The organism is Polaromonas sp., from assembly GCF_012927455.1.
GTDB lineage: Bacteria > Pseudomonadota > Gammaproteobacteria > Burkholderiales > Burkholderiaceae_C > Polaromonas.
In genome coordinates, this window is sequence record NZ_JABBPE010000002.1 from 1 (window position 1) to 115,343 (window position 115,343).

Sequence of the window (115,343 nt, forward strand, 5' to 3'; positions counted from 1 at the left end):
CCTACCTTCGATTTGTGTTCGAAGGACCAACGGTAGCCCCGCCTCCCGGACCCGCCCGGTGTAGGCCTCTAACCGGCCAACATAGTTGTCGTCAACCGGCCAGGGTAATTGTCGTCAACCAGCCAGCTCTTCATTTACGTATCGGTTGGCTTGAATGCCAGCCTTGTGTCTATCAAACCGCACGTCCGGGTCTAGACCGGTCATGCCAACGTAAACGCACGGCTTTCCTGGCTGGTAATCTGGGTTCGAGCGCATGAACCGGCCTTGAGCAGCACGTCGTGGGACAATTCAATAACATAGACGTGGTGATGCATGCGCCGAGCTATGTTTGATACGGCCAGTGGTTCAGGCAAGCAGCGAGCGTTGGTCGGGAGACTCTGCGCCAGCAAGTAGCCGCTCTGCCGGGTACTGACGCACAATTTTCATGCTCTGCTGCGGAGTAGCCTTGAGCCAATGGTCATAACTGTCCGGTGGCAAGATCACCACCATCCGCTTTTGGTCCACAGGTTTGTAAAATTAGCACATCAGATCATGGCGATCCGCGTTGATGGTCAGCACTTCCGGCATAGATCCACATAAGGCGTGGCGACTGGAGATAAGGTGCTGGTCACAAATCAGAATCGAATGAAGTGTTTACTAACAAAAATTGTTGGTTATGGCATGCAGACCCCTGGTTAGTGCTCTGCCATGCTGATGGCGCGTGGTCATCCGACCGACGGGCTGGACGCTCATCAACTACCTTTTGCCAGCAGCAGCCGGTTTGACTGATTGCCGGCAGCTATGCTGGCCGCGTGGCTGGTGTTTTCGGTCCTGTTTCCGCAAAAGTCTGCCCAGGTCGCCATCATTTCCCGCCGTTTCTCCAGAGCATCTCCGCGTCGGTAGGCCGCTTCCACTTTGTTATCTAGTGCGTGGGCCAAGGCCTGTTCTGCCAGATCACGCGGATAATTGGTACGCTCTCTCGCCCAGTCACGGAAAGTAGAACGGAATCCATGAGGCACGGCGTCAACCTCCATGCGCCGCATGACGGCGGTCATTGCCATGTCTGAAAGCTGGCCTCCACGTAGTGCAGGAAACACCAGCCCAATCTCATCTTGATGTGGACGCGTGCGGAGGATTTGAATCGCCGATTCAGTCAATGGGACCCGGTGCTCTTTGCCGGACTTCATTCTTTCAGATGGAACAGTCCACACGCCGGCCTTCAGGTCAACCTCTTCCCAAGAGGCACCTCGCACTTCTCCACTGCGGGATGCTGTCAAGATAGTGAACTCCAACGCCCTGGCTGCAGTACCTTCACGTTTACGCAGGTCGACCATAAATGCGTTCATGCTATCGATTGGCAGTGCACGGTGGTGCTCTACTTTTTTTACCTTGCTAGGAGCTGGGAGCAGCATGTCCAGGTGGCCTTTCCAGCGGGCGGAATTTTCTCCGGAGCGATATTTGCGTACTGTTGCCCAGTCTAAAACGCTCTCGATCCGCCCACGAAGCCGGGAGGCGGTCTCGTTCTTGGTTTTCCAGATGGGCTCCAGGGCAGACAGTACGTGCTCCTGTGCGACGTCCTTCACCAATAGGTTGCCCATGACGGGAAATGCGTAGGTCTCCAGAGTCGCGGCCCACTGGGCCCTGTGTTTGGGATTTCTCCACGTGTCACCATGGGCGGCGATGTAGCCTTCTGATGCTTGCCGAAAGGTCTTTTCTGTGGCCTGCTGTGCTTGAAGTTGGCTGGTCGCTGCTTTGCGTTGGACTATGGGGTCGATTCCTTGAGCAATCTCATCCTTGGCCTTTCTCGCTTTTTCCCTGGCTTGTGCCAAGGTGACATCGGGGAATCCGCCTAAGCCCATATGGCGGCGCTTATTGCCCACCATCGTGCGCAGCACCCAAGCCCGGGCACCTGAGTCATTGACGTATAGGTACAGGCCCGATACACCACCAACAGCGTGGTGACCAGGCGCGGTAAGTCTGTTTACTTCAAGTGCTGTGAGGTCTTTTGCTTTACGGGCCACGAGCGTTCATCCATTTTTTGTTCTACCATCCTTTCTACCATAAATTTTAGGATTGGGTGCACTTTGATGGGACGACTTAGGAATGTAATTTGGCACTCTTCATTGCAGAAATTTACGTTTTTGGATTTCTTAGGACGCTTTAGGAACGCCCTGAGGCAGACGCCTCTTCCGCCAAAATTAGTCGGGCAATTCTCCAAAGCTCGACAGGTTTTTTTGACCCTCAAGGTTCTTAAGACCCGTAAAAAAGCCACCTCGCGGTGGCTTTTTTGTTGCTGCTAAACGCTTTAGTTCAGTGCAGATTTCTTGCCATCCTTGTATACGTACAAGGTGATGGCCGGGTTTTTCAACTCGCCATTAGGTTCGAAGGCGATAGTGGTCGTCACGCCTTTGAAGTTGCTCTTGATCAACTCGGGGGTATAAACTTTTGGATCGGTCGAATTGGCACGCTTCATGGCGTCTACCAAAACGAAGGTAGCGTCGTAGGTGTACGGGCTGTAGATCTGGAACTGACTAGGGTACTTGGCGTCGTAACGCTTTTTCCAGGCTTCGCCGCCAGGCATTTTGGCCAGAGACGAACCGCCTTCGGCGCAAACCACATTGCCCAGAGTCTTGGCGCCAGCCGCAAGCTTGGCTATTTCGGCCGTGCAGATGCCGTCACCACCGAAGTATTTGACGTTGCTCATGCCCAACTGTTCCATCTGGCGCAACATCGGGCCACCTTGGGCATCCATGCCGCCGAAGAAAACCGCATCAGGATTTTTGGACTTAACAGCCGTCAAAATGGCCATGAAATCGGTGGCTTTGTCGGTGGTGAATTGCTCGTCAACCACGGTCATGCCCTTTGCCAATGCCGTCTTTTTGAAAACTTCAGCGACACCCTGCCCGTAAGCAGTGCGGTCATCGATGATGGCAACTTTTTTCAGTTTCAACGCGTCGGCCGCATAGAAGGCCAAGCCCGCGCCCAACGCGAGGTCGTTGGCAATAATTCGGTAAGTTGTCTTATAGCCTGGCTTGGTTAGACTAGGGTTTGTAGCGGCGCCAGTGATGTGGGGAATGCCGCAATCGTTATAAACCTTGGAAGCCGGAATTGTTGTGCCGGAATTCAGGTGTCCGACCACACCAGCAACTTTGGAGTCGCACAGTTTTTGTGCAACAGCCGTGCCTTGTTTTGGGTCAGCGGCGTCGTCTTCAGCAACCAATTCAAACTTGATTTTTTTCCCGCCGATGACCACGTTCTGCGCGTTCAAGTCCTCAATCGCCATGCGCACGCCGTTTTCATTGTCTTTGCCATAGTGGGCCTGAGAGCCGGACATCGGTGCCACGTGACCAATTTTTACCACTGTATCTTGTGCGGAAGCCATGCCCGCCACCATAGCGATGGCCGCCACCACTGTCAGTTTTAACTTCATTTGCATAAAACACTCCGATTAAGAAATTACCAATAAGGTTGAGAACAACTTTCTACTCAACGGGGCAGAAGATAACGCAATTTCCAAGCCCGCACCATAGCAACGCCCCTAGATTAATGTCGATAAGGGGGTTTACCCGGTGATTGGCTTATCTTTTTTGAATTTGGAGTTCGACGAATGCAAGTTCCGGATCAAATGGCTTGATCCAAATCAGGTCGCGACGAGTCAAGAGCGGGTCGTTGTTGGCGCTATCTCTTGTTCAAACGCCTGCCTCACGGACTGACGAACAACCTTTTCAATCTCTTCGCGAAGTCGGAGCGCCAAGCTTTGGGTGTGTTCAAGGAGCATCTGCCCGACAGCTTCTCGCAAACGCCGTTCCAGTATCAGGTCTAACCGCTGCAGAACACGCTGAACCATTTCTGCCTCCAGTTCGGCAAGCAGTGCCGAAACCTTCATTGCCTCCTCGTTCAAAGACCGGGCTTCAACGGTCGCCAGCGAGGGATGGACGATTTCGGTCAACGTAGGAACGAAACGTGGTGGGACGGATGAAGGACTCATGCGCCCTCCCCGGCTGACGTCAGGTCATATCGTTTCATGGCGTAACCTCTCTCGGTGTAGTACTTCCAGCGGCTGCGCGCGGCAAGGCGGTCATCACCGGCCAGTGTGACCACTTCGATAACACGTTCAAAACGTTCAAATCCGTCAGGAGTGACTTGCCCTAAATTAACAAGGACAGCGTGGTGCGGAACGGCCACAAGCGACTCTGCAAGCAACACTTGCGTACCGGCCAGACTATTTTCTGAGACACTGATTCGGCAATGCGGCAGAAAATCTGTGGGAGAAAAACTCCACAGCAATTCATCAAGCTCCGCCAGCACCTCGGGCTCCGCCGTTACCACTACGTGAGCGCCACTGAGGTAGACCTTGCGCAACAGGCGACAGCCGTACACCAGCTTGGCGGCCACATTGAAATGAAACGCGATTTCGGTCATGCCCGGGTTTTGGTAGCAGCCTTTGATTTTAGCAGTTTGGCTTTGGCCGGGGCTTTACCGGGTACGGCCGAAGGTATCTGGCTAAGCAAGTAATCCAGCAACAATGCAACCGGCCGGCCAGTTGCACCTTTGGCCGTTCCGCCCTTCCACGCCGTGCCGGCTATATCGAGATGAGCCCATGGAAAGCGGCTGGCAAAGCGCTGCAGAAACTTGGCTGCAGTCACAGCACCCGCAGCCCGGCCTGCAATATTGGCTACATCGGCAAAATTCGTCTTCAGCCCTTCTGCATATTCTTCATCCAGCGGCATCCTCCAGCACAAATCCAGCGACGACTCACCGGCCGCCTGAAGCGCCACTGCCAACTGCTCGTCCGTCGAAAAAAGGGCGCTGCGCACCCCGCCCAGCGCGACCACACAGGCGCCTGTCAAGGTAGCGATATCGACCACCGCCTTCGGCTTGAATCGCTCTGCGTAAGTGAGCGCGTCACACAACACCAGCCGCCCTTCTGCATCGGTGTTCAGAATTTCGATGGTTTGCCCGCTCATGCTGGTGACCACATCGCCTGGTTTCACGGCTCGGCCATCCGGCATATTTTCAGAGGCGGGAATCAATCCCACCACGTTCAGCGCGGGTTGCAACTCAGCCAGCGCCCGAAAGATTCCCAGAACGCTTGCCGCACCACACATGTCAAACTTCATCTCGTCCATTTCGCTGCCCGGCTTAAGGGAAATACCGCCGGTGTCGAACGTAATGCCTTTGCCAATAAGTACCACTGGCGCCATTGCTTTAGCGGCACCGTTATAGCGCAGGATAATAAACCGCAGCGGCTCTGCGGAGCCTTGGGCCACGGCCATGAACGAGCCCATGCCCAGTTTGGCAACTTCTTTCGGTCCCAGAATTTCGACCTCAATATTGCGCGACTCAGCCAGTTCCCTAGCCGCGCCTGCAAGCAAAGTGGGAGTTGCGTAATTGGCCGGCCGATTGGCCCATTCCTTGGCGATTGCAAGACCTTTGACGAGCGCTATTCCCTTGTCAAACCCTGCCCTCGCAGTCGCGGCGTCGCTCACCCCGACCACTACACGCTGCAGTTTGGCCGGAGTGGCTTTGGATTTGGATTTGGTGGTGTTGTAGCTGTAGACGGCTTCGCTGCAGGCCACCACAGCAGCCCGCACGGCATCGGGCTGAAGGTTATTCAGGGTGCTAAGGCAAAGTATTGCGCGCTGGGCGTTACTCGTCTTCAGGGCTCCGAACGCTGCATTGACAGCGGTTCGGATATTTTTGGGGCTCCCGTCTCCCGCCCCCACCAACACGATTCGTATTGCTGCAATTCCTGGCGTGCGGTAAGCGCTGAGCAGCCTGCCTGCCTTTATTTCAAGGTCACCAGATTTGATGGCCAGCGCAGATAGCGCAGACAGGGGGTCGTCATCCGAGTTCAAGTCTTGGGGTATGAGCACAATGAGGGCATCACATTTCTCGTTGCAAATACGGGCACGGGTCAGTGTTTTAAGTTCAAAGTCCATAATTCAAGGTTAAGCAAATAAGCAAAGCAAAGTAAATAGTTCATCAATGTTATTCCAATCCTCGATTCGTAAAGAGTTGGCACGCAGTTTCGGGGCAACCCTGGTGGTGCTGATCACCATCGTCATGACCATTGTGCTGATCCGCACGCTGGGTCAAGCCTCGCGCGGCTTTATCAATCCGCAGGATGTCATGCTGTTCATGGCTTACTCCGCCTTAGGCCGCCTGCCGACCATCCTCACGCTCTCGCTTTTCATCGCCATGGTCAGCACTTTGTCGCGTATGTACCGTGATAGCGAAATGGTGGTCTGGTTCGCTAGCGGCCGGGGCCTCGCAGGTTTCCTGGGCCCGCTGTTTCGCTTTGCCTGGCCGGTTTTGCTGGTGATCACCCTGATGGCTCTTTTTGTCTGGCCCTGGAGCAATCAACAGACCAAGGACATGCAGAGTCGCTATGAGCAACGCGGCGACCTCGACCGCATTGCGCCCGGCCAGTTTCAGGAATCGTCCAGCGGTAATCGAGTTTTTTTTATTGACCGCGATCTGGCCGGCGAGCAAGCCAGCAACAATGTATTCATCGCTGCGACAGAAAAAGGCAAAAGCTCCATCACTACGGCGCGCTCAGGCCGGATAGACACCAGGGACAACGCCCAGTTTTTGATGCTTGAAAACGGTCAACGACTTGAAAACGTCATTGGTCAATCTGCCCTCAAAATCAGCGACTTTGAAGAATACGGATCCAAAACAGGCGACGTGGGAACCGCCAGCGAGAACGCGCCAGAAGCCAAGCTGTTGTCGACGCGCGATCTCATCAAAGCGCCCACGCGAAGCAATATGGGGGAACTGGCATGGCGTTTGGGGCTGGCGTTGGTTGCTTTCAACGTCGTGATACTGGCCGTGGCCCTGGCTAGCGTGAACCCACGTGGAGGGCGCAGCAGCAATCTGATTTTTGTATTGCTGACCTTCGTGGTTTACAACAACCTGGTTAACGTAGGACAAAGCTGGATTTTTTCCGGCGTCATCAGTTTCGGCAACTTACTGCTAGCACTGCATGGCGGCGTATTGTTGTTGGGTCTGGGGTGGCTGGGCAAGCGGCATTTCAATTGGGTGCTCAAACCGATTGCGCGTATACGCCGTCCGCTACCTGCAGCGCGTACGGATGGGGGAAGCCATCCATGAAGACTATACGCCGGCTGATTTACGGTGAGGTGCTTGCCGCCATTGCGCTGGTGACCTTGGGGTTCCTTGCGCTATTCTTATTTTTTGACTTGGTCGATGAGTTGCAGTACCTCGGCAAGAACAACGCCCTCAGCGCGGCTACCGACATTTACCAGATCAAGCATGCACTGCTTTACGTGGCTCTGCTGCTACCCAATCACTTGTACGAATTGATGCCCATCTCGGTCCTGATCGGCACCATTTTTGTCATGGCGCGCCTGGCCCAAAGTTCTGAGTTCACCATTTTACGGACCAGTGGACTGGGCCCCTGGCGTGCGCTAAAGCTGTTACTGGCGTTGGGCGCTGTTTTTGTGGCGTTCAGCTTTGCACTGGGGGACTATGTGGCGCCCGCCAGCGAGCGGGCGGCCCAGTTGCTCAAAGCACGTTATCAAGGAAAAATCACTATAGGACAGACGGGTGCATGGCTGAAAGAAAAACAAGCCTACAACACCTTTGTGGTTAACGTCAAAGCGCTAAACCCCGACAACAAGATGCAAGGCGTGCAGATTTACGAGTTTAACAATCAAGGCCTGATTGTTTCGACCACACAAGCACCGCTGGCCGTCTTTGCCAAGGGCGACGCCTGGCTGCTCCAGCAAGCTACCCGCGTCGAATTTGAAGTCTCCTCAGGCTTGACCCCCGCCGGTAAGGGCAAGGAGAGTGCCAAAGTTAGCCGGTCTACCCTGGAGAGCCTGCGCTGGCCGACGGGGATAGGCGCGGAGATGGTGTCGGTGGCGTTGCTTAAACCAGATCGCATGGCCACCATCGACCTCTTCAACTACGTTCGTCATCTGGATGCCAACGGCCAGACTGCCCAGCGTTATGAAATCGAATTCTGGAAAAAGGTGTTCTATCCGCTCAGCTGCCTTGTCATGGTGATGCTGGCGCTGCCTTTTGCCTACCTCCATTTCCGCTCTGGCGGCATCGCCGGTTATGTCTTTGCCGGCGTCATGATTGGTATCAGTTTCTTCCTGCTCAACAACGTCTTCGGCTACGTCGGCAACTTGCGCAACTGGCAACCCTGGCTGGCGGCCGCCACACCGGGGCTGCTGTACATGGCTGTTTCGCTGGGCGCGTTTGGCTGGCTGGTCCTCAAGCGCTGATCACTGCGCAGACATACTCACTGTTAACACTCGCTTTAAATGAGCCTCATAACATCGCGCTCCCCCAGTATTATTTTGTTCGCCCACGGCTCGCGTGACCCACAGTGGCGTGTGCCGATCGAAGCGGTTGCCGCGAACATCCAGGCCCGCAAACCCGGTACGGCAGTGCGCTGCGCTTACCTGGAGCTTTGCGCTCCTTCGCTGCTAGAGGCCGCTACTGAATTGATAGCTGTTGGCGCCCGTCAGATAAGGATTTTCCCGATTTTCTTTGGTGTTGGCAAGCATGCACGCGAAGACTTGCCCCTGCTTATCGAACAAATACGGACCGCGCACCCCAGCGTCGCAGTTGAACTCTTGCCTGCAGCCGGTGAGTACGCCCAGCTGACTGCGTTGATGGCCGATATCGCCATAGCTTAGTTTTACGTTGGACACGGGCCAGAAAACTGTAGTTCGCACCGCCCACTCTTAGCGCATTATCGGCATAATAAAGAAAACAATTAGCCTGATTTTGATATGAACCTACACCAATTTCGCTTTGTCCAAGAGGCTGTCCGGCGTAACCTGAATCTGACCGAAACAGCCCGGATTTTGCACACCTCGCAGCCTGGCGTTTCCAAAGCCATCATTGAGCTTGAAGAGGAGCTCGGAGTGGAGATTTTTGCCCGCCATGGCAAGCGCCTTAAACGCGTGACCGAGCCCGGCGAGCATGTGCTCAAAAGCATAGAACTCATCATGCGGGAAGTGGGAAATTTGCGGCGCATCGGCGAGCAATTCTCCGCACAGGACAGCGGCACACTTTCCATTGCCACGACCCACACTCAAGCGCGCTACGTCTTGCCACAACCAGTGGCCAAGCTGCGTGAAGCCTTTCCCAAGGTCAATGTCAGCCTGCACCAGGGCTCGCCCGACCAAGTGGCCCGTATGGTGCTGGACGAAGTCGCCGAGATTGGCATTGCCACGGAGTCGCTGACGCAATATGACGATCTAATTACCCTGCCCTGCTACGAATGGCAACACATGCTGGTCATGCCGATAGACCATCCGCTGGCCAAGAATGAACACATCACGCTGGAGGACTTGGCGCAGGAACCGCTGATTACTTACCACCCCTCCTTCACTGGACGCACTAAGGTAGACCAGGCTTTTGCGGCCAAACACCTACAGCCGCGCATTGCCCTGGAAGCAATTGATTCCGACGTCATAAAGACCTACGTACGACTGGGACTGGGTGTGGGAATCGTGGCCGAGATGGCAATCAAGGACGACGGCACCAACAGCGATTTGCTGGCAAGACCTGCAGGGGCGCTTTTTGGCGAGAACATTGCCCGCGTTGCGTTTAAACGCAGCGCTTACCTGCGCAATTTTGTCTATAAATTTGCCGAGTTACTTAGCGACAAGCTAGACCGCACCATGATCACCAAGGCCATGGCCGGCCGACTTCACGACCACGAAACATGAATACGCCAACGGAAAATTCGACCCACGCCAACGCAGCACGCACCCCGCAAGTTAAAAGCAAGCTGCCAGCCGTCGGCACTACCATATTCACCGTCATGTCCACGCTGGCCTCTCAAAAAGGTGCGGTCAATCTGGGCCAGGGCTTTCCGGACTTTGAATGCGACCCGAAACTGGTCAACGCCGTGACAGACGCCATGCGCAAAGGGTTAAATCAGTATCCACCAATGGCAGGCGTGCGCGAGCTGCGCGAGGCTATTGCCGCCAAGCTGGCTAAGCTTCACAACCACGACTTTAACGCCGACAACGAAATCACCGTCACGGCGGGGGCCACGCAGGCCATCATCACAGTCATCCTGGCAGTGGTCCACCCCGGCGATGAAGTGATCGTGCTGGAGCCCTGCTACGACAGCTACGTGCCCAACATCGAGTTGGCCGGTGGCACGGTGGTGCGCGTGCCGCTAACGCCGGGCACTTTCCGGCCCGACTTCGCGAAAATTTCAGCGGCGATTACCCCGAAAACCCGTGCCATCTTGGTCAATTCGCCACACAACCCAAGCGCCACTGTCTGGACCGAGGCCGACATGCGCAGGCTGCAAGACATTCTTGCACCCACCGATGTACTGCTGATCAGCGACGAGGTGTACGAGCACATGGTGTTTGATGCCGCCAAGGGTCAAATCCACCAAAGCGCAGCACGTTTTCCCGGTCTGGCGGCACGCGCCTTCATCGTCAGCAGTTTTGGCAAGACCTACCATGTGACGGGCTGGAAGATAGGCTATGTCGCGGCACCCGCCGCGCTCACCACCGAGTTCCGCAAGGTGCACCAGTTCAATGTCTTCACGGTCAACACGCCGGTGCAGTATGGCTTGGCCGACTACATGAAAGATGACCGGCCTTACCTGGAATTGCCAGCCTTCTACCAGCGCAAGCGCGATTTGTTTCGCAGCGGCCTGGCAGCCACCCGTTTCAAACTGCTCCCCAGCGAAGGCAGCTATTTTCAGTGCGTGGATATTTCGCAAGTTAGCGACCTCAATGAGGCCGACTTTTGCAAATGGTTGACCACCGAAATCGGCGTGGCGGCGATCCCGCTGTCGGCGTTTTATGGCAACGGGTTCGATCAGCGCGTAGTGCGTTTTTGCTTTGCCAAAAAGGACGAAACCCTACACGCTGCGTTGAGACGCCTCGCCAAATTGTAGGCGGCTCCTGACGCGGGAACGCGCCTCCCTCCTGTTGGATTCTTCTACACAAAAGTAAAGAATTATTACTTATAACAAGGAGTTTCTCTATGTCCATCTCGCTCATCCTGCTGATCATTCTGATTCTTATTCTGGTGGGTGCCCTGCCAACTTGGGGTCACAGCCGTAGTTGGGGTTACGGTCCCAGCGGCGGTATTGGCTTGGTGGTACTCATTTTGGTCATATTGCTTTTGATGGGCCGCATCTAGTAAGTGTGTCGTGATTTGTTCGGCATTCGGGCGGCCGTTGGCACAAGCCTTCTGGTACCGGCTGCCGGTGGGCGTGGTGGGTTCTGACAGCGTTTGCGCGTGTTGCTTAAGCCCAGCGCCTGAGCTCGGCATGTTGCAGAAAAAATGAGTGGTTGATTTGTCGTCATGAGGGTTGAGCACAATTGGGGCTTGCTTGCTGCATGTCACCATTCAGGAGAATGATTATCAAATACCCTACTTCACCCTGGGCGATTCGCACTCAGGAGTTGGCATCGGCCTCACATTTTCCAACTTCAACTCCCTTCCCTGCGAGCATCACGCCCGTTGTTGAAGTTAGCTTTGGCCATCGCGACTTCGGTCATAGCGAGCGCTTGACGCGGTGACGACGGTACTTCGCAAACCGGGGCATCAAACATGCCATTGGTCGCTCAACGCGTGGAAATTTTCCGCTTCGATACCTTTGGCGACGAAACCCAGTGGACCGATACCCTTCGCCTGCATGAAGTAATCAGCAAGCCGGTCTCTCCGGTGGCAGCATTAGCGGTCGGCTTGAAGGTTGATTCGGAAGCTTTGCCGGCCGCGGTCGTCCAGGGTATTCAAAACAAAAGCATAGACCTGACAAGTCCCGCCACCACGATCGCCTTGCTCAAGTTGAATGCGGTGCTCGGCCTAAAGGGGACGGTTGAAACCACTAATGGCACCGACACGCTGACCTGGCCTCGCGTCACTTGTGCGCTGTGCCATTCAACCGTTGATGATTCGTTCTCGAAAGAGACTGGCAAGCGGCTCGATGGCTGGCCGAATCGTGATCTCAACCTGTGCGCCATTGTTGCGCTATCGCCTGCCGTGGACGAACCGAAAAGGGTCGTGTATCTGTCTTAGGGGGCCAGGAAAATATGATCCGCGTTTCAATCTGGATGGCAAGAACGGTCCGCAGGTCATCCCGCCGGCTTACGGCCTGAAAGGCATCAACCGAACGAAATGGCGGATTTGACCGAATATTTGAAATCACTGTAGGCCCGGCGGCCACACCCAACGCGCGCTTGACGGAGATTGCGCGGGGCAAGAGATTAAATTGCAGGACTGGCACGATATCTGCATCTGCATCTATAACTCCGGGTGCACCCTTATCGCATCATCCGTGACGAGTCGATTTGTTTATTTTTCAAACTACATGAAAACCACATTACGCTGGCTTATTGCGCTGTTTGCAATCGTTTGCGCTGCTTTGCCCCTCGCCTATGGGCAGTTACGTCCCGCCGAAATCGAGGCACCACCCAAGAATGAATTCGTGTCCGAGCCGCAGGTAGCTGATGCACAGCCGAAACTGGCCCCAAACAAGTTTTACGATCCGGCCAGTCCCGCCTACTCCCAGCTGCAAAAAAGCCCACAGGCGTTAAAAGGTTTCCCGCGCGACAAAAAAGGCGAAGTCGACTGGATGAAGGCACTATTCAGTGGCGCCATCAAGCCGCGCGCCGACCTGACGGGAAGCAAGCAGATGGAGGTGCTTGATCTGGATATCGTCATGAAAAACACCAAGGAAATGCCTTATGTGAATTTTCCGCACAATTCTCATACGCAGTGGCTTGCATGCAGCAACTGCCACGATAAGATTTTCGTGAAAAAGGCCGGCGCCAACCCCATCGACATGACAAAGATTTTCAAGGGCGAATACTGCGGCACCTGCCATGACCGCGTCGCCTTCTTGACGTTTTTCTCATGCGAGCGCTGCCATAGCATTCCGCATGGAGAAACGAAGGCGTGGTGGTAAGCGGCGCAGACTCTGGTGAGCCCTGAAATATTGCCTCGCTCGTTAGCGTGGCTTGCGTTTGCTCCTAATGCGCGGAATCCTGCAGTCTGTAAGTTTCGTGGCAGTGCGTGCACTTTTTCATGACGGTTCCGATTTGCGCCAGCATCAGCTTAGGATCTTTCTTGGCTTCTGCGTCTCTGGCGATGGCATCAAAATCGCTGTGCACCTCAAATGCGAGGTTGTGAAATTCGACCGAGGCCTTGTTTGGAAACATCAGCTTGATGTCGTACAGGTTGACAGCGCCCATCGTGCGCACGGCGGCGATGGCCGCCTGCATGTCGTCGCGGGCCAGCGCTTCAGTCACCCACTGCAGGCCGACCAAATACTTGCGCATGTTGGTCAGGATGCGCACCCGCTCATTAGGACGGGTCGAGATGCCGCGGCGATTGTCATCATCCGGACTGGTTTGAGCCGTTGGCGGCAGGATTTGCGTGACTGGCGGCAGCGTTTGCGCCAGCGTGAAGTGGGCCGGGAGTACCGCGAGTAAGGATGCAGCTAGAACGAGGCCCTGCTTGATGTGCTTGGTCATGATTGCCTTTCCCGCGAAACCCGTTTGCTAAACGTACACGATTACGGTAGCCAGGGTGGCGTCCTCTGTCAAGCGAATCCCTTGCCAGCAGAGCCGCAAATAGCGTCAAGAAGTAAGCCTTTTTAAAAATTTTAATTGCGGGGTAATTAGCCGGACAGGGCATTGGTAGCGGCCATGGCTGTGCAAATCATCGACCATGGCATTCCTGCAAGCGTTGTGCAGGTATTGAGGTGTCGGCCCGGGTCTATGGACTGTCTTCGCCGGAAACCTGAACCCGACCCGATATGATCTTCCCCATGAGGTCGAAGGGGATCCGCATGAAGTTGGCTTTTACATCCGCCCTGCTACTGGTGCTTGGACACCCCACCCCCTGTCTTGCCCAGACTGCCCCCGCGGATGGCCCAGCGCCAAAGCGCCAGCTGATTGAACAAAAAATACGGCTTCTTGACATGCTCGTCAATTCGCCAGCAGCCAGGAACGCTGCTTCTGGTCGTGATCCTGAGTCGGCCGCATTGATTGAAAAGGGACGGAAAGCGTTCGACGCAGCCCGGCAAGCATTCGCCGACAGTCGGATTGACGAAGCTTCCAGACTGTTGGACGAAGCGCTTAAATCGACGTCCGCAGCATCCAGAAAAATTTCTCCGGACGGAAGCTTGCTTTCCGAGAGCGCCCAACGCAAAAGTCTTGCGGATATGGCGGAGCAGGTGGCTAGTTACCGCGCTTCGGTCGTCGAGTTGACGCGCGACGGCAAGGTCGGCGTTGCGGCGCGACAACTCCTTAGTCAGATTGACACGCTGTTGTCCGAATCGAAACAACTTGCCGATGCCGGCCGACTGGGCGATGCCAACAAGAAAATGGCTTCGGCCTACAAGCTGACGGTCGAGGAAATCACGAAGCTTCGCGCTGGCCAGGAAGTTTTTATGTCGCTCAAGTTCGACACGCCAGCCGATGAATATGTCTACGAGCAGAAGCGCTTCGGCAGCAGCCTGACCATGATCGACATGATGATTGGAGAAGGACGAGCCGAAGGTCAAAAACGCAAGCTCGTGGACAGCTTCGTCACCGAGGGCAACCGGCTCAGGAGCCTCGCCGAAGCCGAGGCAGATTCCCAGCACCACAAGGAAGCGGTGGTGCTGATGGAAAAAGCCAGCGGGCAGCTCAACAAAGCGCTGCAATCGATGGGCATCCCCGTTTTTTGACCAGCCAAAAGGCAATCATGCGCAGACTTTTTACTTTCATACTGGCCTTCGTCCTGACGTCTTTTTCGGGTCTGGCCCTGACGCAAACCGAGGGCGCAGCGTCGGTCAATCTGGCGGGCGAGCAGCGCATGCTGTCGCAACGCATCGCCAACTTGTACATTCAAACCGGACTCAATGTCATGCCCGCGCTCGCCAAGCGTCAACTGGGTTTGGCAACTGAGCGTTTCGAGGGCAACCTTGCGGCGCTGAAGCCCGTGGTGGCGGGCTCGGCCGAAGCCAGACGTGCTTACGAACGCCTGAGTGGCGAGTGGCTGGGCATGAAGAAAGCGGCAGCGGTCGCGATTTCGCGGGACGCGGCAGTCGCGCTCTCGTTGCGGGCCGAAACGACGCTTGCAGCGGCAGAAGACTTGACACGCGTGCTGGAAAACGAGAGCAAGTCAGCCACCAGCCGGCTGGTCAACCTTGCGGGTCGCCAGCGCATGCTGTCGCAGCGGATTGCAAAAAGCTACCTGTTGCGCAGTTGGGGCGTCGACTCTTTGGCGGTACGCCAGGAGCTTGAATCGGCGACCAAAGATTTTTCCGCAGGGCTGATCAAACTTCGTGCAAGCCAGGTCAACAACGCGGAGATCCGGGGCGAGCTCGACGAGGTCGCCCAGCAATGGGAGTGGCTGCAGGCATCAATGTCGGTTGACGGTGCCGGCTACTATCGGCTAATCGTTGCCGAGTCGTCCGATGCGATCCTTGAGTCGAGCGACCGTATTTCCCGGCTCTACGAACTGCAGAGCCGCCGCTGAAGCTAGTGCCCAAACTGGAGACAAGCAGATGACGATTTCCCGCCGCGATTTACTCAAGTCCGCTTCGGCCGCAGCCGGCCTTGCCAGCCTTCCAGCGGGTATGGCTGGCGCCGCGACCTCACCCTCTACCTCACCCCCGCCGTTCGAGTTAAGCACCGGCTTGGTCGAGCAGGAGCTCAAAGCCGGAGCGCCCAAGACTCGCTTGTGGGGCTTCAACGGCAGCGTTCCGGGGCCAGTGCTGCGCTACCGCAAGGGCGACAGGGCCCGCATTCTGGTCAGCAACGGGCTCAGCGTCGACACTGCCGTGCATTGGCATGGCGTGCGTGTTCCCAATCCCATGGACGGTGTTCCCTTTGTCACGCAAGACCCGATCAAGCCCGGTGGCAAGTTGCTTTACGAATACCCCTTGCTCGATTCCGGCACTTTTTGGTACCACCCGCACCAGTCGAGTTTTGAGCAGGTTCCGCGCGGCCTTTACGGCGCCTACATCGTCGCCGAGAGCAAGCCGATCGAGGTCGACCAAGACGTGGTGTGGCTCTTGTCCGACGTCAAGCTAGGCGCCGACGGACAGCAGGTGGAGGACTACGGACGCATTCTAGATCTGGCCAACGAAGGGCGCATCGGCAATCAGGTTCTTGTCAATGGCAAGGCTGCCGGCGCGGCTCAAACGCTGGACGTACGCCGCGGCGAGCGCATCCGCTTGCGCCTCATCAATGCGGCATCGGCGCGGATTTTCAGACTGTCGCTGGCGGGCCACGTCATGACAGCGATCGCCTTTGACGGCCAGGCGGTCCAGCCGCATCCCGTCGAGCAGATCACCCTTGGGCCCGGCATGCGAATTGATCTTGTGATCGATTGCCTGCAAGCAGCCGGGGCGGTTTTTTCCATGACCGATGCCGGCCACCGTGGCGCCGGCGAGATCGCCAGGTTGGCTTACAGCCGCGAGAAATCCCTGCGCGAGAAGCCGATGGCCGCTGCTATCCGCCTGGTGCCCAACCAGATGGCAGAGCCCGATCTGAAGCGCGCGCAAGACCACTACATCGTGTTCCAGGGAGGCATGCGGGGCGCACCCGTCATCGGTACGATTGACGGCAAACCGGCAAAAATCAATGAGATCATGGAAAAGGAAGGCATCACCTGGACTATGAACTACAGCGCCCAGCACGAACATGCCTTGATGCACGAGCCGCTGTTTCATTTCAAGAAGGGCGCGCATATCGCACTGCACATGATCAATGAGACCGATTTCGCGCATCCCATGCATATGCACGGCCACTTTTTCCGCGTCGTCGCAATCAACGGCAAGAAAACGCGCTTTCAAGAGCGGCGCGACACGGTGATGATGGGGCCGCGCGAGAACGTCGACATCGCCTTCGTCGCGGACAACCCGGGCGAGTGGATGTTCCACTGCCACATCCTGGACCATTCTGCCGGTGGAATGATGGGAACGATTGCGGTGCAATGAACCCGCTTTCTTGAGCTGGCCGCAGCACCAATCTCACTGGAAAAAGCAGGCCTAGCTGTTCAGCTGAGCCCAAAGTTTCTCCAGCCGCTTGATGCTGACCGGTTGTGGTGTGCGCAACTCCTGCGCAAAAAAGCTCACCCGCAGTTCCTCCAGCAGCCAGCGAAACTCCTGCATGCGTGCATCCACCGCGCCCTTGCGATCAACCACCAGGCGCCAGTAATGCTGCTCTTGAGGCCGCAATTCAGCCAGGCGGGAGGCGTCGCGCGCCGGGTCGGCACGCCACTTCTCCAGCCGCAGCGTGATGGCCTTGAGGTAGCGCGGGAAATGCTGCAGTTGCGCGTACGGTGTAATGGTCAGGAAGCGTTTCGGCACCAGCCGCAGCAGCTGCTGCGCGGCGTCCAGGGCGGCTTCGGCGGCGTTCTTGCTGTCCTTGATTTTTCGCTGGGCCACGGCAAATTCGGTCAAAATTCCAGCGGCCAGACGCGCGACTTCGCTGGCAATCAGCGTCAACCGCCCTCGCCCATCGTCAATACGCCGTTTGAAGTCGGCTTCGTTGGTCGGCAGCGGCTCCAGCAGAAAAGCCCGGTCCAGCGCCACGTCAATGATCTGCTGGCGCAACTCTTCGAGCGTTCCGCCGCCCGAGTTGTCGGCGGCGCGGCCGACCAGCATGTAGGCCGTGGCGGTTTTTTGCAGCTCGGGCAAGTTCTTCTCAAGGTACTTCAGCGCGTCCTTGATCTGCAGCGAAAATAACCGCCGCAAGCCGGCGCGGTGCTTGGCGGCGGCCGCATCGGGTTCGTCGAACACTTCGATCGTCACGGCATCGCCCAAGTCGATCAGCGCCGGAAAACCAATCAGCGTTTGCGCCCCCTTGCGGATTTCCATCAGCTCCGGCAACTCGCCAAAGCTCCAGCTGCTGTAGCGCTCGGGTGTCTTAATTGCTATCTTTTCAGGAGCTACTTGCGCCCGTCCTGATTGGGCTAGAGGCCTATTTGATGCATTATTTGGGGGCGAATCGGTATTTTTGACGAGATCGCGGCCCGGCGCCGTGCCCAGGTTCTTCAAGCCGGCCAGCGCCTGAAAAGCCCCGCGCGCCTGCGATCCCAGCTCGCCCTTGAGCGCACCCAGATTGCGACCCGTTCCCAGCTGCCGGCCATGCTCGTCCAGCACGCGAAAGTTCATGAACAGGTGCGGCGCCAGCATGTCCAGCTTCAAGTCGGCGCGCTTGATGTCGATTGATGTCGCGTCGCGCACCCATTTCAAGACCGCGTCGGTCAGTGAACCTGCGCCAAACAGCTGCGGCTGATTGAGCTGTTCGGCCATGCGGGTTGCCGTATCAGGCAGCGGCACCAGCCGCGAGCGCGGTCGCTGGTGCAAGGTCTTGATCAGCGCCTGGATTTTGTCCTTCAGCATGCCGGGCACCAGCCATTCGCAGCGCTCCTCGTTCACCTGGTTCAACGCAAACAGCGGCACATCGACCGTCACGCCGTCTTTGGTGTCGCCCGGTTCGTGCAGGTAAGTCGTCGTGCAGTCCACGCCACCCAGCCGAAGCGTTTTGGGGAAGGACTGCGTGGTGATGCCAGCGGCTTCATGGCGCATCAATTCATCGCGCGTCAGCAGCAGCAATCCGGCCTGCTTTTTGACATCGTGCTTGTACCAGCTCTCACAGCTGGCGCCGCTGCATATTTCGGCCGGCAACTGCTGGTCGTAAAAGGCGTAGATCAGCTCTTCATCGACCAGCACGTCCTGGCGGCGCGCTTTGTGCTCCAGGTCCTGTACCTGGCTTATCAGCTTCAGGTTGGCAGCCAGAAACGGCAGCTTGGTGTCCCAATTGCCGGCCACCAGCGCTTCGCGAATGAAAATTTCACGCGCTGTCACCGGGTCAACGCGCCCAAAGTTGACGCGCCTGCCGTTGTAAACCACCAGGCCGTAAAGCGTGGCACGCTCCAAAGCCGTCACCTGCGCAGCTTTTTTCTCCCAATGCGGATCGAGCAGTTGCTTATTCAAAAGATGGCCGGCCACCTGCTCTATCCACTGCGGCTCGATGTTGGCAATGCCCCGGCCAAACAGGCGCGTGGTTTCGACCAGCTCGGCCGCCACAATCCAGCGGCCCGGCTTCTTGCTGAGCTTGGCGCCGGGATGGCGGTAAAACTTGATGCCGCGCGCGCCCAAGTACCAGTCTTCCTCGTCGCTCTTGCAGCCGATGTTGCCCAGCAAACCGCACAGCATGGACAGGTGCAGCTGCTCGTAGCTGGCGGGCCTGTCGTTGAGGTGCCAGCCCTGCTCGCCCACCACGGTGTGCAATTGCGAGTGGATGTCGCGCCACTCGCGCACGCGCCGGATGTTGACGAAGTTTTCGCGCAACAGGGTTTCGTACTGGCGATTCGTCAGCTTATGAACCGCGTCATGGCCGCCACGCGCGACTCCCAGCCACTTCCACAGCCGCAGGTAGCCGCTGAATTCACTCTTTTCATCGTCGAACTTGGCATGCGCCTGGTCGGCCTGCGCTTGCCGGTCCATGGGGCGATCGCGCACGTCCTGCACGCTGAGCGCGCTCGCAATCACCAGCACTTCGTCCAGCGCCTGCCGGTCTTTCGCTTCCAGAATCATGCGGCCGACACGCGGGTCCAGCGGCAGCTTGGCCAGCGTACGGCCTACCGGCGTCAGTTCGTTGTCGTCATCGACCGCGCCGAGTTCGGCCAGCAGCTGGTAGCCGTCCGCAATGGCGCGGCGCTGCGGTGGCTCGATGAAGGCAAAGTCCTCTATCGTTCCCAGGTGCAGCGCCTTCATGCGCAGGATTACCGAGGCCAGCGAACTGCGTAAAATTTCTGGGTCGGTAAAGCGCGGCCGGCCCAGAAAATCCTGCTCGTCATACAGGCGTATGCAGATGCCGTCGGCCACCCGGCCGCAGCGCCCGGCACGCTGGTTGGCCGCAGCTTGCGACACCGGCTCGACCATCAACTGCTCGACCTTGCTCCTGAAACTGTAGCGCTTGACGCGCGCTGTGCCTGCGTCAATGACGTATCTGATGCCTGGAACTGTTAATGAAGTCTCGGCCACATTGGTCGCCAGCACAATGCGCCGCCCGCTGTGACTGTCAAAGATCCGGTCCTGTTCGGCCTGGCTCAGGCGGGCAAACAGCGGCAGCACTTCGGCGTTACGGTTCAGTGGCTGGTGCGAAAGATGCTTGCGCAAATGGTCGGCGGCTTCACGAATCTCGCGCTCGCCGGGCAGAAAAATCAGGATGTCGCCGGCACTGTGCGGGCTCAGCCAGAGCTCGTCCACCGCGTCCGCAATGGCGTTGTTCAAGTCGTAATCGCGTGACTCTTCATAAGGCCGCCAGCGCTGCTCGACCGGAAACATCCGGCCCGACACCATGATGACCGGCGCTGGCACCATAGGCCCCCACGCTCCGCGCTGCGCGTCGTCGCGAGGCCCTGCAGGCCGCGGCTCGCGAGACGCTTCGCCTCTGTCGCCTGTCCAAGCCTGCTCAAGCAGGCTTGGAGCCGCAGGCTCCAGCCCCTCGGGGACGTCGCTTGGCTTGGGGCGGCCCAGTGCTGGCGCGGCAAAGTAATCAGCAAAGCGCTGCGCGTCAATCGTCGCCGAGGTGATGACGACCTTCAAGTCGGGCCGGCGCGGCAGCAGCTGGCGCAGGTAGCCCAGCAAAAAATCGATGTTCAGGCTGCGCTCATGCGCCTCGTCAATGATGATGGTGTCGTAGGCGCGCAGCAGCGGGTCGGTCTGCGTTTCGGCCAGCAAGATGCCGTCGGTCATCAGCTTGACGGAGGCATCGCGGCTTAAGCGGTCTTGAAATCGCACTTTGTAGCCGACCACATCGCCCAAAGGCGTTTTCAGCTCTTCGGCGATGCGCTTGGCAACGCTGGATGCAGCAATGCGACGCGGCTGCGTGTGGCCAATCAGCTTGCCTTGGCCAGCCGGATAATTGAGCTTGCCGCGCCCCATGGCCAGCGCAATTTTGGGCAATTGCGTGGTTTTGCCTGAGCCGGTCTCGCCGCAGACGATGATGACCTGGTGCGCCGTGAGCGCGGCGGTGATGTCGTCGCGCTTGCCTGAAACCGGCAAAGATTCAGGAAAGGTGATGGCTAGCTGGGACAAGGAGGAGAGCAAGGACACAACGACAGTTAAAGCCATTGATTATCGGTGTTCCTTCACGCTCAGGCGTCTGCGCGGGTATGTCGCAGCCATGGCACATTCATGCTGGAGCCATGTCAGTTTTTTTGGAGATGCCTGGTGGCGGCACGCTCATGATGGCCTAATGACGGGCATCGCGACAATTTCTCCGCTTTTTTCATCGAACCAGGCGACCCTGCTCGGGTAGCTCCAGGCCGTGCGCGCCATACCCCGGCCCTTCGCAACAGCGCTTGCGGAGCGCGCATCGGCCTTGGACACTCTAAGCACGCCCACCCCGACATCGGCGGCCCAGCGGGTGCGCTGTTTTTGCTGGTGCTCCAACACGTGCGCGTCAAAGCCGGTATTAAGTGCCACGGACTTGGACAAATGCGCCTGCACCCTGCGCGCCAGCTGTATCAGCGCGCCGCTGTCCCTGCAGTTGTACTGCAGCAGCAAAAACCCGTCTTCACCAAGACGGCCCATATCCACATGGCCGGGCATCGTGCGCCGCAGACGACCGGCGCAGACGAACAACGCGTGGTTCACCGCCGCCAGGCCGTACAGCTTTTCGAGCGTGTACAAGTTGGCGATGGTGACCACAATCATGCCCAGCGGAACCGGGTCGTCATGGTAAAGCTTGAACGCGGCAGCCACCATGTTGCCGGTTTCGGCGTGCGTGCGCATGCGCGTCACCGGGTCATAGCCGGGCCCGTGCGCCAACACCTCTTTGAGCTCGAAAAGGTAAAAGTAACGCAGCCACAACACCGATGCCATGGATGCGAGGTAAGCCGTGCCAGCGACGGCGCTAACCGCATGCACCTGCCAGGGGACATGCGCCCGGTCCAGCGCGATCCAGCTAAGCCCAATCAAGGCCACCAGCATGAAGCAAAGGCCGGCTACCGCCACTCTGGCCAGTCGCTCGCCGCGCACTGCGCTGCACAAGGTCAAAAACAGCGCCTCCGCACCAAGCAGGCAGGCCATGGCAGCGCCCAGGGCCAGCGCCTGCAGCGGCGGCAGCAACCAGCCGACTCCCATCACCCCCCCGGCCAACACCGCCAGTGCCAGACTGGTGCGGCGCCGGGTGGCAGCTTGGCGCAAGACGCCGAGTACGGAAAAAAGCATGTAGGCCAGCAGCGCCGAGACCACGCTGGCAATATGCGCCAGCAAACGCGCCAGCGTGTCGGCGTCCTCAATCGGCAGTCCGCCCAGAAAAGCCAACACAAAAAAAGCCGAAGCTAGCGCCGACACAGCAGAGTTTCGCGCAATGCGCCGCACGGAATGTCTGAAGGCAAACGCCGAGGCGGCCAGCATCAAAGCGGTAGCCCCGAAATAGCAGCCCCAAAAACCTATGACAAGTTGTTCCATAGGCTTGAACCATACCTCTTTCGTACTCGTTGATCGGTGGCATATTGCACACTTAGGCCCACGGCGTCGTCCCTTACACTAATAAAAATCCTGGTTTTATCTCAGGAAAACAGCACCAACCCTGCCCCGCCTTCCTCAAGTGGGTCAAGTTCGCCGGATTTGTCGATTTCCGCTCGATTGTCTCCACTTTCCCGATTTCCCCTGACCCCGAAAGCGAGCCCATGCCTGCCGTCTTCAATTTCACCTTCGTTCCCTGGTTTCGCTCGGTGGCGCCTTACATCCACACGCACCGTGGCAAGACTTTTGTGGTCGGTATTGCCGGCGAGGCGATTGCTGCCGGCAAGCTGCAGCACATTGCGCAGGATCTGGCGCTGATTCAAAGCATGGGCGTGAAGATTGTGCTGGTGCACGGTTTTCGCCCGCAAGTCAATGAACAACTGCAGGCCAAGGGTCATGCAGCCAAATACTCGCACGGCATGCGCATCACCGATGAAGTCGCGCTCGACAGCGCTCAGGAAGCGGCCGGCCAGCTGCGCTACGAAATTGAGGCAGCCTTCAGCCAGGGCCTGCCCAACACTCCCATGGCGGGCTCCACCGTGCGGGTGATTTCCGGCAATTTCATCACCGCGCGCCCGGTTGGCATTCTCGATGGCGTGGATTTCCAGCACTCGGGCATGGTGCGCAAAGTCGATACCGCCGCCATCGGCCGCGTGCTGGACTTTGGCGCCATGGTGTTGTTGTCGCCCTTCGGTTTTTCACCAACCGGTGAGGCCTTCAATCTGACCATGGAAGAGGTCGCCACCTCGGTAGCGATTGCCATGCAGGCCGACAAACTGCTTTTTTTGACCGAGATTCCCGGGATTCGCGTGCAGCATGACCAGCCCGCCAGCGACGACAACCCGATAGGCACCGAGCTGCCGCTGGCAGCGGCAGAAAAGCTGCTGGCGACCTTGCCGCCCGGCGAAAACCCGACCGACACCGCGTTTTATCTGCAGCACTGCGTCACGGCCTGCAAGGCCGGCGTCGAGCGCAGCCACATCCTGCCCTTTGCGGTCGATGGCTCGCTGTTGCTGGAAATTTACGTACACGACGGCATTGGCACCATGGTGGTCGATGAAAAGCTCGAATCCCTGCGCGAAGCCACCGGGGATGATGTCGCCGGCATCCTGCAGCTGATAGAGCCCTTTGAAAACGACGGCACGCTGGTCAAGCGCAGCCGCACCGAGATTGAACGCGACGCCGACCACTACACCATCGTCGAACACGACAGCGTGATCTTTGCCTGCGCCGCGCTTTACCCCTACCCCGAAGCGAAAACCGGCGAAATGGCCGCGCTGACCGTATCGCCGCAAAGCCAGGGCCAGGGCGATGGCGAAAAAATCCTCAAGCGCATAGAGCAGCGCGCTCGCGCCGCCGGCCTGCAAAGCATTTTTGTGCTGACCACGCGCACCATGCACTGGTTCATCAAGCGCGGCTTCGTGCAGGTTGACCCGGCCTGGCTGCCCGAAGCACGCAAGCGAAACTACAACCTGAATCGCAAAAGTCTGGTGCTGGTCAAGAAGCTGGGCTGAGGCGCGCCCGGAGCGGCTTTTGCCTGATCTGGCGTCTGCCAGCCTGCCTGGCGATGGCCTGAACGCCTTTTTCATCCTGCTCTTGCGTCTGTTTCTCCTACACGAAGAAGAGAAACCGCTGGCAAAGTAGCACTCTTTTTTCGCCTAGCATCGCGCGATCTTGGAGAGTTTCTTGGACAGCCCGGCGCAAATCCCTCTGACCCGTGAAGTACGCATTCCCTGCTGCGACGCCTGGCTTGGCGGCGATCTAGCCTTGCCCCCCGACTTCTGTGGCCTGGTGCTGTTTGCGCACAGCAGTGGCAATGGCCGCTTCAGCCCGCGCAACCGCCAGATTGCGCAAAAGCTCCAGCGGGCCGGCATCGCCACCTTGCTGTTCGATCTGCTGACGGCGCAGGAAGAAGAGGTCGATTTTTATACCCGTGAACACCGCTTTGACATGGCGTTGCTGACCCAGCGTATGCACGATGCCACCGACTGGGTGTCCGCGCAGGCGGACTTGCAGCACGCGCCCATCGGCTACTTTGGTGCCAGTACCGGCAGCGCCGCAGCGCTGATTGCCGCAGCCCGGCTGGCTGATCGCGTCGCCGCCGTGGTGTCGCGCGGCGGCCGTCCTGACCTGGCCGGGCCCGACACGCTGGCCGCCGTCAAGGCGCCCACCTTGCTGATCGTTGGTCGCGCCGACCATGGGGTGATTGATCTCAATGGCCAGGCCTATGAACATCTGAGCTGCCACCGGCGGCTGGCCATCGTCGCCGGCGCCACCCATCGGTTAGTGCAACGTGACGCGCTGGAACAGGTGTCCGAGCTGGCGGCATCATGGTTCACCAAGTACCTGCCAAAAGGGAAATGCGTGGCGCCTGACGGGCAGACGCAACACCCCGGACACGCCTGATGATGGGGCTGCCCCTGCCCTTTCGCGACCGTCGCCACGCCGGCTGCGTACTGGCCCAAAAGCTGGCGCATTACCGCGGCCGCCCCGACCTGCTGGTCCTTGCCTTGCCGCGCGGCGGGGTCGCCGTGGGCTTTGAGGTGGCGCGCGCGCTGCAAGCCCCGCTGGACATTTTTATGGTGCGCAAGCTCGGCTTTCCCGGCCAGGAGGAATACGCCATGGGCGCAATCGCCAGCGGCGGCGTGCGCGTCATGAATAGCCTGCCCGGCCTCACGGTTTCGCCCAAAGTGGTGGCCGCAGTCGTCGCGCGCGAACAGGCCGAGTTGCTGCGGCGCGAGCGGCTCTACCGCGGCGAGCGTCCGGCGATCAGCGTGGCGGGCCGTTGCGTGATCGTGGTCGATGATGGGCTGGCGACCGGCGCCACCATGCGCGCGGCGTTGCAGGCGATTCGCCAGCAGCAGCCGGCTTGCCTGGTGGCAGCTGTGCCGGTGGGCGACAAGGACAGCTGCCAGGCGCTGCGGGAAGAGGCCGATGAAGTGGTCTGCGCCGCCATGCCGCAGCCGTTTCGTGCCGTTGGTCTGTGGTACGAGGATTTTCCACAGGCCAGTGACGATGAGGTGCGCTCGTTGCTTGAGGAGGCTCGGCGCGCGCAGGCCCGGGCCGGACAGTGAAAGGCCGTTAAGGATCGGGGTAATAGGCGAAAACTCCCTGGCACGGCACGGCACGCAGACGTCGTAGCTGGCCGCGCCGCAGGTATCTTTGCGCCTAATGAAAATCGCGGCTGGCGGTGCCCAGCCGCCCGAGCAGTGGCGTCAGGTCTTCCAGCCGCTGCGCCACCAAGTTGCGCACGGCGCCGTAGCCTTTTTTGTCGGCATCTTCGCTGCGTTGCCAGACGCCATGCACCGCCAGCAAGCGCGCATGCAGCACCTCGGCGCGCTGCGTTTCGCGCAGTGACTTCCAGACAATCACGTTGACCGGGCCGGTTTCGTCTTCCAGCGTGATGAAGATGGTGCCTTTGGCCGTTTGCGGCTGCTGGCGCACCGTGACAATGCCGCAGGCCGCGACCTGCCGGCCATCGGGCAGCGCATTGAGCTGGTCGGCGCTGAGCAGACCTTTCTTCGCCAGCCGTGGCCGCAGCAAGGCCAGCGGATGGCGGCGCAGCGTGAGGCCGGTGGACTGGTAGTCAAACAGGATGTTTTCACCTTCGGGGGTGTCGGGCAGCTGCAGCGGTGATTCATGCGTGGGAACGGCTTTGAGCAGCAGCGGTGCCGGCTTGATGGCAGCGGCTTGCCACACCTGCTGGCGCCTGTGACCGGCCAGTGGCAACAAGGCATCGGCGGCGGCCAGCGCATTGATTTCCAGCGTGCCAAGCTGCGCCCGCAGGGCCAGGTCTTCGGTGGAGGTGAAGCAGGCTTGGGCCCGGGCTGCGACCAGGCGCTGCGCGGCGGCTTCAGACAAACCAGAGACCATGCGCAGGCCCAGGCGCACGGCAGGTTGCGGCTGCCTGATGCCAGGATATTCAGGCGGCGCGGAAGCTTCCTTGGCTTCCCTGGCGTTTTCCAGCGAGCAGTCCCAGCCGCTAAAAGTCACATCGACCGCGCGCAGCTCCACCCCATGGCGGCGCGCGTCCTGCACCAGTTGCGCGGGCGCATAAAAGCCCATGGGCTGGGAATTGAGCAGGGCCGCCAGAAAGCAGGCGGGCTCGTGGCATTTAAGCCAGCAGCTGATGTAGACCAGCTTGGCAAAACTGGCGGCGTGGCTTTCCGGAAAGCCGTAGGCACCAAAGCCCCTGATCTGCTTGAAGATGTTTTCGGAAAATTCGGCTTCGTAACCGCGCGCCGTCATGGTGCCGACCAGCCGGTCATGAAAGCGCTCGACCCCGCCCTTGCGCTTCCACGCCGCCATGGAACGGCGCAGGTCATCGGCCTCGTCGGCAGAAAACTTTGCGGCAATCATGGCAATCTGCATGACCTGCTCCTGAAAAATCGGCACGCCCAGCGTGCGCCCCAAGGCATGGCGCAGCTCTTCATTGGGATAGGTTTCTTCTTCGGGGTGCTCACGGCGACGCAAATACGGGTGCACCATGCCGCCCTGAATCGGTCCCGGCCGCACGATGGCGACCTGCACCACCAGGTCGTAAAAGCAGCGCGGTTTCAGGCGCGGCAGCATCGACATCTGGGCCCGGCTTTCGATCTGGAACACGCCCACGGTGTCGGCCTGACAAATCATGTCGTAGGTCGGCACATCGCCCGATTCAATCTGATGCATTTGCAGCTGGCCGCCCCGGCTCAGGTCGACCAGATCAAGGCAACGCCGAATCGCCGACAGCATGCCCAGCGCCAGCACATCGACCTTGAGCAGGCCCATGGCGTCCAGGTCGTCCTTGTCCCACTGGATGATGCGGCGCGCCTCCATGGCCGCCGGCTGAATCGGCACCAGCCGCGTCAGCTTGCCCTGCGTCAGCACAAAACCGCCGACATGCTGGCCCAGATGGCGTGGAAAGCCGATCAGCTGCGTCGTCAGGTCCAGCCACTGCAGCACCGGCCCGATGTCGGCCTGCAGATTGGCTTCCTCGAGTTTTTTCTGCAACGCGTCACTGCCGTCAAACCAGAAATGCTCTTTGGCCAGTTGCTCGACCAGCGCCGGGTCTATGGCCAGCGCCTTGCCGACATCGCGCAAGGCGCTGCGCGGCCGGTAGCAGGTCACGGTGGCAGCAATGGCGGCGCGGTCGTGGCCGTATTTTTGGTAGATGTACTGGATCACTTCTTCGCGCCGCTGGTGCTCAAAGTCCACATCAATATCGGGCGGCTCGTGGCGTTCGCGGCTCATGAAACGCTCAAACAGCAGCTGGCTTTCGGCCGGATTGACGGCCGTCACGCCCAGGCAATAACACACCGCTGAATTGGCCGCCGAGCCGCGCCCCTGACACAGGATGTGTTGCTCGTTGGCAAAACGCACGATGTCATACACCGTGATGAAGAACATCTCGTAGTGCAGCTCTTCAATCAGCGCCAATTCGTAGCCGAGCTGGGTCTGGATGGCTTCGGGCACGCCGCCCGGGTAACGCCTGCGCGCGCCTTCAGCGGTGAGACGGCGCAGGCATTGGGCCGGGGTTTCAGCGGCGGGCACGATGTCTTGCCTCGGATAGCGGTAAAGGTCACGAATCTCGTCAAGATTGAAACGGCAGCGCGCCGCCACTTCCAACGTGGCCTTGAGCAGGCTGGCGGGGTAAATATCGCTAAGGCGCATGCGCGGCCGCAAATGCGCCTCGGCGTTCATCTGCAGGGCAAAGCCGCAGTCATGCACACTTTTTCCCAGGCCTATGGCGGTCATCACGTCGTGCAGCGGCTTGCGTGAACGCACATGCATCAGCACACAGCCCGCAGCCACCAGCCGGATGCCGGTGCGACTGGCGACGGCCTGCAGCTGCTGCAGGCGCAGCGCGTCATCCAGTCCTTGCAGCAGCTCGACCGCGAGCCAGCAATTGGCGCCATTTGGGCCATTTTTTGAGCAAAAAAGGCCTCTAGCCCAATCGGCATGGGCGCAGAGTGCTTCTGTATTGATAGCACCCGATAACCCGGGTAAAGGACAAAGCAGCACCTCGCAGTTGGCCAGCAGCGAAAAGTCGCTTTCACCCAGCGCCACGCGGTAGCTGCCTTTTTCAATCAGGTCGCCGGCCTGGCGCGCTGCAGTGATGAATTCACACAGGTTGCCCCAGCCCGCCGCGTTGTGTGGCAGCACCACCAGCTTGAAGGGATGGGCCGCAGCGACCCAAAACTCGGCGCCTGGCAGCAATTGCAGCCCGTGCTGTTTAGCCGCCACATGCGCCCGCACCACGCCGGCGACCGAGCATTCATCGGTAATGGCCAGCGCCCGGTAACCCAGCGCATGGGCGCGCGCTACCAGCTCTTCGGCGTGCGAAGCGCCGCGCTGAAAACTGAAATTGCTGAGCGCATGCAGCTCGGCGTAGTCGGGAAGCAGGCTGGCCATGGGTGCTTTTTCAGGATGTTCAGGCAAAAAAACCGTGCAGATACCAGGCGTGCGGCTGCCCGGCAGCGCTTTGCGGCGCTGCCACCGGCAACCGTTCGCTGTAAATCCACAGCAGTCCGCCCTGCCCGCTGCGGTAGATGAAATAGTCGCGGATCGCCGGCGGCCTGCTGCGCCCCCCCGAGGCCGCGCCCTCGCCCGCCTTGTCGCCCGCCTTGTCACCCGCCATCAGCCAGCCGCTGACCTCCAGCCGCTGCGGTCCGGCCAGCCGTTGCAGCCGGCCCTGGTACACCGGGCTGTCGCCGTGCATCGCCAGCCGCAACGGCGGGTACAGCAGCCAGCTCGGGTACAAGGCTTCGGTTTTTTGCTCTTTTTCCCTATCATTTAGGCCTCTAGCCCATACAGTACGGGCGTTAGAAGCTATTGATTTAATAGCACTTCGGACGCTGCTTGCACTCACTGCATTCACGGCACTAATCCAGCGCTGCATCTGCTCGGGCCGGTGGTCGGCGCAGGGCTGCCAGACCTGCACCTGCTCGGCGCCCAGACGGGCGCTCAGGCGTTCGATCAGCTCCAGCGCGCTGTCGCCCTGCTTGCGCTCCTGCATCAGCAAGCTGGCAGTGGCGGCGGCCGAATCGGTGAGCTTTTCGGTCTCCAGCGACTGCAATCTCAGGGTATGAACAGGCGCCGGCAAACGCTGCTGGCCCAGCTGCTCGGCGATCAGGCGCGCCACATGGCGCAAGTCTTGCGCGGGCTGGGCCGTGCGCACCACCAGTTCGCCGGTGGGCGGCACATCGCGGCGCTGGTCCAGCTGCCAGACCAGCTTGAGGGCGCGCAAACCGCTCTGGCGGCCCAGCAGCCAGGCCTGCAGGTGCAGCAGCAGGCGTTCGACACCGGACATCAGCGCCGGCGCATGAATCACCAGCGCGTCGAGCTCCAGCTTTTCGTCGAAAGACTCGGGCAGCACCAGCCAGTCGTAGCCGTCTGGCGCGTGGCCGCGGGCGCGGTCCAGCGCAGCCAGCAGCGGCGCGCCAAAACGCCTGGCCACGCCGTCACGCGGCAGGCGCAGCAGGTCGTCCCAATTGCGGCAACCGATCCGCTCCAGCACGCCCAGATGGGCTCTAGCCGCGCTAAGCGTGTGCATTGGTAGCTCGGCCACGCGCTGGCGCGCTGCTGCATGCTGACGCTCAAGCTGCAAATTACGGGCAACGTGGGCCTGGCGCAAGCGCCCGAGCGCTATCAAAGATGTAGCGCCTTGCGCCCGTTCTATATGGGCTAGAACCTTATTTTCTTGAAAAAACTGGCTTGCCTGCTGCACCAGCAGCTGCGCCAGCCGGGCCAGCCCGCCAAACAAGCGCAGGCTGCCGGAGACTTCCAGCAGCACGGCTTCATCGAGCAGCGCCACGCGCGGCGTAAAGCCGAGCGCGATGCTGGCCAGCGCCCGCTGCGCCGCCGCCTGGTTCAGCACGGCCGGCCCGGGCTCAGTGCGGATGCACGCTTGCAGTGCGATCCAGCGCATGCGCTATCCACGGTGAAGCTGAAGAAGTGGAAGGAAACAGCACCGGAGCGGCCCCCTCGTCTTCGCGCCGCCGCCGTACCCGCTCCCGGCTAGCCGCCAGCAGCGCCAGCAAACGGGCCGGCCGGGTGGTCAGCAGCAACGGCGCAGCCAGCGGCGGGCCACGGCGTTTCAGCAGATGGACCAGCAGGTTGCCGGCCTCGCCGGCCTCGTTCACCGCGCATTCAAGTAGCAGCCGCAGCGGCGCCGGCGAAGACTCCTGCTGCGCGCGCAAGGGGCGAAACACAAACAGCAGCTTGTTGTGCGCATGGGCGGCAATCTGCAGACGCCGCAAATGGGCGCTGCGGGCATCGGGCAGCCAGGCCAGCACGCTGGCGACATCGGCACACTGCAAGGCCTCGCGTGTGGCCCAAAGCAGCGCCAGCCCATCGTTGGCCTGCACGCACAGCAGGCGCTGCATGTCGAGCTGGCGCGCGCCCAAAGCCGGGCCAAAAGGCAGCCAAGGCGCGCCGACCAGCACCACCATCTGGCCCGGCCCGGCCTGCTGAATGGCAGCCAGCGCAGGCGCCAGCAAGCCCCATTCATGCAGCCCCGCCTGCGGCTGCAACAGTTCAATCAGCGCGCCCTGCGGCCAGCCGCCACCTGGCAGCACCTGGTTGAGCGCTGCATAGCCGGTATCCACGGTGTGCAGGCTTGCACTGCCCAGCTCGCCGGCGCGCCACACCTGGGACAAGGCGCCTACGGCGCCGAAGGCAGGCAAGGCACGGTCCATGGAAATCAGGGAAGGCATGATGGACGCTTGAAACGGCTTGAATCAGGTTAATTAACTGTACGGACATACAGTATATGACCTGATTCAAGGCTTGGGGGCAATACCCTTTCAACTGGTTTGGCCCCACGTCTGCTCGACCCTTGAAGGGGCCTGCATCAGCCGGATAAAAAAAAGCGCCAGGGCTTGATCTCCCTGGCGCCTTGGTCTGCGGCCTGACGTCTTAGCGTGTCTTAGCGTGTCTTAGCGTGTCTTAGCGTTTGCGCGCCTGGCGCAGCGCCAGCGTCAGGCCGATCAGGCCGGTTGCGACAAAGCACACAAAGGACCAGTTGGCAATCGAGCCGCCCAGAAAGGTCCAGTCCACCTTGGAGCAGTCGCCGCTGCCTTTGAAAATCATCGGCACCACGCGCTGCAGCGGAAAGGTTTCAATCATCCCGTAAAAGTCGCGCCCACAGGAGGCGACTTCGGGCGGATACCATTGCAGCCAGCTTTGCCGCGCCGCCACAAACGCGCCAAAACCCGAGAGCAGCACCAGTAGCAGAGCACCGCTGATCAGCACGCTTTTTTTGTTGGAAATGGCCGTGAGGCCTGCAACAATGGCGACCAGCAGCAGTGCGTAACGCTGCACGATGCACATGGGGCAAGGCTCCAGCCCCACCACATGCTGCAGATACAAACCAAAAGCCAGCAGGGCCACACAGCCCAAAGACAGCAGTGCCAGCACGCGGCGTGGCATCGCATCGAAATAAGTCAAAAACATGGTCATCCTGTAAGTCCGGGAATTAGTCAAGTAGCCTAGGCAGAGTTTAAGCGGCTGCGCGCCTATGGGGACGCACGGCCTTGGTGGACGCTCCGCAACCACAGGAATGCGCTAACCACGCTAACCACGCTAACCACGCTAACCACGCTAACCAAAGCAACTTGACTCATTCAAAAGATCGTTACTGCGAATCAGCGGCCTGCGGTGGTGAGCCGGTTCAATCGATGTCCTTGAGCCCTGCGCTGGCGCGCGCTACGTTGGAGGGGCTTAGTCCATCCTGTAAGCAGGGGTGATTCCGACCTGATGAATATCGGGTTATGAGGTCTTTCAGGCTTTTTGTCACTAACCAGAGCGTAAACTTCCACCCTTGTATTGCAGCGCAGACAGTGGCGCGCCCGCCCGGGCGAGCGCCACAACAAGGACACCGATGAAACGAGTTGATGATTTCCGCCTGAAATTTGGCAGCAAAGAACTGGTCCCCCTCATTATTGGCGGAATGGGCGTAGACATTTCCACCGCCGAGCTGGCACTTGAGGCGGTACGCCTGGGGGGTATCGGCCATATCTCCGACGCCATGGTTCAGGATGTGTCTGACCGGCGTTTTGACACTGATTTTGTCAAGGAAAAGACCAAGTTCTACAAGCACAACATCAACAACTCGGACAAGAGCGTTGTCCAGTTCGATCTGGCGCGCCTGGCCGAAGCCACCAAACTGCATGTCGGCAGAACCATGGAAGCCAAGCGTGGCGATGGCCTGGTGTTTATCAACTGCATGGAAAAGCTGACCATGAACTCGCCGCGCGACACGCTGGAAGTGCGGCTCAATTCCGCGCTGGATGCCGGCATTGACGGCATCACCCTGAGCGCCGGCCTGCATCTGGGCTCTTTCGGCCTGATGGCGGCGCATCCGCGTTTTCGAGACGCCAAGCTGGGCATCATTGTTTCTTCGGTGCGTGCGCTGCAACTTTTTCTGCGCAAGACGGCGCGGCTCAGCCGGTTGCCTGATTTCGTGATTGTGGAAGGCCCGCTGGCCGGTGGTCACCTGGGTTTTGGCATGGATTGGGCCCAGTACGACCTGGCCACCATCCTGGCCGAAATTGCGGCCTACCTGAAAGCCGAGCAGCTGGATATTCCGCTGATTGCCGCAGGCGGCATTTTTACCGGCAGCGACGCCGTGTCGTTTCTGGAAAATGGCGCCGCCGCGGTGCAACTGGCCACGCGCTTTACTGTCGCCAATGAGTGCGGCCTGCCGGCCAAGGTCAAGCAGGATTACTTCCTGGCCAGCGAAGAAGACATCATCGTGAACACCATTTCACCGACCGGCTACCCGATGCGCATGTTGAAGAGCACGCCAGCCATAGGCTCGGGCATACGCCCAAATTGCGAAGCCTACGGTTATCTGCTGGATGGCAACGGCAATTGCGCCTACATCAACGCCTACAACGCACAAATCGTCATTCACCCCGATGGCAAAAACTTGTCGGTGATGGACAAGACCTGCTTGTGCACGCACATGCGCAACTACAACTGCTGGACTTGCGGCAGCACGACCTACCGGCTCAAGGACACCACCCGGCTGCTGGCCGACGGCAGCTATCAGACATTGAGCGCCGAACACATTTTTCGCGATTACCAGTTCAGCGTCGATCAGCAGGTAGTGCTGCCCGCATAAGCAACTAAACGGACTTGCCGCCGCGCTCCGCTCGGGGTGTTGGCGGCTTTTTTTTGCGCGCTGCTTCAGCGAGAGTCAGACTTTGTATAAACGCGATCGTTGACCTCTGCCACTCGACGAATAACGCCTCTGCGGGATCCATAACCCGGTTGCAGCATGTATCAAATATCCTCAAATCGCAGGATGGCGGTCTTTCGCCTGGGGACTACGCTAGGTGCCGGGTCTGATGGCGCTTGAGCGCTGCTATTTCGACAGCCACGGCCCTGCTGGGTTGGTTCCTAAATTATCTAAATCAAGGGAGAAGTCATGGCTAATGCATCGCATCCTCACTTATTCACACACGAATGGTTTGAACGGCATCCCAGGCTGACCAAAAATTTCGGCAGAGAAACGATCGCACTGATTCTTGGGACACTGCTGGCCGTCGCGACATTGCTTGCAACATCGTTGGACTGGGCACAAAAAATTCCATTGGGCGCTTCACAAATTGTGGACATCGCCACGCGCACTGATCACGATGCTTCCGCGCCGGCGGCAATTTCGAGCGACTTTTTCGACCAGTTTATTGAACAGAAAAAAGCTGCAAAAACGGACGTTCTGCCCGATCAGTTTTAACCGTTGGCGTGAACATCTGCTGTGAGCAACTGCGCCTGATCGGAACCGGGCACCGCAGCGCGGGGCAACAGCACCTACGCGCCGGCCTTCAATGCGGCACCGTTTACGGGTGGCGACGGCACCGATTCATCGCGCGCCACGCTGGTCGCTTTCGTCAACGGCCAAACCTTCCTGTGCGATTTGGAACGCCAGGGCTTGAACTCCGCCTTGCTCGACGGCGCCCAACCCGCTCAATTTATTGTTCGGGGCACCGAATCATTGTCAAGCCCATGGGTGAAAGGAAATCTTGCCGGCGCGGGAGTCTTGGGTGAAGGCGGGAACAGTGACTATGAAAGTAAAAAAACCCCCGCAAAGTGGCACGGGCAGCCTCTTATAGCTATTATTTTTATAGCTGCTTGCGCCCGTATTCATTGGGCTAGAGGCCTATTTAATACCTAAACAGCAACTTTTCAGACCTTCGGGGCGCACCTTCGGTCATGGCGCGTCGCTCGCAGTAGTACAGTCACGCCCCCCAGCACGTTCACCCGAAGAGAGCGCACGCCGTGCGTCTCAGCAAAGGATTCGCAAGCGTCACAACCTGCTTTGCACCAGTTGCTCACCCTGCATGTGCTGCCCCATGAAATCCAGAAAGCTGCGCACCGCCGGCACCTGGCCGCGGCGCGAGGGAAACACGGCATGCACCATGCTTGGCACGGGCGCCCAACCCGGCAATACCGGCACCAGCAACTGCGCCTCGCGCTCGGCCTGGCTGACAATATCCGGCAAAAAACTGATGCCAGTGCCCGCCAGCACCGCCAGCTTGAGCGTCTGCAGGTCGTCGGCCGCATAGCGCGGGCGGTGCTGAAGCACAAACTCCTGCCCCGCGGGGCCCAGCAGCACCCAGGCGCTGCGCCCGTCGGCAGATGACATGGCCACGGTGTCGAGCCGGGCCAGGTCTTCAGGCGTGGCCGGTATGCCCTGGCGGCGCAGCTGTTCGGGGCTGGCCAGCAGATGACCACAGGTGGCGCCCAGTTGCTTGACCACCAGGCTGCCACTGTCGCCCAGCGTGGGGCGCACCCGCAGCGCGATGTCTATGCCCTCCTCCACGAGATCGACCACCCGGTTGGTTACCTGCATGTCGAGCGTGACCTTGGGGTGCAGCACCAGGTAACGCGGAATCAGGTAGCCCAGCGTGCTTTGCGCCAGCGTCACCGGGCAGGCAATGCGCAGCGTGCCGCGCGGCTCGACCTGCATCTGCGCGACCGCATCGGCGGCGGCCAGTGCTTCATCACGCATGGCACTGCAGTGGCGTAAATAGATCTCACCCACCTGCGTCAATGAAAGCTTGCGTGTGGTGCGCTGCAGCAGCCGCACCCCCAACCGGGCCTCAAGTTCGGCCACGCGGCGCGACAGACGTGATTTTGGCAAACCCAGCGCGCGCCCGGCAGCGGCAAAACCGCCGCGCTCCACCACTTCGGCGAAGTAAACCATATCGTTCAGGTCTTGCATGAAATTCACTGGCCTTTAAAAATTCTGGGTTTATTGTCCCACTGGCAGGACAATCTATCGCAATTTTGCCAACTTATCAATCAATCGACTCGTCTGCACAATCTATCCATGGTGGTAATTCAAGGTGAACACAGCCAGCTTCAATCCGAATCAACCTGACCACCCATTCAAGGAACCCCTCATGAGCAAGCTTCTTCACATCGACTCCAGCATTCTTGGCGGCAATTCGGTCTCGCGCCAACTCACGGCACAAATCGTCGCCTCCTGGCGCGCCGCCCACCCGGCTACCGAAGTCAGTTACCTCGACCTGGCCGTGGACACGCCCAGCCACCTATCGGCCGAATCCCTGGGTTTTCGCATGCCTGCCGGCGCTGCAGCGTTAACCGCCGCGCAACAGCGTGAAAACGCCATTTCCGAGACGCTGGTCGCGCAGTTTCTGGCCGCCGACGTCGTCGTCGTTGGTGCGCCGCTGTACAACTTTGCCATTCCGACCCAGCTCAAGTCCTGGATAGACCGTATCGCCCAGGTTGGACGCACCTTCACCTACACGGACAAAGGCCCGGTGGGTTTGGCCGGCGGCAAGACCGTCATCGTGGCCTCGGCCCGTGGCGGCGTCTATTCGACCAGCGACGCAGGCAATGCCATGGAGCACCAAGAAAGTTACCTGAAGACCGTCCTGGGCTTCATGGGCGTGACCGACGTGCGTTTTGTGCGCGCCGAAGGACTGGCGATGGGCGAGGCGGCTAAAACCGCAGCGCTGGCCGCGGCTGAGCTGGACATCATTGCGCAATCGAAAACTGCAGCCAACCAGGCGCAAGCCGCGCTGGCCGCATGATTTTCTGACAGCCGGGAGCACAGACTGCCTCAGTTTGCGCCTGTGAAAAAGCCCGCACGTTGCGGGCTTTTTTGTTTTTATAAGCAGCGTTTCTTCACGCGTGCTTTTTCACCCAAGCCACGTAGCTGTCCACCCAGCCTTGCAAAAACTTCAGGCTGTCTGCGCCGATGTTGCCGGCCGCGTCATACAGCCCATCCTTGTTGTGGATGAAGGCCTCGGGCTGGCCCAGGGTTGGCATGTTGAGGTAAGCCAGAATGTTGCGCAGGTGCTGTTGGGACATGGCCGTGCCGGTTGCGCCGATCGAGGCCCCCAGCACACCCGCTGGTTTTCCATCCCACGCGCTCTGGCCATAGGGGCGCGAAGCGTGGTCAATGGCGTTCTTCAAAACGCCGGGAAGGGAGCGGTTGTATTCCGGGGTGAAAAACAGCACGCCCTGCGCCGCCTTGATCTCGCCCTTGAGGCGCTTGACCTGCGCCGACGGGTTGCCGTCGTCATCCTGGTTGTACAGCGGCAGGTCGTCAATGCGCACTTGGGTAAAGCTGAAATCGGCCGGAAACAGCTTTTCAAGTGCCTTGGCAAGTTTCTTATTGAAGGAATCCTTGCGAAGACTTCCGATGATGACGGCTATGTTGGTGGTGCTCATGAATACTCCTGAAATGGCGGTGTTGAAGATACGCTTAACAAATCATTATGCAAAGCAGTAGCCTGCCCGGCCGAACAGGAAATGCAACACGCTGTTAATAATGAAGTAGGCGAAAACCACTGGTTCGCCATCAATGGCCCACAGCCTACAAGCACGCTGCGCCTACACCGACGGGAGCGCCACCTGAGTTTGGGAAAACTATGTATCGGCACGAAACAAAAGCAGTACCGTGAAACCCATCGATTTCTACCAGCTCGCCAAAAAGTCTGTCACCGCCTGGGTTGACGACTACGCGCCCAGCATGGGTGCGGCAATTTCCTACTACACGGTGTTTTCGATTGCCCCGCTGCTGCTCATCGTCATTGCGGTGGCTGGCCTGGTGTGGGGCCGCGATGCGGTGCAGGGAGAAATCGTGGCGCAGCTGTCGGGTCTGATTGGCAAGGATGGCGCGACCGGCATACAGGCGCTGATCGAGAGCGCTAACAAACCCACCCAGGGGCTGGTGGCCGGCGCCATCAGCCTGGTTGTGTTGGTGATAGGCGCGACCACCGTCTTTGCCGAACTGCAAAGCGCGCTGGACCGCGTGTGGGGCCTGCCACCGGCACGAAAGGTATCGGGCGTTTGGATTGCGCTGCGTGGCCGGCTGCTGTCACTGGGCTTTATTTTGGGGCTGGGATTCTTGCTGTCGGTGTCGCTGGTGATCAGCGCCGGTACCGCAGCCTTTGGAAGCTGGACCAACGGGCTTTTTCCGGGCTGGGAGACACTGCTTCATATCCTCAACAGTGTGATCTCTCTCGGCATTGGCGCCACGTTGTTTGCCATGATCTTCAAGCTCATGCCGCAGGCCACGGTGGGCTGGCGTGACGTGTGGGTGGGCGCGGGCGTCACCGCAGTGCTGTTTGAAATCGGCAAGACGCTGATCGGTCTGTACATCGGCAAGAGCAGCGTCACCTCGTCGTTTGCGGCCGCCGGCTCACTGGTGGTGCTGCTGGTGTGGGTGTATTACTCGGCGCAGATTTTCTTGCTGGGCGCTGAATTTACCTGGGTTTACGCGCATGAGTTCGGTTCGCTGTCGCACGGTGAAATGGCTGTACCGGCAGCTGCTGTGGCATCATCGGCCGCACTGAGGGTCGGGGGTAGCGCAGACGAAACGCCCTCAGCCATACCCCAACGCAGCCGGCCCGCGCCTGCGTATGAGCCTATGTCTGAGCGCCGACCGAAGCAAGTCAGGCTGTCCCGCAGCCAGCGACCATCGCTGCGTCAGCGCGCAATTGTCTATGCCGCCACCACTGCGACTTTCCTGGCCGTTCGGCAACTGCTCAAGCGCGTGGCACCCGGGCGGCCGCCGACGCGCGGCATGAAATGACAGCCGGTTGAATCGAACCATGGGTCCACACGGCGAAACAACCCAGGCGGAATCTCCGGATGACAACGAGCATGGGCGCAGCGGGTTTGTACGCGTACGCGGTGCACGTGTGCACAACCTGAAAAACGTCGACGTCGACATTCCGCGTGATGCGTTTGTCGTGTTCACCGGCGTGTCGGGTTCAGGTAAATCATCGTTGGCCTTCGCAACGCTTTATGCCGAGGCGCAGCGCCGCTATTTCGAGACGGTTGCGCCTTACGCGCGCCGGCTTATCGATCAAGTCGGCGTTCCCGATGTGGACTCAATCGACGGCTTGCCACCCGCCGTGGCGTTGCAGCAGCAGCGCGGCACGGCCAGCAGCCGCTCTTCCGTCGGCAGCGTTACCAGGCTGTCCAGCTTGGTTCGAATGCTGTATTCCCGCGCGGGCAACTACCCGCCCGGCCAGCCCATGCTCTACGCGGAAGATTTTTCTCCTAACACGCCGCAGGGCGCGTGCCCGCACTGTCATGGCCTGGGGCATGTGTTTGAGGTGACTGAAAAGCTGATGGTTCCCGACGACTCATTGACGATCCGCGAACGCGCCATCGCCGCCTGGCCGACGGCCTGGCATGGGCAGAACCTGCGCGACATCCTGGTGACCCTGGGCTACGACGTGGATACGCCCTGGCGCGATTTGCCGAAGAAAGACCGCGACTGGATTTTGTATACCGACGAGCAGCCAAGCGTGCCGGTCTACGCCGGCTTCACGTCTGCGGAAACCAAGGCAGCGCTGCGCCGCAAGACGGAGCCCAGCTACCAGGGCACTTTTACCGGCGCGCGCAAATACGTGCTGCACACTTTCGCCAGCACGCAAAGCGCCTTGATGAAAAAGCGCGTGTCGCGTTTCATGCGCGGCAGTCTTTGCCCGGTTTGCAATGGCAAACGCCTCAAGCTTGAAGCGCTGGTCGTGACTTTTTCGGGGATAGACATCGGATCCCTGTCGCAGCTGTCATTGAACCATCTGGCCGAATTGCTGCAGCCAGTCGCTCACGGCCATTTCTCCGAAACGCCAACCAGCAGCAACGCAAGCTTGAGCCGCAAGACCGCGCGCGCGGACACCGCGCGGCGCGTGGCTGCGGGCGGCTCGGCGCACCAAGCGGCGCCTGACGTGCGGCGCACACCGAACCTGTCCGAAGAAAAGCGTATCGCCGCCCGGCGCATCGCACAGGATCTGCTGGCGCGCATCGCCACCTTGCAGGAACTGGGTCTGGGCTACCTCTCGCTGGACCGCAGCACGCCAACACTGTCGCCCGGTGAATTGCAGCGCCTGCGCCTGGCCACACAGATCCGCTCGAATCTCTTTGGCGTGGTTTACGTGCTCGACGAACCGTCCGCCGGGCTTCACCCGGCCGACAGCGAGGCCTTGCTACTGGCGCTCGACCAGCTCAAGCGCTCGGGCAACTCGCTGTTCGTCGTCGAACATGACCTGGATATGATGCGCCGCGCGGACTGGCTGGTGGACGTGGGACCCGACGCTGGCGAGGGCGGCGGCCATGTGCTTTACAGCGGACCGCCCGACGGCCTCAAAAACGTCGAAGCCTCACAAACGGCGCGTTACCTGTTTGCCCCCGCACTGGCCGCACCAAGGCAGCCGCGCGAACCGTCGGCCTGGCTGGAGCTGCGCGGCATCACCCGCAACAACCTCAAAGGGCTTGACGCGCGGATTCCGCTTGGCGTGTTCACGGCCGTCACGGGGGTGTCAGGTTCCGGCAAATCGAGTCTGGTGAGTCAGGCCTTGGTGGAGCTGGTCTGTGAACATTTCGGACACCTGCCTTCGATCGGTGAGGAGCCCGATGAAGAGCTTGCGCCCACCGTTGCGGCTGCGACCAGCGGGCGCATTCACGCCGGCATTCATCACGTCAAGAGGCTGGTACGCGTTGACCAGAAACCGATTGGGCGCACACCTCGTTCCAATCTGGCAACGTACACCGGCCTGTTCGACCATGTCCGCAAGCTCTTTGCCGCTACCCGCGCATCCCGCGCCCGGCACTATGACGCAGGACGCTTTTCATTCAACGTCGCCAAAGGCCGTTGCGAGACCTGCGAAGGCGAGGGCTTCGTCAGCGTCGAACTGCTCTTCATGCCCAGCGTGTACGCGCCTTGCCCGAGTTGCCACGGTGCGCGCTACAACGAGGCGACGCTCCAGGTAACGTGGCAAGGCAAAAACATAGCCGAGGTGCTGCGTTTGACCGTTGATGAGGCCTGCACATTATTTGAACAGGAGGCGGCCGTGCTGAAGCCTTTGACGCTACTTAAAGACATTGGCTTGGGCTACCTGAGGCTCGGGCAAGCCGCCACCGAACTGTCTGGCGGCGAAGCCCAGCGCATCAAACTGGCAACAGAACTGCAGCGCGCGCAATGGGGCAAAACGCTCTATGTACTCGACGAGCCGACCACCGGGCTGCACCCTGCCGATGTGGACAAGCTGATGGCCCAGCTGCAAAGCCTGGTCACTGCGGGTAATACCGTTGTGGTCGTGGAGCACGAGCTGCACGTTGTTGCCGGCAGCGATTGGGTCATTGATGTCGGGCCGGGCCCGGGTGAGGAAGGCGGCCGCATTGTGGCGAGCGGCCCACCGCGCGAAGTCAGTCAGGCCAGAGACAGCCATACCGCGCCCTATCTGCGGCGATTTTTTTCCTGACCCCCAGAACGAACTGCAAAATAGCGGATTGCGCGACCAGGACTCAACTCTCACCCTCATCGTGTTGACGCCGTTCCTGCTTTAGCGCGATGTGAAGCTTTTCGAGTTCCGCCACGCACTCCAGTACCACGGCTTGGACGCGGCCGGGAGCGTCGCGGCCTTGCGCTGTTGAAGCGGGCCCTGCGCCAACGCTCAACTTGAGCCGTTCTTCTACTGCGCGAAACAACATATCCCAATCGGAGGGAGAAATCTCTAGTGGCTGGCGCCGCACCCTCACGCGCACGGCGCTGGCCGCGCCATCGACTCCGGGGCAGCCATACGAGCTGTCGCGCCCAACGGCGCTCGCCGTCGGTTGGTACGACTTCAGTTCTGCCATCAGATCACTAAATTCAGAATTGGCAGATCCGTATTTGTCGGCTTCTTGACCGTTGGGCCGCGTGGAATCAGGACAAATCATAATTGAACCCTCCTCAAAAGAGAGCTATGCATATAAGTACTACTGTGATCAGGTGCTGCAACCGGAAGTCGGTTTGCAAATCGCCTGAACCTCGGTTATAAAGTTGCGTGCAGCTGTCTGTCGGTGCGCTAGCGCACATTGAAGTTCTAGCACAGTCGGGCCACGCAACGTCTTCATTCTGTCAGCGTCAGAAAAGCATTGCAAGTAGAAATACTCCATTTTTGCGTGAGTTTCAATCAGCCCGCAGTGAGCGACCAGAAGATTTTTTTAACCTGGCAGGCTGGGCTCGCAGCGTACCATTCAACCAAGCAATTCGGTGTAAGTCTGCCGTTCAGCGGCATAGCAACCGCAGGCCGCGGCTTCAAGGCCGCTGCGGTCAAGCACCGTCAGCTCGCCGCGGTGGTATTGAATTAGCCCATGGCGTTGCAAGTCACTGGCGGCAGCTGTGATGCCGACGCGCCGCATGCCCAGCATGTAGGCGAGGAACTCGTGCGTAATATGAAAGCTGTCGGAGTGGGCACGGTCCTGGCTCATCAGCAGCCAGCGCGCCAGGCGCTGACCAATCAGGTGAAAGCGAAGGCAGCCGGCTGACGCGGCCTGCTGGGACATCAATACATAAAGATAGCGGTTCAGACAACGCTGCAGCGCCGCGCTTTGCGCCAGCTCTATCCGGAACGCAGCAGTGTCAATGCGCCAAGCCGCGCCCTTGCCCTGCACCAGCGCATGCAATGGTGTGGTGACCACGCCTAGCGCCAACTGCGCACCCAGCATGCCTTCACGGCCGACCATTCCGACTTCCACGCCCGGGCTTCCATCAACCAGCGCCACCAGTGAAATAAAGCCATCGATGGGAAAGTAGACATAGCGAGTCGGCTTGCCGGGCTCGCACAGCACTTCAGACAACTCCAGCTGAACCGGCTTGCAGAGTGCCAGCAGGGCCAGACGATCCTTGCGGGGAAGACGTTCGATCAGGTGGTTTTCGACAGTGGCCAAAATGGCTTTCCGTTGTATGGCGGGCCCCGTCGGGTGATGGGGAAGAGTTCGAGGCCGCGCTACTGTCGAAAAGCGGTTCAATTCGGTGTTTCCCAGTACGCACGACAGGCCACAGCACAAATGTGCGGCAGTGCAAACAACGGGAAAGGCGTATTCAGATCAGGCAGCAAGCCGCACCAAGCGTCGCCATCGGTTATGCAGCAACCTTGTCGGGGAGCAGCCGGTCGTACTCTTTTTTGACCACCGCATAACACTCGCAGGTGCGTTTCTCCAGCCCCGGGCGGTCTAGCACCGTGATGCGCCCGCGCGAATAGCGGATCAGCCCGAGATTTTGCAACTTGAGCGCGCCCTCGGTCACGCCTTCGCGGCGCACGCCGAGCATGTTGGCGATCAACTCCTGCGTCATCACCAACTCGTTGCCCTGCAAACGGTCCAAGCTCAGCAGCAGCCAACGACACAATTGCTGGTCCAGCGAGTGGTGTCGGTTGCACACCGCTGTTTGCGCCATCTGCGTAATTAGCGCCTGGGTGTAGCGCAACAGCAGGTGCAGTACCGGCGCGCGTTTGAACTCGTCTTTGATTACCTGCGATTTGAGCCGAAAGCCCTGGCCGGCGCTTTGCACCACCGCTCGGCTGGGCGTGGATTCGCCCCCCATGAACAGCGAAACGCCGACAATGCCTTCGTAGCCAACCACAGCGATCTCGGCAGAGGAACCGTTCTCCATCACATACAGCAGCGAGACAATGGCGGTGGTCGGAAAGTAGACGTGGCTCAACGTGCTACCCGACTCGTAAAGAACCTGGCCTAGGGGCAAGTCTACGGGTTCGAGTTGCAGCAACCAGCGCTGGAAATCCGGATCGGGCAACGCGGCGAGCAACTCGTTTAATTTGGGGTCGGGGGACACAGCCATCGTGGATCTCCGGCGCAGATCTAGGTTCAAGTATTTCCTCTGAAAATCATCTTTGCGATAAACATTGACTGTATGAAATTAATGTCAATTTGTATGTACGCTATCGCACACACGCTACGTACGCTATCGCAACCACTGCCTGTAGGCCGTTGTCCTCCTGGTCTGAGCAGACGAAGATCTAATCAACAGGGATTGCACAGAAGGACCCGCGTTGACGCTGCATTCCAGCACCCTCGGCCATGTGGCTTAACGTGTAACTCCGGGAACCCAAGTTGTAAACTTATGCAAATAAACTGCAGGTAATTCCGGACGCTCATGTTGCAGTAACAGAGGTATTTGTAATTTCCTGAACTGCCGATTCCAAGGCGCGATAGACAGCACCGTTGCGGCAGCGACATAATTTTGCAACTATTTTGTCGCTAAGCGGATACGGTATGACCAAAGTTGTTCACTCTCAATTTTTTGAAAGACCGGCATGAACGCAATCAAGAAGGCCCGCAAATTCATTGAGGCCAGTCCTGCCTCTGATTCTGCAAAAATACTGACTCGCCTGGTGCGTGCACTGGAGTCGGATGAAAAGTTTGAGCTGTCCGATCTGTACAAGCTCGACTACGAAAAATTCAATCTCGGCATTGATATGCTTAAAGAGTGGCGACTTGACCGCTACTACATGAGCAAGGCCAAGCTGCTCGATCTCTCAGTGCACTTGGGCGAACTGCAAGGTTGAGGCTGGGCCGACGGCACCACCACGAACAAGAAAAATCATGCCCGGCCACGTGCTTGCTCCGTGCGACGAAGGAATCATTCAGGCTCAAACCGCTTGCAGTGAGTCGCCGCTGCCGCGAAAAGGCTTTGCGCTGGCAGCCACCGTGCTCGGCTCTTCCATGGCGTTTATTGACGGGTCCGTCGTCAACGTCGCACTGCCGGCAATTCAAAGCGATCTGGCCGGCCGCCAAGGCGCCAATCTGGCTGACATGCAGTGGGTGATCAACGCCTACCTGCTGGCACTGAGCTCGCTGGTACTGGTGGGCGGCTCGCTCGGCGACCGGTTTGGGCGCCGTACCATTTTCATCACCGGCATCGCGCTTTTCTCGGTTGCTTCTGCGGCGTGCGGGTTTGCCACCGGCACGCTCGCTCTGATTGCAGCGCGCGCATTGCAGGGTGTGGGTGCGGCGCTGCTGGTGCCCACCAGTCTGGCCATTCTGGGAAATCTGTTTGAGGGGAAGGCGCGCGGCAAGGCGATCAGCACCTGGGCCGCATGGGCTGCCATCACGGCGGCGGCAGCGCCGGTGCTGGGCGGCTGGCTGGTCGATGCGCTGTCGTGGCGCGCGATTTTCTTTCTGAACTTGCCCATTGCTGTAGCCGCAGTTGCCCTGGCGTTGTACGCCGTGCCCGAAAGCCGTGTCGCGCGGGCGCCGGCGCAACTCGACTGGCTGGGCGCGCTGCTGGTGGCCTTAGGCCTGGGCGCCCTCACCTATGGGTTGACGCAGGCGCCGGCGCAGGGCTGGCGTGCATTCAGCGTGCTCGGCTCACTTGCACTGGGCCTGGTGACGCTGCTGGCTTTCGTGCTGGTACAGGCGCGGGTGCGCTCGCCCATGATGCCCCTGGGCCTTTTTCGCTCGCCTGATTTTATGGGGGCCAATCTGCTGACGCTGCTGCTGTACTTTGCGCTGAGTGGCGTGTTGTTTTTTCTGCCTTTTGTGCTGATTGGCGCTTTTGCTTATTCGGCTACTGCGGCCGGCGCGGCGCTGCTGCCGCTGTCACTGGCGCTAGGCTTGCTGTCTTCCGCCACCGGTCGCCTGATGCAGCGTTTTGGCGCGCGCCTGATGCTGACGATCGGGCCCGTCATTGCCGCGGCAGGCCTGGCGCTGCTGGCATTGCCGAGTGAGGGCTGGTCGTATTGGACTGGCTTTTTCCCTGGCATGCTGGTGCTGGGCCTGGGCATGACGCTTGCCGTGGCGCCGCTGACCACAACCGTCATGAACGCGGTAGCGACATCGCATGCAGGCATTGCCTCGGGCGTGAACAACGCGGTGGCGCGGGTCGCGGGTTTGTTGGCCGTGGCGGCGATGGGTGTGGTCTTTAGCTTGGCACTTGGGCAGCAAGTGCAAGGCGCTCCGCCCGAGGATTTGATCCGGGCGTTTCGCTTTGTGGTGCTTGCGGCTGTGCTGTGTGCGCTGGGTGCGGCGGCCTGCGGTGCGCTGTTTATCAAGGCCGGGATAACGCCAGAGCGCCAGTCCTGAGGCCTCATACCCCGCGCTCACGGGGGAACCATGAGGCCGAGAGCTTAAAATTGTCGGTTCGGCTAGCAACGCCTTTCCCGGCACTTGCGCCCTTCCACCCTTCAGAAATTTCGCCCATGCCATTTTCCTCACTGGGCCTTTCGTCCGCCCTGCTGCCCGCCTTTTTGCACGCCATTGCCGACGAAGGCTACTTGGTGCCCACGGCGATTCAGACGGCGGCAATTCCAGCGATTTTGCAGGGCCGCGATGTGCTTTGCTCGGCCCAAACCGGCTCAGGCAAAACGGCCGCGTTTTCGCTGCCCATGCTGCATCAGCTGGCCGAGGCACCAGCCACCGCGCCGCGCCGCGTTCGCGCGTTGGTGTTGGTGCCGACACGCGAGCTGGCGGCGCAGGTCGGCGAAGCCCTAGTCAGCCTGGCCAAATACTTGCCGCAGCGGGTGAAGGTGGCGGTGGTCTTTGGCGGCGTTTCCATCAATCGTCAAATGATGAACCTGCGCAGCGGCGCCGACATCGTGGTGGCCACGCCGGGGCGTTTGCTGGACCTGATCGATCACAACGCCCTGAACCTTGCCGCGGTGAGCACGCTGGTGCTGGATGAGGCCGACCGCCTGCTGGACCTGGGCTTTGGCGAAGAGCTGGGTCGCATTCTGAGCCTGCTGCCAGCGCAGCGCCAGAACCTGTTTTTCTCAGCCACTTTTCCGCCGGTAATACAGGCGCTGGCGCAAAGCATGCTGCACAACCCTTTGCGCGTCGAAGTGCAGGCGAGCGAGCAAAACGCTTTGGAGATCACGCATCGCGCCGTAGAGGTCGATGCCAGCCGTCGCACGCAGTTGCTGCGCCACTTGGTGCAAACCGAAAAATGGGAACGTGTGCTGGTGTTCGTAGCGACCAAGCACGCGGCCGAAATCGTGGCCGACAAGCTGCGCAAGGCGGACATTGAGGCCGAACCATTTCATGGTGAGTTGAGCCAGGGCAAGCGCACCCAGGTGCTGCAGGATTTCAAGATCAAGGCGGTGCAGGTAATGGTTGCAACCGACGTTGCCGCGCGCGGCATCGACATCGCCCAATTGCCCGTGGTAGTGAACTACGACCTGCCTCGCTCAGCTGTTGACTATACGCACCGCATAGGCCGCACCGGGCGCGCCGGTGAAAGCGGGGTAGCAGTCAGTTTTGTCAGCGCAGACACTGAAGCGCATTTTCGGCTTATCGAAAAGCGCCAGCGCATCAGCGTGCCGCGCGAACAGGTTGCCGGTTTTGAACCACTTGAAATCATGGTTCCGAACCCTGCCGACCTATTGTCTAACGGCGGCATCAAAGGCAAACGCCCTAGCAAGAAAGACAAGCTGCGCGAAGCGGCGGCGCAAGAACAATCACTGCCCAAGAAATAAGCCGGCACGCGAGAAAGGCCCGCGCCTCTTTTGCTTATTCGGCGTCCGCTTCGTTATCTTCGGCACCCTCAGCGTCGCGCGGCCTCGCTGTGCGCAGCCCGTGTTTGGTCACAACTTCCACGTAAAACTGGTCTCCGCCTTCTTTGGCAAGGGTGTCGATCAGGCCCATCAGGGTAGCGAAATGAACCACTTCGGCGCTGACTTCACTGTTGCCAAATTTGCAATCGAAGTCCCAATAGTCAACACCCGCGGGCAAGGCGCGGCCGCGTTCACGTTTGACGTACTTGCGGATATCGTGTTTGCTGGCTTCCAGCAAGCGATCACGGTTTTTGCCTTCAACATTTAACGAATAAGTTTTTCTCACGGATGTCCTTGGGGGTGGCGGGTGTGCTGCATCGCGCTTGCGGTAAGCACCTCTTGCGGACATGAATTGAATCTGGCGCGCAACAGCGCAATTATCAGGCCAAGCGCTTGGTCGCCCTCAGCGCAACATGCACGCTGGTGCGGGGTCTGCCTCCGCTCAGCTTGGCAGCAGCAGCTTGTCTATCGCCTCGTGCAGACGCTGCAAACCGAACGACACATCGGTGACCACGCCATTGAGGTAAAAGGTCGGCGTGGCCCGCACGCTCAGATGCCGTCCGCCCAGCATGTGCTCCTGCACCCGCTGCAGGTAGACATGGTCATTCATCTCGTTCTGGTAGCGCGGCAGGTCCAGCCCTACCTGCGCCGCATAGTCGAGCAGGTGTTTTTCCTTCAGGTGCTGCTGGTTCGTGAAGAGCAATTCGTACATCGGCCAGAATTTTCCTTGTGCGCCAGCGGCTTCCGCGGTTTCGGCGGCCAGTTCGGCATGCGGGTGTACCTCGCGCAGCGGGAAGTGGCGGAAAACGAAGCGCAACTGAGGGCCAAAGTGCGGAACCATGGTCTTCAGCGCGTTAAAGGCCTGCAGGCACGACGGGCACTCAAAATCAGCGTATTCGATGAGCGTGACCGGGGCGGAGGCCGGGCCGCGGATATGGTCAATCGCCCCGTCAGGGGAAAGCAGGGGGTCCAGCTTGGCTTTGGTGGGCATGATGGTCACCTTCTGACTTGCTTGCTAAGGCGCGTACCACAGTATGCGCCGGTGCTGCGGCATGATCAATACGCCATGCGGCAGTAAAGATCAGGTCGCAAAGGCTGCTTTTTAGGAGGTTAGCCCGCTGCGTTTTCCAGCGCTTCATCAAGCGCCTTGCAGGAGGGGGAACAGACGGCCTGGGATTTGCCGAGAACCTTGCGTGTGCCCATCAAGGAGCGCGCGCGGTGCTTGCCGCACATGAAGCACGACATGGTGGCCGCGCCAAAAGACGTGGTGGCGGCGAAAGGTGAACCCGATACCTTTGATTTGTAGCGCAAGCCGTCTGCGAGGACGGCGGTTTTGGCGTCAGCTCTTGCCATGGTTTGGATCTTCCTTGGGTTGGTTTGTTGAAGGGTTAGGAGCCCGGCTCATCGCCAGGAGTATGGCCTGCTTAGCCTGGCGTTCCGCATCGAGCGAAGCGTCAAGCGCGGAGCGGCAAAGCCCCGCGTGTTGGTAGTTGACGTTCTCGTACAGTTCGGCCGCAGCCGGGTGCGAGTCCAGCAAGGCGCCCAGCGCCAAGCCTGGCTCGACCTCGCCTAGTTCGTCAACCAGGTGCTGCACCACTGAAAGATACTGTGCGGCACCGACCGGCTCGGCGCTACGCTCCAGCCGCTCAAGCAGCTCGGCCAGCACGTGAGTCACGGTGAGATCGGTTTGAAGATGGGGTTTGGTGGCGTTCATGAACGAAAACTGGGGGTTCTTTTGCCAAATACAAGCGCCTCGCAAGCGTCCCATGCCCTGCGTTGAGGCGCCTGCCGAGCCGCTTTAGCGCAGCCTGGTGGGCGCTGACTGCTATGTTTTTCATAGCTGGAAGCGCTTGTCTATCATGGGTTAGGCTGACATTTTACCGCTAAATAAATGTGACCGCAAATTCCCCCGCATTTGCAGAAGGGTTTTGTTTGCATGCCGCAGGCTTTGCCGGTGGCCCATCTCTGCTATGTTTGCCACCATGAAATCAGGCTTTGATTTCGACTAGCTGGCAGGCAGATACAGCGACAGGCCCACCAGGCCGCGCAGCGTGCCTCAGGCGCACACCTTCCAAAGAAAATGTCATGCAAAACCTTCCAAACCCAGCCCCGCCCCAGCCGCTTGCCGGCCTGCGCGTCGTTGAATTCACTCACATGGTCATGGGCCCGGCTTGCGGCATGGTGCTGGCCGACATGGGGGCCGAAGTCATCAAGGTCGAACCCATTGAAGGCGACCGCACGCGCCGACTGTTGGGCGCCGGTTCGGGCTTTTTCCCGATGTTCAACCGCAACAAGAAAAGCGTGGGCATCGACCTGCATACGCCGGCGGGCGTCGCCGTGGCGCGCAGGCTTTGCGCCAGCGCCGACGTAGTGGCAGAAAATTTCAAGCCGCGCACGATGGCCAAATATGGGCTCGACTATGCCAGCCTGAGCGCCACCAACCCGCGCCTTATTTACGTCAGCCACAAGGGCTTTTTGCCCGGCCCCTACGAGCACCGCACGGCGCTGGACGAGGTGGTGCAGATGATGGGCGGGCTCGCTTATATGACCGGCAGGCCCGGCGACCCGCTGCGCGCCGGCAGCAGCGTGAACGACATCATGGGCGGCATGTTTGGCGCCATCGGTGCGCTGGGTGCGCTGATTCAGCGCGGCATTACCGGCAAGGGCATGGAAGTGCAGTCAGCTTTGTTTGAAAACAATGTTTTTCTGGTCGGCCAGCACATGCTGCAGTACGCCATGACGGGCCAGGCGGCCGCCCCCATGCCCGACCGCATCTCGGCTTGGGCCGTGTACGACGTGTTTACGGTCAAAGACGGCGAGCAGATTTTTCTGGCGGCCGTCAGCGATGTGCAATGGGCCACTTTTTGTGACGTGCTTGGTTTTGCCGACCTGAAGGCCGACCCGCGCTACACCAGCAACAACGCGCGCGTCACCCAGCGCCTGAGCCTGATGCCCGTGCTGCGAGAGCGCCTGGCCGCGCGCAGTGCTGCCGACCTGGCGACGCTGTTCGAAAAAGCCGGCCTACCGTTTGCGCCTATCCGCAAGCCGGAAGAGCTTTACGACGACGAGCACCTTCAAACCACAGGCGGACTGGCCGAGATCAAGCTGCCCGACGGCGAACGCGCCGGCACAACTGTGCAAACCACGCTGTTGCCCTTCACGATGGAGGGCCAGCGCCTGAAGGTGCGGCTCAATCCACCTGTGTTGGGTGAGCACACCCAGGAAGTACTGTCTGGCTTGGGCTATAGCGCCCACGAGATCGCAAGCTTGCATGAGCAGAGCATCGTGAGCTGACTGGGAAAAACTGGCTGCATAAGACAGTGAAATGTCCTCTCGCCCAAAACCGCTTCCAAATGGAAGAAAATAAGGCTCTGAAGCAGTTTCCTGCTTTCAAGCACCCCGAAACCCGAAAGAACACCGTACATGGCACGCCTCGTTAAATGCATCAAGCTCGGCAGAGAAGCCGAAGGTCTGGACTTTCCGCCCTACCCGGGTCCCCTAGGCAAGCGCCTCTGGGAAGAAGTCAGCAAGGAAGCCTGGGCCGATTGGATGAAGCAGCAAACCATGCTAGTCAATGAAAACCGCCTCAACCTGGCCGACGCCAGAGCCCGCCAATACCTGGCGCGCCAGATGGAAAACCATTTTTTCGGCAGTGGTGCCGATGTGGTTCAGGGCTACGTCCCGCCCACCGCCTGAAAAGCGTCGCGATCCCAAAATCCTTTTTCGAACGATCTGCCGATGTCCGAGCGCATTGAATGGCTGGACGACGGCACGCGGGACGGCAGCCCCTACAACCCGCGCTTTAGCGACCGCTACCGTAGCGAGAGCGGCGGGCTGGCACAAGCCACAGAGGTTTTTCTGAATGGTTGCGGTCTGCCCGTCGCCTGGGCCAGCCGGCCGCAATGGACCATTCTTGAAACCGGCTTTGGCCTGGGGCTGAATTTTCTGGTGACCTGGGCAGCCTGGCAGGCTGATCCGCAGCGTCCACGCCTGCTGCATTTCGTCTCAACCGAGGCCTTTCCGACCAGCGCTGACGATGTGTTGCGCGCCGCCCGCAGCCAGCCCGAGCTGCTGCCGTTGGCCGAGCAGCTGCAGCACCAGCTGTGGGGACTGCTGCCGGGCTTTCACCGACTGGTGTTTGCCGGTGGCCAGGTGCTTTTAACGCTGTGCATTGGGGACGCCAAAGCGATGCTGCGCGAGCAATCGTTTGAGGCCGATTCGGTCTACCTCGACGGCTTCAGTCCGCAATGCAACCCCGACATTTGGGATATTCATACGCTGAGGGCAGTGGCGCGCTGCTGCCGGCGCGGCACCGGCGTAGCCAGCTGGACGGTGGCGCGCAGCGTGCGCGATGCGCTGGCGCAATGCGGTTTCATGGTGCACAAAGTTCCCGGTGTGCCGCCCAAGCGCGACAACCTGCAAGGCGTGTTCAATCCGGCCTGGACGCCGAAAAAGACGCGTTCTTCCCTTGCTTCGATTCGCCGCCCCGCCGCCCGCTGCGTCGTGATTGGGGCTGGGCTGGCGGGAGCGGCCGTAGCGGCCAGCTTGGCGCGCCGGGGCTGGCAGGTCACGGTGCTGGATGGCGCAGCCGCGCCCGCTGCGGGCGCCTCCGGCCTGCCCGCCGGCCTGCTGTCGCCCCACGTATCGCCCGACGACAGCCTGCTGTCACGCCTGTCGCGCAGCGGCGTCCGGGCAACGCTGCAGCAAGCTGACAAGCTGCTGCAAGCGGGCAGCGACTGGAGCCGCAGCGGCGTGCTGGAGTTGGGCGTCGAGCACCCGCGCAAGCAACCCGCCGCGTGGCTGCAAGACAAAGATTTAGCCGAGGCAGCGCGCGACTGGACGCGCCCGGCGACGCCTGAACAACTGGCAGCCTGCGGCCAAAGCCCCGACGCAGAGGCGCTTTGGCACGTGCAGGCGGGCTGGATCAAACCAGCGCGGCTGGTGCAGGCCTGGCTGGGTATGCGGGGCATTCAATGGCGCGGCCATGCCACGGTAAGCCAACTGATCCGACAGGACGATGCATGGCAGCTGCTGGATGCGTCCGGGCAGGAGCTGGCTTGCGCCGATCTGGTGGTGCTGGCTGCGGGCTTCGCCAGCCGGGCGCTGGCCAGCAGCGGCGACAGTGCCGACTTGCCGGCCGTCCCGCTGGCGCTGCAGGCTATTCGCGGCCAGCTGTCTTGGGGCATGCACGGACCGGACGCGCTGGAGTCGCTGCCAGCTTTCCCGGTCAATGGCCACGGCAGCCTGCTACCGGCCTTGCCCTTGTCCGGCACGGCAGGCGGGCTGGCGTGGCTTCTGGGCTCCAGCTTTGAGCGGGACAACGCCCTGGCTGAAATCCGGCCTGAGGACAACCAGCACAACCTCCACCGCCTGCAGACGCTGCTGCCCGCAGTTGCCGACACGCTCAGGGATGAATTTGACAGCGGCGATGTCCAGGCCTGGGCTGGCGTGCGCTGCGCCACACCGAGCCGCCTGCCGGCTGTCGGGCCACTTAATAAGCCGCCTATGCCAGGGTTGTGGCTGTGCAGCGGCATGGGCTCGCGCGGCTTGACGTTTACCGCCTTGTGCGCCGAATTGCTGGCAGCCCGGCTGCACGGCGAGCCGCTGCCGGTGGAGCAGCGCCTGGCTGACGCGCTGCTGCCGCAGCGGGGAGTGGTCGCGTCAGCACCGGACAATTGATGACATTTTAAGGCTCTAGCCCAATAAATACGGGCGCAACGTGCTATCTAATAAATAGCAAATGGCGCCTGTGGGTCTACGGACACTTGGCCGTTCGAGCCTCGTGGCGCAGCAGTGCCATGAGTTTTACGGGGTCCAGCGGTTTGCGCAAGCTGCCGCGAGCGCCGGCAAACCAGCCGCGCACCGCGTCCAGCCGCGACATCTGGCTACCGGTCAGAATCAACACCTCAATGGACGGGCATAAGCGCCCAATCTGCTTGACCAATTGCCAACCGGCAGAGTCTGGAAGATCAAGATCGAGCAGCACCATCTTGTAAACACGGGTCTGGAGGCGCAGCAGTGCCTCGGCGCCGCTCGCGGCCTCGTCCACTTGCGAAAGCCCGGCCGCGGCCAGCTTGGCACGCAAATAAAAACGCGCTTCGGGGTCGGCATCGACCATCAGTACCCGCGGGTGATCAGGATTCGCTGCCAGCGACTTTGATGACAGCGGTTGCGTCGCGACATGCGCCTCAGCGTCCTGGTCAGGACCAGGCAGGGCACCGGCCTCAGGCAAACGGTCCAGATCCACGTTATCTTCTGCGCCACCAGCAGGCGCCACACGGAGGCTGGGAAAAGCCAGCAACTGGTCCACGCGCTCAATCACGGCCGACCATTGCAGGGGCCGCGCAATAACCAGGCTGGCCTTGGCCGGCGCGTTGTCACCGACCCAAATTAGCGTGAGCGCGTCGTGCGCGGGGTTGGCCAGTTCCAGTGCGGCTTCCCAGCTCTGGCCATCGATCAGCACCACTTCAGCGGCACAGGGTATGGCTGGAGTCCAGGGCGCGTAGGCCACGGACCGGTCTTCGGAAAGGCGAAAAATCGTGTTCAAGGCGTGCCGCTCCACGTCGGAAAATCCGAACACTTTTACAAACATTCTCTTGACAACCTCGGAATCCATTTTTTTCATTTAAGGCTGATTATGCGGGGATTTGGCCCGATTCAGCCGTCAAGAGGTCGAAAGTTTTACTTCATCGCCTCCGCAGGGCGACGCGCCTTCACGTACGCATCGCTCGGCAGATAAGCCTTGCCGTCGGCATAGCGCCACTGCACCATCGTGCCCTTGTTGCCGCGTAAATCGAGCTTGCCGACATAGGCGCCCATGGTTGACTGATGGTCCAGCGCGCGGAATTCGGCAGGCCCGAACGGCGTTGAAAATTTCAAGCCGCGCAGAGCCAAAACGAGCTTTTCGTTGTCGGTGGAATTGGCCTTTTTGATGGCGGCAAAAATTGCCTGCATGGTGGCATAGCCGACGACCGAGCCGACCTTGGGGTACTCCTTGAAGCGGCGGTAATAATTGGCTGCAAAACTGGCGTGTTCGCGCGAATCTATCTGGTCCCAGGGATAGCCGGTAACGATCCAGCCCTTGGGCGTTTCGTCCTTCAACACGTCCAGGTATTCAGGCTCTCCAGACAGCAGGGACACCACCGGCGTCTTGGGAAATATGCCGCGCTGATTGCCTTCTCGCACCAGTTTGGCCAGATCTGCACCAAATGTTACATTGAAGATCGCGTCGGGCTTGGCCTGCATGGTGGCTTGGAGCGTGGTGCCGGCTTCCAGCTTTCCCAGCGCTGGCCATTGCTCGCCGACAAACTCCACATCGGGTCGTTTGGCCTTGAGCAGTTCCTTGAAGCTGGCGACCGCGCTCTGCCCGTATTCGTAGTTGGGCGCAATCGTGGCCCAGCGTTTGGCCGGCAGTTTGGCGGCTTCTTCGACCAGCATGGCCGCCTGCATATAGGTACTGGGGCGAAGCCGGAAGGTGTAGCGATTGCCTTTGTCCCAGACGAGGGCATCGGTCAAGGGCTCGCTGGCAATGTAAACCTTGCGGTTTTTCTGCGCATGATCGGCCAGGGCCAGACCCACGTTGGATAAAAAGCCGCCGGCCAGCACATCGACGTTTTCCTTGGCGCTCAACTCGATGGCGTGGCGCAGCGCTTCTTCGGGTTTTCCGGCGTCATCGCGCGAGATTACTTCAACCTTGCGGCCCAGCAGGCCACCGGCCACATTGATTTCTTCGACGGCAAGCTGCCAGCCTTGGCGGTAAGGAAGCGTGAACTGCGGAATGGTGGAATAGCTGTTGATCTCGCCGATCTTGATGGGATTTTTTGAGTCACCCTGGGCCGACGCCACAGTTGCCACCGACGCCAGCAGTAAGACACCGAGCAAGGCAGATTTCGTCAATTTCACGGTTTTCTCCAAAGTTAAGGGATCCGGCCGATTCTGCCGGCGCGCGGCCAGCATTGAAAAGCAGCGACTGTACCAGCGCACACAGCGACCCGCCCTTCTGCCGCCCGCGCACTCGACCAGACCCTCGGCAAACCCGCAGAAACACTGGCGAATAAGCTTATTCGCATAAAGGAAGTACAAAACTGTAGTTTGTTTTTATATAGGCCTCCTTTACATTTCTCCGCTTATGACTGAATTTGCCTTTGTCTTTGCCGGTTTTGCCGTCGGCCTCGTGGTGGGCCTGACCGGTGTGGGCGGCGGTTCGCTGATGACGCCGATACTGATCTTTGTTTTTGGCGTCAAACCGCATCTGGCCATAGGCACCGATTTGCTGTTTGCAGCCTTCACCAAGATGGGTGGCACCGTCAGCCTGGCGCGCGCGCGGCTGGTGGACTGGCGAATTGTTGGCCAGGTCGCGGCGGGCAGCCTGCCAGCCTCGCTGGCTACCTTGTATGTGTTGCAGCGCCTGGGCCCAGCCAATCCGGCCACCCAGACCCTCATGACCACCACGCTGGGTCTGGCGCTGCTGCTGACTGCCGTTGCCACCTTCTACAAGGTGCTGCGCGGCAAGGTCATGCCTACGGCCATTGCCCCCGAATTGATAGCCCAGGCGACACGCGCGCGCCACTGGGTGCAGCCGGTGCTGTTCGGCGCGGTCATCGGTACATTGGTGACCATGACCTCGGTTGGCGCCGGGGCCGTGGGCGTGATTGTTCTGATGCTGCTCTACCCCGCGCTCCCTTTGCCGCGCATTGTTGCGGCCGACATTGCCCATGCCGTGCCGCTCACCCTGGTGGCTGGCCTGGGACATGCCTCCATAGGTTCGGTAGACTGGTCGCTGCTGATCAATCTGCTGGCCGGCTCGCTGCCCGGCATCTGGCTGGGCGCGCACCTGATGCATAAAACGCCTGACCGCGTCATCCGCTCGCTGCTGTCGGTGCTGCTGGCTTATGCCGGCGTCAAGCTGATTTCCATCTAAAACAAGCCCTTTCAATCCCCCTTTACTTTGACACCTGACTGCCATGTACCAATACACAGAATTTGACCGCCGGTTTGTGAAGGCGCGTGCCAGCCAGTACCGTGACCAGCTGACGCGCTGGCAGGCCGGCCAGCTGCCCGAAGACGACTTTCGCCCGCTGCGCCTGCAAAACGGCTGGTATGTGCAGCGCTATGCGCCCATGCTGCGCGTGGCCGTGCCCTATGGCGAACTCTCCAGCGCCCAGCTGCGCGTGCTGGGCAAAATTGCGCGCGACTACGACCAGCCCAACGCCACCCTGTTCAAGGACGCGCAGGCCGCCCAGGACAAGCTCGGCGCCGTGCCGCTGAGCAATGGCAGCTCCGTGCATTCCAGGCTGAGCAGCGGCTACGCCCACTTCACTACGCGCCAAAACGTGCAGTACAACTGGATTCCGCTCGACAAGTCGGCCGACGTGATGGACTTGCTGGCCAGCGTGAACATGCACGGCATCCAGACCAGCGGCAACTGCATACGCAACATCACCAGCGACGAGCGCGCCGGCATTGCCGTCGACGAGATCGCCGACCCGCGGCCCTTTGCCGAAATCATGCGCCAGTGGAGCACGCTGCACCCTGAATTCGCCTTTTTGCCACGCAAGTTCAAGATCGCCATCACCGGCGCACGGGAGGACCGGGCCGCCACCGCCTGGCACGACGTCGGCCTGCACCTGATCAAAAACGCAGGCGGCGAGCTCGGCTTCAAGGTACTGGTGGGTGGCGGCATGGGCCGCACCCCGCTGCTTGGCATCACCATCCGGGAGTTTTTGCCATGGAATCAGCTTCTTAATTACCTCGAAGCCATCGTGCGCGCCTACAACCGCTTTGGCCGGCGCGACAACATCTACAAGGCGCGCATCAAGATACTGGTCAAGGCCGAAGGCCAGAACTTTATCGACCAGGTCGAAGCCGAGTACAAAGACATTGTTGAATTCGATGGCGCGCCGCACACCATCACCCAGGCCGAACTCGATCGCGTCTCAAGCTCGTTTGTGGCACCCGATCTGGCCTGCAACCGCAACGACGAAGAGATCAAGAATGCCAATGTGCTGCGCGCCGCGGCGGAAGACGACATGGAGTTCTCGCGCTGGCTGCAGCAAAACGTGGCCCCGCACCAAAACCCCGACCTGCGCATCGTCACGTTGTCCTTTAAGCGCCTGGGCCAGGCGCCCGGCGACGCCACGGCCGCGCAGCTCGACACCGCCGCCGATCTGGCCGACCAGTTCAGCGCGGGCGAAGTGCGCGTCACGCATGACCAGAACCTGGTGCTGCCCTGGGTGCGTTGGGACCAGCTGACCGAACTCTGGAAAGCCGCCCGCAAAGCCGGTCTGGCGCGTCCCAACATTCGCCTGCTGACCGACATGATTGCCTGCCCGGGTGGTGATTTCTGCTCGCTGGCCAATGCGCGCTCACTGCCGCTAGCCGAAGCCATCACGCAGCGTTACCAGGACCTTGACGAACTGCATGACCTGGGCGAGATTGACCTGCACATCAGCGGCTGCATCAACTCATGCGGCCACCACCACAGCGGCCACATCGGCATTCTGGGCGTCGACAAGGACGGCAAGGAGTGGTACCAGATCACGCTGGGCGGCTCGGACGGCTCGACGCTGTCGGGCGCGCCGGCCACCGGCAAGGTGGTTGGCCCTTCGTTTTCTGCCGCGGAAGTGCCCGAGGTGATTGAAGCCGTGCTGGGCATCTACCGCGATCAGCGCCAGACGCTGGAGGGCAAGCAGGAAACGTTTATTGCCACGCTGCGTCGGGTCGGCGCCGAGCCCTTCAAGGCCGCCGCCAATGGCGCTCGTTTTGCTGCATCTGGGCATGCAAAAGCCATCACCAGCTCCGCCGAAACGGTTGCCTGAAAGTATATTTACTATGAAATTGATAGCTGCTTCCGCCCATGCTACTTGGCCTACAGGCCAAAACACCCTTGAATTGGCGAATGACGCCGACCCGCGTGCCGTGTCGCTGAGCGGGGTTGACTGTGTTGCCTTGAACTTTCCCAAGTTCACCGATGGCCGGGCTTTCAGCCAGGCGTTTTTGTTAAGCCGCCGCCTCGGCTTTAAAGGCGAAATCCGCGCCACCGGCGATGTGTTGGCCGACCAGCTGGCCCAAATGGAGCGCAGCGGCTTCACCAGCGCGGTGCTGCGCGCCGACCAGGACCTGGCCGTCGCCGAGCGCGTGCTTGGCAGCTACCCGGGCTACGACGTCGGCCGCTACCAGGGCGATGCGGTTCAGGTCAGTCCGCATTTTTCGTGATTTACCCAAGGATCCGCCATGAGCGCCATTTCCCTGTATGCCAAGCCATCGGCCAACTTTGCGCAAAAGTTAAAGGCCAGCAAGGCCCTGCTGCAGTCCGCCGCGGCGCACTATGCGCCGCTGACACAGGCCTCCAGCCTGGGCGCCGAGGACATGGTGGTCACCCACCTGCTGCAGCAATCCGGCATTGACGCCAGCATCTTTGTGCTCGACACCGGCATGCTGCATGCCGAAACTCTGGCGCTGGTTGGCCGCATCGAAGAGCGCTACCAGCGCAAGGTGGATGTTTACCGTCCCGACACGAGCGCTGCTTCGGCCTTCGTGCAGACTCATGGTTCGGACGCGATGTACAAGAGCCTGGAATTGCGCAAGCAGTGCTGCCACATTCGCAAAATGGAACCTTTGGCGCGCGCCCTCGCCGGTAAAAACGGCTGGTTCACCGGCCTGCGCCGCGAGCAATCGAGTTTCCGCGCCGAAGTCCATGACATCGAGCCACAGGCAGAGCGCGTCAAGATCAACCCGCTGGCCGACTGGAGCTGGGGTGATGTCTGGCACTTCATTGCAACCCACGATGTGCCCTTCAACCCGCTCCACGACCAGTTTTTCCCCAGCATCGGCTGCGCGCCCTGCACCCGCGCCGTCACCCTGGGCGAAGATTTTCGCTCGGGGCGCTGGTGGTGGGAGCAGGAAAGCGCCAAGGAGTGCGGCCTGCACGTCGCCGCTGACGGCACCCATGAAGCACAGGAACCCGCCGCCTTCGAGCCCTTATCCAGTGTCTCCAGCATCATTCCCATCCGAGAAATACCCGCATGAACGCTCGCGCTGAACCCCAACTGCTCAACAAATTGAGCAATGCCCACCTGGATGCGCTAGAGGAAGAAACCATCTTCATCCTGCGCGAAGTGGCCGCCGCCTTCGAACGCCCGACCTTGTTGTTTTCCGGCGGCAAGGACTCGCTGGTGATGCTTAAATGCGCCGAAAAGGCCTTTGTAGGCGCGGATGGCAAAGGTCACATCCCCTACCCGCTGTTGATGATAGACACCGGCCACAATTTTCCTGAAGTCACCGATTTTCGTGATTTTCGTGCCAAGGAACTGGGCGCCGAGCTGATCGTGCGCAACGTCGAAGACTCGATGAAGCGCGGCACGGTGCGCCTGGCGCACCCTGGTGAGTCGCGCAATGTGCATCAGTCGGTCACGCTGCTGGAAGCGATTGACGAGTTCCGCTTCGATGCGCTGATAGGCGGCGCGCGCCGCGACGAAGAAAAAGCGCGCGCCAAGGAACGCATCTTTTCGCACCGCGACAGCTTCGGCCAGTGGCAGCCCAAGGCCCAGCGCCCCGAGCTCTGGACCTTGTTCAACACCCGGCTGCAACCGGGCGAGCACTTTCGCGTGTTCCCGATTTCCAACTGGACCGAACTTGACGTCTGGCAATACATCGAGCGCGAGCAGATCGCGCTGCCTTCGCTGTATTACGCGCACCAGCGCAAGGTGGTCGAACGCAAGGGACTGCTGGTGCCCGTGACCGAGCTCACCCCGGCGCGCGATGGCGAGCAGGTGGTCGAAAAAACCGTGCGTTTTCGCACCGTCGGCGACATCACCTGCACCTGCCCGGTTGACAGCCCGGCCAGCACCGCCGCAGAAATCGTGATTGAAACGCTGGCTGCTGACGTGAGCGAACGCGGCGCCACGCGCATGGACGACAAAACCTCAGACGCTTCGATGGAAAAGCGCAAGAAAGACGGGTACTTCTGATGAGCACTATTGATTTGATAGCTGGTGACGCCCCATTTGTAGGAACTGCAGGCCAAAATGACTTGCGTTCCGCACTGAAGTTCATCACCTGCGGCTCGGTCGATGACGGCAAGAGCACGCTGATAGGCCGCCTGCTGGTGGACAGCAAGGCCGTGCTGCAAGACCACCTGGCCGGCGTCCAGCGCGCGGGCGTTACCGACCTGGCTCTGCTGACCGACGGCCTGTCGGCCGAGCGCGAGCAAGGAATCACCATCGACGTCGCCTACCGCTACTTCGCCACTGAAAACCGCAAGTTCATCATCGGCGATGCGCCCGGTCATGTGCAGTACACGCGCAACATGGTGACGGCCGCGTCGAGTGCCGACGCCGCCGTGGTGCTGGTCGACGCCACCAAGCTCGCTTGGCAAAACCCGTCGCTAGAACTGCTGCAGCAAACCCGCCGCCATTCGTTGCTGGTCAACCTGCTGCGCGTCCCGTCTATCGTTTTCACGGTGAACAAGCTCGACGCGGTGTCAGACGCCACCCTCGCCTTTGAAAATATCAGTGCGGCACTGATTGCCTTTGCCCAGGCCGCCAGAATTCCGGTCAAGGCCATCGTGCCGATTTCTGCGCTGATTGGCTACAACGTGGTTGAAGCCAAGCCAGGCTGGTGCGGCTACACCGGTCCGTCGCTGCTGCAATTGCTGGAGCATCTGCCCGCCACAGCGGCTGAAACCACGGAAGCGTTCGCTTTTCCGGTGCAGTGGGTTGAAAAACCTGCCCCCACGCTTCGCACTGGCGTGTCGTCGCTGCCCCCCGAAGGGCTTGTTTCTCCTGGGGGCGACCCGGCGGAGAAATCATCCTCCTCCTCATCCGACACCTCGCAAGGCCGTCGCATTTTTTGGGGCCGCGTCGCCACCGGCGCGGTGCAGCCGGGCCAGAGCGTGACCGTGCTGCCCAGCGGCCAAAGCGCTGTGGTGGCGCAGGTGCTGGACCATACCCGTCAGCCCAAACCCATTCTGGCCGGTCACAGTGCGGGCATCGTGCTGGACCGAGAAGTGGACGTGTCGCGCGGCGACTGGCTGCTGGCCCCCGACGCCTTTACGCCCTCGCGCGAGCTGGCCGTCACCGTTGCCTGGATGGACGATGAGCCGCTGGTTGCCGGTCGGGTTTACTGGGCGCTGCACGGCCATCGCTGGGTCAAGGCCAAGGTCAAGCGCATCGTGCACAAGCTCGATGTCAACACCCTGGCCGAGGAAGACGCCAGCGAACTGCCGCCCAACGCCATTGGCCATATCGAGCTGAGTCTGCAGGAAGCGCTGGCCACCCTGCCCTACCTGCGTTCGCGCGTGCTGGGCTCGCTGGTGTTGGTCGACACCGCATCGCACAAGACCTCCGGCGCCGCGCTGATTCTTTGAGCGATTTGCCTGCCGTTGGCACCCGCAAAAACCCCTTTAATGCATCGCGCTTAGCCCCCTTCATGGAAAGCTCTTAAAATTGAGGGTTTCCACCGATCACCGACAACAACATGACACACATCGTCTCCGACTCGTGCATCCGCTGCAAATACACCGACTGCGTGGACGTTTGCCCTGTGGACTGCTTCCGCGAAGGCCCCAACATGCTGGTGATCGACCCGGACGAATGCATTGATTGCGCAGTCTGCATTCCCGAATGCCCGGTCAATGCCATCTACGCCGAAGAAGACGTGCCGGCCGACCAGATGCAGTTCATCAAGATCAATGCTGACCTGAGCCGCGCCCCGGGCTGGAAAAGCATCACCAAGCGCAAAGACCCTTTGCCGGATGCCGATGAATGGAAAGACAAGGACGGCAAGCTGTCCGAGCTGGTGCGCTGAAAACTCCCACACCGCCGGGCCTGTCGTGCCCCCCACTATCCGTTTAAAAAAAGCAATGCCCAAGAAAAACATGGAACCTCAACTGAATCAAGAAGTCATCAATACCGCTGCCGCGCACGATGGCCCCATCGAAACCGATGCCGTCATTGTGGGCGCCGGCCCTGTCGGTCTTTTTCAGGTGTTTGAGCTGGGTTTGCTCGAAATCAAGGCCCATGTGATCGACTCGCTGGCCTATCCCGGCGGGCAGTGCATCGAGCTCTATCCCGATAAGCCGATTTATGACATTCCTGCGGTGCCGGTGTGTACCGGCAAGGAACTGACCGACAACCTACTTAAACAAATCGAGCCATTTGGCGCGACTTTTCACTTCGGTCAGGAAGTCAGCGTGGTTGACCAGCAGCAGGACGGCCGCTTTTTTGTGGAGACCTCCAAAGGCACACAGTTTCTGACCAAGACCATCTTCATTGCAGCCGGCGTCGGCGCTTTCCAGCCCAAGCTGCTGCGGGTCGATGGCCTGGAGAAGTTTGACGACAGCCAGCTGTTTTACCGCGTCAGAAACCCGGCTGACTTTGCCGGCAAAAACCTGGTGATCGTCGGCGGCGGAGATTCCGCGCTGGACTGGGCCCTGAACTTTGTCAAGGACGGCCCGCACAAGGCTGAAAGCGTAATTTTGATTCACCGACGCGACGGCTTCAAGGCCGCGCCTGCCAGCGTCGCCAAAATGAAAGAGCTGTGCGACGCCTTCGAGATGCAATTCATCGTCGGTCAGGTCACTGGCTACGATGAAAAGGACGGGCAGCTGACTGCCGCCAAGGTGACGGGTGCCGATGGCATCACGCGCGTTGTGCCGCTGGACGTTTTGCTGGTGTTCTTCGGGCTGTCGCCCAAGCTCGGGCCGATTGCCCACTGGGGCCTGGACATCGAGCGCAAGCAGCTCAAGGTGGACACCGAGAAGTTTTCCACCAATGTTCCGGGCATCTTCGCAGTAGGCGACATCAACATTTACCCCGGTAAGAAGAAGCTGATTTTGAGCGGCTTTCATGAATGTGCACTGGCCGCTTTTGGCGCTGCGCCGCTGATCTTCCCGGACAAGAAGATCCATCTGCAATACACCACGACCAGCCCCAAACTGCACAAGGTGCTGGGTGTTGAGTCTCCGGTGTTCGACTGACGCGCGGCGTCAAGGTCTGTGCCGGCAAGCCCGCTTCCATGCGGGCTTTTTTACGCGCTTTTTTTAGTCGGGGTCAAAGCAGCGCCACAACCAGCGCTTCATTGATCGGCTCTACAATTTGCACTGTGTTCGTTAGAACACTTTCGCTGGGGGTGTTGCTGCATTTCATTTTTTGATGGGCAGTGACTGAGAAAGTCCCTTTGAACCTGACTGAGGTAATCCTCGCGCAGGGAAGCATGTTCCAGACGCTCCCGAATAATTTCGGAGCTTCAGGCAAGCCGACCTGCCATGAACGAATGGAACGGGCCATGGCTACCACTTCACACTCCACCGGGGGCGGCAACACCGCGCTGACACCGCTGCCGCAAGGCGAGCGCCTGTTCGGCTGGCGCGACCATGCGGCGCTCTGGCTCAGCCTGGGCGTAGGCCTGCTGGTCATGCAGATAGGCGCTTACCTGGTGCCCGCGCTGGGCGCTCAGGCGGCCTTGACAGTGATCGTCTGCGGCTCGGTACTGGGCGCAGGCCTGCTGGCCTGGACCGCCAAGATTGGCTGCGACAGCGGTTTGTCGAGTGCCGGCCTGATGCACGCCACTTACGGCAGCAGCTTCGCGCGGCTGCCGGTGCTGCTCAACATCGTGCAGCTGATTGGCTGGACCACCTTTGAGCTGGTCGTCATGCGCGACGGCACAGTGGCCATCGCACGTCAGTCCGGCAGTTTCAGCGCGGCCTGGTGGCCGCTGCTGGCCACGTTGCTATGGGGCGCCGTGCTGCTGGCCTTGCTGTCAGGCTCCATGGTGAAACTGGTACGCAAATTCATTGGCCGCTACGGCCTGCCGCTGGTGATGGCCTCGCTGCTGTGGCTGAGCTGGCAGTTTCTGACCAAAGCCGGCGCCCAGGGCTTCGCCGCCTTGTGGAATCGCCCCGGTGAAGGCGGCATGAGTACCTTGTCGGCGCTTGATCTGGTCATCGCCATGCCGGTATCGTGGTTGCCGCTGGTCGCCGACTTTGCGCGCCATGGCCGTGACGGCAACAGCGCACTGCGCGGCACCTGGCTGGGCTACGCCGTTGCCAACATCTGGTGCTACGCGCTGGGTGTGCTGGTGGCCCTGACAACGCCGAGCACCGATCTGGTGGCCGCGCTGCTGCTGGCGCAAGGCGGTCTGCTGGCGCTCGGCCTGATCTTGATCGACGAAGTCGACAACGCCTATGGCGACCTCTATTCGGGCTCGGTCGCCGGCCACAGCCTGAAGCCCGGCTGGAGCGTGCGGCGCTGGGGCATGGCGCTGGCCGTGCTGTGCATCGCTCTGGCGCTGGTGCTGCCGATGCACAGCCTGGAGCCGTTTTTGCTGATGCTCAGCTCGGTGTTCGTGCCACTTTACGGCGTCATCTTGGCGCGCCTGGCCGGGCACCGCAACGTCGTGGCGCTGGTGACAGAGCGCAAGTTCAACACCAGCGCGGTGCTGATCTGGCTGCTGGGCGTGGCCTGTTACCACCTGTGCGCACAATTGGCGCCCAGCTGGGGGGCCGCCTTGCCCACGCTGGCACTGACGTTTGTGCTGGCGCGTTTTAGCCGAGCGTCGCCGGGAAATTCACCCGTCAGCGCGGCGGCAGCGCGCTAGATTGCTATCTTATTAGTAGCTGCTTGCGCCCGCATTGATTGGGCTACAGCCGTATTTACCTCGTAGGCCAGGTTAACAAAGCGTAATCCGAAAAGCTTGCCAGGCCTTGCCAAGCGCTACAGCGTTTTAAGCCGCATGGCTTCGGGCGCCTGACTGTGGTTCAGCGGTCCGCTGCCGGCTCCGGTGCGCACCTTGGCGCCGGCTTGCAGCGCTGCGCGCACATAGGCGCGCGCTGCATGCACCGCCTGCAACAGCGATGCACCTAGCGCCAGCTGCGCGGCAATGGCCGACGACAACGTGCAGCCGGTGCCATGGGTGTTGGCCGTGTGAATGCGCGGCGCGCGCATCCAGTGCACTTCGCCACTTTTTGTTAGCAACAAATCGCTCACCACATCGCCCGCCAGATGCCCGCCTTTGAGCAATACCGCAGTCGCGCCCATGGCCAGCAACTCGCGCGCAGCCGCCTCCATCGCCGCTTCGTTGTCCAGGGTTCGCCCGACCAGCAAGGCGGCCTCGTCCAAATTCGGCGTGACCACGCTGGCGCGCCCAAACAACTCGCGCACCAGCATGGCAATGGCCGGGTGGTCTATCAGCACGGCGCCGCTGGTGGCCACCATCACCGGGTCGAGCACGACCTTTTCAAGCGCATGGCGATCAATTGCTTCGGCCACCGTCAACACAATATCGGGCGAATGCAGCATGCCTATCTTCACGGCATGCGCACCGATGTCTTCGAGCACCGCGTCAATCTGCGCGCGCAGCATGGCGGGCGGAACGCCGTGAATGGCGCGCACGCCCAACGTGTTTTGCGCTGTCAGGGCGGTGATAGCCGTCATGCCATAGCAGCCTAGCGCCGCGAAGGTTTTAAGGTCCGCCTGAATGCCAGCGCCGCCGCCGCTGTCGGAGCCTGCAATGGACAGCACGCGCGGGTACTCGAATTCAAAAGCTTGCTCAGTCATTTGCTGTTCTCCGTGCCGTCAACTCTTGATCACACATCGCTCTGATGCCGGCGGCGGCGGCCTGCGGATCGTCCGCCGCGCACAGCGCACTTACTACAGCCAGGCCGTCGGCCCCGGCTTGCAGCACCTGGCGCGCATTGCCCGCATGAATGCCGCCTATCGCGACCAGTGGCAAGCGGGTGGCGGCGCGCACCCGGGCCAGCCCGCCCAGGCCCCAGGCGTTCCCGATATCGGTCTTGGTCGGCGTGGCAAAGATCGGGCTCACGCCCAAATAATCCAGCGAATCCAACGGCAAAGCAACGCTCTGCAGTACCTCGTCCATGGACTCCACCGACCAGCCGATAAACACCTCGGGCGGCAACAGCCTGCGGGCCTCAGTCACCGGCAGGTCGCTCTGGCCCAAATGCACGCCTTCGGCGCCGCAAGCCAGCGCAATGTCGATACGGTCGTTGATTACCAGCGGCACGCGGTGCGGCGCCAGTAATTTTTTCAGCATTAGCGCCTGCGCCAGAAAATCACGGGTCCCCAGGTTTTTTTCGCGCAGCTGCACGCAGCTGACGCCGCCCTGCACGGCCGCAGCAACGACATCGGCCAGCGGCCGGCCTCGCACCAGCGACTGGTCCGTCACCAGGTAAAGGCGCAGGGCGTCGGGGTTCAGCCTGGTCATGTGGTCACGCGCCGCTCGCCAGTGTCACCAAGTCGCCGTTTCCAGCTTGAGCCGCTGCTCAAACGTGGCGTGATCGAGCAATTGCAATTCGTCGAGCAGGCTGACCGCCATGCTGCCCACGCCCAAGCCGCGCGCCTGCGTCTTTTCAGCTGCGACTTCACCGACCACACCCAGCAAAGCCATGGCGGCCGTGGTGGCACGCCAGGCATCGGGCTGCACCGCGCAAAATGCGCCCACCAGCGCGCTGGCCGAGCAGCCGACCCCGGTGATGCGTGTCATCCAGGCATGGCCGTTGGACAGGCGCGCCCAGCGCTTGCTGGCGTCAAGAATGTGGTCGACCGCACCGCTGACACAGACCGTGCCGCCGGTGCGCGCCAGCAGCGCCTGCGCAGCGCCCAGCGCATCGCCGGCTGCCGCACTGCTGTCAACACCGCGCGTTTGAACGGCTGCGCCCGCCATGCTCATGATCTCGGACGCATTGCCGCGAATCACCGTGGGCGGGGCGATGGCCAGCAGGTCTTCCAGCGTCTGATTGCGGTAAGGCGTGGCGCCAGCACCCACCGGGTCCAGCACCGAGGGAATGCCGCGCTGCGCGGCCGCCGCCAGCGCCAGCTTCATGCTGCCAATCCAGTAAGGATCGAGCGTGCCAATGTTAAGCACCAGCGCTTGGGCGATAGCCACCATGTCGCGCACTTCCTCATGTGCATGGGCCATCACAGGCGAGGCGCCAGCGGCCAGCAGCACGTTGGCATTGAAGTTGATGACGACCAGGTTGGTGATGCTGTGCACCAACGGCGAACGCTGACGCACGGCCAGCACATCAGACCAGAGGTCTGCGGCAGAAAGAGTGGGAACCATTTTTTCCTTGGGGCGGGAGGATTAGTCCGCGGACGTGTGTCGCGGGAAGCTATGGGGAGATGTTGCTGAAGTCGCCTTCAGCGTGATTTTATCGGTGCCTTCGAAAGTGCCCGGGCAAGCTCGGTTGAGAGTGCGCTTGAGGAAGCGACCTGTAGCCGGAAACTGCACATCCCGACTTGCAATGCAGTGGTTTCAAAGACTGCCCAAACTGCCCAACTCCGGCCGCGCCAGCCACGCCCGCCACTCCTCGGCCAACTGCTCACCGGCTGACGCAGCCGCGCGCCAGGCTTTCGCCCGGCCCTGCAAATCCGTTCCATAGCGCGGAAAGTCGCTGCGGTCGGGCAGCTTGCCGTTGGGCAGGGTCTTGACCCATTGCGGGTCGGGCGCCAGCAACACCATGCGGTCGAGGAAATGCGTCGCGCCGTGGCGCCACTTGAGGCCTTTGTCCAGCCAGCCGGGCACCACGGCCTTCTGGAAATGGGGGTACAGCACCAGTCCCGCCCTGCCCGATTTGTCCGCTTTACCCGCCTTTTCGGTATCAAATGTGCCTGTAGACCCCGCCACACCTGCGCAAGCAGCTATCAAATCAGGAGCATAGTTGAGGTGCAGGTGGTAGTCGGTGATGCCGCCGTCCCAGTAAGCGCCGGGCGGTGCGCCGGGGATGTTGTGCACGGCCTTCAGCGCAAAGGGAATCGAGCAGCTGGCCTGCAGTGCGGGCTGAAAATTGGCGTCGGTCAACGTGACCTGGCGCGTGCGGTAGTCGCTGGTAGCAAATGGCAGTGGCGCCCCCTGGCTGGAGAACACCACGCGCTCCAGCCATGCGCCCATGGCTTTGCGGTGCACGCTGTTGGTCAAAAAAGCGCCCAGGTAACCCAGCGGCGTGCGCAATTTGTGTTCGCGCCCCAGCAGGTGGCGCCCGCGTGAGGTGATTATGTGCAGCCGGTAGCGCGGGTGCTGCAGCACCTCCTGCACCCGTCCGCCGTAAAAGCTTTTCAGGCTTTCGCCAAACTGCTCGCTCACCAGCTGCGCGCTCGGCCGCTTCTGGCCCGGTACCACTTCGAAATGCTGGTGGATGTAGTCGCTTTCCAGGCGCTGAAAAGCCGCCACCGGGTCCGTCAGGCAGGCGGTCGCCATGCGCCAGGCGCCAATCGAGGCCCCCACCAAGTGCACGGTGTGTGTGCTTTGAGCCAGCCAGTCGCCAAAAATAAAGCGGTCGAGCGGGCCCAGAATCAGCCCCTTGGGTCCGCCCGCTGCGCCGGGCACCACGGCGATGTCTTGAGGCTGCAAGCCGTTTTGCGCGATGTGCTGGCGCGCTTGCGGGCCGGCGTAAATGCGAAGCGCTTTCAAGCCAAATCCCACGGGTTAAATAGCTGCGGGTACGGGGCGAAATCCGCTACATCGCGCGTCACCAGCGTCAGGCTGTAGCATTGCGCCGTGGCCAACAGCAAGCCCTGCAGTGGGGCGATGCTGTGCCCCAGCCGTCCGGCCTGCGCGGCTTGCTGCGCCCAGACACGCCAGACCGCCGCATCGACCGGCAAGGTGCGGTCGGCAAAACGCTGCGCCAGTTTGGCCAGCCACAGGGTCAGTCGCTCGGCACGCACCGGCTCAGCTGCGGCCATTTGCGCGATGCCCTTTTCAAGTTCCGCCAGACTTAGCGCGCTGATGAACAGGCAGGGCTCGGGCTGCGAATCGAGCCATTCGATAACGCCCAGATGGGGCGAGCGCTTGAGGTATTCCGCCAGCACGCAGGTGTCAAGCAAGGCGTTCATGGCGCGGGCTCCGGCGGCGCTTCAGAGGGTTCAGTGGCCCGGCTGCGTGCAAACAGCGCCTCGTCAGCCAGGTCAAGTTCGGGGCAGCTAAGCGCCTGAGACAGGCTTTGTTTCTTCACTGCGGATGCCGTAGCCGCCGCCAAAAGACGCTCATAAGCCTGCGCTGAAAGCACCACGGCTGCCGGCACGCCATGCACGGTCACCACCTGCGCAGTCCCGCCCGCCGCGGCCTTGACGAGCGCGCTGAAGCGGTTCTTGGCGTCCTGCAGTTGCCATCGGGGCAAGGCGGAATACTCCAGATTCAAAGTTGTCGATAAAGGCATAAAAAATCCTTTCTCGTATCCGTCTAGACGCGCTAGATTTTAACAACGACCTGTATTCCGCGTCCACTCAAAACGATAAGCGCTATTTATTTGATAGCTGCTTGCGCTCATGGGTAATGGGCTACAGCCCTATTTTTACCTGAAAGCGCTATTTTTTCAATCCAGCTAGCTTGCTGAAGGCTGATTCCATCGCGGTTGAAGTTGCGGGTTGAGGCGCGCCCTGCCGCCCGCCGCCATCAGCGCCATACCCAGCGCCGCTGCGGTTCTGCCCGCCTGCCCGGGCGCTTTCAAAACGGTTGTCGCGCGGGCCTGCGGCTCCGCCCTGGCGTGGCGGCGCGTCGCCCAGCTTCATGGTCAGGCCGATGCGCTTGCGCGCGACGTCGATCTCGGTCACGCGCACCTTGACGATGTCGCCGGTTTTGACCACCTCGCGCGCATCAGTGACGAACTTGTTGGCGAGCTGGCTTACATGCACCAGGCCGTCCTGGTGCACGCCGATGTCGACAAACGCGCCAAAGGCGGCCACGTTGCTGACCGTGCCTTCCAGCGTCATGCCTTCTTTCAGGTCCTTGATGTCTTCAATCCCGTCATTAAAGCGCGCCACCTTGAAGTCGGGGCGCGGGTCGCGGCCGGGTTTTTCCAGTTCGGCCAGGATGTCTTTGACCGTGATGACACCAAACTGCGCGTTGGCGAACAGCTCGGGCTTCAAGGTTTTGAGCATCTCAGCGCGGCCCATCAGCTCGGCCACCGGCTTGCCGGTGTGCGCCATGATTTTTTCAACCACGGAATAGGTTTCGGGGTGTACGCCGGTCATGTCCAGTGGGTTGCTGCTGGCGCGCAGACGCAAAAAGCCGGCGCTTTGCTCAAAGGTTTTGGCGCCCAGGCCGGTTACCTTGAGCAGGTCGGCGCGGCTGGTAAACGCCCCATTGGCATCGCGCCAGCGCACCACCGCCTTGGCCACGGTCTGGCTCAAACCCGACACGCGCGCCAGCAGCGGCACGCTGGCAGTGTTCAGGTCCACGCCGACGCTGTTAACGCAGTCTTCGACCACGGTGTCCAGGCTGCGCGCCAGGTCACTCTGATTCACGTCGTGCTGGTACTGGCCGACGCCGATCGATTTCGGGTCAATCTTGACCAGTTCGGCCAGCGGGTCTTGCAGGCGCCGCGCAATACTGGCCGCGCCGCGCAGGCTCACGTCGACATCGGGCATTTCCTGGCTGGCAAATTCGCTGGCCGAATAGACCGAGGCGCCGGCTTCGCTGACCACGACTTTTTCCAGCGGCTGAACCGAGCCCAGCGCACCTGCTGCGCCGGCCGCGCCAGCAGAATCCGTGTGTTTGGCCAGCAGCTTGATCAGGTCGCCGGCCAGCTTGTCGGTCTCGCGGCTGGCCGTGCCATTGCCAATGGCGATCAGGTTCACGCCGTGCTTTTCGCACAGCCTGCTCAGCGCGTGCAGCGAGCCGTCCCAGTCCTTGCGCGGTTCGTGCGGGAAAATGGTGGCGGTTTCAACCAGCTTGCCGGTGGCGTCGACCACCGCCACTTTCACGCCGGTGCGAATGCCCGGGTCCAGCCCCATCACCACGCGCGGGCCGGCGGGCGCGGCCAGCAGCAGGTCGCGCATGTTATCGGCAAACACCTTGATGGCAACTTTTTCGGCTTCTTCGCGCAGCCGCGTAAACAGGTCGCGCTCCAGCGAAAGGCTGAGCTTGACGCGCCAGGTCCAGCTCACGCACTTGCGCAGCAGGTCGTCGGCGGGGCGCGCGCGGTGGCTCCAGCCCAGGTGCAAGGCAATTTTTCCTTCGGCCAGAGACACCACGGGGACTGCCTTGGCGCCCGCGGTCAGAGCCACCTCGGGCGGCAGCGGCAGCACCAGTTTGGCCTCCAGAATTTCCAGGCTGCGGCCGCGAAACACCGCCAGCGCACGGTGCGAGGGCACGCGGCCAATCGGCTCGTCGTAGTCAAAGTAATCGCGAAATTTGGCGTTGTCGTTGTTGTTTTCGTCTTTGCCGGTGACGAGCTTGGACGAAAACAGGCCTTCGCTCCAGAGCCAGCCGCGCAGCGACTGCACCAGCGTCGCGTCTTCGGCCCAGCGCTCGCTCAAAATATCGCGCACGCCGTCGAGCACGGCTTGCACATTGGTGAAATCGTCGCCGCTTTCGTTCTTTTCGGCTTTGACATAGCCGGCGGCTTCGTCTGCAGGCACCAGCGCGGGGTTGGCAAACAGCGCGTCAGCCAAGGGCTCGATGCCGGCTTCGCGCGCAATCTGGCCCTTGGTGCGGCGCCGCGGTTTGTAGGGCAGGTAGAGGTCTTCCAGATCCTGCTTGGTACTGGCAAATTCAATCGCGGCGCGCAGCTCGGGCGTCAGCTTGCCTTGCTCTTCAATGCTTTTGATCACCGCTTCACGGCGCTCTTCCAGCTCGCGCAGATAGCCCAGCCGGTAGTCAAGTTCGCGCAGCTGGATGTCATCGAGCCCGCCGGTGGCTTCTTTGCGGTAACGCGCAATAAACGGCACGGTCGCGCCGCCGTCCAGCAAGTCGACAGCCGCCTTGACCTGATGCGCTTGCGCCTTGATTTCTGCGGCGATCTGGAGGATTATTTTCTGCATGTTGTGAGGGAGGGTATTGGGGGGAAGTGGGCTGGGAGGGTAAAAGAGCATGCCCGCCGGCCGGATGCAGCCCGAGGCCTGCAGATTGGGACCAGTCAGGCGCCAGGCAACCCCTGAATACTTTGGTTGCAGCCCCACAAACTGACGTCAAGGGTCGGAATTGTCCCACAGCCGCAGGCGGCCTCGGCGCTCATAATCTTCATCGAGTTAAATGCGATTCACGACCGATGTTTCAAAAATTGAGAGGGTTTCCCCATGCGCATCCGCACCATCGTTTTAGTCCTTGCCATCGTGCTGGTCGCGGCCTTTGTCGCGCTCAATGTGGACGAGTTCACGCGCGTCAGCGTGCTAAGTCTGGGCTTCACCACCATCCAGGTGTCGCTGGGCCTGGTCATGCTGGTTTTGCTGGTCGTTGTCACACTTATTTTTCTGGGCAACACGCTGTATATGCAAAGCACCAACCTGCTGGAAACCCGCCGCTACGCCCGCGAGTTGAACACCCAACGCGAGCTGGCCGACAAGGCCGAGGCGTCGCGCTTTACCGAGTTGCGCAGCTTCCTGGAAGTGCAGGTCCTGGCCGCGCAGCAGCGCGAAACTGTCATGAGCACGGCGCTTGGCGAACGCTTTGCCGTGCAGCAAAAGGCGCTGCTGGCCCGCATGGAGCAATCAGACAACTCGCTGGCCGCCTATATGGGCCACATGGAAGACCGGCTGGAGCGGCGCGCCAGCAATGCCAGCAACGGAGGCGGCAGTCCGAAGCTGGGCCGCGAACGGGACAACCTCAACGCACCGGTGGTTTGAAGGCCGCACAGGCGCACTTTTAAGAAGATTTCCGCTGAGGCGTTTAACGTTTGTCCCGGCGGCTTGCTGCAGGCCTTTTTGGCACTGCTCGGCTGGTGGCGCAACCATACAGCGTCCTCATGCTGCCATCCGCTACAAACTTGATAGCTGCCAGCGTGCTGCTGGCGGCGGTTTCAAGCAGTTTTTAACGAAAAATTAATGCAGCGCGAGTTCTGGCGCCAGCATTAAGCCGGTGGTGAAGCTCTACACCTCAAAGGGCTGCAGTTCCTGCCCGCTCGCTATCACAACTCGAAGGTGCAGGCGGGCGAAAATGCCGGTGAATTCCTCACGCACGACTTTGTAGTCGTGCTAACACACGCCAGCCGGCGACTACAAAACCAGCGGTACCAGCCCGCAGAAACTGACCCTGAGCAGCATTGCGCACAAGCCCCGCCACGGACGCTAGGTCAAACTGGTGGTGTTTGACAGCAAAACCGGCAGCACGCTGCAGGCACTGAGCCTGCAATACACGACGTCATGGCCAGAAGCCTCTTGAACGCGCGATCTTTAGTCCGTGCCCGCACAATGCACTCATGAACTTGCGTACAGGCATCACTTGAGGCTGCTTAAAAGAGCTTTCCGGGCCCTGTTGCTGGCGCCGCTTGCGCTGTTTTTACTGTTTGAGGAATGGGGCTGGGAGCCGCTGGCCGCCGGCTTTGCAGCACTGGGCAGGTTGCCGTGGTGGGGCCAGCTGGAGCGCCTGATTGCGCGCTTGCCACCTTGGGCCGCCCTGCTGGTTTTTGGTTTGCCGGTGCTGGCGCTGCTGCCCGTCAAGCTGCTGGCGCTTTACCTGTTTGGCGGGGGCCACGCGGCGCTGGGTCTGGGCTTGCTGATTGCCGCCAAAGTTTCGGGCACAGCGGTTGCCGCGCGGCTGTTTCAGCTGACGCATCCGGCGTTGATGCAACTAAAGTGGTTTGCGCGCCTATACACCCCCTGGAAAATCTGGAAGGACCGCATGCTGGCGCAGGTGCGCAGCTCCTGGCTTTGGCGCAGGGTTGGTCAGCTCAAACTGCAGGTCAAAGAGCGCGTGAAAATCTGGCGCCTGCGCCTCGCGGCGGCTTTTAAATCTGCCGGCTCTTGAAGATCTGCACGATGCTTTATATGCTATGTAATTGATAGCTGCTTGCGCCCGTATTCATTGGGCTAGGCATCGATTTATTCATTAAAACAGCCTGAAGCGCCCGACCTCTTCACTGTGGCCAAGCGGAAAAGCTGCGCGCCACCCCCGAGGCTTGCTGCTGCGCGGGAAGCCAGTCAATCAGCACTGAACTGTCGCTTTGAAACCAGGCGGTGGTCTGCGCGCGGGCTGAGGGGGCGCTGGCAACGCCTTCGGGTGGCGCAAGTTGGCGAAACCAGACCTCGTCTATCGTGCCTTGCGGCGTGGGCCGCGAAAAGATCAGCGCCAACATGCGCTGCGCCGCCAGGTGCCCTTGCTGGGCCGCTTTTTGGTAAAAAGCCACGGCCTGGGTGATGTTGACCGGTACGCCTTTGCCGCGATGGTAGGTCATGGCAAGGTCATAGTCGGCCTGACCTGCGGCGTTGCCAACACTACCAAGGCTACCAACGTTAGCGGCGCCGCCTACGTTGCCCTCCAGCGGCAACTGGATTTGATTGAGCTTGCCCAGGTTGTAGGCCGCAGCCGCGCTGCCGCGCAGGCGGGCCCGCTCCAGCAGCGCAGCGGCTTGCTGGGTCTTGCCTTCGCTGATGGCTTGCAGGGCGCGCTCATTCAAGGCGACCGGGTCGCCCAGGGCCGCCGCCTCCTGCAGCAGGCGTTGCGCCTTGGCGCGGCTGCTGGCTTGTGGATTGCTTTGAGCGGCCAGATTGGCCCAATGCCATTCCAGCAGTTTCGCTTTGGCCGGCGCGGCGCGTCTGGCGCGCTCAATCCACAACTGCACCGAGCGGGCATCGGGTACGCCGTAGCAGCCCGAGGCATGGCACAGCGCCACGCCGGCGGCCGAATACTTATCGCCTTGCGTCCAGGCTTTCATCATCATTCTTCCGGCCAGCGCCAAATCGGGCTGCCGGTCCAGCCCATGCAAATAGGCCAGGCCCTGTTGCAGCGCAGTCGATACCGGCGGCGCATTCGGACTGAGCGAGCGCAAAGGCGCTGTGGGGCCGGGCTGACCGAGCGGGCCGACAGTTTGCGGTGCGAAGCTGGGTGCTGTCTGCTCATCGGGCAGCGCTGGCGTTTTGACCACGCGCGCCTGGCAGGTACTGGCCGCCAGCCACAACAGCGCGAACGAGGCGGCAATGTGAATTCGCATGCGAGATCCCGATTTCAGCCTGCGGGCCTAATTGCTCTTGGGCTGGGCTGCTGCCGGCGCAGGCGTGGGGGCAGTCGCAGCTGGCGTTTTGAGCCGCACGGCCCAGCCTACGCTGCCGCTGCCCAGCATCCCGTCATTGGACAGGCCTTCAAAGCGCGCTTTGATGCTCTCCAGGGTCTCGCCATTCATCTGGTTCAGCGGTGGCGTGGCTAGTACCCCAGTGGTGACGTCGGCCAGCAGGTCTTTCTCATGCGACAGGCACATCACACGCTCCTGACCCGCATCGCTTGCTTCAATAAAGAAGCCCGGGTTCGGATTCATCCAGTCGGGCAGGCGAATGCTGCGGTTGGCCTGCGTCAGGCTGTTGCGATGGACGGAGTTGGGGTACAGGCGAATGACCGAGTTGGTGGCGTCCTGGTAGTAGCACCACACATGGGCGGTCTGCGGGAGTACCGCTGACATGAACAACTGCTCACCGACTTCAAAGGAAGTGCCCATACGGTTGGCAGGGCTTGGAACGTTCTCGATCTTCAGGTCAATCTGGTTGCCAGCGGACGCAGCTTTACTATCTGCCGCGCCAGCCGAGTCGGTGTCAGCAAGGGTTTTGGGACTGAGAAAGTCGTCAGTTTTTCGGCTGACCACCTGGGCCTTGTCCCAGCCTACGCGACTGAAATGACCTTGGGCATCGACCCGTACATAGTCACGCAGGGCTCGCTCATAAACTTCAAACGTGATTTGTCCGTGCGTGACCAGATCTTCATCTGCCTGAAAACGAACCAGTGATCTCTTCAGTTCTGCGTCTCCGGCCACCCCTGTAGCTTTCAGGTAACCGCGTGCCGACAAGGCATTGATCACATTGGTGCGCTTTTGCGCTTCGCTGTCGGCGTTGTACCAGTCCAGCAAACTGCGTTGAAAGTCGGGGTGCGTCTGGTCCAGCGACAGGCACTGCCAGTAAGGCACCCGTGCCCATTTGCCGATCACCTCAATCACGCCCAGTTCAACCAGCGTTCGCAGCGCCGCGCCCGTGCCTTGCGTGAAATCTCGCCCGACATTGAACTGCACACCGTAGCTGCCAATGCGACCGGCCACATCCAGACCCTGGCCGCCATTGGAAATGACTACCTCGTTGGCCGACTCGATGCCGGGAATAAGGGTGCGAGTGCGAAATTCACCCAAATGCAGCTCCAGCCCCACCAGCGTACTTGCGCGGTTCTTGCTATAGGCTAATTCCAGCCTGCTGGCAGAGGTACCCACGTCAGAGCGGTTGTTGATGATGTTCTGGTCTACAAACGAAATGGCACCCGATACGTACAGCGCAGGCCGCTGGATCTGCATCTGGTTGGCGCCCAGCAGCAGCGTGGTCAGGTTTTGTACTGTGTCCTGACGAACAATGTCAACTTCGTAGTCAACAAAGCGAAAGGCGCTGCTGGTGCGCGACATTTGTGAAAGCGCCGTGATCACCATTTCCTTGGCCGCCACCGTGACCTTGCCCGACGCATCGGGGATGTACTTGCTGGTGATCAAGGTCGTGGGCAAACGCATGTCGCGCAACAGATGGTCCATGCACGCCAGACTGGTTGAATAGCTCGAAAACGAGCGTGCCGGCTGGATCAGCGGACGATTGGTGGCAGACGCCTGCGCGGCAAAATTCGCATCCTGATCACTCGGCCGATAGGGCGTGGCGCAGCCCGCCAGGGTAAGCGCCACGGCAGCAGCGACTAAAGTGATGATGCGCATGGTGTTCTCCCTGAATACCGCTAAAAACCAAAAACTTATTTGCAGATGTTGACCAGGTCACCACGCAGAACCACGATCTGTTGCTGGCCTTTTGGACCCGCTTTAGGCGAGCCTGACGCTGCGGTATTGCTACCCACCTCTTGGACGCAGGTTTTTGACATGCCATTGCTTTGTGCGCTTTGCACCACCTGGTTGTCGGTGTTGATGCCTTGGGTATTTTCAGCGTAGGCTCGGGCGGTGAAGCGCGTGACTTTGGCGCGCAACCAGGCCGGAACCGCCTCGTTGGCGTCCAGGCCGCCCCTGACAGTGGACTGGCCTGAACCATTGCCGGGCGCTGTGGGCTTGAAACCCGAAATAGAAATCGTGTCTTCGCCGGGTGCAGCCGCAAAAGCGGGTACCACCAGCCAAAAATAAAATACAACCAGCAGAGCGGCCGACTGAAGAACCAGCCGAACGGGGTGAGAGGGATAAATCATGGTGACTGCTCCTGAATCCTGAGACTACAGACTTTGTCAAATGAAAAAATTTTTTTGGGCAAAGCGCACCCGCGATGGCGGCGCGCTTCGCTCAAAGGACCTGAGAAATTAATAACGCGATTTCGAACTTGGCTTGCAGGTATCGCAGCCATTGTTGCTGGCAATGTTTTGCACGGCTTTGGCGTTGTGGTTAACCGCCTCGTTGGTGATGTAGCTGGAGCGCGCCGCAGTGATTTGCACCGAATTGCCATTGATATCAACCAGGCCCAGGTTGCTAGAGACGTTTTGCGTGGCCACGGCGTCGCCGTTAGTGGCTTTGTTCGTCACCATGCTGTATTCCAAGGCGGTCAGTTGCAGCTGGTTGCCATTAACCGTTACATTGCCCGAGTTGGACGAAACGTTTTGTGTGGCCTTGGTATCGCTGTTCGTGGCCTTGTTGCTCACGGTGGAGCGGTCCATCAATGCGACTTGCAAAGAATTGCCGTTGATTACGACATGGGCAGGGCCGCCTTGTGGAGCCGAATGGCTGCCGCCGGCAAAAGCTGCACCAGACATAACCAGGAGGGAAGCAATAGCGAGTGATTTCATGACGATCTCCAAAAGTAATAAAAACTTACCAGATTTAAACGGACTCCACTGAAACAATAATTGTTTCTGCTTCAGAAGAGTGTGTCATCAGCACCACAAATATCTTGTTAAGGGATGCATGTCGGCTTCAGTCACAGCTGCAGTTTCCGTCCGCACGGCTACCTAAACAATCGTCAGCAATGCGTACACACAGATTGAAGATCGTCGAAAGTTCCCTTCAAAAGCAGCGCCAAGTCCTTGTTTTCATGGGCTTTAAGCAAAACTTTCAGAAACGCAAAGTATGTATCTTTATGTTTCATTTGTAATAAAAATAAAAGGCTGTCTGCGGTAACGTTTCTCACGCAACAACAAGCAACAAAACACTGAGCGCCTGTTGCACAACGTAGTACGACGTGGCTTCTCTTTGATCGCATACGTTCAAACGTGTAACAGCTTTCCGGCCACTTTATTTGGTGCTTATTTCCTGTTACTGATTTATACAAATACCTTGCTTTGCTGATCGACAAATCGCATCATGAGCCACGTTTTGTAACGCAAAAAAAGTAGTTTTAACGAGTGGGCAAGCGATCGGGCTTTCAGTATCTTGGGCTTCCGTCAATGCAGTAGGTGGGCATTCATGGCAGCTATAGCTGGGCGACAACATCGGGAGGAAAGAGTCATGAACGTACCGAAAAATAACGAAGATCCTGTGACGTTTCCATTCCAGCAATACCCGGACATTGTTAGGGACAGCTCACAGATGGGCTCTTCTTGCTGGGCCGAATTGAGCGAAGGCTCCACACAGGTCTTGGTGGTTGCCGACGGCGAAGAGAAATTGCACTTGCGAGAGTATTTGCTTAGCGACTCCCGCATCCACCTCACCGGCACGGTGCTGCGCCTGAGCGACGCCTGCCGGGCCTTGCGCAGCGCCAACTACGACGTGGTGCTGATTGCGTTGAACGCGCACCGCGGTGATCTGTGCGCGCTCTTGCACTTGATGAATCTGCACCAGCCCAAAGCGCGCGCCGTGGTGGTATTGAGCCCGGAGGGCATTGCCGAACTCAGGCAGTTGTACGACTCGAAAGTGATGGGCTACCTCTGCTATGAAGACCTGGCCAGACATCTGGTTACTTCTGTTCTCGAGGTGGCCGATGGCGGGTTCACCGCCTCACCCGGATTCTCGCGAACCATATTGAATCTGCTGGAGCCACAGAGCAGCGCCCTGCCCTCCCAACGCCCGGCTTTTCAAAATAGCTTGCCCGCTAGTGATGCAAGGAGCAAAACTTTGTCTGGTAGAGAGCTGGAAGTTTTGAAAATGGTGGCACGTGGCCATGTAAGCGTGGGCATCGCCGATGCACTGGGCATAGCAGCGGCGACTGTCAACGCACACATGTGCAGCATTTTTAAAAAATTGAACGCCAAGACCCGCGCGCAAGCCATTCACACGGGCAGCCAGCTGGGCTTGCTGGACATGGACTGAGCACCTGTCTGCGTACAGGTGTATCGCCTTTTAAAATGCGGCTGGTCTTCCGATATAGACTACCCATTTCTTTACCAGATAATTAAAAACTTTGCAGACCGGCCGTTAAACTCACCCCATGCCCCGGAATCATCTCAATTGCCGCTACCGAATCGTGACAGTGCTGCTCGCGCTGGCAAGCCTGCTGTTCATGCAACTGGCCATTGCGGGCTATTCGTGCGAAGTCAGCCTGGACCAGGTAAGCAAGGCACCTGTTGTTGCGCCCATGGCGCAGACCGATATGCCGTGCGACGGGGCCATGAATAACGATCAGTCAAGCCTGTGCCACGCCCACTGCAAGGCTGACCCACAGACCGCCGATAAATACCAGTTTCCTGCCATGCCCAGCCTGGCAAATCTGACCAGCGACTTCCCTCTCCCCATCGTCACACCCGCACCTGTAGGTGCATTGCTGCAAGCGCCGCTTCTCAGGCGCACCACGGCCCCGCCGCTAGCCGTGCGCAACTGCTGCTTTCGCATTTAAACCCTTCAGCCGCCTGATAGCTGCCTGAGCACGCGATGCGCTCTGGCAGCCTGTCGTGCCGGTCTGAAGATTTGAGGTTTTCTGCCTGTCTGCTTTTTTTGCCAGGCCAGACCGCACCCCCTTCCCTTTTTTCGTCTTTCGTCTCTCAGGAGAATTTATGCAGCATGCCTCACGCACCTGCGTCTTCGCGCTCGCCTTCGCCCTGGCCACGGGCGCGCCCAGCTTTGCGCTGGCAAACGAAGCAGAACCCGGCAGCAGCGTGGAAAGCCTTTTGGCGCTGGCCAAAGAGCGCAACCCGGAATACGCCGGCATGCGCCATGAGGCGCAGGCCGCCGGCGAGCGCGTCGCGCCGGCTGGCGCATTGCCCGATCCCAAGCTGCGCGTCGAACTCGAAGACATCACCAAAATGGGCGAGCAGAACCCGACGCTATTGCCAGGCCGGGTCGGAGGCACCCGCTACACCTTCATGCAAGACCTGCCGTGGTTCGGCAAACGCGAGCTTAAGCGCGACATTGCCTCGTTCGAAGCTGCAGGCGCCCAGGGGCGTGCGCTGGGCAGTTGGGCCGAACTGTCGGCACGCATCAAGACCGGCTACGCGCAGTTTTTTTACATCCAGCAAAACGAACGTCTGACCCGCGAAATCCTCGACTTGATGGTGCGCCTGGAAAAGATCGCGCAAGTGCGTTATGCCGGTGGCCTGGCTGCGCAGCAGGACGTGATTCGCACACAGCTGGAACAAACCAATCTAAAAAACGAGCTGATCGCTCTCGAACACGAACGGCATATAACCCAGGCTCGGCTGAATGCACTGGTGGCGCGTCCGGCCAGTGCGCCGCTGGCCCAGCCAGAGCGCCTGCGACCGCTGCCAGCGCCGGAAAGCCTGGACTACGCCGCGCTCGAAGACCGCGTGCGCAGTCGAAGTCCGCAACTGGTGGCCGAAGATGCGCGGACCAGGGCGGCGGAGAAAACCCGCGAGCTGACCTACAAGAACCGCTATCCGGATGTCACCGTGGGCATTGCGCCGCTGCAGAGCCGGAGCTCCATCAAGGAATGGATGCTGATGGTGGAACTGAACATTCCTCTGCAACAGTCATCCAAACGATCGCAAGAGCGTGAGGCCGAGGCCATGCTCGCGGCCGCCCGTTCACGCAGGGATGCCACGACCAACCAGGTGCTGGCCGACCTTTCAGAAGCTGTTTTCGGCCTCGATACCGCGCGCCGTACAGAAACGGCAATTGCCAATAGCCTGCTGCCGCAAGCCGAACTGAGCTACCAGTCGGCGCTGGCAAGCTATCAAAACGGCAAGCTGGATTTCGCGACTTTGCTGGATTCCCAGCGACAGATCCGCCAGGCCAAACAAAGCCAGATCAAGTTGCAGGCTCAAGGCCAGGCGCGGCTTGCAGACATCGAACGACTTTTGGGAGAAGAGCTATGAAACAAGGCGCAAATATCGCCATCGGAACGCTGGTGGTGGCCGCACTGGCTGCCGCTGGGGGTTATTGGGTGGGCAACCGCCGCAGCGACGGCCCAGCCGCAGCGACCAGCGCAGCGGCGGCGGGCAGCGCGGCCATGGAAAAGAAAGAGCGCAAGCTGCTCTTCTACCGCAACCCCATGGGGCTGCCAGACACCTCTCCTGTGCCCAAGAAAGACCCGATGGGCATGGACTACGTCGCGGTTTATGAAGGCGAGGCAGAAACTGAAACCAACGCGGCAGCCGGAGCAAACCAGATCAGGATCAGCACAGAGAAAATCCAGAAACTGGGCGTCAAGACCGAAGCGGCCAGTTTGAAGTCGCTTGACAAGGTGGTTCGCGCTTCCGGGCGCATCGAGGCGGACGAGCGGCGCGTCTATGCCATTTCGCCCAAATTCGAAGGTTACGTGGAACGCCTGCATGTCAGCGCGACCGGTCAGGCTGTCGGCAAGGGGCAGGCGCTGTTTGAGGTCTACAGCCCCGAATTGGTGTCGGCGCAGCGCGAATACGCGCTCGCGGCGCAAGGCGTGCAAGCCCTGAAGGACGCCGGCAGCGATGTGCAGACCAGCATGAAGCAGCTGGCCGACGCCAGCTTGCTGCGCCTTAAAAATTGGGACATTTCAGACGAACAGATCAGGGCCTTGTCCCGGGCGGGCGAAACGAAACGCACCCTGACCTTCCGCTCTCCGGTGAGCGGCATCGTGACAGAGAAGAAAGCGCTGCAGGGGATGCGCTTCATGCCCGGCGAAGCGCTGTACCAGATCACCGACTTGTCATCGGTCTGGGTGTTGGCCGATGTATTTGAGCAGGATATCGGCCTTGCCAAATCGGGGGCCAAAGCCAAGGTGATGATCGCCGCCTATCCGGACAAGCCGTTCGACGGCAAGATCAGCTACGTGTACCCAACGCTGAAGGCGGAAACGCGCAGCGTGCAGGTGCGCATTGAACTGGCCAATCCGGGCCAGCTGCTCAAGCCGGGCATGTTCGCGCAAGTCGAGCTGGCCGTGGCCGCCAGGAACAAGGTCGTGACGGTTCCGGTTTCCGCCGTCATCGACAGCGGCACCCGCCGCATCGTGCTGGTGCAAGCCAGCGAGGGCCGCTTTGAGCCGCGCGAAGTCAAACTGGGCGCGCGCAGCGACAATTATGCGGAAGTGCTGGAAGGGGTACAGGACGGCGAGCAAGTGGTGGTGTCCGCCAACTTCCTGATTGACGCCGAAAGCAATCTGAAAGCAGCCATCGGCGGCTTTGGCGGCAGCGCCGACAGGCCAGCACAGCCTGCAACAGCAGGCTCTGCACCCCAAAGCGGCGCTGCAGCCGCAGGCCACCAGGCCGTTGGCACGGTGACCAGCGTGGATGCGAAGACCGGCCAGGTCAGTATCAGCCATGGTGCGGTGGCGACCCTTAAGTGGCCGGCCATGACGATGGCGTTCAAGGCCGCGAACGACGCTTTGCTCAAAGACCTCAAACCCGGTTCCGTGGTGGCCTTTGAGTTTGTCGAGCGCCAGCCCGGCGAATGGGTCATCACCGGCGTCAAACCGGCTGCGGGTGGCAAGGGCAACGCGCCTACGCCCGCTGCAGCGGCTGGTCCGGCTGCAATTGCTGCCCCTGTTACCCCTGCTGCGCCTGCGGCTAGCCCTCCTGCTGCGGCCAATCCGCACGTCGGCTACTGACGGCACCGACAGCACTGAAAGAAATAGCCCATGCTCAACAAGATTATTGATTGGTCGGCCAGAAACATTTTCATGGTTCTGCTGGCAACGCTGTTCATTGTGGTGGGCGGCGTTTACGCGGTCATGAAAACGCCAATTGACGCGCTGCCCGACCTGTCGGACGTACAGGTCATCGTCTATACCGAGTACCCGGGCCAGGCGCCGCAGGTGGTCGAAGACCAGGTCACCTATCCGCTGACCACCGCCATGCTGTCGGTGCCCAAGTCGCGCGTGGTGCGCGGCTTTTCGTACTTCGGCGCCTCCTTCGTTTACATCATTTTTGAAGACGGCACTGACATTTACTGGGCACGCTCGCGCGTGCTGGAGTACCTCAATTTCGCCTCCAGCCGCATGCCCAAAGGCGTGACGCCTTCGCTTGGGCCGGATGCCACCGGCGTCGGCTGGGTTTACCAATACGTTGTGCTGGCAAAAAACAAATCGCTGGCTGAACTGCGCACGCTGCAAGACTGGTTTGTGCGCTACCAGCTGACCAAGGCCCAGGGCGTGTCCGAGGTGGCGTCGATTGGCGGCTTCGTGCAGACCTACCAGGTCACGGTCGATCCGGTGAAACTGCGCGCCTATGGCATTCCGCTCAGCAAAGTGACGCAAGTCATCCGTGATTCCAACCGCGACGTCGGCGGCCGGGTGGTTGAAATGGCCGAAACCGAATACATGGTGCGCGGCAAGGGTTACCTGCGCGGCAAGGGCGATCTGGAAACGCTGGTCGTGAAAAGTGACAAGGGCACGCCGGTGCTGGTGCGCGATATAGCCAGGGTCGAACTGGCGCCCGACGAGCGGCGCGGGCTGACCGAACTCAATGGCGAAGGCGAAGTGGTGTCGGGCATCGCAATGGCGCGCTTTGGCCAGAACGCGCTGGAAGTGATTTCCAACCTGAAGGCGAAGATTGCCGAAATCGGCCCGGGCTTGCCTGAAGGCGTGTCGATTGAAGCGGTGTACGACCGCTCCGACCTGATCGAGCGGGCAATCGACACGCTCAAGCGCACGCTGCTAGAAGAAAGCATCATCGTGGCGCTGGTCTGCTTTGTGTTTTTGCTGCACGTACGCAGCGCGCTGGTCGCCATTGTCATGTTGCCGGTCGGCGTGCTGATTGCCTTCATCGCCATGCGACTGCTGGGCATGAACTCAAACCTGATGAGCCTGGGCGGCATCGCGATTGCCATAGGCGCAATGGTCGATGCGGCCATCGTGATGATCGAGAACGCGCACAAGCACATTGAACGCCTGAAGGAAGGCCATTCGAAACAGCAGCGCGCCGAGGCGATGATTGCCGCCTGCAAAGAGGTGGGGCCTGCGCTGTTCTTCTCGCTGCTTATCATTACCGTTTCATTCCTTCCGGTGTTCACGCTGGAATCGCAGGAAGGCCGGATGTTCTCGCCGCTCGCCTTCACCAAGACCTTCTCCATGGCCGGCGCGGCGCTGCTCTCGGTCACGCTGGTGCCGGTGCTAATGATGCTGTTCATACGCGGAAAAATCATGCCGGAAGCTAAAAATCCGGTGAACCGCTTTCTGATCTGGGTCTATCGGCCCGTCATCAAGGGCGTGATGCACTGGAAAAAGCTGACCATCGCGCTAGCGCTGCTGGTGATGGTGGTTTCGCTCTATCCGGCCTCCAAACTTGGCAGCGAATTCATGCCGACCCTCAATGAAGGCACGCTGTTGTTTATGCCGTCAAGCCTGCCCGGCATGTCCATCACCAAGGCGGCCGAACTGATGCAGACGCAGAACAAGATCATCAAGAGCTTCCCGGAAGTGGTATCGGTCTGGGGCAAGGCGGGCCGCGCCAACACCGCAACCGACCCGGCGCCCACGGAAATGTTCGAGACCGTCATCAACCTCAAGCCCGAGTCCGAGTGGCGCGCGGGCATGACCACCGACAAGCTCGTCGCCGAGATGGACAAGGCGCTGCAGTTCCCAGGCGTCTCCAATGCCTGGACCATGCCAATCAAGGCGCGCCTGGACATGCTGGCCACTGGCATCCGCACGCCTATTGGCATCAAGGTTTTCGGCAAGGACCTGGGCGAGATGGAAAAACTCGCCAAGCAGATCGAGGCCGTCGTCAAGCAGGTGCCAGGCACCACCTCGGCCTTTGCCGAACGCATTACCGGCGGCTTTTACATCAACATCGAGCCCGATCGCGAGCAGCTGGCGCGCTACGGAATGGCCGTCGGCGACCTGCAGGACGTCATCGGCACCGCACTGGGCGGCGAGATGGTGACCACCACCGTCGAGGGGCGCGAGCGCTTCGGTGTCAATGTACGCTACCCGCGCGAGTTGCGCGGGGACCCGCAGCAGATCGCCCGCGAGGTGCTGGTGACGACGATGGACGGTGCCATGATCCCGCTCGGCCAGGTTGCCCGGGTGGAAGTGGCCAAAGGCACGCCGGGCATACGCACCGAAAACGCCCTGCTCTCGGCCTACATCTACGTCGACATCCGCGACCGTGACATCGGCGGCTACGTGGCCGACGCGCGCAAGGCGGTCAATGAGCAAGTGAAATTTCCGCCGGGTTACTACGCCACCTGGAGCGGCCAGTTCGAGTACATGGAGCGCGCCGCCGAAAGAATGAAGGTCGTCATCCCCGTGACGCTGCTCATCATCTTTCTGCTGCTCTACCTGAACTTCAGGCGAATGACCGAGACGCTGATCGTCATGCTGTCAGTGCCTTTCGCGCTGGTCGGCGGCGTCTGGCTGATGTGGCTGCTCGGCTACAACCAGTCGGTGGCGGTCGCTGTCGGCTTCATTGCGCTGGCCGGCGTGGCGGCGGAAACCGGCGTCGTGATGCTAATTTATCTTGACCATGCCTGGGAGGCGCAGAAAGCCGCATGCAGGGTGTCGGGCAAAACGCCGAATGCGGGCGATTTGTATGAAGCGGTGATGGAAGGCGCCGTCGAGCGCGTGCGGCCCAAGATGATGACGGTGGTGGCCATCATGGCCGGCCTGCTGCCCATCTTGTGGGGCACCGGCACCGGCTCTGAAGTGATGAGCCGCATTGCCGCGCCCATGGTGGGCGGGATGATTTCCTCGACCGTTCTGACGCTGGCGGTGATTCCTGCGTTGTATGCGCTGGTCAAGCAATGGCAGCTGAAAAAGGAGTTGAAAAGTCAAGGCGAACTCTTGACGTCCCCGGTTGGTTCCACCTCCTGAATGGCCGCAATGATTGACCCGAGAAAACCCACTTTGCTGCGCGCGGCACCGCGTCTGCTACAAATCCTGCGCGTGCTGGCACGCCATAAATTTTTGGGAGCGCTGTTGGGCCGAACCCATTGGCCGGCGCCGCAAGAGGTACGTGAAACGCTGGAGGAACTCGGGCTGATCTTTCTCAAATTCGGCCAGGTGCTTGCGATGCGCGGCGACCTGCTGCCGCAAGCCTACGTCGATGAGCTGGCACTGCTGCATGACCAGTTGCCGGCGATGGACTTTGAGGTAGTGCGCGCAACCGTCGAAGCCGAACTCGGCAGGCCGCTGTCGCAAGTGTTCGCATCGTTCAACGAAGTGCCGCTGGGTGCCGCCACCATCGCCCAGGTGCATGAGGCCAGCCTGCACGACGGGCGTCATGTGGCGGTGAAGGTGCAGCGCCCCGGCCTGCAAGCGCTGATTGCCACCGATATGGCGGCGCTGAATTACCTGGTGGCGCTGGGCGAAAGTGTCTTTCCGAGCCTGCGCGCACTCGACCTTCCAGTGGTGGTGCGTGAATTTGCCACCAGCTTGAGGCGGGAAACCGATTTCAATCGCGAAGCGCGTTCCGTGGTGCTTTTTCGCACCGCGATGGCCGATTTTCCCGACCTCTGGATTCCGGATGTCGTGGCCGAGTGTTCAAGCGCGGCCGTGCTCACGCTGGAGTTTTCTGCCGGCGAGCGGGTGGATTTCTACGCCAGGCAGCATCCGCAAGCGATGCCGCAGGCAATGAACACCCTGGTCAGGCTGATGCTGCAAACAATTTTCGAAGAAGGCCTGTTTCACGCGGATCCGCATCCCGGCAATGTTTTCGTTCTGCCCGACGGGCGGCTGTCCCTGCTCGATTTTGGCAACACTGGCGAGCTCGACGAGGCGATGCGCGAATCACTGACACTGCTGCTCGAATCGGTTGTCAACGGCGATGCGCGGGCCGCCACCGAGGCCTATCTTGAAATGGCGCCGGCGGGCGAAGACATCAACCGTGGTGCGCTACTGGTGGACATCAAGACCGTGCTCTATGAAATTCGCCGGACCAATCTGGACAATGTTTCTGTCGGCAATGCCCTGGAAGCACTGCTGCGAGCAGGCAGCCGCAACGGGGTCCACAACCCCGGCGAGTTCGTGCTGCTAACCCGTGCGTTCGTCATCCTTGAGTCGATGATTCGCCAGCTTGCACCCGACCACAACTACATGGACTCGTTTCGCGAACAGATTGCACGCCTGCGGGCGCTGCACTTTGCGCCGGAGCGCGTCAAAGAGAAAACCGGCAAGCTGGTGCGAGACATAGAGCGCCTGGTCATGGATGCGCCCGGCGACACACGACGCGTCCTGCGACGCATTGCCGAAGGCGATCTGGGCAGCCTGCCTGGCCTGGAAGCGCTGGGCGGGCGCTTCAGCCGAAATCTTGAGCGGCTGGCGCGCGCCATCGCTTTCGCGGCGCTTGTAATCAGCGGTTCCCTGCTGCTGCTGACGCCGATGAGCGGCTGGCATCACACGCTGGGCGAAGTCATGATAGTCGGCGGTATTGTCGGCATGGTTCTTTCCGGTATTGGCGCCATGCGCCGCGAAAAACGCCAACGCTGACGCTCGCTATAAAAGGCGTCGATCCACTTTTCAATCATTGAAGGAAACCAGCATGCACAACACTGACAAAACCGGCGACGGCGGCCACAGCCATGATCCCCTTGCCACCACGCCAGAGGCGAAGCCGGTCGACTCCGGCATCGATGCCGCATTGGGTGGCGCGGCTGTTGGCGCTGCCACCGGCACCATTGCCGCGGGGCCCGTCGGCACCGTGATTGGGGCGACGGTCGGCGCGATCATCGGCGGACTGGCAGGCAAGAGCGACGCCAAGTCCATAGATCCGTCGCGTGAAGAAGCCTATTGGCGCGAAAACTTTATCGGCCGGCCCTACGTGGATGCAGGCGCCAGCTACGACGACTATGGACCTGCCTATGGCTATGGCGTTGAGGCCTGTGTGCGCAACCCCGGCCGCAGCTTTGGCGAGCTTGAGGTTGAGCTCTCGTCCGGCTGGGCCGCCGCGCGCGGCAAATCGACTCTGGCTTGGTACCGCGCGCAGCCCGCTGCGCGCGACGCCTGGCAGCGCGTCAGCGATTCGGTCTAACGGCAAGCCCCCGCGCGATTCGTAGCGCAACGTTAGCCAGCCCCCGAAACGGCATGCGGTGCCAGAGCAGACAGGCAGGCGGCAAGGGCAAGCGGCCAGCCACAACGCCGGCGTTTCGCTTTCCTTCATACTTGACCTTTGACTACTCACCGATTGCCACCGCTCATGACCAAAACCTCGACCGACAAGAAAAAAATCAAGTTCCTGCTGCTGGAGGGGATTCACCCATCGGCCCTGCAGGTGCTAAAGGCTGCAGGCTATACGCAGATCGAAAGTCTGCCGGGTGCCCTGCCCGACGATGAGCTCAAGGCCAAAATCGCAGACGCGCATTTTGTCGGCATCCGCTCGCGCACCCAGCTCACGGCCGACGTGTTTGCCCATGCGGCCAAGCTGGCGGCGGTCGGCTGCTTTTGCATAGGCACCAATCAGGTGGATTTAAATGCGGCGCGCGAACGCGGCATTGCGGTGTTCAACGCGCCGTTTTCCAACACCCGTTCGGTGGCCGAGCTGGTGCTGGCCGAGGCGATTTTGCTGCTACGCGGCGTGCCCGAGAAAAGCGCCGTGGCGCACCGCGGCGGCTGGCTTAAGTCGGCCGACAACGCTTTCGAGATTCGCGGCAAGACCCTGGGCATCGTCGGCTATGGCTCCATCGGCACGCAGTTATCGGTACTGGCCGAAGCGCTGGGCATGCAGGTGGTGTTTTTCGACGTGGTCACCAAGCTGCCGCTGGGCAATGCCAGACAGGTCGCCAAACTGAACGATTTGCTGGCGCAGTCCGATGTGGTTACCTTGCATGTGCCGGAGACCCAGGCCACGCAATGGATGATAGGCACCGCCGAGATTGCCGCGATGAAGCCGGGCAGCGTGCTGATCAACGCGTCGCGCGGCACCGTCGTCAAGATTGAGCCGCTGGCCGAAGCGCTGCGCCAGAAGAAGTTGCTGGGCGCGGCGATTGATGTTTTCCCGGTGGAACCGCGCAGCAACAAGGATGTCTTCGAGTCGCCGTTGCGCGGCCTGGACAACGTGATCTTGACGCCGCACGTCGGTGGCTCAACGATGGAAGCACAGGAAAACATCGGTGTTGAAGTGGCTGAAAAGCTGGTGAAGTACAGCGACAACGGCACCTCTACCTCGTCGGTCAACTTCCCCGAGGTGGCGTTGCCGGCGCACCCCGGCAAACACCGGCTGCTGCACATTCACCGCAACGTGCCGGGCGTGCTGTCGGAAATCAACCAGGTGTTTGCGAGCAACCACATCAACATCGCCTCGCAGTACCTACAGACCAACGAAGCCATAGGGTACGTGGTGATAGACATTGATGCGGCGCACTCCGACATGGCGCTGGCCAAGCTCGCGCAAGTGCCGGGAACCATCCGCAGCCGCGTGCTTTTTTAAACGTAGTCGGCGCTGGCGGGAGCTGTTGCCGAAACCGCATCCGCTATTAAAATAATAGCTGCTTGCGCCCGTTTCTATTGGGCTACAGGCACTTTTACCTCTAAAAACTTACTGCGCCGGGGGTTGCAGGCCGAGGAATGCCGCAAGCTCGGCGGTGGGCAAGCCGCCTTCGCGCGACACCAGCGCGCCGCTCTGGGCGTGCGTGGCCACGATGCTGGGGATGGAGGTGAAGCCAAAACGGGTCATCAGTTCGGTGTTCTTGGCAACGACGGCCTTTTGCGCGTCGATGTCGCTGCCGGCGCTAATGCCGCCACGCTTGCCCAGCATGGAGGCTTCGTGCTCGTCCATCAACGCGACCGGGTCCTTGGCGGCCAGCAAGGTGGCGCCCTGGGCCGTGCTGGACGGGTTGATGATGCCCACGGGAATCCAGACAAATTTCGCCTGCGACTTCAATGGCTTGGCGGCCTGCCACAGCACCGCGCAATGCGGACACTGGGGGTCAAAGAACACATAAACGGTGCGCGCGCTCATGGGTGTGCCAACTGTGAAGCCTTTGGCCTCTGCAGCGATCGCGGCGATGGAAACCGGTGTGGGCGCGGCTTTTACCGATGCCGTGCCCGGCGCATCGTTGCAGCCAGCCAGTGCCAGACTGGCCGCGATAAGGGCGGCCGGAAATAAGTTGCGCAGAAGTCTGAATGTCATGGCTAGCCAGCAAAAAAAAATGGAAAAAGTTGAAAGGAAAAAAACAAACGGAGAAAAGCGAACGAAAAGCAGCGCTCCCCGTCCGCAGCATCAAACCGCCGATTCGTCTTCTTCGCCGGTGCGTATGCGCACCACGCGCTCGACGCTGGTGATGAAAATCTTGCCGTCACCAATCTTGCCAGTGCGCGCGGCGCGCACGATGGCGTCGACGCAGCGCTCGACGTCGTCGGTCTTCACCACCACCTCGACCTTGACCTTGGGTAAAAAATCAACCACATATTCGGCACCCCGGTAGAGCTCGGTGTGGCCCTTCTGTCGGCCAAAACCCTTGACTTCGGTCACGGTCAGGCCGGTGACGCCGCATTCGGCCAGCGCCTCGCGGACTTCTTCCAATTTGAAGGGCTTGAGGACAGCAGTAATTTGTTTCATTGAAAATCTCCGATGGTTTTAGATACTGAATTTGCGGCCACTAAAAGCTAAATTGCCAAACGCTGCTTCCAACATCACGTTCAGTTCAGGCGTGAAATTTGCTGGTAATAGGATAGCGCCAATCCTTGCCAAAGCTGCGGTGTGTGACCCGGATCCCGACCGGCGACTGGCGCCGCTTGTACTCGTTGATCCTGATCAGGCGCGCCACGCGCTCGACCAGCGCGCGCTCAAAGCCGGCCGCCACGATGGCTTCCACGCCTTGGTCGTTTTCCATGTAGCGCTCCAAAATGGCATCCAGCACATCATAGGGCGGCAGGCTGTCCTGGTCCGACTGGTCGGGGCGCAGTTCTGCGCTTGGCGGCCGGGTGATGATGCGCTCGGGGATGGGGTTGCTGCCGGTGCCGTACGGATCGTGGGCATTGCGCCAGCGCGCCAACCGGAACACGGTGGTCTTCAGCAGATCCTTGATGACGGCAAAGCCGCCCGCCATGTCGCCGTACAGCGTGCAGTAGCCGGTCGCCAGCTCGCTCTTGTTGCCGGTCGTCAGCACGATGGAGCCGAACTTGTTGGACAGCGCCATCAAGAACATCCCGCGAATGCGCGCCTGCAGGTTTTCCTCGGTGGTGTCTTCTTTGAGCCCCTTGAACTCGCCGGCCAACGAGGCCTTGAAGGCCTCAAATTCGGGAACGATGGAAATCTCGTCATAACGCACCTTGACGCGCCCGGCCATCTCGCGCGCATCCATCCACGAAATGTCGGCCGTATAGGGCGAGGGCATCATCACCGTGCGTACCTTGTCGGCGCCTAGCGCATCCACCGCGATGGCCAGTACCAGCGCAGAGTCGATGCCGCCGGACAGCCCCAGAATGGCGCCAGGAAAGCCATTCTTGCCGAGATAGTCGCGCACTCCCAGCACCAGCGCGTCCCACAGGTCAGCTTCCGGGCTGCGATCAGGGTCCGTGCTTGCTACTAATTTAATAGCTGCCTGCGCCCGTTCTGCCTGCACCAGGAACAAATTCTCCTGGAAACTGGGGGCTCGGCCAGCGAGCGCGCCATCGGCCTGCAGCGCAAACGAGTGGCCTTCGAAGACGATCTCGTCCTGCCCGCCCACCAAGTGGGCATAAACCAGCGGCAGCCCGGTCGCCAGTACGCGTTCGCGCATCATCAGTTCACGCTCGCCGCCCTTGCCGACATGAAATGGCGAGGCGTTGATCACCACCAGCAGCTCGGCCCCAGCGTTTTTGGCCAACCGCGCCGGCTCTTCAAACCAGGCGTCTTCGCAGATCAGCAGCCCGATGCTGAGGGCGTCGTCGCCCGCTTGGTCACCCCCCGCCTGGAACACGCAAATGCCCTGCCCCTGCGCGAAATAGCGGCGCTCGTCAAACACCTGGTAATTGGCCAGCTCGCGCTTGGCGTAGCTTGCAATGATGCGGCCTTCGCACAACACGCGGGCGGCGTTGTGGCGCTGTTGCACCGCCACGCTCTTGGTGCGCAGGCCCTTGCCGGCTAGTCCGTTCTGGCCTTCATCGCCGTTGGTTGGCGTGCCCACCACCACGCTCAGGCCTTTTAACCCGGCCAGCTCACGGGCCACCAGATTCACGGCATCATCACAGGCTTGGATGAAAGAAGGTCGCAGGAACAGATCTTCGGCCGCGTAGCCGCAAATCGCCAGCTCGGGGGTCAGCATCAGCCGCACGCCGTCCTGATAGGCGGTGCGGGCCGCGTCAATTATTTTTTGCGCATTGCCCGGCATGTCGCCGACGCAGAAGTTTAATTGGGCAACGCAAATTTTGAGTGACATGAAGAAACTGAGCCCCAAAAAACACCAGGAAAACACCAGGAAAACACCCTGGACACAAGTGAAAAACAACTCAAACGATTATGTCATCCGCGTACTGACTTCACCGCTGCAGGTCAATGGCGCGCAGTGGAACGCCCTGTTGGCCGCCCAGAACCCGGACGGCTCGCTGAACCCCTTCATGCGTCACGAGTATTTGGCCGCCCTGCATAGCAGCGGCAGCGCCACGCCAGCGACCGGCTGGACACCGCGCTTTGTAACGCTGTGGCAGGGCTCGGTGCTGGTCGGCGCCTGCGCGCTTTACATCAAGAAGCACTCCTACGGCGAGTACGTCTTTGACCATGCCTGGGCCCATGCCTACCAGCAGCACGGCCTGCCTTACTACCCCAAAGCCGTGGTCGCCGTGCCCTTCACCCCCGTGCCCGGCGCCCGCCTGCTGGCGCGCAACGCGGCCGAGCGCACGCTGCTGGTGAAAGCGCTGGTGGCCTGGTGCGAGGAGGAAAAGCTGTCGTCGCTGCACCTGCTGTTTACGGCGGATAAAGATGTGGCCGCCTGCGCAGAAGCGGGCTTGATGCTTCGCCATAACGTCCAGTTTCACTGGACAAATATTGCCCCCACGCTTGTTGCTTCGCGTACTGCGCTGCCCCCAGAGGGGGCTGAACCTGCTCGGGGCGGCCCAGCGCTGCGTTCGCCTGCCCCCACGCTTGTCGCTTCGCGTGCGTTAGGTGGTACGCTGCCCCTTTCTTCAGAAGATAGGGCGAATTTTTCTGGGGGCGGCCTGTCGGAAAATTCCTCCACAACCTCTTCTGCAGCGCCCGTAGCTTCCGGCTACCGCGACTTCGACGAATTCCTGATGTCGCTCAGCCAAGAAAAGCGCAAAAAAATCCGCCAGGAGCGCCGCAAGGTGTCTGATGCGGGCATCAGCTTTCGCTGGTCGCTGGGGCGCGACATCAGCAGCGCCGACTGGGACTTTTTTTACCGCTGTTACGAGCGCACCTATTACGAACACGGCAACGCGCCCTATCTGAGCCGCGACTTCTTCCAGCGCATGCAGGACAGCATGCCGGAGAACTGGCTGCTATTTGTGGCCGAACATCAGGGCACGCCGATTGCTACTAGTTTGATAGCTGTTAGCGCCCGTGCTGATTGGGCGACAGGCGAAATCGATGCTGAAAATCGGGATTTTGCAGCGATTACCCGGCCGATTCAACAGCTGACCGCCTACGGCCGCTACTGGGGCGCCCTCGCCCGTGTCGACTGCCTGCACTTTGAAGCCTGCTACTACCAACCCTTGGCTTGGTGCATTGAGCACGGCTACCAAAGCTTTGAAGGCGGCGCGCAAGGAGAGCACAAAATGGCGCGCGCCCTGCTGCCGGTCAAAACCACCAGCGCCCACTGGCTGGCGCATCCGGCGTTTGCCGACGCGGTAGAGCGCTTTCTGGAACGCGAAGGCGACGGCATCGCGAGCTACATGGAAGAGCTGGAACGGCGCAACCCGTTCAGGCAGGCGAGCAAACCCGATCAGGGCAACGCAGCCTGAACAGTTTGCTATTATATTGATAGCTTCTGGCGCCCGCTGCTATTGGGCTAGAGGCATATTTTATGGCCAAATGCGGTCGTTTTGGGTGCTTTTGGCCTTCGCGCAAGGCAAAATACGCCTGAGTCAGCGTCAGCCAGACTTCACCCCCTATTCACCCCGTATTCACACGCTTCTCCGCCTTCTTATGCGCGACATCACCGCCAACCCTTCCAGCGCCGCACCACCCAGCAACCCGCCTGTTTCAGCGCCTCTCACAGCAACTGCCGTAGCCCTCAGCCGCGCGCACGCCAAGCGCCTGCGCGAGATCTACCGCTCGGCTGGCTGGCCTTGCCAGGATCTGCTGGAAATCGACCTGCTCGCTGCCGGCTTGCTGCAGCGCATCGGCCAATCGGGCCACGAAACCCTGCGCGTCACCGATGCCGGTGTGGACTGGCTGGCCGCCACACTGCTGCGCAACCGCGCGGCGCTGTCGGCGCACGAAGCGCTGGTGGAGCGCGTCGCCTGCGAGATGGTGCGCGCCGGTCGCATCACCTGGCGCACGCTGGGCCTGCGCGCCCAGCTGCCGCCCGCCAGCGAAGGCGCCCCTGTGCGCTGGTGCATGGTGCGGCCCGATGTGTTTTCGATCCGCAACACCTCGGTAGCAAGCTATGTCGACCCAATCATTCACGAAATTAAAGTGCAGCGCTCTGACCTGCTGGGCGACTTGCGCCGCCCCGAAAAGCGCGCAGCCTACCTCGACCTGGGCGGTGAGTGCTGGTATGTGCTGGGCTGCGACGCCAAAGGCCGCAGCATAGGGGCGCCCGACGAGATTCCCGCAGAGTGCGGTGTGATGGTGATTCAGGCCGATCGCCTGATCGTTGCCCGTGCCGCGCCCAGAAGCTTGCGCCAGCAGCTGCCCTTTGCAGTCTGGATTGCGCTGGCCAAGGCCACGCCGGTGGCGGGGTTTGATGACGATGCGCAGGGCTTGCTGGGGGGATGTGCGCCATTGGGGAACGCGGCGGGTGAAGCAGGCGGGTGAAACCGGTTAGGGAAAGTGCGGATCACGCGGCGCGATGGGCCGTCAATCGCCATCCTTCGCCTGCTTCAGGTTCAATCAGGCGAGGTCAGGCGCAGGTTCGGCCCTGGGGTGGTTGACTTGTCCGAGGGTTCCACCAAGCAGACGCTCAAGCTTTTCGGCTGCGCCATGAATCGCCTGATCCAGCGTGGGTGCCAGGTGCGACACGGCCACAGCGGGCTTGCCGACGGGCCGTGCTTCGAGCATGCACTTCTTGTCGTCGCCATGAGATTTGTGGCTGCTTTCGTCGCTAAGGTGCGCTTCCACACGCGTAATCTGTGCGCCGAAACGGCGCAGCCTTGTATCAAGGGCCGTCTTGACAAAAAGAGCCAGGCGCTCTCCGCCCTCGATGTTTTTGTCGGTGTTGACTTGAACTTGCATGTTGCGTTTTCCTTGTATTAAAAGATGGTGCGTTGTCACAGCGCAAGGAGTGTCGGGTAGCTTGAGTTTTCATCCTAACCCAAACGCAAAGCGGCTTTCCCGCTTAACCCTGACAGCAGCAGATTGCATTACCCCGGCCGAATATCTTGCGACCCCATTCACTCATCCACCTGTCCACAGCGCCGGTTTCGTGACCCGAGGCAGTGGCGATTTTTCATTTCGCCTCGTCAACCATCTGGATGGTTTTTTCCTCCACTTCCCTGGCGACCTGGACCAAGGCAGGATCCTGCGACAGCGCCGAAAGCATTTTGACTGGCGTGATCAGACCGATCTTGGTTTTGCCCTTCTCGGTGAACACCGAGATACGACACGGCAGCGCCATGTTCAGCCGCATGTCGGCGGCCAGAACTTTTGCCGCCTGCTTGGGGTTGCAGACTTCAAAAACCTTGCATTGCTCGTCAAAGGCAATGCCCTTGCTGCGCAGCGTGTTGCCCAGGTCGTGCACATGCAGCACGCCGAAGTCATGGCGTTTGACCGCCGCATCCAGGTCGGCTGAGGCCTGCTCAAATGATTTGCCGGTTTCAACGATGTAGTACATGAATTTCCTTTGTGTTTGTGCTGACACGGACCCGATACCGATACCGATACCAGTATTGATATCCGGGGACGACCAATGGTCACCAACAATTGGCGCCTGTCACACAAGCAAGGCTGCCAAGCTGTAACTTTAACTGCAACTCTGGCTGTAACACCGCATTCCTATAATGCAACAGGCACAACAATTGCATTGTTGTTAACCCTAGGGAAGTGCGGAATAAGTCCGCACTTTCTTGTATTTCAACTCAAACCAAAGGTCTTCATCGTATGAACCCGCGTCTTCTGGCCATAGCGGCCCTTGCAGCCAGCTCATTTGTCCTCGCCGCTTGCGGCAAATCCGATCAACCAGGGACAAGCAGCCAGGCGCAGCCAGCCGCACCACAGGCCGCCGCATCGCAGGCTGCCGAAGCAGCTGCAACGCAAATGCCTAGCGCCGTGGGCGGCGCGGAAGTTAAATCCGATAAGCTGGTGGTACAGGGACTGGCCTCGCAAATTCCCGCCGCCTGGACACCAACCCCACTGAGTAGCACCATGCGCGTGGCCCAGTTCGGCTTGCCCGCCGTAGCGGGCGCAGAGCCCGGCGAAGTCGCGGTCTACTTTTTCCCTGTGGGGCAAGGCGGCAGCCAAGAGGCCAACATTGAGCGCTGGTCCTCACAATTTACCGGCGCCGACGGCAAGCCTGTAGCGCCAGCAACCAGCAAAAGCAAGAGCGGCGATATTGAAGTCACGGTGGTGGAACTGCAGGGCTCTTATGCCCGCGGCGTCGGCATGGGTCCAAGCGGCGATGCCAAGCCGGATCAGACGCTGATGGTTGCCATGACCGAAGCGCCTGCCGGCCGCATCACGATGCAGATGTATGGCCCGAACAAGACCGTGGCGGCCCAGCGCGACAACTTCATCAAGCTGGCCAAGGGCTTCCGCCCGGCTTGATAGCGGCACAACGCCGCGCAAGTTGTGCGTCGCTGCCAACACGTCAGTCGGCGCCTACCTTCGCTAAGCTTGCGGTCTGATACCCCGTGCGCCACCGCTAACTCAGAGTGAGGTTTTATTTCACTAATACCGAAGGACAACCTCATGAACCACGCAATTGCAAGCATGCAGCCCTGCATTGAGGCCTGCACCGAATGCCATCAAATCTGCCTGCAAACCGCCATGACGCACTGCTTGCAGCTTGGCGGAAAGCACGTGGAGCCCAAGCATTTCGCGCTGATGCTCAACTGTGCGGAAATCTGCCAGACCTCGGCCAACTTCCAGCTCAGTGGTTCGCAATTTGTACCCAAGCTGTGCGCACTGTGCGCAGAGATTTGCGAAGCCTGCGCCGTCAGCTGTGAAGCCGTCGGCGACATGGACGAGTGTGCTGCCGCCTGCCGAAAGTGCGCTCAAAGCTGCACCAGCATGGCCGCGGTTTAGGACTTCGTAAACCGATAAGCAACCCATGAAAAAAGCGCCTTCAGACTGATCTGGAGGCGCTTTGAGGTAATAATCAGTTTTTATTGTGCTATCTAATCTGTAGCGATCTGCGCCGGAACCTATTGGGCTACAGCACTAAAACACCCGAAATAAGGCGAAATCGGGTGAAATCAATAATAAATTAGCTCTTATTGGCTTTCATGTAATTGGCCATGCCGTCGGTGATTTCCTTCTTGGCTGCGTCGGGGCCTTCCCACCCTGCAATCTTGACCCATTTGCCTTCTTCCAGATCCTTGTAGTGTTCAAAGAAATGGGCAATGGTTTTCAGGCGCAAGGGGTTCATGTCTTCCGGTTTTTGCCAGTGGGTGTAAAGCGAGCACTTCTTGTCAATCGGCACGGCCAGCACCTTGCCGTCTTCGCCGGCTTCGTCGGTCATCTTCAAAATGCCAATCACGCGGCAAGTTACCACCACGCCAGGAATCAGCGGCACCGGGGTAATCACCAGCACATCCACCGGGTCGCCGTCACCACTGAGCGTCTTCGGCACATAACCGTAGTTGGTCGGGTAGTGCATGGACGTGCTCATAAAGCGGTCCACAAAAATCGCGCCGGACTCTTTGTCGACTTCATATTTCACCGGGTCGGCGTTCATCGGGATTTCGATAATCACGTTGAAAGACTCAGGCGCGTTTTTTCCGGGGGTAACGTTATCTAATGACATGGTCGTTTTGGGTTGAGGAAATGAAGTTAGAAAAGGAAAAGAAAAAGGGATGAGTAAAGCAAAAACCGTGGCTTTTTTGCCTGAACCTTGGTAATTACCCTCATTTTACCGTTTCAGACCTCGCCGGGCGCTAAGTTGTCACGTTTTCGCGGTAAATTTAGAGGGTTGGCCAATCGTCTCTACGCGAGCAACGAGGAAGCAACGCAGCGGGGGTGCCGCTAGCGTGGCGCCCCCTCCAAGCGAAAAAACAAACGTAGGAGCTTTCTATGATTGGCAACTCAGCGCTCATTTTGGCGCTAGCGTGCGGACTAATTGCGGTGATTTACGGCATTTGGGCACGCAGCTGGATTCTTTCCCAAGACGCAGGCAATGCGCGCATGCAGGAAATTGCTGCAGCAATTCAGACCGGCGCTGCCGCTTACTTAGCGCGGCAGTACAAAACCATCGCCATCGTCGGCGTCATTCTGGCCGTATTGATCGGCGTCTTTCTTGACGGCAAAACTGCCATCGGCTTCGTGGTCGGCGCAGTGCTGTCAGGCGCCTGCGGCTTCATCGGCATGAATGTCTCGGTGCGCGCCAATGTGCGCACCGCGCAGGCGGCCACGCGCGGCATCGGCCCCGCACTTGACGTCGCTTTTCGCGGCGGCGCCATCACCGGCATGCTGGTGGTGGGGTTGGGGCTTTTGGGCGTCACCGCGTTCTTCTGGTTTCTGGTTGGCAACGGCAACTACACGCCCGACCGCAAGCTGGCCGATCTGCTCAATCCGCTGATCGGTTTTGCTTTTGGCGCTTCGCTGATCTCGATCTTTGCGCGACTGGGCGGCGGCATTTTCACCAAGGGCGCTGACGTCGGCGCCGACCTGGTTGGCAAGGTTGAAGCCGGTATTCCCGAAGATGACCCGCGCAATCCGGCCGTGATTGCCGATAACGTCGGCGACAACGTCGGCGACTGCGCCGGCATGGCCGCCGACCTGTTTGAAACCTATGCCGTGACGCTGATTGCCACCATGGTGCTGGGCGCCCTGCTGGTCGCCTCCGCGCCAGTCAACGCCGTGCTGTATCCGCTGGCTTTGGCGGCCGTGTCCATCGTCGCATCCATCATTGGCTGCTCCTTTGTGAAGGCCTCGCCCGGCATGCGCAACGTGATGCCGGCCTTGTACAAGGGCCTGGCGATTGCCGGCGTGCTGTCGCTGATCGCGTTTTACTTTGTCACAACCTGGCTGATCCCCGACAACGCCATCACCGCCAGCGGCAGCCAGATGCGGCTGTATGGCGCCTGCGCCGTCGGCCTGGTGCTGACGGCCGCGCTGGTCTGGGTGACCGAGTACTACACCGGCACGCAGTACGCGCCGGTCAAGCACATTGCGCAAGCCTCCACCACCGGCCACGGCACCAACATCATTGCCGGTCTGGGCGTCTCCATGCGTTCCACCGCCTGGCCTGTGGTGTTTGTATGTGCCGCCATTTTGGTGTCGTACAACCTGGCTGGCCTGTATGGCATTGCGATTGCCGCGACCTCCATGCTCAGCATGGCCGGTATCGTGGTGGCACTGGACGCCTACGGCCCCATCACCGACAACGCCGGCGGCATTGCCGAGATGGCCGACATGCCGCCCAGCGTGCGTGACATCACTGACCCGCTCGATGCCGTGGGCAACACCACCAAGGCCGTCACCAAAGGCTACGCGATCGGCTCAGCCGGTCTGGCCGCGCTGGTGCTATTTGCCGACTACACCCACAAGTTAGAGAGCTACGGCCGCGCCATCAGCTTTGACCTGAGCGACCCGATGGTCATCGTCGGCCTCTTTATCGGTGGCCTGATTCCCTACCTGTTTGGTGCCATGGCGATGGAAGCCGTGGGCCGCGCCGCCGGTGCCGTGGTGGTTGAAGTGCGCCGCCAGTTCAAGGAGATCCCCGGCATCATGGAAGGCACGGCCAAGCCGGAGTATGGCCGCGCAGTCGACATGCTGACCACCGCAGCCATCAAGGAAATGATCATTCCTTCGCTGCTGCCGGTGGTGGTGCCAATTCTGGTCGGTCTGCTGCTAGGCCCCAAGGCGCTGGGCGGTTTGCTGATGGGCACCATCGTCACCGGCCTGTTCGTGGCGATCTCGATGTGCACCGGCGGGGGTGCCTGGGACAACGCCAAAAAGTATATTGAAGACGGTAATCACGGCGGCAAGGGCTCCGAGGCGCACAAGGCCGCCGTCACCGGCGACACCGTAGGCGACCCCTACAAAGACACCGCTGGCCCGGCCATCAATCCGCTGATCAAGATCATCAACATCGTCGCGCTGCTGATCGTGCCGCTGGTGATGAAGTTCCACGGTGGCGTGGAGGCGGCACCGCTGACGCCGGTGGCCGCACCGGCGTCAATCAGCGCGCCGGCCAGCACCGTCATGGCGCCCGCCATGCCCGCGCCAGCGCCCAAGCAGGCGCCTGACGCAGCCGCAACCCCCACCCCGGCGCCTGCTGCTTCCAGATAAAGGCAAGCGCTTTCAGTCAAAAAGCCCGCTTCAGCGGGCTTTTTTTGTTGCTGCGGGACGCCTCAAAGCAGGTCTGCGCGCAGCGGCCAGCGAATGCGTTCCAGCCTTCATTTCAATGACAAATTGTGCTGTAGCCCAATCAGTACGGGCGCTAGTAGCTATCAAATAAATAGCTGCCAACGCCCGTATCTATTGGGCTAGAGGCCAATTTGATGCTTAAAATCCAAACCAGAGCACTCGCTTCAGCGCCTGGCCAGCAGCGGCCGCAGCAACTGCCGCCACCACGACAAACGGCCTTGCGTGCGGCCACGCCAAGCCAGCAGCTCTTGCAGCGCCTGCTCGGGCGTGCAGCGCCGGCGACTCTCGCAACTGACGTAGACCGGGTAGAGCAGCAAGGCGCCAGCCACCAGTTCGTCGAGCGTCAGGCGCCGGGTGCGCCGGGGATGGACGTGGCTGTCGTGCGTCAAGCCCCATCCGGCATAAAACGGCTGACCGTAGCAAAACACCGGCTTGTGGCGCAGCAAGGCCTCGAAGCCGGTGAGCGAGCTCATGACATGCACCTCATCCACCACAGGAAACAGCTGGCCCGGCGAGCCCTGCGTCAGCACCTCGTCGGCCCACTGGCGGGCCTGCTCTTCCTGGCTGCCGCTGCGGCGAAGCCCGGCTACCACGTCCGGGTGCGGCTTGTAGACCAGCCAGGCGTCGGGCCGGGCGCGCCGCACCGCCTGCAGCAGCGCCATGTTGCTGCGAATATCCAGGGTGCCGGTGGCAATCGATGCATCGGTTTCGACCTGGCCAATCACCAGCGCCACGGTCCGCGCGCAATCAGGACGGCGCCATGGCGCCTGGTCTGCCTGGTCCAGGTTGTATTTGCTCAGGCCCGACTGCACCACCTGCTGGCGCAAGACGCCGGCGCGCTGCGTTGAAGCTTCGCTAAAAATTGTGGTTTGCAGCAGCGTTTCCATGTCGCTGGGGCTGCGCGCATCGTAGTAAATGCCCCGCGTGTCCAGCACCCATGAGATCGGGCGGATCAGATCAGCACCCAGGCCGACCGAGCGCAGAAACCCGTCTTCCAGCCGCACCACCCGCACCTGCCCGGCCACATCAGCGGGCACGGCGGCACTGCCCCACAGCAGCAGATCTGCGCCGGCGGGCACGTCCGCGCCGCGCGAGATAAAACGGACATCAGCGCGGCCGGTAAAGTCGCGCACAAGCGCGCGCTTACGCCACGAGAAGCCGTGGGCCACCACGACGGCGCGCCATTGAACCGCGCTGCCAAACTGCGTCATGCCAGCTGTTCCAGCAAACGTTCTACTTGACCGAAGTGCTGGTCCCAGGTCGGCACGCTAAAGCCCTGCAGTCGCTGCAGCTGCGCAGCACGCCGGGCGCCGGCGGTCTCGGTGTAGTCCAGCACCGCCTGCCCCCAGCCAATACCATCAACAGGATTCAAAAAATCCGGTATGTCGCCGGCGATTTCCCGAAACACGGAAAGATTGCTTGCCACAACGGGTGTGCCCAGCATCAAGGCCTCCACCAGCGGCATGCCGTAACCTTCAACAAAAGACGGAAACAGCAAGGCCTGCGCGTGATGCAGGTAGCGCGCCAAGTCGGCATCCGTGCAAGCGGCCACCTCATGCAGAACCGGCCGAATCACCTCGCAGCGCTCCAGCATGTCCAGCACGTTTTCGCATTCCCAGCCGCGCTGACCAATCACCACGAGGTGTGGGCAGGCATCGCCCAGGCGTTGCACCAGCTCGCGCCAGACGTTGAGCAGCAGCAAGTGGTTTTTGCGCGGCTCTAGGGTGCCCAGCACCACAAAATAGGGCCGGCTCAGCGGCGACGCAGTCTGCGTGGTCGCGCCTGCTGGCAAAGGCGCAGACGCCAGTTTGGCGACCACGGCGGGCGGCATGGGCAAGCCCTGGCAGCGCGCAAAGTCGGCCATCGCGTCGAGCGTGAATTGGGAATTTCCGATCACCGCGGCGCCGGTTTGCAGCATGGTCTGCATGCGCCTGACGTGCAGCGCCTGCTCGCCGGCACGGCAATATTCCGGATGGCTGATGGGAATCAAGTCATGCACGAAATAAATCGGCTTTTGGCCGGAAACGCCAAGCCACCGGGCAAAGCCGCGCCCTTCCACGCCGGAATGACCGAGGTAAAACCCCAGTTTGCCGGCTGTCTTTTGCGCCGGCCAAGGCGGCAGAAACGCTCTAGCCAAAACGCGCGCCATTCGAAACGCCAGGTCGGGTGGAGGCGCCAGTAACAGCGCAAACAGCGCTTGCGACTCCCGGTACGCCAGCACGCGACGCCAGTTGCCCATCAGCAGCACCGCTTGGGCGCGCTCACCCCAGCGCGCAACGTAGGCCAGACAGACGCGGTCAACCCCCGTCGGCAAGCGCCCCCGCAAGGCACGCCTGAGCAGGCGACTGATGTCAATAAAAACCTCAGCCTTCACAAACTGGTCCGGCTTAATTCGGATTCAAGGCGCGCACGCCGGCAACAGGCGCCACCACCGAACCGATGATGTTGAGGAACTTCTGCAGTTCTGCCGCAGGCGCGTTCGTGACAAACATCACGTCCTTGTTCCGAATCGGAAAGCCTTGCGCCACAAAGAAGGTGGCGGGGTCTTTCAGGTCGACGCGGTAGACCACGGGGATTTTCCCCTCTGGCGTGGTCTGCACGCCGGAATCAGCTTTCAAACCCAAGGCGGCCGGATCCTCGAACCTGAAAACGAACACACCTCTAGCGTCGGCCCGCGCATCCTGCAGACCACCGGCGCGGGCCAGCGCCTGCGCCAGCGTGATCCCCTGCGCTTCGAAATTCATCTCTTCGTTCTTGCCGGTCGCACCCAGCACCGTGAAGCTCAACGGCTGATGCAGGGCCGTCACCACGTCGCCCGATTGCAAGACGATGTTTTGCAGCGGGTCCTTGATGATCGTCTCCAGCGGCAGCGCCTGCACCGAAGTGCCGCGCGTGATCTGCACCGTCATCTTGCCAACCGGCTGACGCACACCGCCGGCCGCCGCCACGGCATCGAGCAGGCGCTCACCCTTGGCCGTCAACGGCATGCGCGCGTTGGTGTTGAACTCCCCCACGACCGTCACATTGGAGGTGGCATTGCGGATCACACGCACCAGCACCTGCGGCATATTGGCCTTGCCCTTGAGGAGGCGCACCACATCGGCTTCTATTTGCTGCGGTGAGCGCCCGGCGGCCTGCACCGCGCCGGCAAACGGCACATTGATTTTCCCTGCACTGTTGACCATCTGCTCGGGCAAGGCCGTGACGCGCGACGCTGCCGCGCCCGCACGCGGATCAAGCACACCAGAACCGAAAAGGCTGGCTGGCGGCGCCTCCCAGATCGAGATTTCCAGCACGTCACCGGCACCCACGACAAATCCGGCCGCTGGCGTGGCACCCAGTGTTTCCGAAAACAGCCGGCGCTGCTGGCTTGCCGCCACCCGGCGCGCCACTACGTCGGTTACCTCGACCACCTGAACGCCCGACAGATTCTGCGCATTTTGCGCATTCGCGACGTTGGCTGAATTGTTCACCTGCTCTGCGCTGGGCCCTGCAGAGGGCAACCAGCCGGGATAGGTACTGCAACCTGCCAACAACAGGCTAGAAATCAGTGCCGATGCCAGGCCCAGCAGGCTGCAAGGTACCTCACGCGCAGAGGCAAAACGCCCTGCTTCATTGTCTTTTTTCATCTCAATCAGTCCTTTTTGATTCAATTTGGCTACCCGCTAGCCGCAGGAGGCCGCGCGCCGGTAGACCTTCACGGTCTCGCTAACGCAGCGTTGCCAGGTATAAGAAGCGGCCACGGCCAGCCCTGCGGCGGTCGCGTGCAGTCGCCATGCTTCATCAGTGAGGCTTATTTCCAGGGCCGCGGCAAAGTCAGCGATGTCGTCTGGCTCGGCCGTCAACGCAGCCCCCTGGGTGATCTCCGGCAGGCACGATTGCCCCGATACCACCACAGGAACGCCACAGGCCATCGCCTCAATCGGAGGTAAGCCAAAGCCCTCGTAGGTGGAGGGGAAGACAAAAACCACAGCACCGGCATACAGCGCGGGCAAATCACACTCGGGCACGTAGCCCAAATACCGCACCCAACCCTGCGCCGTGCCGCGCCGTATCTTCTCTTGCAGCGCCTCACTGAGCCAGCCGCGGCTGCCCACCAGCATGAGCGGGAACGCGCACCGCAATGCTGCTGGAAGATATTCCCATGCACTCAGCAGTTGTTCGATCTTCTTGCGCGGCTCCAGCGTGGATACACACAAGGCATAGGCGCCAAATACCAAACCATAGGTAAGCAGCTGACTGGTGATCTCATGGCCAAGGCGGGGCGCGTAAGCGGCCGACACTCCCAAAGGCACTGCCGTGACCCGGCTGGCAGCCAGACCGGTAAAGGCCATCACCTCGGCGCGGGTGGTTTGTGAATCGGTAATGACATGAACCGACTGCGCCAGGGAACGCGAGAAGTCACGCTCGAAATGTCGTACCCGCTCCGCTGGATGCGTCTCGGGGAACTTGAACACCGACAAGTCATGCACCGTGATGACACCCTTGTCGGCACAGGCCGGAATAAAAAAGTTGGGACCATGAAAGACATGACCGCGACACGCGCGCGACACGCCCCACTCACGCGCCCAGCGTGGCGGCTTGAACATGCTGCGCGCGGCTGGTTTGGCGCAGCCTTCTGGCGCGCGCACCAGCTTGCCCAGGTCATTAACCCAGCGCCCGGCGCGGTAAAACCTCACATCGCGCATCCCGTCGTGCCCGGGCAAACCCTGCGCGAGTTCCCAGGTGTAGCGGCCAATGCCCGTGAGCCCGGGGGCCAGCGCATCAACGGACAGGACCAGCTTCAAACGCTGGCCTCTAGCATCCAGCGCAGGGTGTCAGCCAACGCAATGGGCGGCAACGCGCCAATGGCCGACTCAAGTTCGGCGTTGCTGCCCAGCAGCAGCTTGACCTCGTTTTGACGCACGAATGCGGGGTTGACCCGCACTTCAAACGGGTGGCCGGAAATCTTCCGCACCATTGATAGAACCTCATTGAGCGTCCAGGCCCGCCCTGAGGACACATTGAAGGTCTGCCCCAGCACCATTGCGGCATCGGCCTGCAGCAAACGGCAGTAGCACTGCACCACCGTGCGCACATCCGAAAAATCTCGCGCCACTTCCAGGTTGCCCAGCTCAATCAGCGGCGCGCGGCGGCGCACGTGGTTCACGATCTTAGGGATCAAAAAACTCTCGGACTGACCAACGCCGGTGTAGTTGAAGGGCCGGACCAGTACCATCGGCAGGCGCTCGGCATAGAGCCGCGCCACATACTCCATCGCCAGCTTGCTTACGGCGTAGTCATTGGCCGGCGCTGCGGGTGTCGACTCATCAAGCACACCGCCCACCGAGTTGCCATAGACGTTGGCACTGCTGGCCAGCAGGACTTTTTCAATCGGCGCCTTGCCTTGCACCAGCGCCTCAAGCAAGTTGCGCGTGCCCACCACGTTGGTTCGGTACAGGGCGTCCACATCGCCATGCGCCACAAAGGCGATGGCGGCCAGGTGGACCACCTGCTGCGGCTGCACCTCTTGCACCACCGCCGTCAGCCGGGCCGCATCCGACAGATCGGCCACGTGCAGCTTCGCCACGCTGGCCACGCCATCGGCTAGCGGCTTGTGCACTGTGCCGTGCACTTCGTAGCCAGCGCGCTGCAGTTCATTGGCCAGATAACGGCCGGTAAACCCATCGGCACCGGTTATCAGGATTTTTTTCATCTCACACTCCAAAATTAGTGAGGCGCCAAGCACCCCTGGTAGGTTAGGCCGGTCGGGCACGCACCGGTAGCGCCCGCGCACGGACTGCATTTGATTCTGCGTTGCCAGCGGACTGCAACAAGGCCGTTCGCCAGCATCAAGCTTCACGCCAGCTTGCAAGCACAGCTAAAGCCAGCTTGTTGATTTCACCGGCCCGCAGCAGTGTTGCCGCCTCGGTATAGCAGCGAAGCTCGGGCGCATTGCCAGACGGGCGCAAATGAATGATTTCCTGGTTGACGAATGTGACGCGCAAACCGTCCGTCGTATCCACACCGCTCACAGCACCCGATACCGCAGCAAACAAAGCCTCCAGTGCCGCGTTTTGCTGCTGCCGCGTTCCCTTTTGCAGGCCTGCCAGATGCTGCTGGCTCAGCGCGGTGGGAAAGTTCTGAATCCGGTCACTGCAGGTGTAGCAGGTCGGCAAGGTAGCCTGCAAGGCCGATACCGTGCAGCACTGCGACCGCGCACTGGCCAGCGTTGCCAGCATCGGTAGCGCCGCATCGCGGGTAGGCAACGCGGCCAACACACGTCCGGCCACGACCACTGGCGTCGCTAAAAGGAAACCGCCATTCGCCTCGTAGCCGCAAACGCCGGAACCGCTATTGGATGGGCTCTGCACCAAAGCTGCCTGCATGCCCTCAATCACATACGGCGAGCCAATACGGGTGCGGCTGGTGCGCGCAAACCAGCCCGACTTTTCAAGCGCTGTGTTGCTGCTCACAGGCGTTACCACGCACTGCGCGCCCAAATACCGCGCACAAAGAATGCCCAGCACATCGCCGCGCAGCCACTCACCATGTTCATCGGCCATCAGCGGACGATCAGAGTCGCCATCGGTGGACACAATGGCGTCGAGCTGATGCTGCGCCGCCCATTGGCGCGCCAGCAATACGTCCTCGGCGCGCACCGCCTCTGTATCAACCGGCACAAAGCTGGCCGAGCGCCCCAACGGCAAGACTTCAGCACCCAGGGCCTGCAGCAACGTGACCAGCACATCACGCCCGACCGCCGAATGCTGGTACACCCCTACGCGCAGTCCCTGCAAAGCTGCCGGACGAAGAAATTCTGTGTAGCGCCGCACGTAGGCTGCAGTGACATCCAGCGGCTCAGGCAAGGACGGCGGCGAAAGCAGCGCACCTTTTGCATCGAACAGACCGTCTGGCAACAAAACGCGCTGGGCACGAATGCCCGCCTCGTCAGGCTTGAGCACCTCGCCCGCGACGCGATTGAACTTGATGCCGTTGCGGTCGTCCGGAATATGACTGCCTGTGACCATCAGCGACGGAATGCCTTGCGTGAATGCATGCAGTGCCACTGCTGGCGCAGGCACAAAACCGCAAAAAATCGGCTGGCCGCCCTGCGCCGTGATGGCGGCCATGCAGGCCGCCAAAATACGCGGCGTACTGGCCCGCAAATCGCCGGCCAGCGCCACCGGTGTGCCTGGCGCAAACTCGCCGACGGCCGCCATGTGCTGCAAAAAAGCCGCTGTGTAGGCAAAACACACGGCGTCCGTCATGGCCAAGACCAAGCCACGCGCACCGCTGGTGCCAAAAGCCACGCCGCTTTGCGCCATCAGGTCGCTGATAGCGACTAGCGACGCGCCTTGAACCAGTTCTTTTGATCGCCCTTTCAATGCACTTTGCATACCTTGCATAGCGTCAGCCATCTTAGAAAGAGAAACCGGCCTGGTTACGGCGCAGGTCGGCCTCAACCATCATCTGGCACAACTGCTCCAGCGTGGTCTTGGGTGCCCAGCCCAGCTTCGCCTTCACTTTGGTCGGGTTGCCAATCAGCAACTCCACCTCAGCCGGCCGATAAAACTTGGGGTTGATGCGCATCACGGTTTTGCCCGTCGCGCAGTCAATGGCCGTTTCTTTTTCTGCCGCACCTTTATAGTCAATCACAATACCCGCGCCCTTGAAAGCCATGGTGACAAAGTCGCGAACGGTTTCGGTGCGGTTGGTGGCCAGCACAAAAGTATCCGGCTCGTCGGCCTGCAGCATGCGCCACATACCCTCGACATATTCTTTGGCGAAGCCCCAGTCACGCTTGGCGTCAATGTTGCCCAGTTCCAGGCAATCGAGCTTGCCCAGTTTGATCTTGGCCACGCTGTCGGTGATCTTGCGCGTCACGAACTCACGGCCACGCAATGGGCTTTCGTGGTTAAACAAGATGCCGCTGCAGCCAAAAAGTCCATAGCTCTCCCGGTAATTAATAGTCATCCAGTGCGCGTAAAGCTTGGCGACACCGTAAGGGCTGCGCGGGTAAAAAGGCGTGTCTTCCATCTGTGGCACGGCCTGCACCTTGCCGAACATTTCAGACGTGCTGGCCTGGTAAAAGCGAATTTTCGGGTTAACGATGCGAATGGCTTCGAGCAGATTGACCGGCCCCAGACCGGTAATTTCAGCCGTAGTGACGGGCTGATCGAACGACACGCCGACAAAACTTTGTGCGGCGAGGTTATACACCTCGGTCGCACCGGTGGTTTGCAGTAGGCGGATGCTGGACGACAGATCGGTCAGGTCATATTCAACCAGATGCAAATGAGGGTGCTTGGCTACCCCCAGCTCCTCCGTCCGCCAAAAGTTGACGGAGCTGGTGCGGCGGTAGGTGCCATACACTGCATAGCCTTTGCCGAGTAGCAGTTCCGCAAGGTAGGCGCCGTCTTGGCCAGTAATACCAGTAATTATTGCAGTTTTCATAGATATTCCATTTCCTTTAAATAAATTAACGTTTTTTCTGGCGTCTGACTCTTGCCTGTGTTGGAGCCGGGGAGGACGTTTGCGACGACTTCTTGGCCTTGACTCGTGGCAGACTGATCACTTTGGCGGAATGAGCGTCGGTTAACTCTGCGTCGCCCGACAGCATCTCTGCCACTGTCGATCGTGGCCTGGGGTTTTCCAACTCGACAGGTGCCGCCGGGGAAGGGGGAAAAGATACCTCTGCATTTTCGACAGTATTAGCAGCGTCAATATTCAAAGAAGGGATATGTGGTTCATCTATCCTTCCCGAAAATCCAAATTCGCGTCCCAGCGCTAGGCCCTGCTTCGACATCCATGCATTGTCGGGCGCATGGTAGCGCGATAAGATATTAAAAAGCCGCACTGACTTGTTTGCTCTCCGAAAGGAGCCGTGTTGCAAAATATTATTTGCGTATTCTTTGCTCCCTTCCCTTATCGCTTTTCTGGTCCGGTGAAGGTCCACACCCCGGTCATCCAACAGGCATTCAATCGAATGTCTTAACATTTCACATTCAGCCAACGCGCTAATACTGGGGTGACCCGAAAACGGTAGTTTAATATCCTGACCAGTCGGAAACTCAGCTCTAATTAAATTGACATGCTGTTTGTCGAGCTCGTTGAACGGGTCGTACAGCATAATAACTTCAATGCCATCGTCGCCAGTCATGGGGGTATGACAAAACGAAAGTGAAGCTGCTTCTTCGATCCAGCGAAGCTCGAAAGGCACAGAACCTGAATCAATTGAAAACTGGGGGCTACACGCAATGACTTTGTGCAGCTCAAGAGCTTTGGCAAAATATAGCGCGGCATACGCCCCCATACTGGAACCATATCCGACGCGTAAACTATAGTGGTGTAAATATTCCTGCGTGAGATGCGTCATTTCATCTGTAGAGACGTTTTGATACCACTCATTTTCAGTGATTTTAAAACAGAGAACGTCGTACCCTAAAGAAACGAAAAAATTCTCACCAAATCCTTTAGCCTCAAACCCCAAAAAATCATAAGGTTGAAAAGTAATAGCAAGCTTATCGCTTCCAATCGAAATTAAATCGGCAGCAATACTCTCATTCTCAAATACCCGCTTTATCTCGGCGTGCCGGGCTATGACTTTCTGGAACTCCCCGATTCTGCCAATTTTGTAAATTGGATTTGCCGCAGCCTGTTCACTCGTCCACGGCGTAATCTCGATCATGGAGATCTGGACGTCTGTTTTTTCATTGACCCAGATTCTGAGCTCAAGGTCTGTACAGTTGGAATCCAGCGTTATGGGGACCCTGGTCAGGCAACCGTCTTCGCCAGGTTCATGCAAAGAAGACTCGGCGACGATGAATCGCCCTTTATTAATCGCAATATCCATACGAGCTCTGGCGAGACCGCTTTCTCCAGCGATACCGCGAAGGGTCACGAGATACTGCCCCGCCGCCAGGGAAATGTAAGAACCAAACAGCAGATAGCCCGCCTTACTTGTGCTCGTGGTGTTAGGGCCAGATCGGGTTCCTACCTGCGTTTGAAAACGAGTATCAGAACCCTTAAAAAAGTATTCCTCTGGAAACTGGCCGGGCGCAATCTCGAGCGTGGCAATTTCCATCTCAGTACTCTCACTGACCCAGACCCGAACCTCCAGGTCAGAGCACGGGGAAGTCAGCTCTATGGCCAACGTGCCAAAGCAACCGGTGTCGTCTGGTTCGCTCAGGACGAGTTCACCCAGCTTGCGTGTATCTTGATCGCAGACGACATCCATGCGTGCTGCGGCAAGGCCTTTAATTCCAATTGAACCTCGAAACGCGACCCGATACCAGCCAGCAGCCAATGGGATATAGGGCCCATAGACAAGATGCCCCTCCCTGCCCGTCGTTTTCATTGCTAGTCCCGCACGTTCCCCTACCTGGGTATTCAGGCGATGATCGCTAGCCATGAATCGGTATATATCATCGGGCATCCATTGGCTATGCCATTGCCCGTTCAACATTACATCCAGTAAATTCTTCGTACTTTGTTTCCAGGTCAGCCAGGGCATTTTGTCTGACTGAGGGGTACGGCCAAGCTTTTCCAATGCCTGCCATTCGCGAACGGCACTAGCGAGCGCTTCGGGTTTCAAACCCGAAAAATAGAATGCGTGTTCTCCCGCGACCTCCCGAAACACAGGCAGATCGCGGGCAATAATCGGTTTCTTGTGATGAGCGGCTTCAATCAGCGGCAGGCCAAAACCTTCGCCTTCCGACGCCGAGATCAGACAGCCAGACGCAGCATAAACTTTCTCAAGGTACTCGTCGCTAATGCCCTCGAGCCAGAACAAACGTTTATTGCGTTCGGAATGACTACGAAGCATGTCAACTAACAGATCTACATTCCAGCCATGCTTGCCCACTATCACCAGATTGACATCGAGACCTTGATCCCAGAGCTGCTCAAACGCCATCAACGTTTGCATTTGGCCTTTACGCGGCTCAACCGTTCCCACCATCAAAAAAGTGGGTCTGACTGACAGAACGTCGAGTACAGAAGCCGCATCGGCAGGAAGCCCCGTTGTTGGCACTGACCCAGCCAAGTCGGCTGCGTTATGCGACCATCCAATATTCAATGGCCGCAAGCGCTTCCCGCCAAACATGCCAAGCCAATCGCGCAGCTCATCGGCAACAGTGCGGCTGACGCATATAACACCGTCCGACTCCGCTATCGTGAGAAGCCACCGCGCATGCAGGAGAGGTATGGTTTCTGGAAAAAGTTTTGGCTTTAATACCGGCAGCAGATCGTGGACCAAGAAATATACGCGCACGCCGTTCTGCCGCAATATTTTAAAATAATCAGAATTACTTGTCGTAATCGAGTGCGTCAGATCAAGGCCAAAGAAAATATCGCCACTGAAGGCGTCAATAGGCGAGTCTTCCAAATCTACACTATTTACTTTATCCGAAAACTGCAAAGTAAAATTCCGCGCATACCGGTAACCAGTTCCATTTTGCGCGGCATATACGGGCTCTATCCTGAAGCCCTTCGGAGGATTGTCGAGCAATTCCGTCAGAATGCTACGCACCACCCGCTGCACGCCAGTTTTTGAGTCTCGCTGCACCAATTCTGAAATATCAATCAGTAATTGTGACTCACCTTTTACGGGGTGGTTCTGCGCAATAGCTTGGGCCGTTTTCAGCCAGTCATTTTCGTCTAACGGGGGAGCCTGGCTGGCAATTTTGTCGACCAGCCATGAGGTAAACGCCGAATTAGATTTTCGGTTGCTGACAGAAACACTCTTTTTATACTGCTTGCCATGCCACAGCTCAAAGGCCGAGATAGTTATTTTGGCAGTCGCATCCCATGAATATGCCTTGGATCGTTCGAGTCCGTGTCTGGCTAAGTCAAGTCGCATATCCTCGTCGTTCAATACCTCGGCTATTTTTTCGGCTATGTCCTTTTCACTGAAGGGATTGAACAATGCATCTACTCTTCCAATTACTTCGGGCAGGCTGGTCGTATTGGCTACTATGACAGGAGCGCCGCAGGACATCGCTTCCAGGGCAGGCAAGCCAAAGCCCTCGTGCCAGGAAGGAAATACAAATAGGTCGCACAGGTTATAAAGCTGCACCATTTCTTCATCGCTAACCCGCCCTGTAATCACGACATCGGAGGAAGTAAGCCCGGAATAATTCGTATAGTCCTCAAATTTCTGCCGATGGGGACCCGGCAAGCCGCCAACTATTGCTAGTTGATAAGTCTCCCTAATATTGGCAGGCAGTAAAGAAAAAGCCTTGATGAGGCGAAGATGATTTTTTCTCTCATCCGTTGCACCCGAGTACATCAGGAAGCGGCGGTTTAATCCGAAGCGCTTGCGCAATGCACTCTCTTGCTCTGCAGAAATCTTGACAGGTTTGAAGTGATCGTCCACTGCAGCGCCAATATTGACGGCCTGCTCAGGTGATGCATCCAGAAAATCGATGCTCTCCTGTCGCGCTGATTCCGAAATGGCAAGATATATATCTGCCTGCTTTAGGAATGCAAGTTTTTCTTGATAGAACTTCGCGAAGGTTGGATGGGGCGTGAGATAAACCTCGCTTTGAAGAAGTGGGATCAAATCGTAAAAGGTCACAGCCGTAGGCAGCGCATCCGTCGATAAACCAATACTGTTGACGGAATTGTCATCAAAACCCTCAAACAAGCTTGTTATGTGGATGATGTCCGGCTGCAAGCTGGCCAAAAATGTTTCACGGATCAGTTCAGCTGCATGCCTGCGCCATATATTTGCCGGATCGGCGCTGTGAACAGGCCCGGGCGCATTCCACACCACGATGTTCTGCTGAGGCAATTTCCCATCAAAGTCTGCGCGTATGGCTTCAATGGAGTCGGGAAACAGACCATTCAGGGCGATAATTACTTCATGGTTTCCCCGGTTCCGGACCATGGCATGCGCCAAAGCGAGGCTATACCGTCCGATGCCGCGATGACGACTTCCACTCTGCGCCCCTTGTAAATCAATAACGATACGCATCAATGGGCCTTCTCGGCATGTTGTACAGCCGCTGTTTTAAGTTGAAGATAAACATCTCTTGCGTGAGGCGAGAGTTGCTTGAGTCCATCAAGCGCTGTCGGCTGGACGGAAGCATGGGCCGCGCTGTCCGGCGTCGCCGGGGATGTACCGCCCAATATCGATATCACGGTCTGACTTTGATTTCGGATCAGGTGGTGTAAGCCTGCAAATGCCGTTTCCATCTGGTTGAATCGACAGTTACTTGCCTCGTTGAGAACAAGAATTTGGTTTTCAATGGCGCGCAGCTTTCGTTGGATGGATTCACCTCCGCCGGTGTTATCGAACTGTCTGAAGAGCCATCCAATCAGTGGGTATTGCCCTCTCTGGTGTTGTCGAATCGCTCCATCCAGTTTGGGAAGCGTGGTCACGCGCGACTTGCCTTCTGTTGATAAACGCAGTTGCGCCAACATCTGAATTTTGGAGAAACCTGAGCGCAACCGGTCCAGGTAATAAGTCAAGCCCTCAGGATCAGGCGCCCGTCCAAATAGTGTTTGATAAGCGCAAATAACAAACTGTTGGTCGTGGCAGGCCAATAATTCATCCAGCGTGTTTGCCGGGGTTGAGGTGAACGCGGTAGGTGTGTGGGCAGAGGAAGGCATGAGGGGCTCATTGAATGCATATAAGGCGTTGATCGGTGAGGCTGAGTCGGGTGGCAAGGCACCCTCTTCGCTTGCATGGGCCTGGGCAGACGAATCGACCGTAGCCGTGGTGGTTAAAAGATTTGGCTTAACAGGCGCTTGTCGGGCGTTGGCCAGCGGCAAAGGTAGAGCAGCAGCCGGCGCGATCACGGCATCTGCGCCAGGATTTTTGAGACCCGTGAAGGGGAGCAGCGCGCGCAGTGGTTTGGTCATGCGCCAGATAAGCGAGGCATGCGTCGCTGCAAGGGTTTGCTGTAGCTCGGCCAGCGACTGGTGCAGCAGCAAAGCTTGTTGCTGCCCGGAAAGGATCTCGGCTTTGAGCTGGCTCTCCACGGCTGCGCAAGTTTCAATCAGGCGACTGTGCTCCGCCAGCCTCGCGCCCAGTTGTAAGTCATGGTGTTGCGCTTGTAGTTGATGGGCGTGGTGAAGCGCCTGCACTTCGCTTTGCAGAGCTGCGATCTCCTGGCCTAACGCTTTGTCACGCCGTGCCCAACTTTGATCCTGTTGAAGGCGTTCTTCGTGTGCCGACCTCTGTTGCTCAAGCAGGCACTGCTCCCGTTCGGCCTGCTTCAAGCTGAGCGCGCGCACGCGTTCGCTGTGCAGCTTGGCCTGTTCGGCTTTCTGATGCTCCGCCTGTTGCTGAACGGCCAACAGTTGCGCGATAA

General features: G+C 60.0%; 98 protein-coding genes, 1 pseudogene and 1 riboswitch (1 of these 100 running past the window's edge). Of the genes and pseudogenes, 49 read left to right on the plus strand and 50 right to left on the minus strand.

Translation table 11 applies throughout. The annotated features are described in order from the left end of the window. Positions 1-129 precede the first annotated feature (129 nt). The 6 genes and pseudogenes from HHJ18_RS00610 to HHJ18_RS00635 all read right to left on the minus strand — a co-directional run. Positions 130-326, minus strand: a pseudogene (locus HHJ18_RS00610) (hypothetical protein); the annotation flags it as partial. Positions 327-731: 405 nt separating this feature from the next. Beyond that, positions 732-2,000 carry a site-specific integrase gene (locus HHJ18_RS00615; RefSeq protein ID WP_296910482.1) on the minus strand — a complete coding sequence of 423 codons (1,269 nt, stop codon included), beginning with the start codon at positions 1,998-2,000 and terminating at the stop codon, positions 732-734. Positions 2,001-2,284: 284 nt separating this feature from the next. After that, entirely contained in the window at positions 2,285-3,415 is a 1,131-nt protein-coding gene (locus HHJ18_RS00620; RefSeq protein WP_296910485.1) for a branched-chain amino acid ABC transporter substrate-binding protein, read from the minus strand. A 219-nt stretch (positions 3,416-3,634) separates the two neighbouring features. Next, entirely contained in the window at positions 3,635-3,967 is a 333-nt protein-coding gene (locus HHJ18_RS00625; RefSeq protein WP_296910487.1) for a hypothetical protein, read from the minus strand. Beyond that, on the minus strand, positions 3,964-4,401 hold the full coding sequence (locus HHJ18_RS00630) for a DNA polymerase III subunit chi (RefSeq protein ID WP_296910489.1): 438 nt from the start codon (positions 4,399-4,401) through the stop codon (positions 3,964-3,966). Before HHJ18_RS00630 ends, HHJ18_RS00625 begins: the two co-directional genes overlap by 4 nt. Then, positions 4,398-5,921, minus strand: coding sequence for a leucyl aminopeptidase (locus HHJ18_RS00635; RefSeq protein ID WP_296910491.1), 1,524 nt, complete (start codon positions 5,919-5,921; stop codon positions 4,398-4,400). The genes HHJ18_RS00630 and HHJ18_RS00635 overlap by 4 nt, the downstream gene beginning before the upstream one ends. A gap of 46 nt (positions 5,922-5,967) precedes the next feature. Between HHJ18_RS00635 and lptF the strand changes: the two genes are divergently transcribed. From lptF to HHJ18_RS00675, 8 genes are all read left to right on the plus strand, one after another. After that, positions 5,968-7,095: an LPS export ABC transporter permease LptF gene (gene lptF, locus HHJ18_RS00640; RefSeq protein ID WP_296910494.1), complete on the plus strand. Its 1,128-nt coding sequence runs from the start codon at positions 5,968-5,970 to the stop codon at positions 7,093-7,095. Further along, entirely contained in the window at positions 7,092-8,237 is a 1,146-nt protein-coding gene (gene lptG / locus HHJ18_RS00645) for an LPS export ABC transporter permease LptG (protein ID WP_296910496.1), read from the plus strand. Before lptF ends, lptG begins: the two co-directional genes overlap by 4 nt. A gap of 39 nt (positions 8,238-8,276) precedes the next feature. Next, positions 8,277-8,654: a CbiX/SirB N-terminal domain-containing protein gene (locus tag HHJ18_RS00650; RefSeq protein ID WP_296910498.1), complete on the plus strand. Its 378-nt coding sequence runs from the start codon at positions 8,277-8,279 to the stop codon at positions 8,652-8,654. A 96-nt stretch (positions 8,655-8,750) separates the two neighbouring features. Beyond that, positions 8,751-9,695: a CysB family HTH-type transcriptional regulator gene (locus HHJ18_RS00655; protein ID WP_296910500.1), complete on the plus strand. Its 945-nt coding sequence runs from the start codon at positions 8,751-8,753 to the stop codon at positions 9,693-9,695. Continuing rightward, positions 9,692-10,891, plus strand: a complete 1,200-nt coding sequence (locus HHJ18_RS00660) for a pyridoxal phosphate-dependent aminotransferase (RefSeq protein WP_296910503.1) — start codon at positions 9,692-9,694, stop codon at positions 10,889-10,891. Before HHJ18_RS00655 ends, HHJ18_RS00660 begins: the two co-directional genes overlap by 4 nt. Positions 10,892-10,980: 89 nt before the next feature. Further along, positions 10,981-11,139 (plus strand): DUF3309 family protein, encoded by a 159-nt coding sequence (locus HHJ18_RS00665; protein ID WP_296910505.1) that lies wholly within the window; start codon positions 10,981-10,983, stop codon positions 11,137-11,139. Between the two features lie 414 nt (positions 11,140-11,553). Further along, on the plus strand, positions 11,554-12,021 hold the full coding sequence (locus tag HHJ18_RS00670) for a hypothetical protein (protein WP_296910507.1): 468 nt from the start codon (positions 11,554-11,556) through the stop codon (positions 12,019-12,021). 259 nt (positions 12,022-12,280) lie between these two features. Next, positions 12,281-12,910 carry a c(7)-type cytochrome triheme domain-containing protein gene (locus HHJ18_RS00675; protein WP_296910509.1) on the plus strand — a complete coding sequence of 210 codons (630 nt, stop codon included), beginning with the start codon at positions 12,281-12,283 and terminating at the stop codon, positions 12,908-12,910. A gap of 64 nt (positions 12,911-12,974) precedes the next feature. Here the strand turns inward: HHJ18_RS00675 and HHJ18_RS00680 are convergent, their stop codons facing one another. Then, entirely contained in the window at positions 12,975-13,478 is a 504-nt protein-coding gene (locus tag HHJ18_RS00680) for a hypothetical protein (protein WP_296910511.1), read from the minus strand. Positions 13,479-13,795: 317 nt separating this feature from the next. On the opposite strand from HHJ18_RS00680, the gene HHJ18_RS00685 reads away from it, so the two are divergent. The 3 genes from HHJ18_RS00685 to HHJ18_RS00695 are packed head-to-tail and all read left to right on the plus strand — an operon-like array spanning position 13,796 to position 16,936. Beyond that, on the plus strand, positions 13,796-14,677 hold the full coding sequence (locus HHJ18_RS00685; protein ID WP_296910512.1) for a hypothetical protein: 882 nt from the start codon (positions 13,796-13,798) through the stop codon (positions 14,675-14,677). A gap of 17 nt (positions 14,678-14,694) precedes the next feature. Then, positions 14,695-15,471, plus strand: coding sequence for a type IV pili methyl-accepting chemotaxis transducer N-terminal domain-containing protein (locus HHJ18_RS00690; protein ID WP_296910514.1), 777 nt, complete (start codon positions 14,695-14,697; stop codon positions 15,469-15,471). A 28-nt stretch (positions 15,472-15,499) separates the two neighbouring features. Next, positions 15,500-16,936, plus strand: coding sequence for a multicopper oxidase family protein (locus HHJ18_RS00695; RefSeq protein ID WP_296910516.1), 1,437 nt, complete (start codon positions 15,500-15,502; stop codon positions 16,934-16,936). Positions 16,937-16,987: 51 nt separating this feature from the next. Here the strand turns inward: HHJ18_RS00695 and hrpA are convergent, their stop codons facing one another. Together hrpA and HHJ18_RS00705 are read right to left on the minus strand one after the other, a co-directional pair. Next, positions 16,988-21,085, minus strand: coding sequence for an ATP-dependent RNA helicase HrpA (hrpA, locus tag HHJ18_RS00700; RefSeq protein WP_296910518.1), 4,098 nt, complete (start codon positions 21,083-21,085; stop codon positions 16,988-16,990). Between the two features lie 111 nt (positions 21,086-21,196). Further along, complete coding sequence (locus HHJ18_RS00705) at positions 21,197-22,429, minus strand: GGDEF domain-containing protein (RefSeq protein WP_296910520.1); 1,233 nt, start codon at positions 22,427-22,429, stop codon at positions 21,197-21,199. A gap of 221 nt (positions 22,430-22,650) precedes the next feature. On the opposite strand from HHJ18_RS00705, the gene argA reads away from it, so the two are divergent. From argA to HHJ18_RS00720, 3 genes are all read left to right on the plus strand, one after another. Continuing rightward, a complete protein-coding gene (gene argA, locus HHJ18_RS00710) occupies positions 22,651-24,000 on the plus strand; it encodes an amino-acid N-acetyltransferase (protein ID WP_296910523.1) in 1,350 nt (449 codons plus the stop codon). 160 nt (positions 24,001-24,160) lie between these two features. Further along, positions 24,161-24,892, plus strand: a complete 732-nt coding sequence (locus HHJ18_RS00715; protein WP_296910525.1) for an alpha/beta family hydrolase — start codon at positions 24,161-24,163, stop codon at positions 24,890-24,892. After that, the gene (locus HHJ18_RS00720; RefSeq protein WP_296910527.1) at positions 24,892-25,560 is read left to right on the plus strand and encodes a phosphoribosyltransferase; all 669 of its coding nucleotides are present in this window, start codon (positions 24,892-24,894) and stop codon (positions 25,558-25,560) included. The genes HHJ18_RS00715 and HHJ18_RS00720 overlap by 1 nt, the downstream gene beginning before the upstream one ends. 94 nt (positions 25,561-25,654) lie before the next feature. On the opposite strand, the gene HHJ18_RS00725 is transcribed toward HHJ18_RS00720, so the two are convergent. The 4 genes from HHJ18_RS00725 to HHJ18_RS00740 all read right to left on the minus strand — a co-directional run bounded on the left by HHJ18_RS00725 (position 25,655) and on the right by HHJ18_RS00740 (position 31,921). After that, a complete protein-coding gene (locus tag HHJ18_RS00725) occupies positions 25,655-28,879 on the minus strand; it encodes an error-prone DNA polymerase (protein WP_296910529.1) in 3,225 nt (1,074 codons plus the stop codon). 19 nt (positions 28,880-28,898) lie between these two features. After that, complete coding sequence (locus HHJ18_RS00730; protein ID WP_296910531.1) at positions 28,899-30,395, minus strand: DNA polymerase Y family protein; 1,497 nt, start codon at positions 30,393-30,395, stop codon at positions 28,899-28,901. After that, entirely contained in the window at positions 30,358-31,182 is an 825-nt protein-coding gene (imuA, locus tag HHJ18_RS00735; protein WP_296910533.1) for a translesion DNA synthesis-associated protein ImuA, read from the minus strand. Before imuA ends, HHJ18_RS00730 begins: the two co-directional genes overlap by 38 nt. A gap of 232 nt (positions 31,183-31,414) precedes the next feature. Further along, the gene (locus tag HHJ18_RS00740; protein WP_296911874.1) at positions 31,415-31,921 is read right to left on the minus strand and encodes a disulfide bond formation protein B; all 507 of its coding nucleotides are present in this window, start codon (positions 31,919-31,921) and stop codon (positions 31,415-31,417) included. A gap of 427 nt (positions 31,922-32,348) precedes the next feature. On the opposite strand from HHJ18_RS00740, the gene HHJ18_RS00745 reads away from it, so the two are divergent. Together HHJ18_RS00745 and HHJ18_RS00750 are read left to right on the plus strand one after the other, a co-directional pair. Further along, on the plus strand, positions 32,349-33,593 hold the full coding sequence (locus HHJ18_RS00745; RefSeq protein WP_296910535.1) for a nitronate monooxygenase: 1,245 nt from the start codon (positions 32,349-32,351) through the stop codon (positions 33,591-33,593). Between the two features lie 306 nt (positions 33,594-33,899). Further along, the gene (locus HHJ18_RS00750) at positions 33,900-34,208 is read left to right on the plus strand and encodes a hypothetical protein (protein ID WP_296910538.1); all 309 of its coding nucleotides are present in this window, start codon (positions 33,900-33,902) and stop codon (positions 34,206-34,208) included. Positions 34,209-34,778: 570 nt separating this feature from the next. Here HHJ18_RS00750 and HHJ18_RS00755 read toward each other — a convergent pair. Then, positions 34,779-35,696, minus strand: coding sequence for a LysR substrate-binding domain-containing protein (locus HHJ18_RS00755; protein ID WP_296910540.1), 918 nt, complete (start codon positions 35,694-35,696; stop codon positions 34,779-34,781). 181 nt (positions 35,697-35,877) lie between these two features. Here HHJ18_RS00755 and HHJ18_RS00760 point away from each other — a divergent pair, with 181 nt between their 5' ends. Continuing rightward, complete coding sequence (locus tag HHJ18_RS00760; protein WP_296910542.1) at positions 35,878-36,531, plus strand: NAD(P)H-dependent oxidoreductase; 654 nt, start codon at positions 35,878-35,880, stop codon at positions 36,529-36,531. A gap of 94 nt (positions 36,532-36,625) precedes the next feature. Here HHJ18_RS00760 and HHJ18_RS00765 read toward each other — a convergent pair whose 3' ends face one another. Continuing rightward, positions 36,626-37,174 (minus strand): NAD(P)H-dependent oxidoreductase, encoded by a 549-nt coding sequence (locus tag HHJ18_RS00765; protein ID WP_296910544.1) that lies wholly within the window; start codon positions 37,172-37,174, stop codon positions 36,626-36,628. A 229-nt stretch (positions 37,175-37,403) separates the two neighbouring features. Here HHJ18_RS00765 and HHJ18_RS00770 point away from each other — a divergent pair, with 229 nt between their 5' ends. Continuing rightward, positions 37,404-38,540, plus strand: a complete 1,137-nt coding sequence (locus tag HHJ18_RS00770) for a YihY/virulence factor BrkB family protein (protein ID WP_296910546.1) — start codon at positions 37,404-37,406, stop codon at positions 38,538-38,540. 19 nt (positions 38,541-38,559) lie between these two features. Continuing rightward, a complete protein-coding gene (locus HHJ18_RS00775) occupies positions 38,560-41,220 on the plus strand; it encodes an excinuclease ABC subunit UvrA (RefSeq protein ID WP_296910547.1) in 2,661 nt (886 codons plus the stop codon). 43 nt (positions 41,221-41,263) lie between these two features. Here the strand turns inward: HHJ18_RS00775 and HHJ18_RS00780 are convergent, their stop codons facing one another. From HHJ18_RS00780 to HHJ18_RS00790, 3 genes are all read right to left on the minus strand, one after another. Further along, positions 41,264-41,677, minus strand: a complete 414-nt coding sequence (locus HHJ18_RS00780) for a hypothetical protein (protein WP_296910549.1) — start codon at positions 41,675-41,677, stop codon at positions 41,264-41,266. A 300-nt stretch (positions 41,678-41,977) separates the two neighbouring features. Beyond that, positions 41,978-42,670 carry a Crp/Fnr family transcriptional regulator gene (locus HHJ18_RS00785; RefSeq protein ID WP_296910551.1) on the minus strand — a complete coding sequence of 231 codons (693 nt, stop codon included), beginning with the start codon at positions 42,668-42,670 and terminating at the stop codon, positions 41,978-41,980. A gap of 193 nt (positions 42,671-42,863) precedes the next feature. Further along, positions 42,864-43,580, minus strand: coding sequence for a Crp/Fnr family transcriptional regulator (locus HHJ18_RS00790; RefSeq protein ID WP_296910554.1), 717 nt, complete (start codon positions 43,578-43,580; stop codon positions 42,864-42,866). Between the two features lie 475 nt (positions 43,581-44,055). Here HHJ18_RS00790 and HHJ18_RS00795 point away from each other — a divergent pair, with 475 nt between their 5' ends. The 3 genes from HHJ18_RS00795 (at position 44,056) to HHJ18_RS00805 (ending at position 47,211) form a co-directional block, all read left to right on the plus strand. After that, positions 44,056-44,307 (plus strand): hypothetical protein, encoded by a 252-nt coding sequence (locus HHJ18_RS00795; RefSeq protein ID WP_296910556.1) that lies wholly within the window; start codon positions 44,056-44,058, stop codon positions 44,305-44,307. A 37-nt stretch (positions 44,308-44,344) separates the two neighbouring features. Then, complete coding sequence (locus HHJ18_RS00800; protein WP_296910557.1) at positions 44,345-45,823, plus strand: MFS transporter; 1,479 nt, start codon at positions 44,345-44,347, stop codon at positions 45,821-45,823. A 116-nt stretch (positions 45,824-45,939) separates the two neighbouring features. Further along, positions 45,940-47,211: a DEAD/DEAH box helicase gene (locus HHJ18_RS00805; protein ID WP_296910559.1), complete on the plus strand. Its 1,272-nt coding sequence runs from the start codon at positions 45,940-45,942 to the stop codon at positions 47,209-47,211. 34 nt (positions 47,212-47,245) lie between these two features. Here HHJ18_RS00805 and HHJ18_RS00810 read toward each other — a convergent pair whose 3' ends face one another. The 4 genes from HHJ18_RS00810 to HHJ18_RS00825 all read right to left on the minus strand — a co-directional run bounded on the left by HHJ18_RS00810 (position 47,246) and on the right by HHJ18_RS00825 (position 49,003). Continuing rightward, on the minus strand, positions 47,246-47,575 hold the full coding sequence (locus tag HHJ18_RS00810; protein WP_296910561.1) for a DUF6172 family protein: 330 nt from the start codon (positions 47,573-47,575) through the stop codon (positions 47,246-47,248). Between the two features lie 156 nt (positions 47,576-47,731). Further along, positions 47,732-48,280 (minus strand): DsbA family protein, encoded by a 549-nt coding sequence (locus HHJ18_RS00815; RefSeq protein ID WP_296910563.1) that lies wholly within the window; start codon positions 48,278-48,280, stop codon positions 47,732-47,734. Positions 48,281-48,399: 119 nt separating this feature from the next. Beyond that, on the minus strand, positions 48,400-48,642 hold the full coding sequence (locus tag HHJ18_RS00820; protein ID WP_011483276.1) for a hypothetical protein: 243 nt from the start codon (positions 48,640-48,642) through the stop codon (positions 48,400-48,402). Continuing rightward, positions 48,629-49,003 carry a hypothetical protein gene (locus HHJ18_RS00825; protein WP_296910569.1) on the minus strand — a complete coding sequence of 125 codons (375 nt, stop codon included), beginning with the start codon at positions 49,001-49,003 and terminating at the stop codon, positions 48,629-48,631. The genes HHJ18_RS00820 and HHJ18_RS00825 overlap by 14 nt, the downstream gene beginning before the upstream one ends. 371 nt (positions 49,004-49,374) lie before the next feature. Here HHJ18_RS00825 and HHJ18_RS00830 point away from each other — a divergent pair, with 371 nt between their 5' ends. The 3 genes from HHJ18_RS00830 to mnmC all read left to right on the plus strand — a co-directional run bounded on the left by HHJ18_RS00830 (position 49,375) and on the right by mnmC (position 52,968). Next, the gene (locus tag HHJ18_RS00830) at positions 49,375-50,583 is read left to right on the plus strand and encodes a CaiB/BaiF CoA-transferase family protein (RefSeq protein ID WP_296910571.1); all 1,209 of its coding nucleotides are present in this window, start codon (positions 49,375-49,377) and stop codon (positions 50,581-50,583) included. Between the two features lie 129 nt (positions 50,584-50,712). Continuing rightward, on the plus strand, positions 50,713-50,985 hold the full coding sequence (locus tag HHJ18_RS00835; RefSeq protein ID WP_296910573.1) for an oxidative damage protection protein: 273 nt from the start codon (positions 50,713-50,715) through the stop codon (positions 50,983-50,985). Between the two features lie 42 nt (positions 50,986-51,027). Next, entirely contained in the window at positions 51,028-52,968 is a 1,941-nt protein-coding gene (mnmC, locus tag HHJ18_RS00840; protein ID WP_296910575.1) for an FAD-dependent 5-carboxymethylaminomethyl-2-thiouridine(34) oxidoreductase MnmC, read from the plus strand. Positions 52,969-53,044: 76 nt separating this feature from the next. Here the strand turns inward: mnmC and HHJ18_RS00845 are convergent, their stop codons facing one another. Further along, the gene (locus HHJ18_RS00845; RefSeq protein ID WP_296910578.1) at positions 53,045-53,905 is read right to left on the minus strand and encodes a response regulator; all 861 of its coding nucleotides are present in this window, start codon (positions 53,903-53,905) and stop codon (positions 53,045-53,047) included. 65 nt (positions 53,906-53,970) lie between these two features. After that, a complete protein-coding gene (locus HHJ18_RS00850) occupies positions 53,971-55,191 on the minus strand; it encodes an ABC transporter substrate-binding protein (protein ID WP_296910580.1) in 1,221 nt (406 codons plus the stop codon). A gap of 226 nt (positions 55,192-55,417) precedes the next feature. Here HHJ18_RS00850 and HHJ18_RS00855 point away from each other — a divergent pair, with 226 nt between their 5' ends. From HHJ18_RS00855 to HHJ18_RS00895, 9 genes are all read left to right on the plus strand, one after another. Beyond that, entirely contained in the window at positions 55,418-56,209 is a 792-nt protein-coding gene (locus HHJ18_RS00855; RefSeq protein WP_296910582.1) for a sulfite exporter TauE/SafE family protein, read from the plus strand. Between the two features lie 43 nt (positions 56,210-56,252). Continuing rightward, complete coding sequence (locus HHJ18_RS00860; protein WP_296910585.1) at positions 56,253-58,106, plus strand: nitrite/sulfite reductase; 1,854 nt, start codon at positions 56,253-56,255, stop codon at positions 58,104-58,106. Positions 58,107-58,119: 13 nt separating this feature from the next. Next, a complete protein-coding gene (locus tag HHJ18_RS00865; protein WP_296910587.1) occupies positions 58,120-58,503 on the plus strand; it encodes a DUF934 domain-containing protein in 384 nt (127 codons plus the stop codon). An 18-nt stretch (positions 58,504-58,521) separates the two neighbouring features. Further along, complete coding sequence (locus HHJ18_RS00870) at positions 58,522-59,316, plus strand: phosphoadenylyl-sulfate reductase (protein WP_296910589.1); 795 nt, start codon at positions 58,522-58,524, stop codon at positions 59,314-59,316. Next, positions 59,313-60,257, plus strand: a complete 945-nt coding sequence (gene cysD / locus HHJ18_RS00875; RefSeq protein ID WP_296910591.1) for a sulfate adenylyltransferase subunit CysD — start codon at positions 59,313-59,315, stop codon at positions 60,255-60,257. The genes HHJ18_RS00870 and cysD overlap by 4 nt, the downstream gene beginning before the upstream one ends. Continuing rightward, on the plus strand, positions 60,257-61,654 hold the full coding sequence (locus tag HHJ18_RS00880) for a GTP-binding protein (RefSeq protein WP_296910593.1): 1,398 nt from the start codon (positions 60,257-60,259) through the stop codon (positions 61,652-61,654). The genes cysD and HHJ18_RS00880 overlap by 1 nt, the downstream gene beginning before the upstream one ends. 110 nt (positions 61,655-61,764) lie before the next feature. Continuing rightward, positions 61,765-62,094 carry a ferredoxin FdxA gene (gene fdxA / locus HHJ18_RS00885; RefSeq protein WP_296910595.1) on the plus strand — a complete coding sequence of 110 codons (330 nt, stop codon included), beginning with the start codon at positions 61,765-61,767 and terminating at the stop codon, positions 62,092-62,094. Between the two features lie 70 nt (positions 62,095-62,164). Beyond that, positions 62,165-63,265 (plus strand): NAD(P)/FAD-dependent oxidoreductase, encoded by a 1,101-nt coding sequence (locus HHJ18_RS00890; protein WP_296910597.1) that lies wholly within the window; start codon positions 62,165-62,167, stop codon positions 63,263-63,265. Positions 63,266-63,403: 138 nt separating this feature from the next. Beyond that, positions 63,404-63,515: riboswitch (TPP riboswitch) on the plus strand. Between the two features lie 58 nt (positions 63,516-63,573). Further along, positions 63,574-64,884 carry a cytosine permease gene (locus tag HHJ18_RS00895; protein ID WP_296910600.1) on the plus strand — a complete coding sequence of 437 codons (1,311 nt, stop codon included), beginning with the start codon at positions 63,574-63,576 and terminating at the stop codon, positions 64,882-64,884. A gap of 116 nt (positions 64,885-65,000) precedes the next feature. On the opposite strand, the gene thiD is transcribed toward HHJ18_RS00895, so the two are convergent. From thiD to HHJ18_RS00930, 7 genes are all read right to left on the minus strand, one after another. Next, entirely contained in the window at positions 65,001-65,843 is an 843-nt protein-coding gene (gene thiD, locus HHJ18_RS00900) for a bifunctional hydroxymethylpyrimidine kinase/phosphomethylpyrimidine kinase (RefSeq protein WP_296910602.1), read from the minus strand. Then, complete coding sequence (gene thiE, locus HHJ18_RS00905; RefSeq protein WP_296910604.1) at positions 65,836-66,510, minus strand: thiamine phosphate synthase; 675 nt, start codon at positions 66,508-66,510, stop codon at positions 65,836-65,838. The genes thiD and thiE overlap by 8 nt, the downstream gene beginning before the upstream one ends. Positions 66,511-66,534: 24 nt before the next feature. Next, positions 66,535-67,368, minus strand: coding sequence for a hydroxyethylthiazole kinase (gene thiM, locus HHJ18_RS00910; RefSeq protein WP_296910606.1), 834 nt, complete (start codon positions 67,366-67,368; stop codon positions 66,535-66,537). A gap of 192 nt (positions 67,369-67,560) precedes the next feature. Continuing rightward, positions 67,561-68,715: a patatin-like phospholipase family protein gene (locus HHJ18_RS00915; protein ID WP_296910608.1), complete on the minus strand. Its 1,155-nt coding sequence runs from the start codon at positions 68,713-68,715 to the stop codon at positions 67,561-67,563. Next, the gene (locus tag HHJ18_RS00920; protein WP_296910610.1) at positions 68,712-69,137 is read right to left on the minus strand and encodes a type II toxin-antitoxin system VapC family toxin; all 426 of its coding nucleotides are present in this window, start codon (positions 69,135-69,137) and stop codon (positions 68,712-68,714) included. The genes HHJ18_RS00915 and HHJ18_RS00920 overlap by 4 nt, the downstream gene beginning before the upstream one ends. Continuing rightward, the gene (locus HHJ18_RS00925) at positions 69,134-69,460 is read right to left on the minus strand and encodes a type II toxin-antitoxin system Phd/YefM family antitoxin (RefSeq protein ID WP_296910612.1); all 327 of its coding nucleotides are present in this window, start codon (positions 69,458-69,460) and stop codon (positions 69,134-69,136) included. Before HHJ18_RS00925 ends, HHJ18_RS00920 begins: the two co-directional genes overlap by 4 nt. A 148-nt stretch (positions 69,461-69,608) precedes the next feature. Then, positions 69,609-72,065, minus strand: a complete 2,457-nt coding sequence (locus HHJ18_RS00930; RefSeq protein ID WP_296910614.1) for a Tex family protein — start codon at positions 72,063-72,065, stop codon at positions 69,609-69,611. 255 nt (positions 72,066-72,320) lie between these two features. Between HHJ18_RS00930 and HHJ18_RS00935 the strand changes: the two genes are divergently transcribed. Continuing rightward, entirely contained in the window at positions 72,321-72,866 is a 546-nt protein-coding gene (locus HHJ18_RS00935) for a hypothetical protein (protein WP_296910616.1), read from the plus strand. Positions 72,867-73,461: 595 nt separating this feature from the next. Further along, the gene (locus HHJ18_RS00940) at positions 73,462-73,986 is read left to right on the plus strand and encodes a hypothetical protein (RefSeq protein WP_296910618.1); all 525 of its coding nucleotides are present in this window, start codon (positions 73,462-73,464) and stop codon (positions 73,984-73,986) included. A 109-nt stretch (positions 73,987-74,095) separates the two neighbouring features. Here HHJ18_RS00940 and HHJ18_RS00945 read toward each other — a convergent pair whose 3' ends face one another. From HHJ18_RS00945 to HHJ18_RS00960, 4 genes are all read right to left on the minus strand, one after another. Continuing rightward, a complete protein-coding gene (locus HHJ18_RS00945) occupies positions 74,096-75,169 on the minus strand; it encodes a hypothetical protein (protein ID WP_296910620.1) in 1,074 nt (357 codons plus the stop codon). A 27-nt stretch (positions 75,170-75,196) separates the two neighbouring features. Beyond that, positions 75,197-76,906 carry a DUF4384 domain-containing protein gene (locus tag HHJ18_RS00950; protein WP_296910622.1) on the minus strand — a complete coding sequence of 570 codons (1,710 nt, stop codon included), beginning with the start codon at positions 76,904-76,906 and terminating at the stop codon, positions 75,197-75,199. 35 nt (positions 76,907-76,941) lie between these two features. Then, on the minus strand, positions 76,942-77,382 hold the full coding sequence (locus HHJ18_RS00955) for a hypothetical protein (RefSeq protein ID WP_296910623.1): 441 nt from the start codon (positions 77,380-77,382) through the stop codon (positions 76,942-76,944). A 108-nt stretch (positions 77,383-77,490) separates the two neighbouring features. Beyond that, complete coding sequence (locus HHJ18_RS00960) at positions 77,491-77,970, minus strand: hypothetical protein (protein ID WP_296910625.1); 480 nt, start codon at positions 77,968-77,970, stop codon at positions 77,491-77,493. 658 nt (positions 77,971-78,628) lie between these two features. Here HHJ18_RS00960 and HHJ18_RS00965 point away from each other — a divergent pair. The 8 genes from HHJ18_RS00965 to serA all read left to right on the plus strand — a co-directional run bounded on the left by HHJ18_RS00965 (position 78,629) and on the right by serA (position 89,847). Next, positions 78,629-79,429, plus strand: a complete 801-nt coding sequence (locus HHJ18_RS00965; RefSeq protein WP_296910627.1) for a response regulator transcription factor — start codon at positions 78,629-78,631, stop codon at positions 79,427-79,429. A gap of 118 nt (positions 79,430-79,547) precedes the next feature. Beyond that, complete coding sequence (locus HHJ18_RS00970; protein ID WP_296910629.1) at positions 79,548-79,952, plus strand: hypothetical protein; 405 nt, start codon at positions 79,548-79,550, stop codon at positions 79,950-79,952. Between the two features lie 157 nt (positions 79,953-80,109). Further along, complete coding sequence (locus HHJ18_RS00975; RefSeq protein WP_296910631.1) at positions 80,110-81,387, plus strand: TolC family protein; 1,278 nt, start codon at positions 80,110-80,112, stop codon at positions 81,385-81,387. Then, on the plus strand, positions 81,384-83,093 hold the full coding sequence (locus HHJ18_RS00980) for an efflux RND transporter periplasmic adaptor subunit (protein WP_296910633.1): 1,710 nt from the start codon (positions 81,384-81,386) through the stop codon (positions 83,091-83,093). The genes HHJ18_RS00975 and HHJ18_RS00980 overlap by 4 nt, the downstream gene beginning before the upstream one ends. A gap of 30 nt (positions 83,094-83,123) precedes the next feature. Further along, the gene (locus tag HHJ18_RS00985) at positions 83,124-86,297 is read left to right on the plus strand and encodes an efflux RND transporter permease subunit (RefSeq protein WP_296910634.1); all 3,174 of its coding nucleotides are present in this window, start codon (positions 83,124-83,126) and stop codon (positions 86,295-86,297) included. A 9-nt stretch (positions 86,298-86,306) separates the two neighbouring features. Further along, a complete protein-coding gene (locus HHJ18_RS00990) occupies positions 86,307-87,911 on the plus strand; it encodes an AarF/UbiB family protein (protein WP_296910636.1) in 1,605 nt (534 codons plus the stop codon). Positions 87,912-87,963: 52 nt separating this feature from the next. Then, positions 87,964-88,452, plus strand: coding sequence for a glycine zipper domain-containing protein (locus tag HHJ18_RS00995; RefSeq protein ID WP_296910638.1), 489 nt, complete (start codon positions 87,964-87,966; stop codon positions 88,450-88,452). A gap of 165 nt (positions 88,453-88,617) precedes the next feature. Beyond that, on the plus strand, positions 88,618-89,847 hold the full coding sequence (gene serA / locus HHJ18_RS01000; protein WP_296910640.1) for a phosphoglycerate dehydrogenase: 1,230 nt from the start codon (positions 88,618-88,620) through the stop codon (positions 89,845-89,847). A 108-nt stretch (positions 89,848-89,955) separates the two neighbouring features. Here the strand turns inward: serA and HHJ18_RS01005 are convergent, their stop codons facing one another. The 3 genes from HHJ18_RS01005 to HHJ18_RS01015 form a co-directional block, all read right to left on the minus strand. Continuing rightward, complete coding sequence (locus HHJ18_RS01005) at positions 89,956-90,549, minus strand: DsbC family protein (RefSeq protein ID WP_296910642.1); 594 nt, start codon at positions 90,547-90,549, stop codon at positions 89,956-89,958. 90 nt (positions 90,550-90,639) lie between these two features. Then, positions 90,640-90,978, minus strand: a complete 339-nt coding sequence (locus tag HHJ18_RS01010; protein WP_296910644.1) for a P-II family nitrogen regulator — start codon at positions 90,976-90,978, stop codon at positions 90,640-90,642. Positions 90,979-91,063: 85 nt separating this feature from the next. Further along, on the minus strand, positions 91,064-92,779 hold the full coding sequence (locus tag HHJ18_RS01015; RefSeq protein WP_296910646.1) for an NAD+ synthase: 1,716 nt from the start codon (positions 92,777-92,779) through the stop codon (positions 91,064-91,066). A gap of 58 nt (positions 92,780-92,837) precedes the next feature. On the opposite strand from HHJ18_RS01015, the gene HHJ18_RS01020 reads away from it, so the two are divergent. Further along, the gene (locus HHJ18_RS01020; RefSeq protein WP_296910649.1) at positions 92,838-94,316 is read left to right on the plus strand and encodes a GNAT family N-acetyltransferase; all 1,479 of its coding nucleotides are present in this window, start codon (positions 92,838-92,840) and stop codon (positions 94,314-94,316) included. Between the two features lie 184 nt (positions 94,317-94,500). Further along, a complete protein-coding gene (locus HHJ18_RS01025) occupies positions 94,501-95,334 on the plus strand; it encodes a hypothetical protein (RefSeq protein ID WP_296910651.1) in 834 nt (277 codons plus the stop codon). Between the two features lie 75 nt (positions 95,335-95,409). Here the strand turns inward: HHJ18_RS01025 and HHJ18_RS01030 are convergent, their stop codons facing one another. After that, positions 95,410-95,751: an HPF/RaiA family ribosome-associated protein gene (locus HHJ18_RS01030; protein WP_296910653.1), complete on the minus strand. Its 342-nt coding sequence runs from the start codon at positions 95,749-95,751 to the stop codon at positions 95,410-95,412. A gap of 214 nt (positions 95,752-95,965) precedes the next feature. Next, positions 95,966-96,349 carry a DUF302 domain-containing protein gene (locus tag HHJ18_RS01035; protein WP_296910655.1) on the minus strand — a complete coding sequence of 128 codons (384 nt, stop codon included), beginning with the start codon at positions 96,347-96,349 and terminating at the stop codon, positions 95,966-95,968. Positions 96,350-96,615: 266 nt separating this feature from the next. On the opposite strand from HHJ18_RS01035, the gene HHJ18_RS01040 reads away from it, so the two are divergent. Together HHJ18_RS01040 and HHJ18_RS01045 are read left to right on the plus strand one after the other, a co-directional pair. Beyond that, positions 96,616-97,278, plus strand: a complete 663-nt coding sequence (locus HHJ18_RS01040; protein WP_296910657.1) for a hypothetical protein — start codon at positions 96,616-96,618, stop codon at positions 97,276-97,278. A gap of 144 nt (positions 97,279-97,422) precedes the next feature. Beyond that, entirely contained in the window at positions 97,423-97,758 is a 336-nt protein-coding gene (locus HHJ18_RS01045; protein WP_296910659.1) for a four-helix bundle copper-binding protein, read from the plus strand. Between the two features lie 181 nt (positions 97,759-97,939). Here the strand turns inward: HHJ18_RS01045 and ppa are convergent, their stop codons facing one another. Continuing rightward, on the minus strand, positions 97,940-98,479 hold the full coding sequence (ppa, locus tag HHJ18_RS01050; protein ID WP_296910661.1) for an inorganic diphosphatase: 540 nt from the start codon (positions 98,477-98,479) through the stop codon (positions 97,940-97,942). Between the two features lie 266 nt (positions 98,480-98,745). Here ppa and HHJ18_RS01055 point away from each other — a divergent pair, with 266 nt between their 5' ends. After that, positions 98,746-100,965 carry a sodium-translocating pyrophosphatase gene (locus HHJ18_RS01055; RefSeq protein WP_296910663.1) on the plus strand — a complete coding sequence of 740 codons (2,220 nt, stop codon included), beginning with the start codon at positions 98,746-98,748 and terminating at the stop codon, positions 100,963-100,965. Positions 100,966-101,207: 242 nt separating this feature from the next. Here the strand turns inward: HHJ18_RS01055 and HHJ18_RS01060 are convergent, their stop codons facing one another. From HHJ18_RS01060 to HHJ18_RS01100, 9 genes are all read right to left on the minus strand, one after another. Further along, the gene (locus HHJ18_RS01060) at positions 101,208-102,254 is read right to left on the minus strand and encodes a beta-3-deoxy-D-manno-oct-2-ulosonic acid transferase (RefSeq protein ID WP_296910666.1); all 1,047 of its coding nucleotides are present in this window, start codon (positions 102,252-102,254) and stop codon (positions 101,208-101,210) included. Next, positions 102,251-103,417: a glycosyltransferase family 1 protein gene (locus tag HHJ18_RS01065; RefSeq protein WP_296910668.1), complete on the minus strand. Its 1,167-nt coding sequence runs from the start codon at positions 103,415-103,417 to the stop codon at positions 102,251-102,253. The genes HHJ18_RS01060 and HHJ18_RS01065 overlap by 4 nt, the downstream gene beginning before the upstream one ends. A 13-nt stretch (positions 103,418-103,430) precedes the next feature. Continuing rightward, complete coding sequence (locus HHJ18_RS01070) at positions 103,431-104,672, minus strand: polysaccharide biosynthesis/export family protein (protein WP_296910670.1); 1,242 nt, start codon at positions 104,670-104,672, stop codon at positions 103,431-103,433. A gap of 36 nt (positions 104,673-104,708) precedes the next feature. Then, on the minus strand, positions 104,709-105,830 hold the full coding sequence (locus tag HHJ18_RS01075; protein WP_296910671.1) for a glycosyltransferase family 1 protein: 1,122 nt from the start codon (positions 105,828-105,830) through the stop codon (positions 104,709-104,711). After that, a complete protein-coding gene (locus HHJ18_RS01080; protein ID WP_296910673.1) occupies positions 105,827-106,738 on the minus strand; it encodes a GDP-mannose 4,6-dehydratase in 912 nt (303 codons plus the stop codon). The genes HHJ18_RS01075 and HHJ18_RS01080 overlap by 4 nt, the downstream gene beginning before the upstream one ends. Before the next feature lie 136 nt (positions 106,739-106,874). Next, positions 106,875-108,422 carry a phosphomannomutase gene (locus tag HHJ18_RS01085; protein ID WP_296910675.1) on the minus strand — a complete coding sequence of 516 codons (1,548 nt, stop codon included), beginning with the start codon at positions 108,420-108,422 and terminating at the stop codon, positions 106,875-106,877. A gap of 22 nt (positions 108,423-108,444) precedes the next feature. Next, positions 108,445-109,479 carry a GDP-mannose 4,6-dehydratase gene (gene gmd / locus HHJ18_RS01090; RefSeq protein ID WP_296910676.1) on the minus strand — a complete coding sequence of 345 codons (1,035 nt, stop codon included), beginning with the start codon at positions 109,477-109,479 and terminating at the stop codon, positions 108,445-108,447. A 25-nt stretch (positions 109,480-109,504) separates the two neighbouring features. Next, a complete protein-coding gene (locus tag HHJ18_RS01095; RefSeq protein WP_296910678.1) occupies positions 109,505-114,001 on the minus strand; it encodes a glycosyltransferase family 1 protein in 4,497 nt (1,498 codons plus the stop codon). Beyond that, positions 114,001-115,343 carry the 3' portion of an FkbM family methyltransferase gene (locus tag HHJ18_RS01100; protein ID WP_296910681.1) on the minus strand. 1,315 nt of this gene lie beyond the right edge of the window, so only the last 1,343 of its 2,658 coding nucleotides appear in the window; its start codon lies beyond the right edge, outside the window; its stop codon occupies positions 114,001-114,003. Before HHJ18_RS01100 ends, HHJ18_RS01095 begins: the two co-directional genes overlap by 1 nt.

Bases quoted from the DNA above. Each gene is read 5' to 3' on its own strand.
- HHJ18_RS00620 (WP_296910485.1), bottom strand. From the start codon at position 3,415: ATGCAAATGAAGTTAAAACTGACAGTGGTGGCGGCCATCGCTATGGTG.
- HHJ18_RS00625 (WP_296910487.1), bottom strand. From the start codon at position 3,967: ATGAGTCCTTCATCCGTCCCACCACGTTTCGTTCCTACGTTGACCGAA.
- HHJ18_RS00630 (WP_296910489.1), bottom strand. From the start codon at position 4,401: ATGACCGAAATCGCGTTTCATTTCAATGTGGCCGCCAAGCTGGTGTAC.
- HHJ18_RS00635 (WP_296910491.1), bottom strand. From the start codon at position 5,921: ATGGACTTTGAACTTAAAACACTGACCCGTGCCCGTATTTGCAACGAG.
- lptF (WP_296910494.1), top strand. From the start codon at position 5,968: ATGTTATTCCAATCCTCGATTCGTAAAGAGTTGGCACGCAGTTTCGGG.
- lptG (WP_296910496.1), top strand. From the start codon at position 7,092: ATGAAGACTATACGCCGGCTGATTTACGGTGAGGTGCTTGCCGCCATT.
- HHJ18_RS00650 (WP_296910498.1), top strand. From the start codon at position 8,277: ATGAGCCTCATAACATCGCGCTCCCCCAGTATTATTTTGTTCGCCCAC.
- HHJ18_RS00655 (WP_296910500.1), top strand. From the start codon at position 8,751: ATGAACCTACACCAATTTCGCTTTGTCCAAGAGGCTGTCCGGCGTAAC.
- HHJ18_RS00660 (WP_296910503.1), top strand. From the start codon at position 9,692: ATGAATACGCCAACGGAAAATTCGACCCACGCCAACGCAGCACGCACC.
- HHJ18_RS00665 (WP_296910505.1), top strand. From the start codon at position 10,981: ATGTCCATCTCGCTCATCCTGCTGATCATTCTGATTCTTATTCTGGTG.
- HHJ18_RS00670 (WP_296910507.1), top strand. From the start codon at position 11,554: ATGCCATTGGTCGCTCAACGCGTGGAAATTTTCCGCTTCGATACCTTT.
- HHJ18_RS00680 (WP_296910511.1), bottom strand. From the start codon at position 13,478: ATGACCAAGCACATCAAGCAGGGCCTCGTTCTAGCTGCATCCTTACTC.
- HHJ18_RS00685 (WP_296910512.1), top strand. From the start codon at position 13,796: ATGAAGTTGGCTTTTACATCCGCCCTGCTACTGGTGCTTGGACACCCC.
- HHJ18_RS00690 (WP_296910514.1), top strand. From the start codon at position 14,695: ATGCGCAGACTTTTTACTTTCATACTGGCCTTCGTCCTGACGTCTTTT.
- HHJ18_RS00695 (WP_296910516.1), top strand. From the start codon at position 15,500: ATGACGATTTCCCGCCGCGATTTACTCAAGTCCGCTTCGGCCGCAGCC.
- hrpA (WP_296910518.1), bottom strand. From the start codon at position 21,085: ATGGCTTTAACTGTCGTTGTGTCCTTGCTCTCCTCCTTGTCCCAGCTA.
- HHJ18_RS00705 (WP_296910520.1), bottom strand. From the start codon at position 22,429: ATGGAACAACTTGTCATAGGTTTTTGGGGCTGCTATTTCGGGGCTACC.
- argA (WP_296910523.1), top strand. From the start codon at position 22,651: ATGCCTGCCGTCTTCAATTTCACCTTCGTTCCCTGGTTTCGCTCGGTG.
- HHJ18_RS00720 (WP_296910527.1), top strand. From the start codon at position 24,892: ATGATGGGGCTGCCCCTGCCCTTTCGCGACCGTCGCCACGCCGGCTGC.
- HHJ18_RS00725 (WP_296910529.1), bottom strand. From the start codon at position 28,879: ATGGCCAGCCTGCTTCCCGACTACGCCGAGCTGCATGCGCTCAGCAAT.
- HHJ18_RS00730 (WP_296910531.1), bottom strand. From the start codon at position 30,395: ATGCGCTGGATCGCACTGCAAGCGTGCATCCGCACTGAGCCCGGGCCG.
- imuA (WP_296910533.1), bottom strand. From the start codon at position 31,182: ATGCCTTCCCTGATTTCCATGGACCGTGCCTTGCCTGCCTTCGGCGCC.
- HHJ18_RS00740 (WP_296911874.1), bottom strand. From the start codon at position 31,921: ATGTTTTTGACTTATTTCGATGCGATGCCACGCCGCGTGCTGGCACTG.
- HHJ18_RS00745 (WP_296910535.1), top strand. From the start codon at position 32,349: ATGAAACGAGTTGATGATTTCCGCCTGAAATTTGGCAGCAAAGAACTG.
- HHJ18_RS00750 (WP_296910538.1), top strand. From the start codon at position 33,900: ATGGCTAATGCATCGCATCCTCACTTATTCACACACGAATGGTTTGAA.
- HHJ18_RS00755 (WP_296910540.1), bottom strand. From the start codon at position 35,696: ATGCAAGACCTGAACGATATGGTTTACTTCGCCGAAGTGGTGGAGCGC.
- HHJ18_RS00760 (WP_296910542.1), top strand. From the start codon at position 35,878: ATGAGCAAGCTTCTTCACATCGACTCCAGCATTCTTGGCGGCAATTCG.
- HHJ18_RS00765 (WP_296910544.1), bottom strand. From the start codon at position 37,174: ATGAGCACCACCAACATAGCCGTCATCATCGGAAGTCTTCGCAAGGAT.
- HHJ18_RS00775 (WP_296910547.1), top strand. From the start codon at position 38,560: ATGGGTCCACACGGCGAAACAACCCAGGCGGAATCTCCGGATGACAAC.
- HHJ18_RS00780 (WP_296910549.1), bottom strand. From the start codon at position 41,677: ATGATTTGTCCTGATTCCACGCGGCCCAACGGTCAAGAAGCCGACAAA.
- HHJ18_RS00790 (WP_296910554.1), bottom strand. From the start codon at position 43,580: ATGGCTGTGTCCCCCGACCCCAAATTAAACGAGTTGCTCGCCGCGTTG.
- HHJ18_RS00795 (WP_296910556.1), top strand. From the start codon at position 44,056: ATGAACGCAATCAAGAAGGCCCGCAAATTCATTGAGGCCAGTCCTGCC.
- HHJ18_RS00800 (WP_296910557.1), top strand. From the start codon at position 44,345: ATGCCCGGCCACGTGCTTGCTCCGTGCGACGAAGGAATCATTCAGGCT.
- HHJ18_RS00805 (WP_296910559.1), top strand. From the start codon at position 45,940: ATGCCATTTTCCTCACTGGGCCTTTCGTCCGCCCTGCTGCCCGCCTTT.
- HHJ18_RS00815 (WP_296910563.1), bottom strand. From the start codon at position 48,280: ATGCCCACCAAAGCCAAGCTGGACCCCCTGCTTTCCCCTGACGGGGCG.
- HHJ18_RS00820 (WP_011483276.1), bottom strand. From the start codon at position 48,642: ATGGCAAGAGCTGACGCCAAAACCGCCGTCCTCGCAGACGGCTTGCGC.
- HHJ18_RS00825 (WP_296910569.1), bottom strand. From the start codon at position 49,003: ATGAACGCCACCAAACCCCATCTTCAAACCGATCTCACCGTGACTCAC.
- HHJ18_RS00830 (WP_296910571.1), top strand. From the start codon at position 49,375: ATGCAAAACCTTCCAAACCCAGCCCCGCCCCAGCCGCTTGCCGGCCTG.
- HHJ18_RS00835 (WP_296910573.1), top strand. From the start codon at position 50,713: ATGGCACGCCTCGTTAAATGCATCAAGCTCGGCAGAGAAGCCGAAGGT.
- mnmC (WP_296910575.1), top strand. From the start codon at position 51,028: ATGTCCGAGCGCATTGAATGGCTGGACGACGGCACGCGGGACGGCAGC.
- HHJ18_RS00845 (WP_296910578.1), bottom strand. From the start codon at position 53,905: ATGGATTCCGAGGTTGTCAAGAGAATGTTTGTAAAAGTGTTCGGATTT.
- HHJ18_RS00855 (WP_296910582.1), top strand. From the start codon at position 55,418: ATGACTGAATTTGCCTTTGTCTTTGCCGGTTTTGCCGTCGGCCTCGTG.
- HHJ18_RS00860 (WP_296910585.1), top strand. From the start codon at position 56,253: ATGTACCAATACACAGAATTTGACCGCCGGTTTGTGAAGGCGCGTGCC.
- HHJ18_RS00865 (WP_296910587.1), top strand. From the start codon at position 58,120: ATGAAATTGATAGCTGCTTCCGCCCATGCTACTTGGCCTACAGGCCAA.
- HHJ18_RS00870 (WP_296910589.1), top strand. From the start codon at position 58,522: ATGAGCGCCATTTCCCTGTATGCCAAGCCATCGGCCAACTTTGCGCAA.
- cysD (WP_296910591.1), top strand. From the start codon at position 59,313: ATGAACGCTCGCGCTGAACCCCAACTGCTCAACAAATTGAGCAATGCC.
- HHJ18_RS00880 (WP_296910593.1), top strand. From the start codon at position 60,257: ATGAGCACTATTGATTTGATAGCTGGTGACGCCCCATTTGTAGGAACT.
- fdxA (WP_296910595.1), top strand. From the start codon at position 61,765: ATGACACACATCGTCTCCGACTCGTGCATCCGCTGCAAATACACCGAC.
- HHJ18_RS00890 (WP_296910597.1), top strand. From the start codon at position 62,165: ATGGAACCTCAACTGAATCAAGAAGTCATCAATACCGCTGCCGCGCAC.
- HHJ18_RS00895 (WP_296910600.1), top strand. From the start codon at position 63,574: ATGGCTACCACTTCACACTCCACCGGGGGCGGCAACACCGCGCTGACA.
- thiD (WP_296910602.1), bottom strand. From the start codon at position 65,843: ATGACTGAGCAAGCTTTTGAATTCGAGTACCCGCGCGTGCTGTCCATT.
- thiE (WP_296910604.1), bottom strand. From the start codon at position 66,510: ATGACCAGGCTGAACCCCGACGCCCTGCGCCTTTACCTGGTGACGGAC.
- thiM (WP_296910606.1), bottom strand. From the start codon at position 67,368: ATGGTTCCCACTCTTTCTGCCGCAGACCTCTGGTCTGATGTGCTGGCC.
- HHJ18_RS00920 (WP_296910610.1), bottom strand. From the start codon at position 69,137: ATGAACGCCTTGCTTGACACCTGCGTGCTGGCGGAATACCTCAAGCGC.
- HHJ18_RS00925 (WP_296910612.1), bottom strand. From the start codon at position 69,460: ATGCCTTTATCGACAACTTTGAATCTGGAGTATTCCGCCTTGCCCCGA.
- HHJ18_RS00930 (WP_296910614.1), bottom strand. From the start codon at position 72,065: ATGCAGAAAATAATCCTCCAGATCGCCGCAGAAATCAAGGCGCAAGCG.
- HHJ18_RS00935 (WP_296910616.1), top strand. From the start codon at position 72,321: ATGCGCATCCGCACCATCGTTTTAGTCCTTGCCATCGTGCTGGTCGCG.
- HHJ18_RS00945 (WP_296910620.1), bottom strand. From the start codon at position 75,169: ATGCGAATTCACATTGCCGCCTCGTTCGCGCTGTTGTGGCTGGCGGCC.
- HHJ18_RS00950 (WP_296910622.1), bottom strand. From the start codon at position 76,906: ATGCGCATCATCACTTTAGTCGCTGCTGCCGTGGCGCTTACCCTGGCG.
- HHJ18_RS00955 (WP_296910623.1), bottom strand. From the start codon at position 77,382: ATGATTTATCCCTCTCACCCCGTTCGGCTGGTTCTTCAGTCGGCCGCT.
- HHJ18_RS00960 (WP_296910625.1), bottom strand. From the start codon at position 77,970: ATGAAATCACTCGCTATTGCTTCCCTCCTGGTTATGTCTGGTGCAGCT.
- HHJ18_RS00965 (WP_296910627.1), top strand. From the start codon at position 78,629: ATGAACGTACCGAAAAATAACGAAGATCCTGTGACGTTTCCATTCCAG.
- HHJ18_RS00970 (WP_296910629.1), top strand. From the start codon at position 79,548: ATGCCCCGGAATCATCTCAATTGCCGCTACCGAATCGTGACAGTGCTG.
- HHJ18_RS00975 (WP_296910631.1), top strand. From the start codon at position 80,110: ATGCAGCATGCCTCACGCACCTGCGTCTTCGCGCTCGCCTTCGCCCTG.
- HHJ18_RS00980 (WP_296910633.1), top strand. From the start codon at position 81,384: ATGAAACAAGGCGCAAATATCGCCATCGGAACGCTGGTGGTGGCCGCA.
- HHJ18_RS00985 (WP_296910634.1), top strand. From the start codon at position 83,124: ATGCTCAACAAGATTATTGATTGGTCGGCCAGAAACATTTTCATGGTT.
- HHJ18_RS00990 (WP_296910636.1), top strand. From the start codon at position 86,307: ATGATTGACCCGAGAAAACCCACTTTGCTGCGCGCGGCACCGCGTCTG.
- HHJ18_RS00995 (WP_296910638.1), top strand. From the start codon at position 87,964: ATGCACAACACTGACAAAACCGGCGACGGCGGCCACAGCCATGATCCC.
- serA (WP_296910640.1), top strand. From the start codon at position 88,618: ATGACCAAAACCTCGACCGACAAGAAAAAAATCAAGTTCCTGCTGCTG.
- HHJ18_RS01005 (WP_296910642.1), bottom strand. From the start codon at position 90,549: ATGACATTCAGACTTCTGCGCAACTTATTTCCGGCCGCCCTTATCGCG.
- HHJ18_RS01010 (WP_296910644.1), bottom strand. From the start codon at position 90,978: ATGAAACAAATTACTGCTGTCCTCAAGCCCTTCAAATTGGAAGAAGTC.
- HHJ18_RS01015 (WP_296910646.1), bottom strand. From the start codon at position 92,779: ATGTCACTCAAAATTTGCGTTGCCCAATTAAACTTCTGCGTCGGCGAC.
- HHJ18_RS01025 (WP_296910651.1), top strand. From the start codon at position 94,501: ATGCGCGACATCACCGCCAACCCTTCCAGCGCCGCACCACCCAGCAAC.
- HHJ18_RS01030 (WP_296910653.1), bottom strand. From the start codon at position 95,751: ATGCAAGTTCAAGTCAACACCGACAAAAACATCGAGGGCGGAGAGCGC.
- HHJ18_RS01035 (WP_296910655.1), bottom strand. From the start codon at position 96,349: ATGTACTACATCGTTGAAACCGGCAAATCATTTGAGCAGGCCTCAGCC.
- HHJ18_RS01040 (WP_296910657.1), top strand. From the start codon at position 96,616: ATGAACCCGCGTCTTCTGGCCATAGCGGCCCTTGCAGCCAGCTCATTT.
- HHJ18_RS01045 (WP_296910659.1), top strand. From the start codon at position 97,423: ATGAACCACGCAATTGCAAGCATGCAGCCCTGCATTGAGGCCTGCACC.
- ppa (WP_296910661.1), bottom strand. From the start codon at position 98,479: ATGTCATTAGATAACGTTACCCCCGGAAAAAACGCGCCTGAGTCTTTC.
- HHJ18_RS01055 (WP_296910663.1), top strand. From the start codon at position 98,746: ATGATTGGCAACTCAGCGCTCATTTTGGCGCTAGCGTGCGGACTAATT.
- HHJ18_RS01060 (WP_296910666.1), bottom strand. From the start codon at position 102,254: ATGACGCAGTTTGGCAGCGCGGTTCAATGGCGCGCCGTCGTGGTGGCC.
- HHJ18_RS01070 (WP_296910670.1), bottom strand. From the start codon at position 104,672: ATGAAAAAAGACAATGAAGCAGGGCGTTTTGCCTCTGCGCGTGAGGTA.
- HHJ18_RS01080 (WP_296910673.1), bottom strand. From the start codon at position 106,738: ATGAAAAAAATCCTGATAACCGGTGCCGATGGGTTTACCGGCCGTTAT.
- HHJ18_RS01085 (WP_296910675.1), bottom strand. From the start codon at position 108,422: ATGCAAAGTGCATTGAAAGGGCGATCAAAAGAACTGGTTCAAGGCGCG.
- gmd (WP_296910676.1), bottom strand. From the start codon at position 109,479: ATGAAAACTGCAATAATTACTGGTATTACTGGCCAAGACGGCGCCTAC.
- HHJ18_RS01095 (WP_296910678.1), bottom strand. From the start codon at position 114,001: ATGCGTATCGTTATTGATTTACAAGGGGCGCAGAGTGGAAGTCGTCAT.